Origin of the sequence: Bradyrhizobium sp. 179 (genome assembly GCF_023073535.1) — a bacterium.
GTDB lineage: Bacteria > Pseudomonadota > Alphaproteobacteria > Rhizobiales > Xanthobacteraceae > Bradyrhizobium.
Genome location: NZ_JADPJR010000116.1, coordinates 57672 through 173014, shown reverse-complemented (window position 1 = coordinate 173014; position 115343 = coordinate 57672). Strand labels below are relative to the sequence as shown.

General features: G+C 64.1%; 103 protein-coding genes, 1 tRNA gene and 3 pseudogenes (2 of these 107 cut by a window edge). 55 read left to right on the top strand and 52 right to left on the bottom strand.

The genetic code is table 11. The annotated features are described in order from the left end of the window. The 5 genes from recF to rpsT form a co-directional block, all read right to left on the bottom strand. On the bottom strand, positions 1-514 hold the start of the coding sequence (gene recF / locus IVB12_RS27565; protein ID WP_247303782.1) for a DNA replication/repair protein RecF. It extends 635 nt beyond the left edge of the window; 514 of the gene's 1149 nt are visible here — the first part of the coding sequence; it begins with the start codon at positions 512-514; its stop codon lies off the left edge, out of view. Positions 515-603: 89 nt separating this feature from the next. Next, complete coding sequence (locus tag IVB12_RS27560) at positions 604-969, bottom strand: DUF559 domain-containing protein (protein WP_247303781.1); 366 nt, start codon at positions 967-969, stop codon at positions 604-606. 124 nt (positions 970-1093) lie between these two features. Further along, complete coding sequence (gene dnaN, locus IVB12_RS27555; RefSeq protein ID WP_247303780.1) at positions 1094-2212, bottom strand: DNA polymerase III subunit beta; 1119 nt, start codon at positions 2210-2212, stop codon at positions 1094-1096. Positions 2213-2459: 247 nt separating this feature from the next. Continuing rightward, positions 2460-3869 (bottom strand): chromosomal replication initiator protein DnaA, encoded by a 1410-nt coding sequence (gene dnaA / locus IVB12_RS27550; RefSeq protein ID WP_247282031.1) that lies wholly within the window; start codon positions 3867-3869, stop codon positions 2460-2462. A 1244-nt stretch (positions 3870-5113) separates the two neighbouring features. Then, positions 5114-5380, bottom strand: coding sequence for a 30S ribosomal protein S20 (gene rpsT / locus IVB12_RS27545; RefSeq protein ID WP_247303779.1), 267 nt, complete (start codon positions 5378-5380; stop codon positions 5114-5116). 401 nt (positions 5381-5781) lie between these two features. Here rpsT and IVB12_RS27540 point away from each other — a divergent pair, with 401 nt between their 5' ends. The 3 genes from IVB12_RS27540 (at position 5782) to IVB12_RS27530 (ending at position 7949) form a co-directional block, all read left to right on the top strand. Next, positions 5782-6099, top strand: a complete 318-nt coding sequence (locus IVB12_RS27540) for a hypothetical protein (RefSeq protein WP_008540289.1) — start codon at positions 5782-5784, stop codon at positions 6097-6099. 125 nt (positions 6100-6224) lie between these two features. Further along, positions 6225-6881, top strand: coding sequence for a peptide-methionine (S)-S-oxide reductase MsrA (gene msrA / locus IVB12_RS27535; RefSeq protein ID WP_247303778.1), 657 nt, complete (start codon positions 6225-6227; stop codon positions 6879-6881). 321 nt (positions 6882-7202) lie between these two features. Beyond that, positions 7203-7949: a polysaccharide biosynthesis/export family protein gene (locus tag IVB12_RS27530; protein ID WP_247303777.1), complete on the top strand. Its 747-nt coding sequence runs from the start codon at positions 7203-7205 to the stop codon at positions 7947-7949. A gap of 163 nt (positions 7950-8112) precedes the next feature. Here the strand turns inward: IVB12_RS27530 and IVB12_RS27525 are convergent, their stop codons facing one another. The 4 genes from IVB12_RS27525 to IVB12_RS27510 form a co-directional block, all read right to left on the bottom strand. After that, a complete protein-coding gene (locus tag IVB12_RS27525; protein ID WP_247303776.1) occupies positions 8113-8721 on the bottom strand; it encodes a hypothetical protein in 609 nt (202 codons plus the stop codon). 75 nt (positions 8722-8796) lie between these two features. After that, the gene (locus IVB12_RS27520) at positions 8797-9468 is read right to left on the bottom strand and encodes a dienelactone hydrolase family protein (RefSeq protein WP_247303775.1); all 672 of its coding nucleotides are present in this window, start codon (positions 9466-9468) and stop codon (positions 8797-8799) included. Positions 9469-9630: 162 nt separating this feature from the next. Continuing rightward, a complete protein-coding gene (locus IVB12_RS27515) occupies positions 9631-9966 on the bottom strand; it encodes a hypothetical protein (RefSeq protein ID WP_247303773.1) in 336 nt (111 codons plus the stop codon). 24 nt (positions 9967-9990) lie between these two features. Beyond that, positions 9991-10755, bottom strand: coding sequence for an alpha/beta fold hydrolase (locus IVB12_RS27510; protein WP_247303772.1), 765 nt, complete (start codon positions 10753-10755; stop codon positions 9991-9993). 500 nt (positions 10756-11255) lie between these two features. On the opposite strand from IVB12_RS27510, the gene IVB12_RS27505 reads away from it, so the two are divergent. From IVB12_RS27505 to IVB12_RS27495, 3 genes are all read left to right on the top strand, one after another. Continuing rightward, complete coding sequence (locus IVB12_RS27505; RefSeq protein WP_247282023.1) at positions 11256-11744, top strand: (2Fe-2S)-binding protein; 489 nt, start codon at positions 11256-11258, stop codon at positions 11742-11744. Continuing rightward, positions 11741-14023 (top strand): molybdopterin cofactor-binding domain-containing protein, encoded by a 2283-nt coding sequence (locus IVB12_RS27500; RefSeq protein WP_247303769.1) that lies wholly within the window; start codon positions 11741-11743, stop codon positions 14021-14023. Before IVB12_RS27505 ends, IVB12_RS27500 begins: the two co-directional genes overlap by 4 nt. A gap of 346 nt (positions 14024-14369) precedes the next feature. Beyond that, positions 14370-15464, top strand: a complete 1095-nt coding sequence (locus tag IVB12_RS27495) for an HD domain-containing phosphohydrolase (protein ID WP_247303767.1) — start codon at positions 14370-14372, stop codon at positions 15462-15464. Between the two features lie 74 nt (positions 15465-15538). On the opposite strand, the gene IVB12_RS27490 is transcribed toward IVB12_RS27495, so the two are convergent. Together IVB12_RS27490 and IVB12_RS27485 are read right to left on the bottom strand one after the other, a co-directional pair. Next, positions 15539-17116: an ATP-dependent acyl-CoA ligase gene (locus tag IVB12_RS27490; RefSeq protein WP_247303765.1), complete on the bottom strand. Its 1578-nt coding sequence runs from the start codon at positions 17114-17116 to the stop codon at positions 15539-15541. Positions 17117-17347: 231 nt separating this feature from the next. Further along, positions 17348-17758 (bottom strand): VOC family protein, encoded by a 411-nt coding sequence (locus IVB12_RS27485; RefSeq protein ID WP_247303763.1) that lies wholly within the window; start codon positions 17756-17758, stop codon positions 17348-17350. A 124-nt stretch (positions 17759-17882) separates the two neighbouring features. Between IVB12_RS27485 and IVB12_RS27480 the strand changes: the two genes are divergently transcribed. The 5 genes and pseudogenes from IVB12_RS27480 to IVB12_RS27460 all read left to right on the top strand — a co-directional run bounded on the left by IVB12_RS27480 (position 17883) and on the right by IVB12_RS27460 (position 20953). Further along, on the top strand, positions 17883-18857 hold the full coding sequence (locus IVB12_RS27480) for a tripartite tricarboxylate transporter substrate binding protein (protein ID WP_247303761.1): 975 nt from the start codon (positions 17883-17885) through the stop codon (positions 18855-18857). A gap of 147 nt (positions 18858-19004) precedes the next feature. Next, positions 19005-19286 (top strand): DUF3551 domain-containing protein, encoded by a 282-nt coding sequence (locus IVB12_RS27475; RefSeq protein ID WP_247303759.1) that lies wholly within the window; start codon positions 19005-19007, stop codon positions 19284-19286. A 105-nt stretch (positions 19287-19391) separates the two neighbouring features. Beyond that, a complete protein-coding gene (locus IVB12_RS27470; RefSeq protein WP_247303757.1) occupies positions 19392-19850 on the top strand; it encodes a metalloregulator ArsR/SmtB family transcription factor in 459 nt (152 codons plus the stop codon). An 11-nt stretch (positions 19851-19861) separates the two neighbouring features. Then, positions 19862-20194 (top strand): annotated as a pseudogene (locus IVB12_RS27465) (SRPBCC domain-containing protein); the annotation flags it as partial. A gap of 21 nt (positions 20195-20215) precedes the next feature. Further along, positions 20216-20953, top strand: coding sequence for a DUF899 domain-containing protein (locus IVB12_RS27460; protein WP_247303755.1), 738 nt, complete (start codon positions 20216-20218; stop codon positions 20951-20953). 78 nt (positions 20954-21031) lie between these two features. Here the strand turns inward: IVB12_RS27460 and IVB12_RS27455 are convergent, their stop codons facing one another. After that, on the bottom strand, positions 21032-22279 hold the full coding sequence (locus IVB12_RS27455) for a serine protease (RefSeq protein WP_247303754.1): 1248 nt from the start codon (positions 22277-22279) through the stop codon (positions 21032-21034). Between the two features lie 198 nt (positions 22280-22477). Here IVB12_RS27455 and IVB12_RS27450 point away from each other — a divergent pair, with 198 nt between their 5' ends. The 5 genes from IVB12_RS27450 (at position 22478) to IVB12_RS27430 (ending at position 25587) form a co-directional block, all read left to right on the top strand. After that, positions 22478-23095 carry a hypothetical protein gene (locus IVB12_RS27450; protein WP_247303752.1) on the top strand — a complete coding sequence of 206 codons (618 nt, stop codon included), beginning with the start codon at positions 22478-22480 and terminating at the stop codon, positions 23093-23095. After that, positions 23082-23456 (top strand): transcriptional regulator, encoded by a 375-nt coding sequence (locus IVB12_RS27445; RefSeq protein WP_247303750.1) that lies wholly within the window; start codon positions 23082-23084, stop codon positions 23454-23456. The genes IVB12_RS27450 and IVB12_RS27445 overlap by 14 nt, the downstream gene beginning before the upstream one ends. A 28-nt stretch (positions 23457-23484) precedes the next feature. Further along, a complete protein-coding gene (locus IVB12_RS27440) occupies positions 23485-24225 on the top strand; it encodes a di-trans,poly-cis-decaprenylcistransferase (RefSeq protein WP_247303747.1) in 741 nt (246 codons plus the stop codon). A 164-nt stretch (positions 24226-24389) separates the two neighbouring features. Then, positions 24390-25076, top strand: coding sequence for a DNA-3-methyladenine glycosylase I (locus IVB12_RS27435; RefSeq protein WP_247303745.1), 687 nt, complete (start codon positions 24390-24392; stop codon positions 25074-25076). 217 nt (positions 25077-25293) lie between these two features. Then, positions 25294-25587: a hypothetical protein gene (locus IVB12_RS27430; protein ID WP_018319488.1), complete on the top strand. Its 294-nt coding sequence runs from the start codon at positions 25294-25296 to the stop codon at positions 25585-25587. Positions 25588-25644: 57 nt separating this feature from the next. Here the strand turns inward: IVB12_RS27430 and IVB12_RS38465 are convergent, their stop codons facing one another. After that, entirely contained in the window at positions 25645-25932 is a 288-nt protein-coding gene (locus tag IVB12_RS38465) for an ATP-binding protein (protein ID WP_346658526.1), read from the bottom strand. Positions 25933-26024: 92 nt separating this feature from the next. Beyond that, positions 26025-26375: pseudogene (locus tag IVB12_RS27425) on the bottom strand (DNA polymerase IV); the annotation flags it as partial. 220 nt (positions 26376-26595) lie between these two features. Between IVB12_RS27425 and IVB12_RS27420 the strand changes: the two are divergent. After that, a complete protein-coding gene (locus IVB12_RS27420) occupies positions 26596-26805 on the top strand; it encodes a hypothetical protein (RefSeq protein WP_247303743.1) in 210 nt (69 codons plus the stop codon). Between the two features lie 27 nt (positions 26806-26832). Here IVB12_RS27420 and IVB12_RS27415 read toward each other — a convergent pair. The 10 genes from IVB12_RS27415 to IVB12_RS27370 all read right to left on the bottom strand — a co-directional run bounded on the left by IVB12_RS27415 (position 26833) and on the right by IVB12_RS27370 (position 39559). Further along, a tRNA-Arg gene (locus IVB12_RS27415) sits at positions 26833-26909 on the bottom strand. Positions 26910-26968: 59 nt separating this feature from the next. Beyond that, positions 26969-28021, bottom strand: a complete 1053-nt coding sequence (locus IVB12_RS27410; RefSeq protein WP_247303741.1) for a diguanylate cyclase — start codon at positions 28019-28021, stop codon at positions 26969-26971. After that, entirely contained in the window at positions 28021-31131 is a 3111-nt protein-coding gene (locus tag IVB12_RS27405; RefSeq protein WP_247303739.1) for an EAL domain-containing protein, read from the bottom strand. The genes IVB12_RS27410 and IVB12_RS27405 overlap by 1 nt, the downstream gene beginning before the upstream one ends. A gap of 135 nt (positions 31132-31266) precedes the next feature. Then, complete coding sequence (locus tag IVB12_RS27400; protein ID WP_247303737.1) at positions 31267-32352, bottom strand: branched-chain amino acid ABC transporter permease; 1086 nt, start codon at positions 32350-32352, stop codon at positions 31267-31269. Beyond that, positions 32349-33359, bottom strand: coding sequence for a branched-chain amino acid ABC transporter permease (locus tag IVB12_RS27395; RefSeq protein WP_247303736.1), 1011 nt, complete (start codon positions 33357-33359; stop codon positions 32349-32351). Before IVB12_RS27395 ends, IVB12_RS27400 begins: the two co-directional genes overlap by 4 nt. Further along, positions 33356-34078 (bottom strand): ABC transporter ATP-binding protein, encoded by a 723-nt coding sequence (locus IVB12_RS27390; protein ID WP_247303734.1) that lies wholly within the window; start codon positions 34076-34078, stop codon positions 33356-33358. The genes IVB12_RS27395 and IVB12_RS27390 overlap by 4 nt, the downstream gene beginning before the upstream one ends. Continuing rightward, positions 34075-34851 (bottom strand): ABC transporter ATP-binding protein, encoded by a 777-nt coding sequence (locus IVB12_RS27385; protein ID WP_247303732.1) that lies wholly within the window; start codon positions 34849-34851, stop codon positions 34075-34077. The genes IVB12_RS27390 and IVB12_RS27385 overlap by 4 nt, the downstream gene beginning before the upstream one ends. Before the next feature lie 171 nt (positions 34852-35022). Continuing rightward, a complete protein-coding gene (locus IVB12_RS27380; protein WP_247303730.1) occupies positions 35023-36207 on the bottom strand; it encodes a substrate-binding domain-containing protein in 1185 nt (394 codons plus the stop codon). Between the two features lie 225 nt (positions 36208-36432). After that, on the bottom strand, positions 36433-38166 hold the full coding sequence (locus IVB12_RS27375; RefSeq protein WP_247303729.1) for an EAL domain-containing protein: 1734 nt from the start codon (positions 38164-38166) through the stop codon (positions 36433-36435). Between the two features lie 427 nt (positions 38167-38593). After that, complete coding sequence (locus IVB12_RS27370) at positions 38594-39559, bottom strand: sensor histidine kinase (protein WP_247303727.1); 966 nt, start codon at positions 39557-39559, stop codon at positions 38594-38596. Positions 39560-39739: 180 nt separating this feature from the next. Between IVB12_RS27370 and IVB12_RS27365 the strand changes: the two genes are divergently transcribed. Next, a complete protein-coding gene (locus tag IVB12_RS27365) occupies positions 39740-40579 on the top strand; it encodes a glucose 1-dehydrogenase (RefSeq protein WP_247303725.1) in 840 nt (279 codons plus the stop codon). 82 nt (positions 40580-40661) lie between these two features. Here IVB12_RS27365 and IVB12_RS27360 read toward each other — a convergent pair. Together IVB12_RS27360 and IVB12_RS27355 are read right to left on the bottom strand one after the other, a co-directional pair. After that, a pseudogene (locus tag IVB12_RS27360) lies at positions 40662-42037 on the bottom strand (cytochrome P450). A gap of 330 nt (positions 42038-42367) precedes the next feature. After that, positions 42368-43603, bottom strand: a complete 1236-nt coding sequence (locus tag IVB12_RS27355) for an LLM class flavin-dependent oxidoreductase (protein ID WP_247303724.1) — start codon at positions 43601-43603, stop codon at positions 42368-42370. Between the two features lie 605 nt (positions 43604-44208). Here IVB12_RS27355 and IVB12_RS27350 point away from each other — a divergent pair. Further along, the gene (locus tag IVB12_RS27350) at positions 44209-45375 is read left to right on the top strand and encodes a PHB depolymerase family esterase (RefSeq protein ID WP_247303723.1); all 1167 of its coding nucleotides are present in this window, start codon (positions 44209-44211) and stop codon (positions 45373-45375) included. 26 nt (positions 45376-45401) lie between these two features. On the opposite strand, the gene IVB12_RS27345 is transcribed toward IVB12_RS27350, so the two are convergent. Then, complete coding sequence (locus IVB12_RS27345; protein WP_247303722.1) at positions 45402-45704, bottom strand: hypothetical protein; 303 nt, start codon at positions 45702-45704, stop codon at positions 45402-45404. Between the two features lie 138 nt (positions 45705-45842). Here IVB12_RS27345 and IVB12_RS27340 point away from each other — a divergent pair, with 138 nt between their 5' ends. Continuing rightward, positions 45843-46229, top strand: a complete 387-nt coding sequence (locus IVB12_RS27340; protein ID WP_247303721.1) for a helix-turn-helix domain-containing protein — start codon at positions 45843-45845, stop codon at positions 46227-46229. Between the two features lie 4 nt (positions 46230-46233). Here IVB12_RS27340 and IVB12_RS27335 read toward each other — a convergent pair whose 3' ends face one another. Beyond that, positions 46234-46902 (bottom strand): MBL fold metallo-hydrolase, encoded by a 669-nt coding sequence (locus tag IVB12_RS27335; protein WP_247303720.1) that lies wholly within the window; start codon positions 46900-46902, stop codon positions 46234-46236. Positions 46903-47076: 174 nt separating this feature from the next. On the opposite strand from IVB12_RS27335, the gene IVB12_RS27330 reads away from it, so the two are divergent. Then, positions 47077-48678, top strand: a complete 1602-nt coding sequence (locus IVB12_RS27330; protein ID WP_247303719.1) for an alpha-amylase family glycosyl hydrolase — start codon at positions 47077-47079, stop codon at positions 48676-48678. A gap of 169 nt (positions 48679-48847) precedes the next feature. On the opposite strand, the gene IVB12_RS27325 is transcribed toward IVB12_RS27330, so the two are convergent. Continuing rightward, positions 48848-50548 (bottom strand): alpha-amylase family protein, encoded by a 1701-nt coding sequence (locus tag IVB12_RS27325; RefSeq protein WP_247303717.1) that lies wholly within the window; start codon positions 50546-50548, stop codon positions 48848-48850. A gap of 287 nt (positions 50549-50835) precedes the next feature. Here IVB12_RS27325 and IVB12_RS27320 point away from each other — a divergent pair, with 287 nt between their 5' ends. Beyond that, positions 50836-51327: an MmcB family DNA repair protein gene (locus IVB12_RS27320; protein ID WP_247303716.1), complete on the top strand. Its 492-nt coding sequence runs from the start codon at positions 50836-50838 to the stop codon at positions 51325-51327. 120 nt (positions 51328-51447) lie between these two features. Here the strand turns inward: IVB12_RS27320 and IVB12_RS27315 are convergent, their stop codons facing one another. Further along, entirely contained in the window at positions 51448-52002 is a 555-nt protein-coding gene (locus IVB12_RS27315) for an ActR/PrrA/RegA family redox response regulator transcription factor (RefSeq protein ID WP_164934823.1), read from the bottom strand. Positions 52003-52105: 103 nt separating this feature from the next. After that, positions 52106-53428 carry an ActS/PrrB/RegB family redox-sensitive histidine kinase gene (locus IVB12_RS27310; RefSeq protein WP_247303715.1) on the bottom strand — a complete coding sequence of 441 codons (1323 nt, stop codon included), beginning with the start codon at positions 53426-53428 and terminating at the stop codon, positions 52106-52108. 108 nt (positions 53429-53536) lie between these two features. Between IVB12_RS27310 and IVB12_RS27305 the strand changes: the two genes are divergently transcribed. The 4 genes from IVB12_RS27305 (at position 53537) to IVB12_RS27290 (ending at position 57857) form a co-directional block, all read left to right on the top strand. Then, a complete protein-coding gene (locus IVB12_RS27305; RefSeq protein WP_247303714.1) occupies positions 53537-54343 on the top strand; it encodes an ABC transporter ATP-binding protein in 807 nt (268 codons plus the stop codon). 187 nt (positions 54344-54530) lie between these two features. After that, entirely contained in the window at positions 54531-55349 is an 819-nt protein-coding gene (locus IVB12_RS27300; protein ID WP_247303713.1) for an ABC transporter permease, read from the top strand. Between the two features lie 122 nt (positions 55350-55471). Further along, on the top strand, positions 55472-56800 hold the full coding sequence (gene phaZ / locus IVB12_RS27295) for a polyhydroxyalkanoate depolymerase (RefSeq protein ID WP_247303712.1): 1329 nt from the start codon (positions 55472-55474) through the stop codon (positions 56798-56800). Positions 56801-57017: 217 nt separating this feature from the next. Continuing rightward, positions 57018-57857: a SprT family zinc-dependent metalloprotease gene (locus tag IVB12_RS27290; protein WP_247303711.1), complete on the top strand. Its 840-nt coding sequence runs from the start codon at positions 57018-57020 to the stop codon at positions 57855-57857. Between the two features lie 276 nt (positions 57858-58133). On the opposite strand, the gene IVB12_RS27285 is transcribed toward IVB12_RS27290, so the two are convergent. Continuing rightward, complete coding sequence (locus tag IVB12_RS27285) at positions 58134-60344, bottom strand: penicillin-binding protein 1A (protein ID WP_247303710.1); 2211 nt, start codon at positions 60342-60344, stop codon at positions 58134-58136. Between the two features lie 168 nt (positions 60345-60512). Between IVB12_RS27285 and IVB12_RS27280 the strand changes: the two genes are divergently transcribed. Next, complete coding sequence (locus IVB12_RS27280; protein ID WP_247303709.1) at positions 60513-60938, top strand: DUF1330 domain-containing protein; 426 nt, start codon at positions 60513-60515, stop codon at positions 60936-60938. 116 nt (positions 60939-61054) lie between these two features. Here the strand turns inward: IVB12_RS27280 and IVB12_RS27275 are convergent, their stop codons facing one another. Then, positions 61055-62281: an ABC transporter substrate-binding protein gene (locus IVB12_RS27275; RefSeq protein ID WP_247303708.1), complete on the bottom strand. Its 1227-nt coding sequence runs from the start codon at positions 62279-62281 to the stop codon at positions 61055-61057. A 330-nt stretch (positions 62282-62611) separates the two neighbouring features. On the opposite strand from IVB12_RS27275, the gene IVB12_RS27270 reads away from it, so the two are divergent. After that, positions 62612-63142 (top strand): methylated-DNA--[protein]-cysteine S-methyltransferase, encoded by a 531-nt coding sequence (locus tag IVB12_RS27270; protein WP_247303706.1) that lies wholly within the window; start codon positions 62612-62614, stop codon positions 63140-63142. 47 nt (positions 63143-63189) lie between these two features. Here IVB12_RS27270 and IVB12_RS27265 read toward each other — a convergent pair whose 3' ends face one another. Next, on the bottom strand, positions 63190-65979 hold the full coding sequence (locus IVB12_RS27265; RefSeq protein WP_247303704.1) for a [protein-PII] uridylyltransferase: 2790 nt from the start codon (positions 65977-65979) through the stop codon (positions 63190-63192). A gap of 187 nt (positions 65980-66166) precedes the next feature. Between IVB12_RS27265 and IVB12_RS27260 the strand changes: the two genes are divergently transcribed. The 5 genes from IVB12_RS27260 (at position 66167) to IVB12_RS27240 (ending at position 70343) form a co-directional block, all read left to right on the top strand. Continuing rightward, complete coding sequence (locus IVB12_RS27260; protein WP_247303702.1) at positions 66167-67138, top strand: aliphatic sulfonate ABC transporter substrate-binding protein; 972 nt, start codon at positions 66167-66169, stop codon at positions 67136-67138. Positions 67139-67178: 40 nt separating this feature from the next. Then, positions 67179-68024 (top strand): ABC transporter permease, encoded by an 846-nt coding sequence (locus tag IVB12_RS27255; protein ID WP_247303955.1) that lies wholly within the window; start codon positions 67179-67181, stop codon positions 68022-68024. Between the two features lie 4 nt (positions 68025-68028). Beyond that, positions 68029-68814 carry an ABC transporter ATP-binding protein gene (locus IVB12_RS27250; RefSeq protein ID WP_247303700.1) on the top strand — a complete coding sequence of 262 codons (786 nt, stop codon included), beginning with the start codon at positions 68029-68031 and terminating at the stop codon, positions 68812-68814. 54 nt (positions 68815-68868) lie between these two features. Further along, the gene (locus tag IVB12_RS27245) at positions 68869-69378 is read left to right on the top strand and encodes an OsmC family protein (protein ID WP_247303698.1); all 510 of its coding nucleotides are present in this window, start codon (positions 68869-68871) and stop codon (positions 69376-69378) included. A 167-nt stretch (positions 69379-69545) separates the two neighbouring features. Next, positions 69546-70343, top strand: a complete 798-nt coding sequence (locus IVB12_RS27240; RefSeq protein ID WP_247303696.1) for a hypothetical protein — start codon at positions 69546-69548, stop codon at positions 70341-70343. Positions 70344-70449: 106 nt separating this feature from the next. Here IVB12_RS27240 and mutS read toward each other — a convergent pair whose 3' ends face one another. Beyond that, positions 70450-73188 carry a DNA mismatch repair protein MutS gene (gene mutS, locus IVB12_RS27235; RefSeq protein WP_247303695.1) on the bottom strand — a complete coding sequence of 913 codons (2739 nt, stop codon included), beginning with the start codon at positions 73186-73188 and terminating at the stop codon, positions 70450-70452. 215 nt (positions 73189-73403) lie between these two features. Between mutS and pcaF the strand changes: the two genes are divergently transcribed. The 5 genes from pcaF (at position 73404) to IVB12_RS27210 (ending at position 79152) form a co-directional block, all read left to right on the top strand. Next, positions 73404-74612: a 3-oxoadipyl-CoA thiolase gene (gene pcaF / locus IVB12_RS27230; RefSeq protein WP_247303694.1), complete on the top strand. Its 1209-nt coding sequence runs from the start codon at positions 73404-73406 to the stop codon at positions 74610-74612. A 197-nt stretch (positions 74613-74809) separates the two neighbouring features. After that, on the top strand, positions 74810-75511 hold the full coding sequence (gene pcaH / locus IVB12_RS27225) for a protocatechuate 3,4-dioxygenase subunit beta (protein WP_247303692.1): 702 nt from the start codon (positions 74810-74812) through the stop codon (positions 75509-75511). Continuing rightward, positions 75512-76114 (top strand): protocatechuate 3,4-dioxygenase subunit alpha, encoded by a 603-nt coding sequence (gene pcaG, locus IVB12_RS27220; RefSeq protein ID WP_247281972.1) that lies wholly within the window; start codon positions 75512-75514, stop codon positions 76112-76114. It begins immediately after the preceding gene. Positions 76115-76322: 208 nt separating this feature from the next. Then, on the top strand, positions 76323-78011 hold the full coding sequence (locus IVB12_RS27215) for a methyl-accepting chemotaxis protein (protein WP_247303689.1): 1689 nt from the start codon (positions 76323-76325) through the stop codon (positions 78009-78011). A gap of 49 nt (positions 78012-78060) precedes the next feature. Beyond that, positions 78061-79152 carry an ecdysteroid 22-kinase family protein gene (locus IVB12_RS27210; protein ID WP_247303687.1) on the top strand — a complete coding sequence of 364 codons (1092 nt, stop codon included), beginning with the start codon at positions 78061-78063 and terminating at the stop codon, positions 79150-79152. A 124-nt stretch (positions 79153-79276) separates the two neighbouring features. Here the strand turns inward: IVB12_RS27210 and IVB12_RS27205 are convergent, their stop codons facing one another. The 3 genes from IVB12_RS27205 to IVB12_RS27195 all read right to left on the bottom strand — a co-directional run bounded on the left by IVB12_RS27205 (position 79277) and on the right by IVB12_RS27195 (position 82704). Next, complete coding sequence (locus tag IVB12_RS27205) at positions 79277-80833, bottom strand: MDR family MFS transporter (RefSeq protein WP_247303685.1); 1557 nt, start codon at positions 80831-80833, stop codon at positions 79277-79279. A 232-nt stretch (positions 80834-81065) separates the two neighbouring features. Further along, a complete protein-coding gene (locus IVB12_RS27200; RefSeq protein WP_247303683.1) occupies positions 81066-82229 on the bottom strand; it encodes an HlyD family secretion protein in 1164 nt (387 codons plus the stop codon). After that, positions 82222-82704, bottom strand: a complete 483-nt coding sequence (locus tag IVB12_RS27195; RefSeq protein WP_247303682.1) for a MarR family transcriptional regulator — start codon at positions 82702-82704, stop codon at positions 82222-82224. Before IVB12_RS27195 ends, IVB12_RS27200 begins: the two co-directional genes overlap by 8 nt. A 157-nt stretch (positions 82705-82861) precedes the next feature. On the opposite strand from IVB12_RS27195, the gene IVB12_RS27190 reads away from it, so the two are divergent. The 6 genes from IVB12_RS27190 (at position 82862) to IVB12_RS27165 (ending at position 89000) form a co-directional block, all read left to right on the top strand. Continuing rightward, complete coding sequence (locus tag IVB12_RS27190; protein WP_247303681.1) at positions 82862-83356, top strand: transcriptional repressor; 495 nt, start codon at positions 82862-82864, stop codon at positions 83354-83356. A gap of 35 nt (positions 83357-83391) precedes the next feature. Then, positions 83392-84345 carry a DMT family transporter gene (locus IVB12_RS27185; RefSeq protein WP_247303680.1) on the top strand — a complete coding sequence of 318 codons (954 nt, stop codon included), beginning with the start codon at positions 83392-83394 and terminating at the stop codon, positions 84343-84345. A gap of 12 nt (positions 84346-84357) precedes the next feature. Then, positions 84358-85641, top strand: a complete 1284-nt coding sequence (gene ispG, locus IVB12_RS27180; protein WP_247303679.1) for a flavodoxin-dependent (E)-4-hydroxy-3-methylbut-2-enyl-diphosphate synthase — start codon at positions 84358-84360, stop codon at positions 85639-85641. 147 nt (positions 85642-85788) lie between these two features. Continuing rightward, positions 85789-86685, top strand: coding sequence for a TauD/TfdA family dioxygenase (locus IVB12_RS27175; RefSeq protein WP_247303678.1), 897 nt, complete (start codon positions 85789-85791; stop codon positions 86683-86685). A gap of 161 nt (positions 86686-86846) precedes the next feature. Continuing rightward, entirely contained in the window at positions 86847-88184 is a 1338-nt protein-coding gene (locus IVB12_RS27170) for a Rieske 2Fe-2S domain-containing protein (RefSeq protein WP_247303677.1), read from the top strand. A 3-nt stretch (positions 88185-88187) separates the two neighbouring features. Beyond that, positions 88188-89000, top strand: coding sequence for an N-acetylmuramoyl-L-alanine amidase (locus IVB12_RS27165; RefSeq protein WP_247303676.1), 813 nt, complete (start codon positions 88188-88190; stop codon positions 88998-89000). A 110-nt stretch (positions 89001-89110) separates the two neighbouring features. Here the strand turns inward: IVB12_RS27165 and IVB12_RS27160 are convergent, their stop codons facing one another. The 3 genes from IVB12_RS27160 to IVB12_RS27150 form a co-directional block, all read right to left on the bottom strand. Continuing rightward, positions 89111-90718, bottom strand: coding sequence for a Na+/H+ antiporter (locus IVB12_RS27160; protein ID WP_247303675.1), 1608 nt, complete (start codon positions 90716-90718; stop codon positions 89111-89113). A 48-nt stretch (positions 90719-90766) separates the two neighbouring features. Next, the gene (gene bla / locus IVB12_RS27155) at positions 90767-91624 is read right to left on the bottom strand and encodes a class A beta-lactamase (protein WP_247303674.1); all 858 of its coding nucleotides are present in this window, start codon (positions 91622-91624) and stop codon (positions 90767-90769) included. Between the two features lie 155 nt (positions 91625-91779). Next, positions 91780-92154 (bottom strand): nuclear transport factor 2 family protein, encoded by a 375-nt coding sequence (locus IVB12_RS27150; RefSeq protein ID WP_247303672.1) that lies wholly within the window; start codon positions 92152-92154, stop codon positions 91780-91782. Positions 92155-92248: 94 nt separating this feature from the next. On the opposite strand from IVB12_RS27150, the gene IVB12_RS27145 reads away from it, so the two are divergent. Continuing rightward, the gene (locus IVB12_RS27145) at positions 92249-92677 is read left to right on the top strand and encodes a GFA family protein (RefSeq protein WP_247303954.1); all 429 of its coding nucleotides are present in this window, start codon (positions 92249-92251) and stop codon (positions 92675-92677) included. Positions 92678-92854: 177 nt separating this feature from the next. After that, positions 92855-94675: a caspase family protein gene (locus IVB12_RS27140; protein WP_247303670.1), complete on the top strand. Its 1821-nt coding sequence runs from the start codon at positions 92855-92857 to the stop codon at positions 94673-94675. Between the two features lie 57 nt (positions 94676-94732). On the opposite strand, the gene IVB12_RS27135 is transcribed toward IVB12_RS27140, so the two are convergent. Next, positions 94733-95425, bottom strand: coding sequence for a DUF1345 domain-containing protein (locus IVB12_RS27135; RefSeq protein ID WP_247303668.1), 693 nt, complete (start codon positions 95423-95425; stop codon positions 94733-94735). A gap of 9 nt (positions 95426-95434) precedes the next feature. Next, a complete protein-coding gene (locus tag IVB12_RS27130) occupies positions 95435-96358 on the bottom strand; it encodes a polyprenyl synthetase family protein (protein ID WP_247303666.1) in 924 nt (307 codons plus the stop codon). A gap of 161 nt (positions 96359-96519) precedes the next feature. Here IVB12_RS27130 and mtgA point away from each other — a divergent pair, with 161 nt between their 5' ends. The 3 genes from mtgA to IVB12_RS27115 all read left to right on the top strand — a co-directional run bounded on the left by mtgA (position 96520) and on the right by IVB12_RS27115 (position 98341). Then, the gene (gene mtgA / locus IVB12_RS27125) at positions 96520-97194 is read left to right on the top strand and encodes a monofunctional biosynthetic peptidoglycan transglycosylase (protein WP_247303664.1); all 675 of its coding nucleotides are present in this window, start codon (positions 96520-96522) and stop codon (positions 97192-97194) included. Between the two features lie 170 nt (positions 97195-97364). Beyond that, positions 97365-97547, top strand: a complete 183-nt coding sequence (gene rpmF / locus IVB12_RS27120; RefSeq protein ID WP_007598106.1) for a 50S ribosomal protein L32 — start codon at positions 97365-97367, stop codon at positions 97545-97547. 140 nt (positions 97548-97687) lie between these two features. Continuing rightward, positions 97688-98341, top strand: coding sequence for a hypothetical protein (locus IVB12_RS27115; protein WP_247303953.1), 654 nt, complete (start codon positions 97688-97690; stop codon positions 98339-98341). Here the strand turns inward: IVB12_RS27115 and IVB12_RS27110 are convergent, their stop codons facing one another. Beyond that, the gene (locus IVB12_RS27110; protein ID WP_247282053.1) at positions 98342-98602 is read right to left on the bottom strand and encodes a hypothetical protein; all 261 of its coding nucleotides are present in this window, start codon (positions 98600-98602) and stop codon (positions 98342-98344) included. 222 nt (positions 98603-98824) lie between these two features. Between IVB12_RS27110 and IVB12_RS27105 the strand changes: the two genes are divergently transcribed. Then, entirely contained in the window at positions 98825-100519 is a 1695-nt protein-coding gene (locus IVB12_RS27105; RefSeq protein WP_247303662.1) for a bifunctional diguanylate cyclase/phosphodiesterase, read from the top strand. Positions 100520-100605: 86 nt separating this feature from the next. Here the strand turns inward: IVB12_RS27105 and IVB12_RS27100 are convergent, their stop codons facing one another. The 7 genes from IVB12_RS27100 to IVB12_RS27070 form a co-directional block, all read right to left on the bottom strand. After that, entirely contained in the window at positions 100606-102114 is a 1509-nt protein-coding gene (locus IVB12_RS27100; protein WP_247303661.1) for a tripartite tricarboxylate transporter permease, read from the bottom strand. A gap of 4 nt (positions 102115-102118) precedes the next feature. Then, complete coding sequence (locus tag IVB12_RS27095) at positions 102119-102604, bottom strand: tripartite tricarboxylate transporter TctB family protein (protein ID WP_247303660.1); 486 nt, start codon at positions 102602-102604, stop codon at positions 102119-102121. A gap of 152 nt (positions 102605-102756) precedes the next feature. Next, positions 102757-103734 carry a tripartite tricarboxylate transporter substrate binding protein gene (locus tag IVB12_RS27090; RefSeq protein WP_247303659.1) on the bottom strand — a complete coding sequence of 326 codons (978 nt, stop codon included), beginning with the start codon at positions 103732-103734 and terminating at the stop codon, positions 102757-102759. A 204-nt stretch (positions 103735-103938) separates the two neighbouring features. Continuing rightward, positions 103939-106806 carry a PAS-domain containing protein gene (locus IVB12_RS27085; RefSeq protein WP_247303658.1) on the bottom strand — a complete coding sequence of 956 codons (2868 nt, stop codon included), beginning with the start codon at positions 106804-106806 and terminating at the stop codon, positions 103939-103941. A gap of 292 nt (positions 106807-107098) precedes the next feature. Further along, positions 107099-107974, bottom strand: coding sequence for an acyl-CoA acyltransferase (locus IVB12_RS27080; protein ID WP_247303657.1), 876 nt, complete (start codon positions 107972-107974; stop codon positions 107099-107101). Positions 107975-108015: 41 nt separating this feature from the next. Further along, the gene (locus tag IVB12_RS27075) at positions 108016-108996 is read right to left on the bottom strand and encodes an amino acid--[acyl-carrier-protein] ligase (RefSeq protein WP_247303656.1); all 981 of its coding nucleotides are present in this window, start codon (positions 108994-108996) and stop codon (positions 108016-108018) included. A gap of 74 nt (positions 108997-109070) precedes the next feature. Beyond that, a complete protein-coding gene (locus IVB12_RS27070) occupies positions 109071-110288 on the bottom strand; it encodes an acyl-CoA dehydrogenase family protein (RefSeq protein ID WP_247303655.1) in 1218 nt (405 codons plus the stop codon). 357 nt (positions 110289-110645) lie between these two features. Between IVB12_RS27070 and IVB12_RS27065 the strand changes: the two genes are divergently transcribed. The 3 genes from IVB12_RS27065 to mtnA all read left to right on the top strand — a co-directional run bounded on the left by IVB12_RS27065 (position 110646) and on the right by mtnA (position 113176). Next, positions 110646-110918, top strand: coding sequence for a phosphopantetheine-binding protein (locus tag IVB12_RS27065; RefSeq protein ID WP_247303654.1), 273 nt, complete (start codon positions 110646-110648; stop codon positions 110916-110918). Between the two features lie 257 nt (positions 110919-111175). Beyond that, positions 111176-112051 (top strand): S-methyl-5'-thioadenosine phosphorylase, encoded by an 876-nt coding sequence (locus tag IVB12_RS27060; protein WP_247303652.1) that lies wholly within the window; start codon positions 111176-111178, stop codon positions 112049-112051. Positions 112052-112069: 18 nt separating this feature from the next. Further along, positions 112070-113176, top strand: coding sequence for an S-methyl-5-thioribose-1-phosphate isomerase (gene mtnA, locus IVB12_RS27055; protein WP_247303650.1), 1107 nt, complete (start codon positions 112070-112072; stop codon positions 113174-113176). Positions 113177-113182: 6 nt separating this feature from the next. Here the strand turns inward: mtnA and IVB12_RS27050 are convergent, their stop codons facing one another. After that, the gene (locus IVB12_RS27050; protein WP_247303649.1) at positions 113183-113818 is read right to left on the bottom strand and encodes an HAD-IA family hydrolase; all 636 of its coding nucleotides are present in this window, start codon (positions 113816-113818) and stop codon (positions 113183-113185) included. 122 nt (positions 113819-113940) lie between these two features. Between IVB12_RS27050 and IVB12_RS27045 the strand changes: the two genes are divergently transcribed. Both IVB12_RS27045 and IVB12_RS27040 read left to right on the top strand, forming a co-directional pair. Further along, entirely contained in the window at positions 113941-114699 is a 759-nt protein-coding gene (locus IVB12_RS27045; protein WP_247303646.1) for a trypsin-like serine protease, read from the top strand. Between the two features lie 125 nt (positions 114700-114824). Continuing rightward, a protein-coding gene (locus IVB12_RS27040) for an NAD(P)/FAD-dependent oxidoreductase (RefSeq protein WP_247303645.1) crosses the window boundary here: on the top strand, positions 114825-115343 show its beginning. Its footprint extends 984 nt past the window's final position; the window shows 519 of its 1503 coding nt (coding positions 1-519); its start codon is at positions 114825-114827; its stop codon lies off the right edge, out of view.

Sequence of the window (115343 nt, the reverse complement as noted above, 5' to 3'; positions counted from 1 at the left end):
GGTTGCGCGAACGCAAGGAACGCTCCAGCGCCGCGATACGGCTGGAATGGTCGCGGTCGATGGCGAGCACCAGGCGGTCGAAGAAGCGCCGTCGCTCGGAGGCCGCGCCCATGAACAGGCTGTCCATCGCCGGCGTCAGCCACACCATGCGGATGTGGTCGCCGAACGAAGCGGCGGAATTGACCGGCTCGCGGTCGATACGGCAGCGCCGGCTCACGGAGCTGTCGGGCCGCGGCGCATCGATGCCGGTGCCGAGCGTGGCGAGCCCGAGCGCGCCCTCGACCTGCGCCGACACCGCCCAGGAGCCGTCGCCCTGGTTGTCGGCGACATCTTCCAGCCTCGCCCGGCGCAGGCCGCGCCCCGGCGACAGGAACGAGATCGCCTCGATGCAATTGGTCTTGCCCGCCCCGTTCGGCCCGACCAGCGCCACCATGTCAGCCGCCGTCTCGAGCCCCGCCGCCCGGTAATTGCGAAAATGCGTCAGCGTCAGGCGATGAATGCGGGAGGGGGTCATCAGTTCTTCGTCGTGAACGGGATTCTTCCCCTCTCCCCTTGTGGGAGAGGGTGGCGCCTCACGTAGTGAGGCGACGGGTGAGGGGTATGTTACCGCCCGGCAAGCTTTGCAAGGATGTCCTCCAATACAGAGGCGGGCTGCTGTAGCACGTCATTATTCCAATAGCGCGCTATAGAGAAACCTTCCGCGGAGAGCGCGGCTTCACGAGCTGCATCGCGTTGCGATTCAACGTGCTGGCTTCCGTCGATCTCGATCACAAGACGCTTCTCGAAGCAGACGAAGTCGAGAATGTAATTCTTGAACGGGACTTGCCGGCGAAACTTGAAGTCCGACAGGCGTCGCTCCCTGAGCAGCCGCCACATCGCGCCTTCCGCATCGGTCGGCTCGCGCCGCATATTCTTCGCAAACGCGCGGAGATGTTTGGGGACCGGCCGATGGGACGGCTCTTGCGGCACTAACCCCTCACCCGACCGAATGTATATCTGCCAGCGGAGCTGCCCTCTCCCACAAGGGGAGAGGGCGCAATAATGCGCGTCGCGCCTGGCTCACGAAGGATTTCGGGGCCGAGAGCCACCTCCCTCACACCCGCATCGGCATCAGCACGTACAGCGCGCTCTTGTCGTCGCGGTCTTGCACCAGGGTGGGCGAGCCGGGGTCGGCGAGCCGGAGCGTTGCGACGTCGCCTTCGATCTGGGCGGCGATATCGAGCAGGTAGCGGGAGTTGAAGCCGATATCGAGGGCATCGGAGGCGTATTCGACCTCCAGCTCCTCGGTCGCGCTGCCGGAATCCGGATTGGTCACCGACAGCACCAGCTTGCCCGCCGACAGCGAAAGTTTTACCGCTCGCCCGCGCTCGCTCGAAATCGTCGAGACACGGTCGACCGCGTTCTCAAAATCCTTCTTGTCGACGACGAGCTCCTTGTCGTTGCCTTGCGGGATGACGCGGCCGTAGTCGGGGAAGGTGCCGTCGATCAGCTTCGAGGTCAGCACCACGTTGCCGATGGTGAAGCGGATCTTGGCCTGTGACAGCTCGATCGTCATCTCCGCCTCGGTGTCCTCGATCAGGCGCTGCACCTCGCCGACGGTCTTGCGCGGCACGATCACGCCGGGCATGCCCTCGGCACCCTTGGGCTGAACCAGGTCGAGCTGGGCGAGGCGATGGCCGTCGGTGGCGACGCCGCGCAGGGTCGCGGCCTTAGGCGTGCCGGCCGCATGCAGATAGATGCCGTTGAGATAGTAGCGCGTCTCTTCCGTCGAGATCGCGAACTGGGTGCGGTCGATCAGCCGCTTGACGTCCTTGGCGGCGAGCGAGAACGAGTGCGACATGTCGCCGGCGGCGAGATCCGGAAAGTCGTTCTCCGGCAGGGTCTGCAGCGTGAAGCGCGAGCGGCCGGCGCGGATCGCCAGCACCGCACGGTCGCCGTCGGCCTCCAGCACGATCTGCGAGCCGTCCGGCAGCTTGCGCACGATGTCGTAGAACATGTGCGCCGGCACGGTGGTGGAGCCCGCGGTTGCGGTCTCCGCCGGCAGCGTCTCGGTCACCTCGAGGTCGAGGTCGGTCGCCTTCAGCGACAATTTCGCGCTCTCGGCGCGAACCAGCACGTTGCCGAGGATCGGGATCGTGTTGCGGCGCTCGACCACGCGATGGACATGGCCCAGCGACTTCAGGAGTTGCGCGCGTTCAACCGTAACCTTCATTGCACTACTCGCCCGATCCCCAAGATGAGAAGGCCGGGCGGCGGGACGCGCGCCACGGCACCGAAGACCCCAAAAAGCCGGATCATCCTGCCGATATGACCAAAGCTGTCAGGGTCGCGCAAGGTGGCGCGGATGGCCTCCGGATTCAAGGGATCGGAGGCAGTTCCCCCACGATTTACCGCCCAGAACGAAGGCCGCCGCCCAGGCCTGGCCGGGGCGGCGGGAGCATGGCGGGAGCTCTAGGCGTTTATTCCTGAAGCTGGCGCTTCAGCGATTCCACTTCCTCGGACAGCGCGGTGTCCTTGGAAACCAGCGCCTCGATCTTGCGCACCGCATGCAGCACCGTGGTGTGATCGCGTCCGCCGAAGCGGCGGCCGATCTCGGGCAGCGAGCGCAGGGTGAGCGTCTTGGCGAGATACATCGCCACCTGGCGCGGGCGGACCACGTTGGCGGTGCGACGCGAGGACAAGAGATCGGAGCGGCTCACGTTATACTGCCGCGCCACCACGCGCTGGATGTCCTCGATCTTGATGCGCTTGGGCTCCTGCGGCCGGACCAGGTCGCGCACCTCGTGCTCGGCCATTTCCAACGTCACCGGCCGGTTGTTGAGTTTCGAATGCGCCAGCAGACGGTTGATCGCGCCTTCGAGGTCGCGGCCGTTGTGTGTGATGGTGCGCGCCAGATAGTGCAGCACCTCCTCGGGCACCTCGAAAGTTGCATGGTGGGCGCGGGCCGCCGCGACACGCGACTTGAGAATGCCGTGCCGCAGCTCCTCGCCGAGCGAGCCCATCTCGACCACGAGGCCGCCGGCGAGCCGCGAGCGGACGCGATCGTCCAGGCTCTCGAGGTCGGACGGCGGACGGTCGGCCGCGATCACGACTTGGCGGCCGGCGTCGATCAGCGCGTTCAGCGTGTGGCAGAACTCGGCCTGGGTCGACTTGCCTTGCAGGAACTGGAGATCGTCGATGACGAGCACGTCGATGCCGCGCAGCGCTTCCTTGAAGGCCAGCGCCGTCTGCGTCTTCAGCGCGGCGACGAAGCCGTACATGAATTTCTCCGCAGTGAGATACAGCACCTTACGCTCGTTGCCGGAATTGCCGGCCCAGGTCACCGCCTGCAGGAGATGCGTCTTGCCGAGGCCGACGCCGGCATGGATGTAGAGTGGGTTGAACATAACGGGGTCGCCGCGGCGTCCTTCGGCGACCTGGCGAGCGGCTGCATGCGCCAGCGTGTTGGAGCGGCCGACGACGAAGCTCGCGAAGGTCAGGCGCGGATCGAGCGGCGAGCCGCCGAGCGCGTCATGATTGGCCGAGACCGGCGCGGTCGCGGTCGAGCGCAGCTCCGGCGCCGGCGTGCGGCGCGCCTCGACCGGGGCGGGCGCCTCCTTCGGCTGCGCCAGCGGGCGCACCGCCGAGCGGACCGTGAGATCGATGCGATGCACTTCCGGCATCTCGGCCTGCCAGCACGACAGCACGCGCTCGGCGTAATGGGCCTGAATCCAGCTCTTCAGGAAGCGAGTCGGGACCGAGAGCCGCACGCTCTCGTCCTGCACGCCTTCCAGATCCATGCGTGCAAACCAGCTCGTGTAAACGTCTTCGCCAACGCTCGAGCGCAGCCGACCCTTCACGCGTGACCAGCGATCCTGTTCCATTGTCATCGTCTGAAAAACTTCTCTTGAGAGATAAGGTTGCGTTGTGAGCGCCATGCAGGGTTCCTGCCGGAATCCCTGGAATGGCACGACCTCAAGCGAGTCCATCGTCAGGCATGGCTCGACCGTCCGGCGAGAACGCCGCGTCCGATCAGCGATGTCAGAGATGAAGGGGGTCGCGAGGTCAGCGCGTACTCTGCGCGCTCTCACACGTGGGAGGCTGGCCGTATGACGGATCGGAGACGGCATCGCCGCAAGATGGACACTGTGTCAATACCGCGTTGAATCCGTAGGACATGATACCTCCCCGTCCCGCCGTGATTGCTCACGACAAGGTCCTGCGTGTGAAAGACAGCCGCACCTGAAAGCCCCAGTCGCGGATGCCCTGCCCGTCTATACTCGTCGTCCGCTCGACGTCGCCGCCTTGCGAGCCGGGGTAGCCTTGCGATGTCTCTCGTGAGCGCTTGGCGCGAGGCGGGAAGATCCCGCTTGGAGACATTCAGACAAAAAACTACCATTCCCATATTGCTATGGGTTTTGCACCGACATCGCTTGTTGAAGCGTCGCCTACGTGCCCATCGCCGCCGATTTGCACGCTCGCCCCGTTTCCTAAACCGCGCTGGTCTCAAGATCGTGGGCGCCGCTGACGACTTAAGGAATACACTAAGCGGAAAGACTCGCAATCGAATTGATTCACACTTGAGGCATCAAAAAACTTGATCTGCGTTAATGGCGCGCCCGAGTTGTTCACAGGCTCCGAAGCAAGTTTTTGGATTCGTGCACAGAATCGAGAACGCCGCGCCTCATGTGACAAATTCTCCGCCACTGCCAATTTTTTTTAACAAATTCGTCACGCCCCTGACGTGCCGGCGATTTTTCCAAACGCTTGCGATCACTATGTCGATAAGTGATTAGCGAGACATCGTTTTTTGAGTCTCGTTTTGCAGGGTAACTCCACGCCGACGTGCGTTCCTGTGAATCTACGGTGTGTAGAACTTTCGTCGCTCGCGGATTCAATTCGGGCCGGCAGCGCAGGCGTTTTTGCAACGCGGTGAAAGTTTCCGCTGTTGCAGAACATCTGCAGGTAGAATTACGGGACGAAGAATAGCGCAGACGATCCAGATCTTCCAATGCGAAGATCGAGCAATGGCGTCACTGCTTGCGTGAATATGAAGCCAACGAAAAAGCCCGGCGCGAGGCCGGGCTTTGTTTGACGTGCTGATCGGGTCGGCCGATCAGATTACGCCGCGCGATTACTTGGCGAGCTTGGCGATCTGCGCGGTGAGGCGCGAGACTTTGCGGCTGGCGTTGTTCTTGTGAATGATGTTGCGCTGGGCGGCACGCATCAAGGCCGGCTCGGCATTCGCCAGCGCCTTCACGGCAGCGGCGCGATCGCCGGTGTTGATGGCTTCCTCAACGGTGCGCACGGCGCCGCGCATCTGAGTGCGGCGCGACTTGTTGACGGCGGTGCGGCGGGCGATCTTGCGCGTCGCTTTCTTGGCGGAAGTGGTATTGGCCATGGTCTCAATGTCCTTTGCGGTACCGGTCGCGTCTTGGTCGGGTAGCGCCGGCTGCTTGACCGCTTAATCGACGCTCGGATTTAGGGTGTTCGGTTGCTGGGCCGTTCCCGGAACATGAGCGACGGCCTTGCGGCCGTCTCTGAGGCTCCAAAGAGTCTTAAGCTCAAGGTGCCTGCAACTGCTCAAAGAACAGCGGCGGCAGGATTGCGCCCACCGCCAGTTAGCGCCCTTATAGAGAGGGTCTTCGGCACCGTCAACGCTTTCGGAGTTGGAAAAGCGGCCGCGAACGGGCTGGAGGCCGGCCGTAAGGCCCTGAACAGGTTGAATTTCTGCCGTCGCCCGGCTATTGGCTGGCGACGTTCTGCAACGCCGTCCGCTCGGACGAGCATCGTAGGTGAGGCATGATCCGCGGCTTTTTTCGACTTATTGGGCTGTTGCTGCTCGCCGGCGGGTTCATTTTCATGGTCTATGACGGCGCCCGCTGGGTGGCCGACCAGACCCTCAAGTTCACCCGGTTCGGGCAGTTCTGGAACGACATCAATCAGGCCAGCCAGACCGCGTTCCGGACCTGGGTCGAGGCCAAGGCGCCCTGGCTCTGGACCTCGGTGATCCGCCTGGTGCTGGATCAGCCGGTGTTCGCCGTCCTCGGCGTTCTCGGCATCCTGCTGATGATCCTGTTCCGCCCCCGGAAACCGCTGATCGGCTATTCCCGGGATTGAGCGCGCGCGGGGGGCGTAACAGAGCTACCTCTCGCTGCGTAGATGCTTATATTCCCCACTGATCGCGAGCTCGCCGCCTGAGCGCCTGTCTCATGGACCGGTCGGCTCGTTGCGGAGACCCAACCATGCTGTTCATGCGCAAGACCACCGCATTGCCGAGCGCAACTGAGGCGCTGCCGGGCCGTGCGCAAGCCATCCCGACTGCGACCACCCATTTCGTCAACGGTGCGAAGCTGCAGCCGCCTTATCCCGCCGGTCTCGAGCAGGCGGTATTCGGCCTCGGCTGCTTCTGGGGCGCCGAGCGCAAGTTCTGGGAGCTCGGCGATGGCGTCCATGTGACTGCCGTCGGCTATGCCGGCGGTCACACGCCGAACCCGACTTATGAAGAGGTCTGTTCGGGCCGCACCGCCCACACTGAAGTGGTGCTGGTCGTGTTCGATCCCAACAAGATCTCCTACGACAGGCTCTTGAAGACGTTCTGGGAGAGCCACAATCCCACGCAGGGCATGCGCCAAGGCAACGATGTCGGCACGCAGTACCGCAGCGCGATCTACACCTTCAGTGACGCGCAGAAGAAGGCCGCCGATGAATCGAGAGCGCTCTATCAGAAGGCGCTTACCGCAAAGGGTCTCGGCGACATCACCACCGAGATCGCGCCCGCCGGCGCATTCTATTTCGCCGAGGACTACCATCAGCAATATCTGGCGAAGAACCCCGCCGGCTATTGCGGCTTAGGGGGCACCGGCGTGTCCTGCCCGATTGGAGTCGGTGTGGGCGCGTAATTGTAAGTGGTCGAACCGTGCTGCGCTTATCCTCCCTTGGAGGGTAGAGCAATCGCGTATACTTCCGGCAATGCCGGAGCGCACGCCTCGTCCTTCGAGACGACCGCTTCGCGGTCTCCTCTGGATGAGGCTAAGCAGCACCGTGCTGGTTGACGCTACTGCCACGCATTCCGTCCCTTATCCTGAGACGCCCGCCTAAAGCGGGCGTCTTGAAGGACGGTCACAGGAACCCGCTCTCAACCTCCAGGCGAGGGTACGAAACGCTTTATTAACCATAATCAGTGCAAGACGGGAGCTGTCTCGTTTCGAGGGATGGGTCCGGTGCCGGTTGCACGCGCGTTTCGATGGTCGAGTTTGGCAGCGTCCCTGGCAGCGTCCGCCGCGCTTGCCCTTGGCGGCTGCATGCAGGCCGCCGGCCCTGTCGCGGTGATGCAGCCGCGCCCCGACCTCGACTCCATGGCCTATGGCCAGCCCTATAGCGCGCCGCAGCCCGTTGTCGTCGCCGACGGTGGCGGCGCCATCGGCGCGCTGCGCAATTCCTTCGCCTCGTCGCCCGCGCCCATGCCGGTCGGCTACGCCGCGCCCAGGGCGGCGCCGGTGCGCTATGACTCTTCCTACCATCTCGATGCTGGCGACAAGCTGCGCGTCGTGGTCTACGGCCAGGAAGGTCTCACCAACAGCTATGCGATCGATGCCGGCGGCTCCATCACTATGCCGCTGATCGGCGCGGTGCCGGCGCGCGGACGCACCACGGCGGGCCTTGCCGGCGAAATCGCCGCACGCCTGCGCAACGGCTATATCCGCGAGCCCTCGGTCGCCGTGGAGATCGAGGCCTATCGCCCGTTCTTCATTCTCGGCGAGGTCCTCGCGCCCGGCCAATATCCTTACGTGCCGAACATGACGGTCGAAAGCGCGGTCGCCATCGCCGGCGGCTTCTCGCCCCGCGCCAAGCGCGATGTGGTCACGGTCACGCACACCGAAGCTGGCGTCGCTCTGCGCGCCATCGTCCCGCTCGGCACGCCCTTGGCGCCGGGTGACACCGTGTTCGTCGGCGAGCGCTGGTTTTAGGTTTCAGCCGAACCATCTCTGTCATCATTCCGGGGCGCGCGTGAGCGCGAGTCCGGGATCCATTCCTCCACCAACTCCGTGGCACGATGGATTTTTCGGGTCTGCGCCTGTCGGCGCATCCCAGAATTGACGATGGTGAGAGTGGGGGCGCTACGTCCGCATTTCACCTTCGAAAATCCAGCCGCCCGTTCGGAAAACACCCGTCGATCCGCGTATCGTCGATCACGCGCCCGACCCATGGCCGTGTGATCGCGGGCGTGGTCAGGTTGATGTACTTGCCAACCAGGCGATCCGCGCCCTCCCGCGCCGCATCGATCAGCCCGTGCCGGCGGCCGTTGTCCCAGTCGAAGCGCAGGTAGATGCGGCCTCCCGTGATGCGGATTTCCGCGTGCCCTTCTTTCCATCTGTCCGATGTATCGCCGGCAATGGTCGGATCGGCGCCGCCATTCCAGCGGCTCTGCCAGCAGCCCTCGAGCGGATCAGAAGGCGAAGCGGCTATTGCCCACGCCGCCGCGTTGACGTCCGCGGCATCGCCGGACAGCGTGGCCGTCGCAGCATAGTTCCTCACTTCGGAATCATCGGGTTCTGGCACGTCCATGGTTCCGAACGGATTGCGGCGGACGAGGTGCGTGATGGGTTGCTGCATGGCGAAGCTCCGGAGCGAGTTGGCTTGATCGGCCAGCTCTATCGCCGCGCGGCCTGATGCAGCCACCCGATTTCCGCTCTCTCCGTCATGTCCGGGGCGCGACAACGTCGCGAGCGCGGAATCCATATCTTCCACGAACTCTGACGCACAACGGATTCCGGGCTCGCGCTCCGCGCGCCCCGGAATGACGGATGCTGCGCTCTACTTCAAATGCTTCGCGAAAAACTCCATGCTGCGCGGCCAGGCGATGTCGGCGCTGGCCTTGTCGTAGCTTGCCCGCTCGTCGCAATGGAAGCCATGCTGCGCGCCCGGATAGACGAAGACTTCGATATCGGGCCGCTTCGCCTTGATGGCGTCGACGTCGGTCAGGGGAATGCCGGCATCCTTCTCGCCGAAATGCAGCTGCGTCGGCACCTTCGGCGTCTCGTCCGCGAAGCGCACCACTGCGCCGCCGTAATAGCCGATCGCGGCCTTGAGACCCGACAGCCGCGTCGCCGCGAGGAAGGCGATGCTGCCGCCAAGACAAAAGCCGATGATGCCGACCGGGCCTACGCTTCTGGCTGCATCGATCGCCGCCTGGGTGTCGCGCAGCATCGCGGCCCAGTCCGGATTGGCGACGAATTTGCGCGCCTCCGCGATCTCGTCGGGCGAATAGCCCGATTGGAAATTCGGCGCGGTCCGATCGAAGATCGACGGCGCGATCGCGACATAGCCTTCTCCTGCAAGACGGTCGCAGACCGAGCGGATGTGGTGATTGACCCCAAAGATCTCCTGGATCACCACCACCGCGCCTTTCGGCGTGCCTGCGGGATCGGCGCGATAGGCGCCCAGCTGGAAATTGTCCGAAGCCGTCAGCTTGATGTCTTGTCCCACGCGGGTTGTCCTTCTTGGTTGGTCTTCGATTCGAAAGTTGTCTCCCCTCATACTGAGGAGCGCGTCAGCGCGTCTCGAAGGATGCCAGGCCGAGATGTAGCCGCGGGGCCTTTCATGGTTCGAGACGCGGCTTCGCCGCTCCTCACCATGAGGAGGTCCACCTCACTCCCACATCCAGTTCTCGCCGTAATCCTCCTTCCATCCTGCCAGCCGGCCGTGACGGAATTGCAGGAACAGGCGGTGGCGGTTGGGGATCAAGCGGCTGCCGCCGATGTTGCGCAAAGCAAGATAGATTTCGTCGCCGGGACGCCCGCGCACATATTGCAGCGGTTGGCCGAGGGCACGGGCGGTCTGTTCGGCATCCATGCCGAACGCGAGCGGCGTGTTGTTCGACAAGGTTGCGACGAAGGGCTGGCGCGGCGGCACCGCGCCGAACGGCTCGGCCTGCGCAGATATCGATAGCAACATCGTTCCAGCAGCCAGCATCGCCCGCTTCATTGCCTACGTCCTTGCTTGATCGGTCTATCCCGGCAAGTTCTTCAGGAAAGGCGCGATCGCGTCAACAAAAGCCTCGGGCTGATCGATGTTGACGGCGTGTCCGGCGGCGGGGATCACGACCTTTTGTGCGCCGGGGATCTTTGCCGCCATATAGTCGGACGCCGCCAGGAACGGCGTGTCGTCGGCGCCGACCACGATCAGCGACGGCACCGTGATGTCGGGCAATAGCTCGATCACGCGCGCGTCGCGCTGGGTCAGCATGCCGCGTGCGGCGAGCGCTAGCCCGTCGGCGTTGCGATGGCTGGCGGTGGCGCGCTCGCGCGTCGCCGATTGGAGGACGTCGAGGCCTTCGCGGTCGAGCCTGTCGGCGGTGGCAAGCGCGCGCGCGTTCCAGGCCTCGCGCGCATCGTCCTTCTTGAAGCCCGGGCCAGTGTCGATGATCAGCAGCGCGCGGGCGCGTTGTGGGTAGGCGCGATAGAACGCGAGCGACATGTAGCCGCCGAGCGAGAGACCCCCGATGATGGCGCGCTCAGTGCCGATATCGTCGAGGATCGCCGCCATGTCGCCGACCGTGAGTGCTTCACTGTAGGCATCGGGATCATCGGGGTAATCGGACTGGCCGTGGCCGCGCATGTCCCACAGCACGAGCTTGTGGTTCTTCGCGAGCGCATCGATTTGCCCATGCCACATCGCCGATGTCGATGAATAGCCGTGAGTGAGCAGCAACGGCGGCCCGTTGCCGTGAACCTCATAGTAGATCCCGACGCCGTCTCGATCGATCCTTGGCATTGCTTCCCGCCCTGTTGTTTCTGGTCTCGTCGCCGCGATAACGGTGCACCCTCTCCCCTTGTGGGGCCCCTTGTGGGAGAGGGTGGCTTCGCGGAGCGAAGCCGGGTGAGGGGTTCTCTCCTCACAAACGGTCTCGCGAGCCGAGAGATACCCCTCATCCGACGCTTCGCGCCACCTTCTCCCACAAGGGGAGAAGGGACACTGCGCCGCCATTTCGTTTCATCACTCTAGCGCGCCAAGTTACCTGGAAGAAACTGCCTGAATGCGATGGCACGCATGTCGGATGCGCTTGCTGTTGTGTCCAGTGGCTACACCGCGTTCTTGGCGCGGCGCACAACGAGCAAGTGCAGAGCTGGTTTTTTCGACCCATTCCAAATTGCATTTGCCTCCGCGCGTGAACGCGATCATGCTCGCCGTCTAGGCCGACGCCAGCCCGGTGGGCGTCCGCCGCACAAGTTGCCGCCGTAAGCGGCTTCATGCACCGGCAGGGGAAGACGCCTATGCCAACACTCACCATCAACGGGCGGAGTCTGTCCGTGGATGCGGCGAACGACACGCCGCTCCTCTGGGCGATCCGCGAGCAATTGCAGATGACCGGCACCAAGTTCGGCTGCGGCGCCGGGCTGTGCGGTGCCTGCACCGTGCACGTCAACGGCGAAGCCGTGCGTTCGTGCCAGACCATGGTCGGAGACGTCGCTGGCAAGAAGATCACCACCATCGAAGGCCTCTCCGCCAAGGGCGATCATCCCTTGCAGAAGGCCTGGATCGCCGAGCAGGTGCCGCAATGCGGCTATTGCCAGTCCGGGCAGATCATGCAGGCAGCCTCGCTGCTGTCGAAAAATCCCAATCCGACCAAGGAAGAGGTCGTCGCTCACATGGATGGCAATCTCTGCCGCTGCATGACCTATTCGAGGATCCAGAAGGCGATTATGCGGGCCGCGTCCGAGATGCGCACCGCATCCACGGCCACCGAACGGAGGCCCACATGAATAAGCACGTGAACAACGTCGCCCCAGAGGCGACCGATCTCAGCCGCCGCTCCTTCCTCGTCGGCACCGCCGCGACGGGTCTCGTGCTCGGCTACGCCGGCGTGCCCGGCATCAGCGACGCGCTTGCGGCGCCTTCGAACTTCGAGCCGAGCGTCTGGTATGCGATCTCGCCGGACGGTCTCGTCACCGTGACCTGCGGCAAGGCCGATATGGGCCAGCACATCGCCTCCACCATGGCGCAGATCGTCTGCGAGGAGCTGGGCGCGAAATGGAGCGACATGCGCGTGTCGCTTGCCTCCAACGACCCGAAGTTCAACGATCCCGTGCTGGGCGCGCAGATCACCGGCGGCAGCTGGTCGACCATGATGAACTTCGACGCCATGAGCCGCGCGGGCGCTGCGGGCCGCATGGCACTAACGGAAGCCGCGGCCGCCGCCATGGGTGTGCCGGCCTCGGAGCTCGTGGTGCGCGATTCCATGATCGTGCATCCGAAGTCGAAGAAGCAGATGTCGTTCGCCGATGTGGTGAAGAGCGGCAAGGCGACCAAAACCTTCACGCCGGATGAGCTGAAGGCGATCAAGCTGAAGACGCCGGATCAATACACCATGATCGGCGTGTCGGTGCCGCAGCTCGACATCCCCTCGAAGACCAATGGCACGGCAAAGTACGGCATCGACGTGATGTTGCCGGGCATGGTCTATGGCGCGGTGGTCACGCCGCCGGTGCGCTTCGGCGCCACGGTGAAATCGGTCGACGACAGCGGCGCCAAGAAGGTGCCGGGCTTCATCAAGGCCGTCACGCTCGACGACAAGACCGGAACGACATCGGGCTGGGTCGTCGCGGTGGCCAGCACCTACGCCAACGCCAAGAAGGCGGCGCAAGCGCTGAAGATCGCCTATGACAATGGCCCGAACGCCAAGCTGTCGAGCCAGTCGCTGCTCGATGAAGCCAAGCGGCTTCAGATGTTAGAGGATTCCGGCCAGTTCTTCGTCAAGGACGGCGATCCCAATGCAGCCCTCGGTTCGGCCGCCAAGGTGTTGGAGGCCGAGTACACCACCAGCATCAACATCCACGCGCCGCTGGAGCCGATGAACGCCACAGCGGAGTTCAAGGGCGACATCCTGCACATCTATTCCGGCAACCAGTTCGCGACACGCTCCGGCGCGATCGCCGCAGGTGCAGCCGGGATCGATCCGAAATTCGTGGTCATGCACCAGATGTGGCTGGGCGGCGGATTCGGCCGGCGTCTCGATGCCGACATGATGATTCCGGCGGTGCAGGCGGCAAAGGCGGTCGGCAAGCCGGTGAAGGTGATCTATTCGCGCGAGAACGACATGACGATGGATTTCTCGCGCCCGCTTACCTATCAAAAGGTCAAGGCCGGCGTGGACGGCGATGGCAAGCTCATTGCGATCAGCCACGACGTGGTCTCGGCCTGGCCGACCGCGCGCTGGGGAATCCCGGACTTCCTGACGCCGTCGGTCGATAAGAAAGGCCCGCTCGATTCCTTCACGGTGAACGGGGCCGACTTCTTCTACACCGTGCCCAACCATTATGTGCGCGCGATCAAGAACGAGCTCGCGCACAACGCCACGCCGTCCGGCCAGCTCCGTTCGGTAGCGCCGGGCTGGACCTTCTGGGCGGTCGAAAGCATGATCGACGAGATCGCGGCGGCGACGGGCAAAGACCCCGCGCAGTTCCGCATCTCGCTGCTCGATGGTGCCGGCAAGAACGACGGCGGCGCGCAGCGGCTGCGCAACACGCTGCTCGCCGCGATGGGATTGTCCGGCTATGGTACCAAGCAGCTGCCGAAAGGCGAGGGCATGGGTGTGGCCTGTGTGTCGTCGCAGGAGCGTGCGACTGCGAGCTGGACGGCTTGCGTCGCCCATGTCGCGGTGGCGCCATCGGGTGAGGTGACGGTGAAGAAGCTCACGGTCGCAACCGACGTCGGCACCCAGGTGCATCCCGACAACATCCGCGCCCAGGTCGAGGGTGCGGCGCTGTGGGGCCTGTCGCTGGCGATGTACGAGAAGGCGACACTCAAGGACGGTGGCATCGAGCAGACCAATTTCGACAGCTATACGCCCTTGCGCATGAGCCAGACGCCCGAAGTCGCCGTCGCCGTGATCGCCAATGGCGAGAAGGCAACCGGCGTCGGCGAGCCCGCGGTGACGGTGGTGGCTCCCGCCATCGGCAACGCCATCTTCAACGCCTCCGGCGCCCGCGTCCGGGCGCTGCCGATCACGGCCGAAGCCGTGAAGGCGAGCATGAAGGCGTAAGGCTGGCCAAGGCTGCTTGAGACGATCCGCCGGAGGGCAACCTCCGGCGGATTTGTTTTGGCGCCGCCTCCACACGCTCACTGTCATGCCCGGTCAAGGCGGGCGATGACAGCGGAGGGTGTGGCGATGGCGCCCAAAATACTCCTTACGCCTCAATGACATGGCTACTGTGCATGGGGTTGTTTTTCGACTTTTTTGTTTGGCGCCGCCCCACGGCGGAAATTCCTCAAATTGCCTCCAATTGCGCAGGGTTCCATTGAGCACGCCTCTTAAGGGCCAGAGAACCTGATCCGGCTTAGGCTTAAGGCCAATACGCCCGTGCTCTCGGTGCCCTTTTGGGGAAGTCATGAACGCCTCAGCCAAACCCGCCGCCAAACGCCGGCTTCTGCTCGCTTCCGACCGGAGCGACGAGAGCAGCGAGCTCGTCAGCATCCTGAAAGCGGTCGGCGAGGTCTCGACGGTGACGACCCAGGACATCCCCGACAAGCCGTCGCGGGATCTCTCCGGCCTCGTCGTCGATATCAATCTGCGCTCGCCCGAGAGCGTGCAGCGGGTGCGCAACAAGCTGCGCGGCGATGCTTATCGGTCGATGCCGCGCCTGTTCGTACTCGCCGATGCCCTCCACCACGGCACCATGCAGGCCTGGGCGCTAGGCGCCACCGACACCATCTCGCGCCCGCTGCAGGCGGACGCCATCCTTCAGCGCATCCACTCCGCCTTTCCGGACACCGCCCTCTATGACGCGACCGACCGCGGCAAGACGCTCAACCGCGGCGTCGAGGCGGCGCATGCCGTTTTGGCAAAGATGTTCGAGAAGCTTCCGCTCGGCGTGCCCCTGACCTTCGACGACGTCATTGCCGCCGAGAGCAAGATTCTGAAAGCGATCAAGCACTCCTCACTGCGCGAATGGCTCACCACGGTCGGCTGCCACCATGTCGGCAGCTATCGGCACTGCCTGTTCGTCACCGGCTTTGCCGTCGCTTTCTCGCAGCATCTCGGCATGCGCGAGGACGACCAGCGCCGCCTGACTCGCGCCGCGCTGCTGCACGACGTTGGCAAGGCCTTCGTTCCCTCCGCACTGCTCGACAAGCCCGGCAAGCTCACCGACGAGGAGATGGCCGAGGTGCGCCAGCATCCCCGCCGTGGCTATGACGCGCTCGCCGCGCAAGGCGGCTTCCCGCCGGAGATGCTCGACGTGGTGCTGCATCACCACGAGTTCCTCGATGGCTCCGGCTATCCGAATGGGCTGTCGTCGAACCAGATCAGCGACATCGTGCGGCTGACGACGATCGTCGACATCTACGCCGCTCTCGTGGAGAAGCGCGCCTACCGCATGCCCTTCACCCACTCGCGTGCGTTCACGATGATGGAAGGCATGGGCGGCAAGCTCGACCAGCAGCTGTTGCAGGCGTTCCGCCCGGTGGCGCTGGGATCGTTCTGAGCGAGACGTTGCAATTGCAGAGGCGCGCGGCCTGCTTACCCTCCCCCTCAAGGCCCCCTCAGGGGAGGGTGAAGTCACCCCACCATCTTGCGCAGCTCCGCCTTCGCCACCTTCTCCAGCGTCGAGCGCGGCATGTCGTCGACGAGCCTGATCTCGCGTGGCACCTTGAAGTCGGCGAGGCCGGCGCGGCAGGCTGCCATCACGCGATCATGCAGGTCGGGCGCCGCATCGGCGACGCCGCCCTGCGGAATGATGAAGACGACCGGCACCTCGTCCAGCATCGGATGCGTCTTCGCCACCACCGCGGCCTCGCGCACGCCGGGAACGAGCGCGATCACCTGCTCGATCTCGGAGGCCGCGACGTTCTCGCCGCCGACCTTCAGCATGTCCTTGGCGCGGTCGCCGAACTTGATGTAGCCGTTCGCCAGCCGTTCGACACGGTCGCCGGTGAGGAAGAAGCCGTGCTCATCAAAACTCTCGCGCGTCGCCTTCTCGTTGTGCAGATATTCGGCGAACAGCGATAGGCCGGGGATGCCCTTGATCGAGAGATTGCCGGTGCCGCCGACTTCCGTCGGCCGGCCGTCGTCATCGGTGATGCGGATCTGGTACTCCGGCGCGGCGCGGCCGATCGACATGGGTATGTTGGGCTGGTCGACCTCGCCGACGATGCCGTGGGTGATCGTCTCGGTCATGCCCCACCAGCCGATGATCTTGACGCCGAACGCGGCGAACGCCGGCGGCTCGTTGATCGCGCTACCCCACAGGCGGAATTTGTGATCATGGGGGATCTCCTGCTCGAGCAGCGCTTTCATGCAGAACGGAATCGTCGAGGTCCAGGTCGCGCCGTGCTCGCGCGCGACGCGCCAGAACCGGCTGGCGGAGAAGCGCGGCTGGATCACGCAGGTGGCGCCGACCCACAGCGTCGCCAGCATGGAATAGGCCAGCGCATTGGTGTGGAACAGCGGCAGGTAGGTCTGGTGCACGTCGCCGGCATGAAGGTCTTCATGCGCGGCGTTGATCTTGGCGCCCCACAGCGCGTTGGCGTGGGTCCACAGCACCGCCTTGGGGCGCGACGTCGTGCCCGATGTGTACTGCACGCTGCACGGCGCGAGCGGATCGGTGGCGCGCCTGGGACGGCCGGCACTGTCGGCGAACAGGGATTCAAAACTGTCGCCGCGTGCGACCGCTTGCGCGGGCGCTGTGCCCGCATCGTGCGAGGTCACCGCCATCCAGCGGATGTTGCGGCAGTTCTGCGCGACGACTTCCGCATAGGACGGCTGCGTGATCGCGGCGACCGCGCCGCAATGATCGGCGAAGTACGCGATCTCGGCTGGCGCCGAGCGGGTGTTGGTGGTCACCGCGATTGCGCCCAATTCGACGCAGGCGAACCAGGCCAGCATCGCCTCGATGCAATTGTCGAGATGGATGAGCACATATTCGCCGGGCTTGACGCCGCGCTTGGCGAGGCCCGCCGCGAGCGCGCCGACCCGCTCGTGAAACTCGCCATAGCTCCAGCGCCGCGCCGGCGCATCGAACGGCGCCCAGATCAGGAACGGATGTGAGTTGCGCACCTCGGCGCGCAGCTTCAGCAGCCAGGACACGTCGAGCCCGTCGAAAGGGCCTATGATCCCGGCGGTCTGTGGATTGGTCATGTGTCCTCCCGTGCAGCCTGCATCTTGATGGCGGCTGTCTTTGGATGATTGCGTCTTCCTGCCATTGGATCGCGCGGGGAGCAACTCGGCGGGGCGGCATGGATTAACCAGCGCTCGCTCTCTCACCGTCATGGCCGGGCTTGACCCGGCCATCCACGTCTTGCCGCACAAAGAACGTGGATGCCTGGGACAAGCCCGGACCTGATGACGTAGGACAAGCGCGAGCGCGCCCTAATCGGCGTAAGACGAGATCTCGATCAAGCTGCCGTCGGGATCTCGGCAATAGACCGAGCGCAGCGTGCCGCGGGCGCCTTGCCTCGGGCCCGGCCCTTCCTCGATCGTGACGCCGTGCGCCTGCAAATGCGCCATCACCTCTTCGGGCGCGGCGGAGGTGAGGAAGCACAGATCCTCGCTGCCGGCGGTCGGGTTGTCCGCGGTGAACCACTCCACCTTATCGCCATCGCGCGGCCGCACGTTGATCTTCTGGTCACCAAATACGAGCGAAGTCCGCGGCGCTTTGCCGCCGCCGGGGTCGAACACCTTGACTTCCATGCCGAGAATCCTGCGGTACCACTCCGCGGTCGCTGCGACATCGGCGACATTGATCACGAGATGATCCAGGGCATGAACCTTGACCGGCATGTCTTATCCTTTCGTCGTGATGCGCCCCGTGCACTTTCCGCCTGCGGCAAGCTTTGTTACAACCGCGCCGACGACGCTTTCAAGATATCCGGCTTTCAAGAACAACACTGGGAGAACCCTTGAGATGATCACTCGCCGTACCGCGCTGGGCCTGCTCGCCGCCAGTCCGCTTGCAGCCGCCCCGCTGTCCAAGGCCCTTGCCGCCGATTATCCGGCCCGTCCGGTGAAATGGGTGGTCGGCTATCCACCGGGCGGGGCCACCGACATCCTGGCGCGGCTGATCGGCCAGCGGCTGTCGGAAAGGCTAGGCCAGCAATTCGTGATCGAGAACAAGCCTGGCGCCGGCAACAATATCGCCACCGAATCGGTCGTCAACGCCGAGCCCGACGGCTACACGCTGCAGCTGGTCAATCCGGCCAACTACATCAACGCCTCGCTGTACACCAACCTGAAGTTCAACTTCGTGCGCGACATCGCCCCGGTCGCCTCGTTCCAGCGTGTGCCGAACGTGATGACGGTCAACAAGGACGTGCCGGCCAAGACCGTCGCCGAGTTCATTGAATATGTGAAGGCAAATCCCGGCAAGGTGAACCTGGCCTCGTCCGGCAACGGCACCTCGGTGCATCTGTCCGGCGAGATGTTCATGGCCATGACCGGCTGCAAGATGCAGCACGTGCCCTATCGCGGCGCGGCGCCCGCGATCACCGACATGCTCGGCGGCCAGGTGCAGGTGATCTTCGACAACATGCCCTCGATCATCCAGCACATCCGTTCCGGCAGCTTGCGTGCAATCGGCGTCACCACCACGGAACGCTCGGCGCAATTGCCCGACGTGCCCGCGATCGCCGAGACCGTCAAGGGCTATGAGGCCAGCGCGCTGTTCGGCATGGGCGCACCCAAGAACACGCCCAAGGAGATCATCGCCAAGCTCAACAATGAGGTCAACGCGCTGATGAAGGAGCCCGACATGACCAAGCGTCTGGTCGAGCTCGGCGGCGAGCCGCGGGTGCAGACGCCCGAGGCGTTCGGTGAGGAGATCAAGGCCGAAACCGAGAAATGGAAGAAGGTCGTCGAGTTCGCCGGCCTGAAGGTCGAGTAGAGATCTTGTGATCAACGCGATTGGAGCCCTGCCGTCCGGCAGGGCTTTTTTCTTGCCGCGCGCTACACTCGATCTGGAATAAATTGGCGCGACCAAACCTGATGAGGATGGTGGCGTATCTCACGCCAGCAGGAGAGGAGTTGGATCATGCGCAATATTCGATTGGCGCTGCTGACGCTCGGCATGACGGTCCTTGCCGGTTTCGCCGCCATTCCCCCAGCCGCCGCGCGCGACTATCCCTGGTGTGCCCAAGGCGGCGAGTACGACTATCCCGGTGAATGCGCCTACAGCACCTATGAACAATGTCAGGCCAGCGTCTCCGGCCGGCTGCTGTACTGCGATCGCAATCCCCGTTTCGGCTACGGCCAGCTGCAGCCGCTGCAACCTCAGCCGCGGATGCACCGCAGGCGGGCCGTCGCGCCGTATTAGCCGCGCCCCACGTCTCACTGACCGCTGCCTGATCACGCGCTCGTGCAGAACCGCGTGCGGGGTTTCTCGCTTGATGCGTCACCGCGCGCGCCTATACTAAACCTCATGGTTAAGTATCAGGACGAGACGCTGGACCGGACCTTTGCGGCGCTATCCGACCCGACGCGGCGTGCCCTGCTGGCACGGCTCGGCGAGCAGGACGGCCTGTCGGTGAGCGAGCTGGCCGCACCGTTCCCGATCTCACTGCCGGCGATCATGAAGCATCTCGACGTGCTCACGGATGCGGGTCTGATCGTCCGGGAGAAGACCGGGCGAACGGTCGCCTGCCGGCTCACCGCGCAGCCGATGGAGCAGGCGATGAACTGGCTCAATCGCTACGCCCAATTCTGGTCCGACAATCTCGATCGCCTCGCCGCCTTTGTGGAGGAAGAGACATGGCCAACGCAGCCGCCGCCGAACGCTCAACGGAACGCCCAAAGGAAAGTCCAAGCCTCACGCTCACGCGCCGGCTCCGCGCGCGGCCGGAAAAGGTCTACGCCGCCTGGACGCAAGCCGAGCAGCTAGCGCAATGGTTCGGGCCGCCGAACATGAAGCCGGCGACCCTTCGGGCCGAGCTCGACGTCCGCACCGGCGGCAGCTTTCGCATCGGCTTCACCCGTGACGACGGCGAATATTTCGAGGCCGGCGGTACCTATCGCGACGTCGTGCCGAACGAGCGGCTGGTCTTCACCTGGGCCTGGCATTCGACGCCGGAACGCGAATCGCTGGTGACGATCACGCTGAAGCCGGACAGCGCCGGCACCTTGATGGTCTTCCATCACGCCCAGTTCTTCGACGAAACCGCCCGCAACAATCATTTGCGCGGCTGGAGCTCGTTCTTCGACAAGCTCGACGCCTTCGTCGGCTGACCCCGATCAGAGGAGGATACCATGCAGCAACATCAGATCGTCTCGCGCGAGCAATGGATCGCCGCCCGCAAGGTTCATCTGGCCCATGAAAAGGAGCTCACTGCCGCCCGCGAGCGTCTGGCCGAGGAGCGCCGTGCATTGCCCTGGGTCAAGGTCGACAAGAACTACGTGTTCGACGGACCGAACGGCAAGCTGACGCTCGGCGATCTGTTCAAGGGCCGGCCGCAGCTCGTGGTGCAGCACGTGATGTTCGCACCCGATTGGGACGCCGCCTGCAAGAGTTGCTCGTTCTGGGCCGACGATTTCGAGCGCATGGTGCCGCATCTGGCGGCGCGCGACACCAGCATGGTTGCGATCTCGCTCGCGCCTGTTGCCAAGCTCGACGCGTTCAAAAAGCGTATGGGCTGGACCTTCGACTGGGTCTCCTCGGGAAGCAACGACTTCAACTACGATTATGAAGTCTCGTTCACGCGCGAACAGATCGACAAGGGCGTGCCGAAGTACAATTTCGGCACCACGCCGTTCTATGGGCCCGAGCTGCCCGGCATCAGCGTGTTCTTTCGCAACGAGGCGGGCGAGATCTTCCACACTTACTCATGCTTCGCCCGCGGGCTCGATATGATGAATGCCGCCTATCAGTACCTCGACCTTACGCCGCTCGGCCGTCACGAGGACGGTTTGCCCTATCCGATGGACTGGGTTCGCCTGCGCGACGAGTACGAACCGCAGGCGGCGAAGGAGGCGTGCTGTCACGGCTGAGAGGCCGCCTCGTTCAGTAATGTCGTCCTGGCCTTCGTCGGGACGATGCCGGCGTGTGGGACGCCGCCAGCCGCCGTTCTACCGCTTCGCGTCGGCCTGCTCGGTCGCATTGCACGAGATCAGCATCGTGTAGGCGCGGGCATTGCCGGCGATGTCGGTAGTCTTGAGCTCGCCCTTCGGCTCGGCGGTCTGGTACGGCACCACGGAATTGTCGAGGAAATCGCGTAGCGCGCCGGTCTTGATGGCGAAGTTGATGTTCTCGGGAATATCGCCGGTCGCAGCGGCGATGCGCAATCCGGGGATCTTGCCGGTGACCACGCCCACGATCTGGCCGGTGGTGTCGAACAACGGGCCGCCACTATTGCCGGGTTGCACGGGTGCACTGATTTGCAGAAAGCGCGTGTCATTGCGCATGCCGCTGAGCGAGCTCACGATACCGGTCGTCACGGTGAAGTCCGAGCTGAGCAATCCGTGGTAGGGAAAGCCGATCGCGACGACGGAATCGCCGGAGTGAAACGAGCGGTCGCGGATCCGGGCAAAGTCCTTGAATGCCGTCGTCGACGGCGCCTGAAGGAGAGCAAGATCATTGTTGGCGTCGGTCGAAACGACGCGCAGCACCATTGCGGCCTCGCCGGTGAGCTTGCCCCTGATGTCGCCGACGCAGCCATTGATCACGTGATTGTTGGTGACAACATGGCCGCCGGCGCTGACCACAAAGCCGGTGCCGCTCCTTGCCCTGGCAACTTTGCTTCCAGCCGGCGGAGACGCCTGCTTCTCCGCCGTGGCCGCCGGCTTGGCCGCACCCTTGGTGAAGTCGCCGGCCTTGTCGAGCCCGTCGGCCTTCACCTTGCTCACGCAATTGGCCAATGCCGCGATGACCGGCCCGGTCGATGTCAAATCGAAATTCAGTACGGCGCGGCCGGCTGTTGCCACCATAAGGCTCGCCTTTTGAAACGTACGCACGACATTGAGCGGCATGATGGCCGTGAGCATGTTGGACTGATACGCCGTAGCGTACAGCCTAGCTTGCTCCTGCCCGTCAAAGGTCACGTCGATCGCGGCGTTCTCGCCCTTGTTGAAGCGGTAACCGGGACTCGCAAAGGCGAGCGACCAGGTGCCGGCGGCGTTTTGGCTCACGACGAGGATCACGCCGTTCGCATAGGGCGTCGTTGCAGCGCAATGGGAGAAGCCGCCCGTTTGGTCATTGCTGAAGGCGCCGCCGATCCAGTTGCCGACGTTGACGGAGCCGAACGGTCCCGCCGCATGCGCGGCGCTGATGACACCCACTTGCAACAAAGACGCAACGACAAACGATTTAAGCCACATACCAGCCCCCGGGAATGCTTTGGCTGCATCTTAGCCGTGGCGGGATCGGCAACGCAACCGGCAGTTGCTCGCGCGGACAACATCTCCTTGCCGCGACATTCGGGCTTGCCTTTACTTTGCAGTGCCATATACTTTGTAATACAAAGTGGCGGGAATAATCCCGGGAAGCATGAGCGGAACGAGATTTTGGCATTGCCAATGCGCGATCTCGACAAGGCACTGGCCGATATCGTGGCGATCCGCAGCCAGATCGCGGCGGGCACCGCGTTCCGCGGCTACGGCCCGGCGACTATGGCGGCGACAGGTGCCGTCGCGCTCATCACCGCGATTCTGCAATTCTGGCTGCTTGGCGATCCCACCAGCCAGCCGCTCGCCTTCTTCATCGGCTGGTTCATTGCCGCCGCGCTCTCCGGCCTCCTGATCGGGATCGAGATGCGCGCGCGCTCGCGCCGCCATCATTCCGGTCTTGCCGATGCCATGATCCACCAGGCGGTCGAGCAGTTCCTGCCTGCAGGCGCTGCGGGCGTGCTGCTTGCGGTGGTGATGTGGAAGTTCGCGGCCGAAACGCTGTGGCTGTTGCCCGGCTTGTGGCAGATCCTGGTATCGCTCGGCATCTTCGCCTCCGTCCGCTCGCTGCCGCGCACCGTCGCGCTCGTTGGCGCCTGGTATTTCGTGTCCGGCTTTGCGGTGGTGGCGCTGGCGAGCCAGACCAAGATGCTGTCGCCATGGACCATGGGTCTGCCCTTCGTGATCGGGCAGTCGGTGATGGCCGCCATTCTGTATTTCGCATCCGGAGACCATGATGTCGAAGCCTGACAGCGCGCCCTTCTCCTATGAGGGGCTTGATCGCGTCATCCACGAGAAGGCGAGGCTCGGCCTGCTGACCTCGTTGATGGCGCACCCCAAGGGGCTGGCATTCGCCGACCTCAAGCAGCTCTGCGGCCTCACCGACGGCAATCTCAGCCGGCACATCGCCGTGCTCCAGGAGGCCGGCCTCGTCGAGGTGACCAAGGGTTATGAAGGCAATCGCCCGCACACGACTTGTCGTCTCACCAAGTCCGGCCGCCGCCGCTTCCTCGATTATCTCGCCGTGCTCGAACGCCTCGTGCGCGACGCCGCCAAGGCCGCCGGCCGCGAGGCGCCGCCGCTCGGCCGTCTCGGTTTCGCTTCGACTTGATCCTCTTTTTTTGACCGGAGACTTTGTAATGCAAAGTAAGCCTGTGTCCTGCGACGACAAGCTTCACGTCGGTATCATCATGGACGGAAATGGCAGATGGGCGACGCGGCGAGGCCTGTCGCGCGTGCGCGGCCACGAGGCCGGCGTCGAGACCATCCGCCGTATCGTCGAGGCCGCGCCCAAGCAGGGCATCGGCACGTTGACGCTCTACGCCTTTTCCACCGACAATTGGCGCAGGCCGAGGGCCGAGGTCGCCGCGCTGATGACGTTACTGCGCTTCTACCTTTCCAATGAAGTGCAGAGCCTGATCAAGAACGGCGTGCGCCTCACCGTGATCGGCCGCCGCGACCGTCTGCCCGACGGCATCGCCAGCGCGATCGCGCGTGCCGAAGAGGCGACCGCCCATGGCAGCACGCTGCATTTGCGCATCGCCGTCGACTATTCCGCGCGCGATGCCATCCTCAATGCCGCGGCGAAAGCAGCAGCGCTGACCAGCCTCACCCGCGAAGCGTTCTCGCAACTGGTCACCGGCGAGGCCAGCCTGCGCAACGTCGATCTCATCATCCGCACCTCGGGCGAGAAGCGGCTGTCGGATTTCCTGCTCTGGGAGGGCGCCTATGCCGAGCTGCACTTCACGGAGCGGATGTGGCCCGAATTCGACGCGGGCGATCTCGCCGAAGCGCTCGCTGCTTTCCACGGCCGCGAACGCCGCTTCGGCGGCCTCCAAGCGATCATGCCCGAGGAGGTGCCCGCGCTCTCGCGAGCGTGATGGAAACGCGCGCGCGATCGATCTTGGCCTGAGACGATCGCCGGCGGTGCCATGATCATCGCTGCGAGAGCACGCTGCGGCACGCATGGCGATCGGGTCGCGCAGGACTGGACCGGATCATCGAATTCTGATCTCGTGACGCACCCTCAACCGCTCTTGTCCGCATGACCTCCTTCAAGACCATTCGTGCCCGCGCCGAGAAACGCAAGGGCGGGCCCAAGGCGCTGGAGAAGTTGATGCCGGCAAGGCCAGACCTCAAGCGCCTGGCGAAGCTTGGCGACGACCGCATCCTCGCCGAGATGACCAGGCGGGTGTTCTGCGCCGGCTTTGCATGGAGCGTGATCGACTCGAAATGGGCCGGTTTCGAAGCCGCCTTCCTGCATTTCCAGCCGGCCAAGCTCAGCTTCCAGCCCGAGGATTATTGGGAAGGCCTGCTGCGCGATGCACGCATCGTACGCAATGGCGCCAAGATCATGTCGGTGCGCGACAATGCCGCTTTCGTGCAGGAGATCGCGAAGGAGCACGGCAGCTTCGGCAAGTTTCTGGCGAAATGGCCATCGTCCGACGAGATCGGCCTGCTCGATCTCCTCACCAAGCGCGGCAGCCGGTTAGGAGGCAATACCGGCCAGATGCTGCTGCGCTTTGTTGGCTGGGACGGTTTTGTGACTTCCAAGGACGTTGTCGCCTGCCTGCGCGATGCAGGTCTCGACATTGCCGAAGAGGTCAGATCGAAGGGTGATCTCGCCAAGGTGCAGGCGCAATTCAACGCCTGGGCCGAGGAGACCGGCCTGCCCTACACCTATCTATCACGCATCTGCGCGCTGTCGGCCGGCGGGGACCGGAGCGAGTAGCGGGTTAGTAGAAGGTCGTCGGGTCGCTGGATCGTGTGCTTCCTGTGGCGATCTCGTGCCGCGAGCGCGGCAGACGCGGCGCGCGATCACGAAATACATTTCTCAGGAACATTTGTGCGCAGCACTTGTTCGGACGTTTGAGCCAGGCGCATCGAGGCAGGGAACGACCGCTCTGGCTCAGCTCAACGAAACCCGACGTGACAGAACGGAGCAGCTCATGAAGCTCACATCCGAACAGGTGAAGCAGACCGTCAACCAACTCGGCGCTCAGGTGCTGCCCGACGAGCATCCGGCCATGCCGCAGCTCAACAGCATGTTCGGCGAGCACACCTTCTTCGTCGACGAGATGGGCCTCAAGGTCCTCGAGCCCACACCGTCGCTCGGCGCCGACCGCCAGAGTGGCGAGGTCGTCAGCCTCGCCGATTGGGGCGATTCCGACCTGACCCGCCTCATGGCGCACGAGCCCGAGCCGACCGGCGTGATCGTGGTGTTCGAGCACGTGAGGCATTGATCGGCCCGAGCGGATCGACTTTCACGGGTGGCGGGATTTGAAAAAATTCCGTCACCATCAGTCCCGGACCCGCCTTGCTCTCGAGGCGCAAGCGCCCGTTGAGCGATGAGACAACCAGATTGAACGCGATGTGGAGCCCCAGGCCGGCGCTGCCACGCTGCCGGCTGACGTAACGAACGGATCGAAGATGTGAGCCTGCAATGGCTCGAGGATTCCGACGCCTTCATCGGCGCAGACCAGGCGAACTGACGTCGGGTCCGGTTGGCTAACCGTAATGACAAACCTGCCGCCTCTCTTGTCAGGGTACGCGTTCGAGGCATTGTTGAGAGCAAGATTGCTGATCACCTGAGCGAGCGCTCCGGGATAGCTGTTGAGCGTGATTCCGGCCTGGCATTGCACGTCGACCGTCAGGGCGTGGTGCGACAATAGTGGCCCGACGCCTCGTCGAGCGACAACGGCTCGATGATGGGCGTGTGTTCGGCAAAGATGTCGCGGATTTGCCTGCTGATTGCCTTGTAGACCTCGAAGCGCGGCTTGACAAAGATCAGATCGGGGCACTGCCGCTTCGCAGTCACGGATGGCATGGCAGAGCGAACACCGAACTTGCGGGCTTCATAGCTGGCGGCCGCGACGACGCCGCGTTCCGCAGAGCCTCCGACTGCGACCGGCTTTCCGCGCAGGTCCGGACTATCGCGCTGCTCCACGGACGCATAGAAAGCATCCATGTCGATATGGATGATCTTGCGGACGGGCGAGGCTTCGCCGGTCATCGTGTCGGATCCGGTCATGGAAGGATAATACAATTGAGAGAAGCGAAGCGCGAGGTGAGGGACGTTTCAGTTGTCGCTCTTCGTCACCACCGTGTTCGGCATCGTCTGGCTGAACTCAGCCGTATGGCCCGACGCTGCGCGACGCTCTGGAATGTATCGGATCATCAACGGGCAATCTCAGGCTTGTGAGTGGCGAGCGCGGGCCTGCAATCTAATATAAGCCGGCGGAGGACAGCCAATGCAATACAGCTCCGAGCTCATTCAGACGATGCGGCAGGCGCTGGAGGCCGTGATGGCGAGCGTACCGGCCGATCAGTCGGTGTTCGGCCTCAAAGCGGCCGTAGCGGAATACGTCTTGAAGGCTGCGGCACACGGTCAGACGTCATATGACGGGCTGGTCTCGTCCGCCTCCGACCAGATCCAGACGATCGTCTCGATGCTGACCTAAGCGCCGGCATGAAAACGGCGACAAGGCTGGCGCACCCGACACGATTCGAACGTGTGACCTTTGCCTTCGGAGGGCAACGCTCTATCCAGCTGAGCTACGGGTGCAGTGAGCTTCATGTAGCCGATTGGGGAGGGGCGGGCAACCGCTTCTCACCGGCTCGCGATTAAGCCGATTTGCGCCGGACCGGCGCCGGAACCGGCTCGTCCTCCCGGCCAAGGTCGGCGAATTCGGCGAGCAGCCGTTCCGCGCAGATGACGCGGTTGCGGCCGAGCCGCTTGGCCGCATAGAGCGCCTGATCGGCGGCGCCGAGCAGCCGGTCCGGCCCGCCATCGGCTTCGCCGGGAATGTGGCTGGCGACGCCGACGCTGAGGGTGACGTGGTCGCTGGCGCCAGTGGCGCCATGGGCGATCCGCAAGCCCGTGACAGCGCAGCGGATCTCGTCGGCGACGGCGCAGGCGGCGTCGCAAGTCGTGTCCGGCAGGATCAGCGCGAACTCCTCGCCGCCATAGCGGCTGGCGAGATCGAGCGGCCGCACGGCGTGCCGGCTGACGGAAGCGGCGACCGCGCGCAGGCATTCATCGCCGGCCTGGTGGCCGTGGCGGTCGTTGAACAGCTTGAAATGGTCGACGTCGACGAACAGCACTGCCAGCGGCTTCTGCGTGCGCTGGGCGCGGGCCCATTCGCTCATCAGCATCTGGTCGAAGGAGCGGCGGTTCGACAGGCCGGTCAGCCCATCCTTGGTGGCGAGCTCCTTCAGCGCCATCTCGGCGCGCTTCTGGTCGGTGAGGTCGCGCAGCGTTTCCACCACCGCGATCAGTTGGCCGGCCTCGTCGTGGATCGGGCCGGCGTCGATGGCGAGATAGAGCTGGCTGCCTAGCTTCGGCATCACGCACCAGTTCTCCGCGGAAAAGCCGAGGCCGTTATGACCGCGCGCCGCATATTCCGAATAGAACTCGGGCAGCTGCTCCGGCCGGTCGAGCGCGACCAGGTCGGCGAGACAGGGGCGCTTGGTCTCGTAGAAGGCCTGCCAGTGCTTATTGGTGCCGATCACCTCCGAGGCGGCGACGCCGGTCAGCCGCTCGCATGCACGATTCCAGATCACGACGCGGCGCTTCGGATCGATCACGAAAGTCGGCACCACCAGATGCTGCATCAGCCGCACTGCGTAGGAGTCCGCGACGTCGACGATCTTGGAAGGACTCTTTGACTTGGTCATCACGCCACCGCCGCCACCGGCGCGGCATCGCCCGTGCGAAACAGCTTTCGCACCTCGCTGGCCGGCTTCGGCGCGCTGAAAAGATAGCCCTGCATCTCCGTGCAGCCGAGCTTGCGCAGCATCTCGCGCTGGGCCTCGGTCTCCACGCCTTCGGCGACCGTGGTCATGCTGCTGGCGGCGGCGATGTTCACCACGGCCTGCACGATCACCGGCGCGCCGTTCGTCTCGGCAATGTCGGCGACGAAGCAGCGATCGATCTTGATCTTGTCGAACGGGAAGCGCTTCAGATAGCTCAGCGAGGAATAGCCGGTGCCGAAATCGTCGAGCGCGATGCGCACGCCGATGGCGCGGAGCTGGTGCAGGATCGAGAGCGCCGCCTCGTCGTCGCGGATCAGCACGGCCTCGGTGATCTCGAGCTCGAGCCGGCGCGGGTCGAGCCCGGAGGCGGCGAGCGCGCCGGCGATCCGCAACGCCAGCGTGTCGCATTTGAGCTGCACCGGCGAGACGTTGACCGCAACCCGCACATGCGCCGGCCAGGTCGCGGCCTCGTTGCAGGCCATGCGCAGCACCCAGTCGCCGAGCTCGTTGATCAGGCCGGTGTCCTCGGCGATTGGAATGAACTCGGCAGGCGACACCATGCCGCGCTCGGGATGGCGCCAGCGCAGCAACGCTTCGCAGCCGGAGACTTCGCCCGAGCGTAGATCGACCAGCGGCTGGTAGTGAATCTCGAAGCCGCCGTTCACCAGGGCCTGGCGCAGATCCTGCTCCATGGTCAGACGCGCCTTGGCGCTGGCGTCCATCTCCGGCTCGAAGAAGCGGTGGGTGCGACGTCCTTCGGCCTTGGCGCCGTACATCGCGAGGTCGGCATTCTTGATGAGCTGATCGAGATCGGAGCCGTCCTGCGGTGCCAGCGCGATCCCGATGCTCGCGTCGGTGGAGAGCTGATGGCCGAGACAGTGATAGGGCTGCCGGATCGCTTCGTAGATCCGCGTCACGAACGACACCACGTCGGCGGAGGACTGGATCCCGGTCTGGATGACCGCGAATTCGTCGCCGCCGAGCCGCGCGATCAGGTCGCCCTGCTTCAGGCAGCCGCGTAGACGGCCCGCGATTGCCTTCAACAGCTCGTCGCCGACATGGTGGCCGAGCGAATCGTTGATGCCTTTGAACTCGTCGACGTCGATGTAGAGCAGCGCGAACTGCGCGCCGCCGGCGACCTCCGCCAGCTCGCGTTCGATCTGCTCGCGAAACAGCGTGCGGTTCGGTAGATCAGTCAGCGCATCGTAATGCGCCATGTGCGCGATCTTCTCGTCGGCGCGACGCCGCTCGGTGACATCATCGATGACATGAATGAGATAGCGCGGCTCGCCGGCTTCGTCATGGATGCCGATCCGGGTCGAAGTGATGTAGCGAAGCCCCATGCCTGGCATCTGCCAGGGATGTTCGTCCTTGAACAATCCCTTGGCCGATTTCAGCGCGCTGCTGTCGTCTTCGGTGATACGGGCGGCCGGCGCCTCAGGGAAGATGTCGAAAGCGGTCTTGCCGACGACATCCTGGCGAGACTGGCCGAACAATTGTTCGGCGACGCCATTGAGCAGCAGATATTGCCGCGTGCGCGCATCCTTCACCGTGATCTGCGAGGGAATGTGGTCGATGATCTCGCGCAGGAAGGTGTGGTTGCGGTCGCGCTCCTGCTCCAGGTTGCGACGCTCGGTAACGTCTTCGATCGTGGCAACCCATCCGCCTTGCGCCAGTGGCGTGTTGATGACCTGGAATGCGCGGCCGTTGGCTAGCTGATGAGTTCGCGTGGAGACCGTGCCTTCCGCCGCGATCCGCATGACCTCGGCGCAAAATTCCTCGACATTGCCATCGAACGCGCCGCGCTCCTTGCGGTGATACATCGCCTCGCGGATGTGGCAGCCGGGTTTGATGACGTCGTGCGAGAGACCGAACATGTCCGCGTAGCGGCGGTTGCAAATGACGACATATCCGGCGGCATCGTACAGGATCAACCCCTGCGACATGTTGTTGAGGGCGGTGTCAAGCCGCTGCCGCTCCAATTCGATTCGCTCCTGGGCCTCGCGGTTCTGCCGGTTGATCTGCCGGATGATCAGATACAGGATCAGCGCGATCATAACGGCCGAAAGCATCGCCGTCGTAACCATGAAACCGGTCTGCTGCCGCCAGTCGGCAAGCGCAGCCGACATCGTATTGGTGGCGACGATGACCAGGGGAAAATGGTTGAGGGACGCGGCCGAGCCCAGCCGCTCCTCGCCGTCGATCGGACTCCTGACGCGAAGCGTGTGCTGACCGCCGTTGGTCAGCGCCTTCCGCATCAGCGGGGCATCCTTGAAGCTCCGTCCGATCAATTCTTCGACGTGCGGATAGCGCGCCAGCATCTTGCCTTCGCGATCGAACAGCGAGATCGCCGTGCCCTCGGCAAGCGCGACAGATGCAAAATATTGCCGGTAGCTGTCGGGATCAATTCGCCGGACCATCGCGCCGAGGAAGGCACCGTCGGCGCCGTTCAGCCGCCGCGCGACGACCGTGGTCCATTTGCCGATGATGTAGCTGCGGACGGATTCCAGGATGACCGGCTCGGCCTTGGGATCGGATTTGAACGACTGGAAGTAAGCGCGAGAAGAGATGTTGATCTTCGGCAGCGGCTGGGCCCGCGACCAGTTGATCAGCTCGCCGTCGGCGTCGTAGATCGCGATGTCGCCAAGATAGGACACCGAACTGATCTTGCTGCGTAGCATCTGGTTGGTCGCGAGCCCGGACATGTGCTCGCGGAACATCGCGGGCGAGCTGATCTCCGGCAGGTTCATCTGCGCGATCACATCGGTGGCGACGACGTCGGAATCCTCGAATTGCTGATCGAAGTGCCGAGCGATCAGCTGCACCGTGTTTTCCAGCTCGCGTTCGCGGTTGGCCAGGGTTCGCTCGCGAAACTCGCCGACGGCCATGGCGGTCACGGTGAAGATGCCCGCGACCAGCAGCACGCCGCACAGGGTCAGCCACAGCACTGGCCCGCGCCGAATGGCCGCCCTCCAGCCGTTGCTCACGGCCTGCGACATTCGGGCAACGATCGTTGCAAATACCTGGCGCATTCCCCCTCCCGCAAGAGCAGGGATACACGACACAAATGGCCTATAGCTTAGGAAAGCCAGTTACCTGAGCATTAATGCCGTCGCGCGATCACGGCTGTGCGCAGCGAACCGCTGCGCTGCATCACTAACAGCGGCTTAATGCGAGGCGCTGCCGCTCTTGGCGCTGCCGGCGTTGCGCAGCCGTCCGACCACGCCGGTCGGGAAGAAGTACACGCTGGCGATGAACAGCAGCCCGAGCCACAGCAGCCAGCGGTCGGGATGCAACAGCCCCGGCAGCAGCGGCAGCCCGGCTTCCGACGCCGCCTTGGACGCGAGGCCCATCAGCGACTGCAAATAGTTCTGCGCGAGGATGAAGATGGCAGCCCCGATGATCGCGCCGTAGATCGTGCCCATGCCGCCGATCACGACCATCAGCAGGATGTCCAGCATGATGGAGAAGCTGAGGGAGGTGTCGGGCCCGGCATAGCGCAGCCACAGCGCATTCAAGATGCCGGCGCTCGCGGCGACCGATGCGGCGATGCAGTTGGCGTAGGTCAGGTGGAAGACGGTGCGGAAGCCCAGCGCCTCGGCGCGAAAACGGTTCTCGCGGATGGCCTGGAGCACGCGTCCGAACGGTGAGTTCACCACCCGCAGCAAAGCGAGGATCATCAGGGCGGAGATGGCGAATACCAGGTAGTAGGTGAGGATGCGGCCGTTGATCTCGAAGCCGAACAGGTTCTTGGAGACCAGCACCGTGCCGGGTCGCAGCAGCTCGGGCAGCTGAAAACTGCGCCCATCCTCGCCGCCGGTCAGCCAGGACAGCTGCGAGGCCAGCACCTGGAAGGCGGAGGCGACCGCGAGCGTGATCATGGCAAAGAAGATCGCGGCCACCCGCAGCGAGAACAGCCCGATCGCGAGCGCCAGCAGGGCCGCGAGCGGCAGGCCGATGACGATGCCGGTTGCGACCGCGGCCCAGTTCGGGCCCATCCCGTACAGCGCGATCGCGATCGCGTAGCTGCCGATGCCGTAGAACATGGTGTGGGCGAACGACACCGAGCCGGTATAGCCGAGCAACAGATCGTAGGATGCGACAAGGGCGGCGAAGACGCAGATCTTGGCTGCGACGTTGAGCGCCTTGGCGCCTGGGAACAGGAATGGCGTCGCCGCCAGCGCCAGGATGATGAGGACGAGAACAAGCGTGAGAACACGGCTGCGCGGCGGGTCGCCTGAGAGAATCATCATCGGCTGGTCACCGCATAGAGGCCGCGCGGCCGCCACATCAGAATGGCGACCATCAGCAGGATGTTGGAGACGAGGGCGAGCTTCGGCACCAGGAAGCCGCCGTAATTGGCAACCATGGCCACGAGGATGGCGCCGATGAAGCAGCCGCCGATCGACCCGAGCCCGCCGATGATGACGACGATGAAGATCAGCACGGTGAGCTCGTCGCTCATGGAGGCATGGACCTGCTCGCGATAGAGCGCCCACATCACGCCGCCGAGGCCCGCGAGCGCCGATCCCGTCATGAACACGCCCAGGAACAGGCGGCGGATACGATAGCCGAGCGCCTCGACCATCTCGCGGTTCTCGACGCCGGCGCGGATCAGGAGGCCAAGCTTGGTGCGGTTGAGCACGAGCTGGATCGCGATGAAGACGGCGAGGCCGATCAGCATCGCCAGCACGCGGTATTTGGCGATCGCGACTTCGCCGAGAATGAAGGAGCCGCGCAGCGAGGTGGGCAGCGGCATCGGGATGATCTGCGGTCCCCACAGCGCATACAGCGTCTGCTCGGCGACGATCAGGCCGCCGGTCGTCATCAGGATCTGCTTCAGATGCTGGCCATAAACAGGAAGGATCAGCACGCGCTCGACGACCAGGCCGAGCGCGCCGGACACCGCCATCGACAGCAGCGCTGCCGGCGCCAGCACCGCGAGGTTCACCCACAGCGAATCGGCCTGGATCGAGGCTGCAAACGGCGCCAGCACCAGGGTCGCGACGTAGGCGCCGACCGCGATGAAGGCGCCGTGGCCGAAATTGAGCACGTCCATCAGGCCGAACACCAGGGTCAGACCGGAAGCCATGATGAAGATCATCATGCCCATGGCGAGGCTGGCGGCGGTCAAGGTCAGCCAGGTGCTGGGCGAGCCGATCAGCGGGATCATGACAAGCGCGAGCGCGACCGGCAGCAGGATCGGTGCGATGTCGCGCTTCGGCTTCGGCAGCGGATCATTTGCGGCGAGGTCAGTCACTGATGCGCCTCCAGGCTCAGGCCGAGCAGTCGCTCTTGCAGCGGCATGTCGGCGGCCAGCGCCGCCATCTCGCCGCGATGGACGATGGTACCGTTGTCCATCACCAGCACGTTGTCGCCGAGCTCGCGGGCGGCAAAGAAATTCTGTTCGACCAGCAGGATCGTCGCGCCCCTGCGCTTGATCTCCTTGAGGCACTCGATCAGCGCCATGACGATGGCAGGCGCGAGGCCCTTGGTCGGCTCGTCAATCAAGAGTAGCTTGCGCGGCTCGACGATGGCCCTTGCGATCGACAACATCTGCTTCTGCCCGCCCGAGAGGCTTCCCGCACGCGACAGCCAGAACCGGCGCAGCGCCGGGAAGAAACCAAAGATCCAGTCGAGTTGGGCATCGTCCAACGGACCATCGCGCGCCGCCAGAACCAAGTTCTCTTTCACCGTGAGGTCGGAAAACACGGCCATGCTCTCAGGCACGTAGCCGACGCCGAGCCGCGCGATGTCGGGCGTGGCGCGGCTCTCGATCCGCTCCCCGGCGAAGCTGATCTCGCCGTGCGAGGCCCGCCAGAGCCCCATGATGGTGCGCAGCGTCGTGGTCTTGCCGGCGCCATTGCGGCCGAGCAGCATCGTGGTCTGCCCCTGCGGAACCGCGAGATCGATGCCCTGGAGAATGTGATAGCGGCCGATATGGGTGTGCACGCCGGAGAGTCTTAAAAGGTCGGTCATGCTGCACTCCCTGCAGCCGTCTTGGGCGCCACGCCGAGATAGGCCTCCTGCACGATCGGCGAGGCGATCACTTCGGCAGGCCTGCCGTCGGCGACGAGCTGGCCGTTATGCAGCACGATGATGCGGTCGGCGAGCGAGCGCACCACGTCCATCTTGTGCTCGACGAGCAGGATGATCTTGTTTCGGTCCTGTTTGAGCTGCGCGATCAGGTTCAGGACGACGGGCACCTCGTCGATGCTCATGCCGGCGGTCGGCTCGTCGAACATGAAGACCTCAGGCTCCAGCGCCATCATCAGCGCCACCTCGAGTTTGCGCTGGTCGCCATGCGACAGGGCGGTCGCGGCGACCCCGCGCCGGCTGCCGAGCGCGACCTGGTCGAGGATGCTGTCTGCGCGGGTGATCAGGTCGCGGCGGACCATCCAGGGCCGCAGCATGTCGTAATGGGTGCCGTTCGAAGCCTGCACCGCGAGGCGGACGTTCTCCTCCACCGTGAGGTTCGGGAAGAGATTCGTGAGCTGGAAGGCACGCCCAAGGCCTGCGCGCGTCCGCATCGGGGCGGACTGCCCCGTGATATCGATGCCGTCGAACAGGATGCTGCCGCTGGATGCGCGCAGCTGACCCGAGATCAAATTGAAATAGGTGGTCTTGCCGGCGCCGTTCGGCCCGACGATCGCGGTGAGCTCGCCCGGGCGGAACGTGCAGGTGACGTTGTTGACCGCGACATGGCCGCCGAAGCGGATGGTGAGGTCGCGAGTTTCGAGGGTCAGCGGCATTGGAGTCCGGCGAATGATGGGAACGGAAATATATCCGCGATCACGCTGCGCTCCCTCCCCCGCTTGCGGGGGAGGACTGGGGAGAGGGCTGTTTCGACAATCGAGAATCCCTAACAGGAAAAACCCTCTCCCGGCCTCTCCGGCAAGCGGGAGAGGTGAAGCACCACCGCCCTACCGCTTGTTGCGGACCGGCACGTCCATGTCATCGATCTTCAGCTCGCGCACCGGCTCGAGCACGGCCCAGGCGACGTTCGGATCGACCTTGACCTTGAAGTGATACATGCTCTGGAGCGCTTGATGGTCCTCTTTGCGGAACACCATCTTGCCCTTCGGCGTGTCGAACTCCAGGCCTTCCATTGCCGTGATCAGCTTCTCGGTGTCGGTCGACTTCGCCTTGGTGACGGCGGCGACGACGGACATCGCGGCGGCAAAGCCGCCAGCGGTGAAGAAGTCCGGCGGCGCTTTGAAGCGCTTCTGGTGCTCGGCGACCAGCCAGTCGTTCACCGGGTTCTTCGGGATCTCGTAGAAATAGTAGGTCGCGCCTTCCATGCCGGGCAGGCCCTTATAGGCCGCGAGCGCCGGCAGGATGTTGCCGCCGGTCGACAGCTCGATGCCGTAGCGCTTGGGATCCATGTCCTGGAGCTTGGCCAGCGGATTGCCCGCGCCGGCCCAGATCACCCAGATCACCTTGCGGCCCGGCTTGTCCTTCAGCGCGTCGAACAGGCGCTGGCCGACGGCGGTGAAGTCGGTGGTCGAGGTGGGCGCGTATTCCTCGGCGGCGAGCGTCGCGCCGGTCTTGGCGAGCGCCTCCTTGAAGGCGGCGACGCCGTCACGGCCGAAGGCGTAGTCCTGCGCCAACGTCGCGACTGTGACGCCCTGCTTGCCGATGGCGACGGCGTTGGAGATCGCGTCCTGCGAGGAGTTGCGCGCGGTGCGGAAGATGTAGCGATTCCACTTCTCGCCGGTAATCTGATCCGCGACCGCGGGCTCGACGATCAGGATCTTCTTGTTCTCCTCGGTCACGGGAAGGATGGCGAGCGCCGCGGCCGATGAGGTCGTGCCGATCGCGATGTCGGCCTTGTCGTCCTGATAGGCTTCCGCGAGCGCGGCCTTGGCGAGATCGGGCTTGCCCTGGTCATCCTTGGTGATGACGACGATCTTGCGGCCGTCGAGCGTCATGGTGCCCTTGGTGGCGTATTCAAAGCCCATTTGCAGACCGGTCTCGGTCTGCTTGGCATAGGCCTCGAGCGGACCGGTCTTGCCGTAGATCAGCGCGATCTTGAGATCGTCGGCCCGTGCGGACGCGCCCGCGGCGAGCGCGAGGACGGCTGTTGCTATGATAAATGATCGACGCACGATATTCCCTCCTGATTTAAAGCTTCTGGCAACAGCGATTTGCACACGCCGAGAAACTTTGCAATTCCACCTTACGGTGGTCTGGCGCGTGAGACCATGTGTGAGAGCGACTTGATCGCCGGTTGCGGCCTGCCCAGGAAATCGGCAGAGCAGATCTTACAGGTGCGCCGCGATCATCTCGGGATCGGGTTACCGGGTTTTGAATCTACCGCCTGAAAGCAATCCTTATCGCCGGTACCCGCTCGCCCGCGAATAGCCTTGGCGGTTCTGCTGCGTCGGGCGGCTCACCATGTTGACCCGCGCTTCGCTGGAGATTGGCGTTACGAGCTTCAGCTCCTCCAGGAAGATCGGCCGGGAGAAGTAATAGCCCTGCGCGTAGCGGATCTTGGTCGCGGCCTGGAGATAGGCCAGCTCCTCGTAGGATTCGAGGCCTTCGGCAATCACGGTCATGCCGAGCGCTTCGCTCAAGGATTCGATCGCGCGCAAAATGCCCTGGCTGCGCGGACGCTTATGGATGTCAGTGATGAAGGAGCGATCGATCTTGATCTCGTCGGCGGTGATGTCGGCGAGCGCCGAGAGGGAGGAATAGCCGATGCCGAAATCGTCGATCGAGATGCCGACGCCGAGCTTGCGAAACATCGGCAGGATTTCGGCCTGGAAATGATTCTTGGCGACAAAGGCGTCTTCCGTTACTTCGATCATGAAGCGGCTGGGAAAGCCGGTGTCGTCCAGCGCTTGCGCGAAGCTGCGCATGAACTCGGGGTTGCCGGCCTGCTTGGCGGCGACGTTGATGCTGATGGTTGCTTCTGCGCCGAAGGTCTCGTTGATCAGGTCGATCGACTTGACGATCTCGGCCAGCACGAGATGGGTCAGCTCGTCGATCAGTCCGAGCTCGCTGGCGAGATTGATGAACGAGCCGGGCGCCTGGATCACGCCTTCGTCGTCACGCAGGCGCACCAGGGCCTCGATGCCCGTCACGGCCTGCGTCCTGATGTCGACCTTGGATTGGAATGCGCAGCAGAAGCGCTTCTCCAGGATGGCAAGTCGCAGCGACTGCTCGACCTTCATCCGCGCCAGCGCCTCTCGCTCCATGCTGGAATCGAAGAAAGCCGCCGACCCCTTGCCTTCGTTCTTGACGCGGTACATCGCGATGTCGGCGTTCTGGCGCAGGGTTTCGAAGCTGCGTCCGTGATCGGGGTAGAGGCTGATGCCGACCGAGGTGGAGGCGAAGACTTCCGAAGTGTCGATGAAGAACGGCGCGGTGAGCCGCTCCAGGGTCGATTGCATGAATTCGGCGACTTCCTCCTGGCTCTGGATCGGCGACAGCAGCAGGAGGAATTCGTCGCCAGAGATGCGCGAGAGCATGTCGGAATCGCGCAAGTCGCGTCCGAGCCGCTTCGACAGCTCGACCAGCAGCGCATCGCCGACGGCGTGGCCGTAATAGTCGTTGATGTGCTTGAAATTGTCGACGTCGAGAAAGGCCAGCGCAAACCGCTCGCCGCCATCGCGCGCGAGCAGGCCGTTGGCGTGATGCTCGATCACGCGCCGCGAGGGCAGCCCGGTCAGCTCGTCGAAATAGGCCGAGCGGAACAGTTGGTCCTCGAAGTTCTTCTGCTCGGTGATGTCGGAGGAGGCCGAGATCAGGAGCTCGCGTCCGGCGAGGCGGACGGGACGATGGGTCGTGAGCAGCACCTGGCGCGCGGCGCCGTTGTGAATGGCTTCTTCGATGACGACTGCCTGGCCGGCGCTCAGCGCCTGCCGACAGGCTTCGCGGCGCGGCGACAGATCGGGCGAGGGACGGCTGCCGTCCATGCCGAGCTGGGCAGCCGCGGCGTCGTTAACCAGCAGCAGCTCGCCGTGCGCGTCCTGCACGGTCAGGCCGGCCGGCAGCATTCTAACGATTTCCTTGAGAAATCCGAGCTCGGCTTCGCTCGCGCCAGAATATCTATTGTCGTTCATAGAAGTCATGAATCTTGTTGTTTCAGCGCGCTTTTGCAATGGGCGCGATCTTGCGCGGTTCCCTCTTAGGTTTGGTTAAGGGGTCAGAAGAAATACGGGGGTGTTTTGGCCGAAACTTGCGACGATGCGACGCGCGATGTCGATCGTCATTAACAGAGCGTCAATGCGCCCAGGGAAACTGCAAGCAGAGTGCGCGATCCACTTTCGCTTGTATCGAACCGGATCGCGATGAGCTTTGGCTGAACCGATGCGAGCCTCGGGCTCGATCACCTCTCCCGTAGGGAGAGGTCGGATCGCATCGCAAGATGCGATCCGGGTGAGGGGTTAAGCTCTCACTGAACGCTGCGGCCCCTCATCGGGATTGCTGCGCAATCCGACGTGTCCCCGCCGGGGAGAGGTGGCCCGATCGACCGAGCTTTGTTGTCTGTCAGCCGCTCTTGGGGATACGGCATTGCATGATGCAATGAAGGCCGGTCTTCAAGAATGAGAGCTCGGTCTTGCCGTCGAAGGCGGTAAGCGCCGACTTCAGCAATTTGGTGCCGAAGCCCGGTGCCGACACCTCGCCGATGCTCGGCCCCTCGGTCTCATCCCAGGTGATGGTCAGGCGATCGCCGGTGACCGTCCAGGACACCTGCAACAATCCGCGCGGCGCAGAGAACGCGCCATATTTGCCTGCATTGGTGGCGAGCTCGTGAAACATCAGTGACAGCGTGACCGCGAGCTTCGGCGGCAGGAACAGCCGGTCGCCGTTGAGGGTGAAGCGCACATGGCCGTAAGGCCCGAGCTCCGCGATCAGGAGGTCGCGGATATCGCAGCCCGCCTTGTCGATCCGTGAGATCAAATCGTCGGTGCTGGCCAGCGACCGCAGCCTCGGATCGATCCGGGCCCAGACCTGCGGCTGGTCGTGCAGCACCTGATGCAGCACGGCGTGCACCGTCGACAGCTTGTTCTTGAGTCGGTGCTGGAGCTCATCGACCAGCAGCTTGCGATAGTCTTCTTCCTCGATCAGGCGTTTGGAAATCCGGCGCTGCTCGATCAGCAGGGTGCGATAGTGCTCGACACCCCAGATGGTGAGCGCACAGACCACCCAATAGAGCGTCAGCAGCGCAAACCGGGCGCGGTCGGCAGAGGCATCGCCGAAATTGACGATCACGCCGAGCACGCCGCCGAAAAGTGCCGTCACGATGCCGATCCGGAAGCCGCCGAACGCGGCGGCGAAGAACACGGCTGGGAAATACGGGGTGAAGTAGACGTCTGGCCGGATATGGGCGAGAGCCCAGCGCGACAGCGTCGCGAGCAGCAGGCAGGCGACCGCGAAGGCGATGCTCAGACCGAGCGATGGCGGTGCCACGCCCTGCCAACCCTTGCGGAACTCGTCGATCAGCTTCCCCATGCCCAGCCCGGTCGCGATGCCCGTCCGAAAGTCGAGCCATGGGTGCGAATGTTACGCATGTCGGACACGCAAGCAAAGCTTGCCTTGCCGCGGGCCGGCGGGAATAGTGACCGTCGCGGCGCCGTCATCTGTCAGTGTCCGCCATCTGAAAATCAAATCATTCGAAAACGGGAACATTCCATGGGCAGGTTGGACGGCAAGGTTGCGATCATCACCGGCGCGACGAGCGGGATCGGATTGCGTACCGCGGAAGTCTTCGTTGCCGAAGGTGCCAAAATTGTGATCGCCGGCCGGCGCGTCGCCGAAGGCGAGGCGCTGGCGAAGCAGCTCGGGCCGACGTGCGTCTTCCGCCAGACGGACGTGACGGTCGAAGCGCAGATGCAGGCGCTGATCGCGCTCGCGGTGGACACATTCGGCAACATCGATTGCCTCTTCAACAATGCCGGCGGTCCGGCGCAGACCGGCGGCATCGAAGGCCTCGAGGTCGAGCGGTTCGACGCGGCGATGGCGACGCTGGTGCGCAGCGTCATGCTCGGCATGAAGCACGCGGCGCCCCACATGAAGAAGCAGGGTTTTGGCAGCATCATCAACAATGGCAGCATCGCCGGCCGTCTCGCCGGGTTCTCGTCCTCGATGGTCTATAGCGCGGCCAAGGCGGCGGTGATCCATCTCACCAAATGCGTGGCGATGGAGCTCGGCGAGTCAAACGTGCGCGTCAACTCGATCTCGCCCGGCGCGATCGCAACCGGCATCTTCGGCAAGGCACTGGGGCTGTCGACCGACGCCGCCGAGAAGACGCCGGCGGTGATGCGCGAGGTCTACAAGACCGCGCAGCCGATCCCGCGCGCCGGTCTCCCTGATGACATCGCTCAGGCCGCGGTGTTCCTGGCGAGCGACGAGTCCAGCTTCATCAACGGCCATGACCTCGTCGTTGACGGTGCAATGACCGGCGGCCGCAACTGGAGCCAGCAGCAACAGGGTTACGTGGCCTTGCGCAAGGCGTTCGATCAGGGGGCGTAGCGGCGAGCGGGCGGCGAAGCATCCAGCCTGTTTCCGCGGAGATAGTCTGGATTGCTTCGCTTCGCTCAATGACGGTGTGGCGCTAAATCGCCTTCACCCGCACCTGCAAGCCGTCCCGCGGCTTCGGGATCGGCCACATCTGCCAGTCCGGTTTGTAGCCCGGCTCCAGCGACACCTCGATGTTCTGCAAAAAATGCCGCGCGAAGCATTTCGCCTGCATATAGGCGAAGTGCAGGCCGAGGCACATATGCGCGCCGCCGCCGAACGGCACAAAGGCGAAGCGGTGGCGATTGCGCTGGGCTTCCTCGGTGAAGCGCAGAGGATCGAAACGGTCCGGCTCCGGCCAGATGTCCTTCATGTGATGTGTGTAGAGCGGATTGACGCCGACAGCGGTGCCGGCCGGGATCGTAAAGCCCTTGAAAGTGAAATCGCGCATCGCGCGGCGCGGCATCGATGGTACCGGCGGCTTGATCCGTAGCGCCTCCTTAAACGCCATCTCCGACAGCGACATCTTTTCGAGATCGTCGAAGCTGCTCGGCGCATTCGGAGCGAGCCCCAGCGCGAGGATCTCCTCCCGCAGCCTGTTCTGCCAGCCCGGATTTGCCGCGAGCTCGCCGATGAAGGAGGTCAGCGACGAGGTCAGCGTGTCGTGCGCCGCCATCATCAGGAAGCTCATATGGTCGACGATATCCTGCTCCGACAGCAGCGCGCCGTCTTCATGGGTGGCGCGGCAAAGCTGCGAGAACAGGTCGTCGCCGCCGTGATTGCCGCGTCGCAGCGGAATCTGCTCGCGGAAATAGGCGACGATGCGTTTGCGTCCCTTCACGCCTCGCGCCATCTGGGTGCCCGGCAGGGGGCGGCGGATCGGGGCGACGGCGGCCGCGACCATGTCGACGAAGGCACGGTTGATCTCGTCGACTTCCGGTCCGATGTCGGCACCGAGGAACGAGGCCGCAGCGAGATCAAGCGTGAGCTGCTTCATCGCCGGATAGAGCTGCATCTCGCCGGGCTTGGCCTTCACTGCGCGACGCGCGCGGAAATGCCGCGATCGAGATCGCGCAGATACGACTTCATCGGACCGGACTTGAACGCGACCGATAGCGCCTTGCGATGCAGGCGGTGCTCATCGAAATCGAGCAGCATCAGCCCGCGCGGAAATAACAGACCGAGCACCCTGTTCCAGCCGTGTGTCGACGAGAACAGCTTCTGCTGGTCGAACAGCACGAGCTCGTTCGCTTCCGGACCGAGCAGCACGACATTGGTCTCGCCGAAAATGTGCGTGCGGTAGACCGGGCCGTATTTGGCGCCGTTCGCCTCGACGTGGCCCTTGGGGTCGGCGAGCACCTGAAAGGTCTTGCCGATAATCGGCCAGCCCTCGTCGCCGGGGATGTGCGTCAGCTCATTGCGCCTCGGTGGGCTGACGGCAAGCGGAGGGGCGGCCACATTCTGCATCGACATGACGATCGCTCCGGTTGGCGGACACGGTCAGCATAGCACAGCCGATTGCGGTGACGCGGCGGTCGTTTGCGCACAAAATCGTCACACGCACGTCGTTGTCGTCCCGGCGAAGCCGGGACAATCGCATTTGAGAGCGGTCCTTGCGACCGATCCTTCGAGACACCCGCCTTTGGCGGGCCCTCAGGATAAGGACTGAGCTCGCGGCAGCAGATTCGGCGGAGGCCGATGCCGCTTAGCCTGATCCCGAGGAGACCGCGCAACGGTCGTTAAGGACGAGGCGCTCGCTCAGGCGCCGCCAAGTATATGAGATAGCGCTCTGCGGGAGTGCGCCTACCGCTTCGCCGCTTCCTTCTGCAAATCCGGTGCGTTGACGGCGGGAATCGCGACGCGGCCGGGGCCGGTCACCTTCAGCGCCTCGGCGGCCTTCTCGTTCTCCATGATCTTGGCCATCACGGCCTGGCCCGCGCGCTCGAAGATCGCGCGATTCTCGATCACGAATTTTTGCGACCTGCGAAGACCGTCGATATAGCCGTTGATCTCCGGCACGACGTAGCGCGCGACCATGTCCCAGCTGCGGCGCGTATTCTCCGGATTGGCCCAGTCATGCACGAAGCCGATGATGGCGCCGACGCCGCCGGACACTTGCATCACATTCTTGATGGTTTTGACGAGATCGTCGGGCGTGCCGATGGTGGATGCCGCGCCTTCGACGAAGGCGGTCTTGTCCACGGCCTCATCAGGTGAGGAAAAAGCCGTGAGGCCCGGACGTTGCAACGTGCCGACATTATATTCGTTGTGCCAGCGCATCAGCCCTGCACCGGCCTCGCGGCGCGCCTGCTCGCGTGTCTCGGCGATATGCCAGGTCAGGAGCACGCGCCAGTCGGCGCGGCTCACATTGGTGCCGTGTTTTTTCGCCGCGTCCTCGGCGAACTGCCATTGCTGCTGCAGCGACATCAGTCCCTGCGTCGTCATCGAGCCCAGCGAGATGATGCCGATGCCGTATTTTCCGGCGAGCGTCATGCCGGAGGGAGAGATCTGCGAGGCCACTACGAACGGCATCTCCTCCTGCAAGGGCAGGATCTGGAGCGCGGCGTCGTTCATGGTGAACCAGTCGCTCTTCGCGGTGACGCGCTCGCCGTTGAAGAGGCGGCGGATCACGCCGATCGCCTCGTCCTGGCGGTCGCGCTGCGTCATCGGGTCGATGCCCAGCGTGTGCGCGTCGGACGCCAGCGCGCCCGGGCCGGAGCCGAAGATGGCGCGGCCGCCGGTCATATGGTCGAGCTGCACCATGCGCTGGGCGACGTTGAAGGGATGGTGATAGGGCAGCGACACCACGCCGGTGCCGAGCTTGATCCGCTTGGTGCGCTCGCCGGCCGCGGCCAGGAACATCTCGGGCGATGCGATCATCTCCCAGCCGGAGGAGTGATGCTCGCCGCACCAGAACTCGTCATAGCCGAGGCTATCCAGCTGCTCGACCAGGTCGAGGTCGCGCCGGAACTGGAGCATCGGATGCTCCCCGATCGGATGATGCGGGGCAAGAAAGGCTCCAAACTTCAGGCGTGCCATGGCGTTCTCTCCGGCTTTGATTTTCTGTTTGTTGAAGCGGCGAGGCTACGTGCTCGCGGAAGCGAACGCAATCGCACGATGTCCCGCATGGCGGAATGCACGCATGCGTCTGTCTTTTTCCTCTCCCATTCTTGCGTGCAGGCGCTTACGGCCGGGCTTGTCCCGGCCACACCCGCGACCTTTGTCAGGGAACGAAGAACGTAGATGCCGTGCTCTGCGCCGGAAGGCGATCGCGTTTGATCATTCACAGGAGATCGTCATTCTCCGACGGTGGCTGGCGCAGGGCGCGACCGCCGCCTTGATGGTGCGAGCAGGTGCCGGCGATGTTGCATCTGTTGGTCACCCTAATGGGGCTGCCGGGCCTTCAGCGCGCAGGATTTCTCGTCTCGCTTGGGCTGTCTGTCACATTCACATGATCTGCGCCGCATTTCTGGCGTGAATGCGCCCCGCATCGGCACGAACTCAGGGCATTGCGGTTAATGAGCGCAGATTCCACGGGAAATCCTGTCGATTCTGCAGGATTGACAGCACACGGCCTTTTTATTTCGCAACGCAGCAACTATCTGGTTTGGCTGGAGTTGAACCTCGCTCATCAGGAAGTTGCAGTGTCGTTAGCCAGAAATGTCGATCTCTTGAGACGTCTGCCAAAGCTGGATGGTCTGCGCTTTGCCGAACTCGGCCGCAGCGCAGATTCATCCAGCCCACTGCAAGAGGTCACGGGCTTCGGTGTCAATCCCGGGGCCTTGCGCATGTTCGCGTTCGTGCCGGCGCAGCTTCAGCAGCCGCGCGCGCTCGTCGTCGTGCTGCACGGCTGCGGCCAGACCGCTTGCGGCTACGATCTCGGCGCCGGCTGGTCGACGCTGGCGAAGCATTACGGCTTCGCGCTGCTGATGCCCGAGCAGCAGCGCATCAACAACGGCAACACCTGCTTCAACTGGTTCAATCCGGAAGACACCGCACGGGACAGCGGCGAGGCGTGTTCGATTCGCGAGATGATCGCGCACATGGTGGAAGCGCATCGCATCGACCCCAGGCGCATCTTCATCACCGGCCTGTCCGCCGGCGGCGGCATGACCTCGGTGATGCTCGCGACCTATCCGGAAGTCTTCGCGGCCGGCGCGATGATCGCCGGCTTGCCCTATGGCATTGCCTCGAACCTGCGCGAGGCGCTGGACGGCATGTTCCATTCCCCGGCGCGTCCGGCGCGCGAGCTCGGCGATCTCGTGCGCCGCGCCTCTGATTATCGTGGTCCCTGGCCGAAGGTGTCGGTGTGGCACGGCAGCGCCGACCGCACCGTCAACCCCGGCAATGCCAACGAGATCGTCAAGCAATGGCTCGATTTACACGATCTGCCCGAGGTGCCGATGGCGGAGACCATTGTGGACGGCTATCCGCGTCAGGCCTGGTGGAACGAGGACGGCGAGACGCTGGTCGAGTCCTACGCCATCACCGACATGGCGCACGGCACGCCGCTTGGTCTTGCCGACAACGATCAGCGCTACGGCATGGAAGGCGCATTCCTGATCGAGGCCGGCATCTCCTCGTCCTATCACATCGCAAAGTTCTTCGGTCTCACCGGCTGGATTCCGGAGGCGAAGAAGGCGCAAGCCAAGTCATCGAAGCCGGCGCTGACGCCCGCGCCGCATCTCGCCCGCTCGATCCTGACCGCTGTCGCCGAAAAGCCGGCCGAGCCGAAGCGCGAGAGAACACGCAGCTTCGATCTCGGCCAGATCATCACGCGCGCGCTGACGGCGGCGGGGTTGATGAAGTAGTTTGTCGCGCAGGCAGGTGATACTCACTACGCCGTTGCGCCAATCATCTCGATCGGCGTCACCGTGACCTCGCCGCCGGCCACCTTGCGCGTCATCTCCTGATAGGCTCGAAAGAAGTCGCGCGATTGCAGGGTTTTTTGCGCGGTATCGTCCATGACGCTGGCGAGGTGGATATAGCTGCCGTCGTCGCGGTGCTTCAGGACACGATAGCCGATCCGCCCTTTCAGCTCCGGATCGCCGTCGATCGCCTTGATGAAACGGCCGACCTCCTGGTGCCAGGCCTCCGTCGTGCCGCTCCTGAATTCATACTTGATCATGAAGTGCTTCATGTGACGCTCCCTGTTCGTCATGTGCGTCATCATCTGCGCCTTGCAAGCGATCCTGCAAGTATGGACAAAATTGATAGTATGGATTTTTTCGGCGCCGCCCCTATTCTCGTCAAGCTGGATGCGCATGGAGGAGACGACATGGCCACGGCAATGGTGAAGGCAACAGCGAACCCGGCGCGCACCTGTCCGGTCGCGGCGTTTCAGAAGATGATCAGCGGCAAGTACAAGCTGCGCATCGTCTGGGATTTGAAGGATGGTCCGCGCCGCTACGGCGAGATCAGGAGCGGTCTGCTCCGCGGTACGGAAGGCAGCGCGGAGATCACCCCGCGCGTGCTCAGCCGCGAATTGAAGGCGCTGACGGCGAGCGGCCTGATCGACCGCAAGGATTTTGGCGAGGTGCCGCCGAAGGTCGAGTATCGCCTGACCAGCAAGGGCAGGAGTTTTGTGCCGGTCGTCGCCGCGATCCGGGAATGGGGCGACCGTAACCTGAGCGAACCCGCGGCGCTGGCGGACGCCGCCGAGTAGAACCTTACATCTCGCCGGTGATGAACGGATTGGTCATCCGCTCCTGGCCGATGCTCGAGCCGGCGCCGTGTCCGCAGATGAAGCCGACGTCATCGCCGAGCGGCAAGAGCTTGGTCTTTATCGAGTTGATCAGCGTGGCGTGACTGCCGCCAGGCAGGTCGGTGCGTCCGACCGAGCCGGCGAACAGGACGTCGCCGACATGCGCAAAACGCAAGTCCTTGTTGAAGAACACCACACTGCCGGGCGAGTGGCCGGGGCAGTGCAGGATGTCGAACTGCAAGCCGCCGATCGAGACGCTGTCGCCTTCGTCGAGCCAGCGGTCCGGCGCAAAGTTGCGCACCCCCGTCATGCCGAAGCGCGCGCCGCTCTCGACCACATTGTCGAGCAGGAACTTGTCCGCTTCATGCGGGCCCTCGATCGGCACCTTCAGCGCCGCGCGCAGATCGGCCGCGCCGCCGACATGGTCGATATGGCCGTGGGTCAGCCAGATCTTCTCCACGGTGACCCCGGTCTGCTTGATCGCATCCAGAATCTTCGGCACGTCGCCGCCGGGATCGATCACCACGGCCTTTTTGGAGGGCTCGTCCCAGATGATGGTGCAGTTCTGCTCGAACAGCGTCACGGGAACGATGATCGCCCCGGCTTTGGCTTTGGTGTCATTTTGCTCGGTCATGGCCTCACAATGCCGATTTTTGCCAGGCCGCCAAGCAAAAGATTCGGGCCAAACAGCCGGAACGAGTCCGGGAACAATCGTCACACGGCGGTCCCAATTGATCTGCCAATTTGAACCGGGGCGTCGCTGTCGCGTTCTCCCGCGCGAGGGCGCAGATTTGGGTGGTCTTTCGGCATGGCTCAAGGCAATGCGAATTGGTGGCGCGACGGCATCTTCTATCAGATCTACCCGCGCTCGTTTCAGGATTCGAATGGCGACGGCGTCGGCGATCTCGCCGGCATCCTCAGGCGGCTGCCTTACGTCAAATCGCTCGGCGTCGACGCGATCTGGCTGTCGCCGATCTTTCCCTCGCCGATGGCGGATTTCGGCTACGACATTTCCGACTATACCGGCATCGAGCCGCTGTTCGGCACGATGGACGATTTCGATGCGCTGCTCGCGGCCGCCCATGACAACGGCCTGAAGCTGATCCTCGATCTCGTTCCCAACCACACCTCGGACCAGCATCCCTGGTTCATCGAGAGCCGGTCCTCACGCGACAATCGCAAGCGCGACTGGTACATCTGGCGCGATCCGGCGCCGGATGGCGGCGTGCCGAACAACTGGCTGTCCGAGTTCGGCGGCAGCGCGTGGCAATTCGACGAGACTACGGGCCAATATTACTACCATGCTTTCCTGGCCCAGCAGCCGGATCTCAACTGGCGCAATCCGAAGGTTCGCACGGCGATCTACGACGTGATGCGGTTCTGGCTGGAGAAGGGCGTCGACGGCTTTCGCGTCGACGTGATTTGGCACCTGATCAAGGACGCCGAATTCCGCGACAATCCACCGAACCCGCACTACGTCGAGGGCCGGCCGCCGAACGAGAAGATACTGACGCAATACTCGACCGATCAGCCGGAGGTGCATGACGTAATCGCGCAGATGCGGCGTGTCACCGATGCCTTTGGCGCGCGCGTCTTGATCGGCGAGATCTATCTGCCGCTGCATCGCCTGATGGCCTATTACGGCAACGATCTGACCGGCGCGCAGATGCCGTTCAACTTCGCGCTGCTCTCGACCTTCTGGAGCGCGCGCTCGATCGAGAAGATCATCGAGGATTACGAGAAGGCGCTGCCGCGCGGCGCCTGGCCGAACTGGGTGCTCGGCAATCATGACCGTCCGCGCGTTGCCAGCCGCGTCGGTCCCGAGCAGGCGCGTGTCGCCGCCATGCTGCTGCTGACGTTGCGCGGCACGCCGACGCTCTATTACGGCGACGAGATCGGCATGCATCAGCTCGCGATCGCGCCCGAGTACGTGCGCGACCCCTTCGAGAAGAACGTGCCCGGCCTCGGTGTCGGCCGCGACGGCTGCCGCACCCCGATGCAATGGGATTCCTCCAATTTCGCCGGCTTCTCGGAGGTCCGGCCGTGGCTGCCGCTGCCGGAAGATCACATCCGCGAAAACGTCGTCAGTCTCGAAGCCGATCCACGCTCGATCCTCACGCTGTACAAGCGCCTGATCGCGTTGCGGAAAGCCTCCCCGCCGCTGGTCGCGGGTGATTATCACCCGATCTCGGCGCAAGGCGATCTCCTGATCTATTGCCGCGAGGCCGGCGGCAAGGCGGTGATCGTGGCGCTCAATCTCGGCGCCGATCCGATCGCTGTCACCACCAGCGCCATCCGCTTCGGCAGCGAGATCCTGCTGTCGACGTTTCTCGATCGCGAGGGCGAGCAAATCGAAGGCGTGCTGAATCTGCGTGCCAATGAGGGCGTGGTGGTGGCGCCGTCTTCGTAGCCCTTGCCTTCGGCAGAAGAACGGTGGAGGAGATGACCACCGCTATCTCCTCGTCATTGCGAGCGCAGCGAAGCAATCCAGAATCTTTCCGCGGAGGCAGTCTGGATTTGCTTCGCTGCGCTCGCAATGACGATCGTTGAAACGGCGGAGCAAACTAAGGCATCCCCGCTTACCCCGGATGCTTCTTCGCCCGCACCGTACTCCCGTCGATGTCGCTCCGCTTCAACAGATAATCCAGCCCGCCGACGCGATACCAGCGATAGCCGTAGGGCTCCAGCACGACGCGATGCTGGCCGCGCTTGTCGGCGTGGCTGTGGTCTTCCGCGAGCAGATTGATGAGGTGCGCGCCGGCCCCATCAGGCAATCCGGCCGAGAACGCGATCTCGCGCGGCTTCTCGTCGAGATTGTGCACGAACAGCACCGAATTGTTGCGCCAGTCATAGCGCATGATGAACACGGCGGGATCGCGCACAGGAATGATCGCGAAATCGCCCCAGCCGACTTCCGGCACCTCCTTGCGCATGCGCACGATGCGTTCGGTCCAGTTCAGCATCGAGTTGGGATCGCGCCGCTGCTTGGCAACGTTGACGTGGTCGTAGCCGTAAGGGCCCTTGTCGATGACGGGGCATGCCGGCTTGTTGCTCTTGGTGAAGCCGCCATGCGGCTCGGTCGACCATTGCATCGGCGTGCGCGCGCAGTTGCGTTCGGGCAGCGAGAGATCGTCGCCCATCGCGATCTCGTCGCCATAACGGATGACGGGCGTCCCCGGCAACGTGCACATCAGGCTGTAGGCGAGCTCGAGCCGCCGGCGGTCGCCGCCCAGCATCGGTGCGAGGCGTCGCCTGATGCCGCGGTCGTAAAGCTGCATGTCCTTGTCGGGACCGAAGCATTTGAACACGACCTCGCGCTGTGCCTTGGTCAGGCGGCCGAGATCGAGCTCGTCGTGATTGCGCAGGAACAGCCCCCATTGCGCGGTGGCAGGCCGCGGCTTGGTCGCCTTGAGCGCCTTCGCCAACGGCCGCGAGTCGGCCGAGGCCAGCGCGTAGAACAGGTTCTGGTTGACGTGGAAGTTGAACATCATGTGCATGCGATCGCCGTCGCGCCCGAAATATTCCATGTCCGTCTTCGGCAGCACGTTGGCTTCGGCAAGAATGATGGCGTCGCCCTGGCGCCATTGCAGGAATTCGCGGAAGGCGCGCAGCATGTCGTACTGCTCGACCGGCTTCCTCACCTTCGCGCCCTTGGTCGCGATCACGAAGGGCACGGCATCCATGCGGAAGCCGGAGACGCCGAGCTGGATCCAGAACCCCATGATCTTGAGGATCTCGGCCTGCACGCGCGGGTTTGAGGTGTTGAGATCGGGCTGGAAATCGTAGAAGCGATGAAAGTACCAGGCACCGGCTTCCTTGTCGCGCGTCCATGTCGATTTCTGCACGCCTGGAAACACCATGCCCTCGTTGGCGTTGGCCGGCTTCTTGTCGGACCAGACATACCAGTCGCGATAGGGCGAGTTCTTGTCGCGCCGCGCTTCCTTGAACCAGGGATGCTGATCCGAGGTGTGGTTGACCACGAGATCGATGATGATTCGGATGCCGCGCTGCTTGCAGCCATGGGCGAACTCGACGAAATCGCCGAGCGTGCCGTAGCGGGAATCGACGCTGTAATAGTCGGCGATGTCATAGCCGTCGTCGCGGCCCGGTGAGGTCTGGAACGGCATCAGCCAGATCGTGGTGATGCCAAGCCCGTGCAGATAGTCGAGCCGGCGGAGCAAGCCCTTGAAGTCGCCGATGCCGTCGCCGTTGGCGTCCATGTAGGAGCCGACGGACAGGCAATAGATTATGCCGTTCTTGTACCAGAGATCGTCGATCATGCGCCGCAGCCTCGATGGATCCGCCCGGGCGCGGCGGCTGCGTGATAAGTGTGAAGGAGAAGGGAGGTTCCGCCTTCTCGCCTCACACTCGCTGTCGTCCGGGGCGCGTAGCGAGCCTGGGACCCTTAACCCCAGGAAGAAGCCTGACGAAGATTCGGAGTGACCGTTTTGGCTAAGCAACCACTCCCTGTGGTTATGGATTCCGGGCTCGCACCAAGCGGGCGCGCCCCGGAATGACGGGTGGGGAGACAGTGTCCGTCCCTCATGGAATCGGCTATCCTCCTCCCATGGACAACACCGCCCGCAACATCGCCTTCGTACCGCCGCCGGACCGTCGCCAGTCGGAGACGGCGCTTGCGATCGCGCGCGGGACGGCGCGGCTGTTGCGATCGCTCGGCTTCTCATGCATCAGCGAATTGCCGCTGCCGTCGGGCCGCCGCGCCGATCTCGTAGCGTTGAACGAACGCGGCGAGATCTGGATCGTCGAGATCAAGTCGTCGGTGGAGGATCTGCGCGCCGATCAGAAATGGCACGAATACCGCGCCCATTGCGACCGGCTGTTCTTCGCCTTCACGCAGGATCTGCCGTGCGAGATTTTTCCTGAAGGTACCGGCCTCATCATTGCCGACGCCTACGGCGCGCACATGCATTGCGAGGCGCCCGAGCACAAGCTTGCTGCCGCCACGCGCAAGCAGATGACGGTGCGCTTCGCGATGGCGGCAGCGCTGCGGATCAACCGCCTGGTCGATCCGCAGGGACACGCGGATTTCTGGGAGTAGCGGCGCTACGAGCAGGCGCCGTAGGGTGGGCAAAGCGTAGCGTGCCCACCATTCAACATCAGAATTGAGGCAGAAGCAGTCGGCACGACGCTACGCGCCTTTGCCCACCCTAGGAGACCATTACCTCGGCGCGCGCTTGGCCAAAATCCGCTGCAACGTGCGGCGGTGCATGTTCAGCCGGCGCGCCGTCTCCGAGACGTTGCGGTTGCACATTTCGTAGATGCGCTGGATGTGTTCCCAGCGCACGCGATCGGCCGACATCGGATTGGTCGGCAGTTCGGATTTCTCCGCGCTGGTCGAGAGCAGCGCCGCGACGACGTCGTCGGCGTCCGCGGGCTTGGAGAGATAATCGATCGCGCCCATCTTTACCGCGGTCACGGCGGTGGCGATGTTGCCATAGCCGGTCAGCACGATCGCGCGCGCGTCCGGGCGCTTCTTCTTCAGCGCCGAGACCACGTCAAGGCCGTTGCCGTCGCCGAGCCGCAAATCCACCACGGCGAAGGCCGGTGCCGATTTGCCGATCTGCGCAAGACCGTCCGAGACGGTGTCGCAGGATGTCACGGCAAAGCCCCGCGTCTCCATCGCGCGCGATAGCCGCTCCAGAAACGGCTTGTCGTCCTCCACGATGAGAAGCGAGCGGTCGGTCTGTTCGTTCAGTTCGGCGATGGCGTTCAAGGTGTTGTCCTCTCTCCAGCGCATTGACATATGGCGTCGCAATCGTTCGGTGCCAAGGCGGCAAATAGTCGATCGGCCCCGTTGTGCGACGCAAGGTCGCGGCCTATCCTATTGTTTCTTCAAGCGTCTCGATAGCCTCAAAACGCTCTCGCGGCCAATTGATCTGGACCACCGCGCCGTGATCCGGAAAGGTCCGGTTGGTAAACGAGACCTTGGCGCCGGTGCGTTCGAGCAGCGTGCGCGCGATGAACACGCCGAGACCGAGGCCGCGCCGGTCGCCGCCGCCTTCATCCTGGGTGCGCCGCCGCGACAGATAGGGCTCGCCGATCCGGTTGAGGATGTCGGGCGGGATGCCGGGGCCGTCGTCGGAGATCACGAGTTCGATATGGTCCTTGTTCCACCAGGCGTTCACCTCAACGGTGGTGCGAGCGAAATCGACTGCGTTCTCGACGATGTTGCCGATGCCGTAGAGGATCGCGGGGTTGCGTGAGCCGACCGGCTCGGCCGCGACGGCCACCGCGATCCGCACCTTGATCTCGACACCGAAGTCGCGATGTGGCGCAACCACCTCCTCGATCAGCTCCGACAGCTTCATGCGGTCGAACGGCGCGCCGGTGGAGGACAGCTGCGTGATCTTGCTCAAGATGTCGCGGCAGCGCTGGGTCTGCTCGCGCAGGGTTTTCAGGTCGGCGGCGATGGCCGGATCGTTCACCGTCTTTTCCAATTCGCGCGAGATCAGGAAGATGGTCGCAAGCGGCGTGCCGAGCTCATGCGCGGCTGCGGCAGCTAATCCGTCGAGCTGGGTCAGATGCTGCTCGCGCGTCAGCACGAGCTCGGTTGCAGCCAGTGCGTCCGCAAGCTTGCGCGCCTCCTCGGTCACCTGGAAGGAGTAGAGGCTGGTGACGCCGATCGCGAGCGCGATCGAGAGCCAGACGCCGATCAGATAGATCGGCGGCAGCACCAGGGGATCATCGGAATCCCAGGGCAGCGGCAGATGAAAGAAGAACAGGATCGAGGCGCAGGCAACGGCGAGCAGGCCGAGGCCAAAGGTGAAGCGGGCGGGGAGCGCCGTGGCCGAGATCAGCACGGGTGCGAGGAACAGGAACGAGAACGGGTTCTGGAGGCCGCCGGTGAAGAACAAAAGTCCAGCCAATTCCACGATGTTGAGCGCCAGCAGTCCGGCCGCCTGCATCGGCTCCAACCGCTGCATCGGATTGGCCACCGTCTGGAGCGCCAGGTTGAGTGCTGCCGACAGGAAGATGATGCTGACGCAGGGGACGATCTCGACGTCGAATTCCAGCCCCTGCGCCACGATGAAGATCGCGGCGAGCTGCCCCAGCACCGCGAGCCAGCGCAGCCGCAGGATCGTGTCCAGGCGGATATGCCGCTGCGCGTGGCGAAAGCCGGAATCGGCAATTTCGGTCATGTCGGCCAATGTGCAGGTGCCTTCTCGATCACAAACGCTGGGCTCACGGAACCACCCAGGAATTACAAGCCTTGCGCTATCGGCTGCAATAGCAGAAGAACGGCCAGCATGACTGAGATTGACAAGGCTTCAAGTCGGCCGACTGTCGCGGATCGCAGCGCACCTGCGGCGATTGCGGTCGATCATCTCGTCAAGGTCTACAAGCAGACCCGCGCCGTCGATGATATCTCCTTTTCGCTGCCGCGCGGCAGCATCACCGGGCTGCTCGGCGGCAACGGCGCCGGCAAGACCACGACCATTGCGATGATCATGGGCCTGGTGCTGCCGACCTCCGGCCGTGTGCAGGTGCTCGGGCGAAGGATGCCTGAGGAGAGCGCGTCCGTGCTGGGGCGGATGAATTTCGAGAGCCCCTATGTCGACATGCCGATGCGGCTCACGGTGCGACAGAACCTCACCGTGTTCGGCAAGCTCTACGCGGTGAAGAACCTGTCCGAGCGCATCGCCGAGCTCGCCGATGATCTCGACCTCGGCGATTTCATCGACCGTGCCAACGGCAAGCTCTCCGCCGGGCAGAAGACCCGCGTCGCGCTGGCGAAAGCGCTGATCAACCAACCCGAGCTGCTCTTGCTGGACGAGCCGACCGCCTCGCTCGATCCTGACACCGCCGATTGGGTGCGGGCGCATCTGGAGCGCTATCGCCGGCACCACCACGCCACCATCCTGTTGGCCTCGCACAACATGCTCGAGGTCGAGCGGCTATGCGACCGCGTCATCATCATGAAGCGCGGCCGCATCGAGGACGACGACACGCCCGAGGCGATCATGGCCCGCTACAACCGCACCACGCTGGAGGAGGTGTTTTTGGACGTCGCACGCGGGCGGGTGAACGGTGCGCGAGAGGAGGCGGCGAAGTGAGACGGCAGCGGGTGCTCCTTTCGTCATTGCAAGCGAAGCGAAGCAATCCAGAATCTTTCTGCGCAAGGACTCTGGATTGCTTCGTCGCATCAGCGCAAAATTGCTGCACAATTTTGTCGCGAGCTCCTCGCAATGACGTCTTGGATAGATCGTGCGCGGCATTTCCATCGCTATGCGGGAGGGTGCCATGAGCGAGCTCTCCCTCCACCGCGGCATCTCCGCACATCGCATCGGCGCGATGGTCCTGCGCTATTGGTATCTGTTGATGTCGTCCTGGCCGCGGCTGCTCGAGCTGTTGTATTGGCCGGCGCTGCAAGTCATCACCTGGGGCTTCCTCCAGCTCTATATCGCCGAGAATGCCAATTTCTTCGCGCGCGCCGGCGGCACGCTGATCGGCGCCGTTATCCTCTGGGACATCCTGTTCCGTGGGCAACTCGGCTTCTCCATCTCGTTCCTCGAGGAGATGTGGGCGCGCAACATCGGCAACCTCATGATGAGCCCTTTGAGGCCGATCGAATTTCTGCTGTCGCTGATGGTGATGAGCCTGATCCGGCTTGCGATCGGGATCATTCCGATGACGCTGCTCGCGCTGTTCCTGTTTCACTTCAATGTCTATGCCCTCGGCCTGCCGCTGATCGCCTTCTTCTGCAATCTGATCTTCACGAGCTGGTCGGTCGGCATCTTCGTCTCGGGCCTGGTGCTGCGAAACGGCCTCGGCGCCGAGAGCATCGTCTGGACCTTGATGTTCGCAATCCTGCCGCTCGCCTGCGTCTACTATCCCGTCAGTGTGCTGCCTGCCTGGCTGCAATACGTCGCCTGGGCGTTGCCCCCGACCTACGCCTTCGAGGGAATGCGCGCGCTCCTGATCGAGCAAACCTTTAGGACCGATCTGATGCTGGAGGCGTTGGCCATCAACGCAGTGCTGCTGGTCGCATCTTTTGGGGCATTCCTTGCCCTATTGCGAAGCGCCAGGAAGCACGGTTCGCTGCTCTCGGCTGGCGAATAACGTCACTTTCCCGTGGATTCATGCTGGTTTTGGCGTTTCCGCTACGTAGATGTACGGAACCATGCATTGACGCAATATTGCGCATTCGGCAGTATGCTGCGATGCGAAGAGGAATATAAGCGATGCCTATTGGTGAGTTTGGCGGCGCGCCGCCCCTGGCGGCTGAAGGCAGTCCGGTCCTGACGACGCCGATGTACTGGATGTACGAGATGGCGCAAGCCTCTCTCAATCCGGCGCGCGCGGTCACCGATGCGACCAAGCTCCTGTTTCAGAATCCTCTCAATCCCTGGGCGCGGACCGAGGTCGGCAAGTCGGTCGCCGCGGCCTGCGAATTGTTCGAGCGCACCACGCGCCGCTACGGCAAGCCGGAATGGGGCCTCAACGACACCGAGGTCAATGGCATCCGCGTCCCCGTCGAGATCCGCTCGGTCTGGGAAAAGCCGTTCTGCAAGCTGCTCTACTTCGATCGCAAGTTCGCTCGCCCCTTGCGCAGTCCGCAGCCGCGCGTGCTGATCGTGGCACCGATGTCCGGCCATTATGCGACGCTGCTGCGCGGCACGGTCGAGGCCTTTCTGCCCGCGCATGAGGTCTACATCACCGATTGGGCCGATGCCCGCATGGTGCCGCTCAGCGAGGGCCGCTTCGATCTCGACGACTACATCGACTATGTCATCGAGATGCTGCACGTTCTCGGCGGCAACACTCACGTCATGGCGGTGTGCCAGCCCTCCGTCCCCGTCGTCGCCGCCGTCTCGATCATGGAAGCACGGCGTGATCCCTTTGTGCCGACCTCGATGACGCTGATGGGCGGGCCGATCGATACCCGCCGCAATCCGACCGCGGTGAACAACCTCGCCCAGGAGCGCGGCATCGACTGGTTCCGCAACCACGTCATCACCAAGGTGCCGTTCCCGCATCCGGGCATGATGCGCGACGTCTATCCGGGATTCTTGCAGCTCAACGGCTTCATCAGCATGAATCTCGACCGGCATATGGATGCCCACAAGCAGCTCTTCGCCAATCTGGTGAAGGGCGACGGCGATCTCGTCGACAAGCATCGCGAATTCTACGACGAATATCTCGCAGTCATGGATCTCTCCGCGGAGTATTATCTGCAAACCGTCGACACGGTGTTCGTGAAGCACGCACTGCCGAAGGGCGAGATGACCCATCGCGGAACACGCGTCGATCCTTCGAAGATCACGCGCGTGGCCTTGATGACGGTCGAAGGCGAGAAGGATGATATCTCCGGTCTCGGTCAGACCGAAGCAACGCACACTTTGTGCAGCGCGATTCCCGATCATCGCCGCGTTCATTACGTCCAGAAGGGCGTCGGACATTACGGCGTGTTCAACGGCTCGCGTTTCAAGTCGGAAATCGTGCCGCGGATCCATGATTTCATGGTCTCGGCGGCGAATCCGACCTCGCTGCAGGCGCTCGCGGCCGAATAGTCGCGTATTTCGGCTTTCCCGTCGAAAATTCAGGCCCTGTCGGAGCCTCCTGGAGAGCACGGTTCCGTCCAGATTCGCGGTATTGAGGTAGCCTCATAGGAGTGAGTCGCCACTCACCCCTTGGGGGCGCCTCATGCGTCCAGCGGGGGCGAAAATTGATGGTTCCAACCCCAGTCTGTAGGGTCTCCCGGACGCCTGACCGCTGTATATTGGGCAAATGATTTGTTTTTGCGCCGAGCGCTTCCCATGGCGGCGGTTATGGCAGAATCCGGGCGCCCTCCTGCCCCCCGGACTGACAGACATGGCCACTCGCGCGCTCCTTTATCGGCGGCCCCACGAACCAAAGACCCTCGTCATCACCCACGGCTCGCAATTTTTTGCGATCCGGCTGCGCCGCCACAGACGCGCGCGACGCTATACGCTCAGAATCCATCCGAGCGACCGCGAAGCCATCCTCACCATGCCGCCGCGCGGCACGCTCGCCGAAGCAAAAGACTTCGCGCAGCGTCACGGCGCATGGATCGCCGCACGCCTCGGCCGGTTGCCGAAGGCGGCGCCGTTCCAGCCAGGCACGGTGATACCGTTGCGCGGCACGCCCCATCGCATCGTTCATCGCGCCGGACAGCGCGGCACGGTGTGGACCGAGATGCGCGAGTCCGGCGAACGCATTCTCTGCGTCGCCGGTGGTCTCGAGCATGTCGACCGCCGCGTCAGCGACTTCCTCAAGCGTGAGGCGCGCCGCGATCTCCAGCGCTCAGCCGAGGCCTACGCGGCCGAGCTTGGCGTCAGGGTCAAGCGGCTCTCGATCCGCGACCAGTCCAGCCGCTGGGGCTCCTGCACCTCGGCGGGCTCGCTGTCGTTCTCCTGGCGGCTGATCCTCGCACCGCCCTTCGTGCTCGACTACCTCGCTGCCCACGAGGTTGCCCATCTCGTCGAGATGAACCACTCGGCGCGGTTCTGGCGCGTCTGCGGTAAGATCTGCCCGTCAATGGAACGCGCCAAGAAGTGGCTCGACACGTACGGGAATGATCTGCACCGGTATGGGGTCGAGGATTAGGCCCTGCTTTTGTCGGGCGCTCGCGCACTGGAGCGGGCGATCCGGTATTCGAGAGGCAGTGATTGTTTGGTCGAGAAGCTGCTGCGCTGGATCAAAGCCCAGCCAGCATCGGCCTCGCCGAACGCTGCTGTTTTGAGCCGACGTGTCAAATGGTCTTGCCGCCAGCGTCGGCTGTTCTGCGATCCGCGTAAGCCGTTGATTCCTCTATCACCGGCTACTGTGCATGGGGTTGTTTTCGCAGTTTTGTTTTGATGCGCTCAGGACCTCAACCCGAACCTATCGATTTCCGCCGAACAGCCGGTCCATCAACCAGCCGTCGAGCCCTGCCGCCGCCTCGGGGCGTACGTTGGCGCGCGTCGGAGGCGGCGGCCGATAGCCGCCATTGTTCGTCGGGGCCGGTCCGGCCGAGGTCGGCGCGGAGACCTGCGAGGCGGCCTGCGCAAGGTTCGAAAGGCCCCAGCCGCCTGGTGAGCTCGGCAAGGCGGCCACCGGCACACCCTCATGTGCCGTGCGCATGAAGCGCGTCCACACTTCCACCGGCAGCCCGCCGCCGGTCGCCTTCTTGGTCGGCGAGTTGTCGTCATTGCCGAGCCAGACGCCGGTGACGAGGTTGGCGGTGTAGCCGATGAACCAGGCGTCGCGGTAATCCTGGCTGGTGCCGGTCTTGCCGGCCGCCGGCCAGCCCGGGATCTCGGCCTTCTTGGCGGTGCCGTTGATCAAGGTCTCCCGCATCATCGTGTTCATCATGCCGACATAGCGCGGGTCGATCACCTGGTTGCGCTCGTCCGGCTGGCGCATGTAGAGCAGCTTGCCGCCGAGCGTCTTGATCCGCGTCACGACATGCGGCGCCACCGCGAGGCCGCCATTGGCGAACGGCGCATAGGCGCCGACCAACTCGACGACAGAGACTTCCGATGTTCCGAGCGCGATCGAGGCGTTCGGCTCGAGCTTCGAGGAGATGCCGAGCCGGTGCGCCGTGCGCACCACGTTCTTCGGTCCGACCTCGAGGCCAAGGCGGATCGCGACCGTGTTGAGCGACATCGCCAGCGCCTGCGTCAGCGTCACCGCGCCGAAATATTCGTGGGTGTAGTTCTCAGGCCTCCAGCCCTTGACCTCGATCGGGGCGTCCTGGCGCACGGTATCCGGCGTCAGCCCCTGCTCGAGCGCCGTCAGGTACACGAACGGCTTGAACGAGGAGCCCGGCTGGCGTTTTGCGGTGACCGCGCGATTGTATTGGCTGTCGGAATAGTTCCGCCCGCCGACCATGGCGCGCACCGCGCCGTCAGGCGTCATCGCCACCAGCGCACCCTGGCTGACGTTGAACTTCACGCTCTTGGCCGCGAGCTCGTCGATGATGGCGGCTTCCGCCACGCTCTGCAGCTTCGGATCGATCGTGGTCTCGACCTTGATGCTCTCGTCGATCTGGCCGACGAGATCGTCCAGCACCTCGCCGATCCAGTCGGCAACGTAATTGACCGTTCCGGCGCCGACCGGCTTCACGTTATAGGAGGGGTGGCCGATCGAGGCCTTGGCTTGCGCGTCGGTGATGAATTTTGCATCCGCCATCGCCGCGAGCACGATTTGTGCGCGCGCTTCCGCGCCCTCGGGATTGCGGTTCGGCGCAAGGCGCGAGGGCGATTTGACGAGGCCCGCCAGCATCGCGGCTTCGGCGATCGTCACGTTCTTGGCCGACTTGCCGAAATAGCGCTGCGCCGCGGCCTCGACCCCATAAGCGCCGGAGCCGAAATAGACGCGGTTGAGGTAGAGCTCCAAAATCTCGTTCTTGGAATGCTTGCGCTCCAGCCAGATCGCGAGCTCCGCCTCCTGCAGCTTGCGCTGCATGGTTCGCTCCTGGGTCAGGAACAGGTTTTTGGCGAGCTGCTGTGTCAGCGTCGAGCCGCCCTGCGAGACGCCGCGATGGAGCACGTTGGTGACGAGGGCGCGCAGGATGCCGACCGGGTCGATGCCGAAATGGGAATAGAAGCGGCGGTCCTCGATGGCAATGAACGCCTTGGGCAGATAGGGCGGCAGGTCCTTCAGCGCGACGTTGGCGCCGGCCATCTCGCCGCGCTGTGCCAGCATGCTGCCGTCGATGCCGACGATCTGGATCGTCGGCGGGCGCTTAGGGATTTCCAGCGACTGGATCGGCGGCAGATGGGCGCCGACATAGATCACGACGCCGATCACGGCGATCACGCCCCACAAGCTCAGCACCGCGCTCCAATAGACCAGACGGCCGAGGCTGAAGCCTCCGCGCGACTTTGGCCGCCGCTTGGCGCCGCTACGGCCGGCCGATGCCTTGCGTTCGCGCGGCGGCTCGTCGCCGGCATCGTCGCTCTTGCGCTTGGCGGATGATTTCGCTGATTTCTTGGGCTTGTCGTCGCCACCGGGAATGCGGTCCGCCGCGGTCAGGCGCAGGTCGGCGAGCGCCGCAGGCAAGCCGAATAGCGGCTCCTTCCGCCCACCCTTCTTCTTTCCCCACGCCATACGCCAAACGCCCGGTCAGCCCGCCCCGCCGCACGCTAGCGGTTGCTGTTTAAGGCCCGGTTAACCAGAGCTTAACGCGCAATTAGGAGGTGCGGCATTCGCCGGCCGCAGTTCCGCTTCTGGAGCGCCAGAGCTAGGATCGCTCGCATCAAGAAAAAGGAAACTCGCATGGGCCATATCGATCCGACCAAGGAGATCTTCGCGCAATTCCGGGAGAACGACCGCCCGGGCCCGATCCACATGCTCAATCTGGTGCGGCTGCGCAAAGAGGCGGCCTATCCGGACGGCCGCAAGTCGAGCGGCGCCGAAGCCTATGCGGCCTATGGCCGCGAGAGCGGCCCGGTGTTCGAACGCCTCGGCGGCCGCATTGTCTGGCAAGGCAAATTCGAGCTGATGCTGATCGGTCCCCCGGAGGAGCGCTGGGACCATTGCTTCATCGCCGAATATCCGAGCGTCTCAGCCTTCGTCGAGATGATCCGAGATCCCGTCTATCGCGAGGCGGTGAAGCATAGGCAGGCAGCGGTGGAGGATTCGCGCCTGATCCGACACGCGGTGTTGCCGGTGGGGAAGAATTTTGGGGAGATACCGGAGTAGGCCCCGTCATTCCGGGGCGATGCGAATGCATCGAATGATGGTGCGCACTTGCGCACCTGAGAATCTCGACATTCCGGGTCTGGCGCTTGCGCGCCATCCCGGAATGACCGTTTAGCCTAGCCCGACGGCCCCGTGTCCTCGATGACCGGCCCGAACAGCTCCCAGCGTTCGCCGTTGAATTTCATCATCTGCATCTGCTTGTTGACGCGGTAGTCGTTGGGACCGGTGGTGATCTTGATGCCGGGCAGCGCCAGGCTCGGCGTATAGCCCTTGATGTTGGCGACCTGCTTCATGACGTTCTCACGCGTCAGGTCGTCGCCGCATTGCTTCAGCACCTGGACCAGGAGCTCCGCCACCGAATAGGCATAGGTGTTCACGGTGTTGAGCTTGTCGCCTTCCGGGAAATACTTGTCCATGAAAGCGAAGAAGGCCTTCACACCCGGATCGTCCTTCCACTGGGGATCGCCGGGGTCCTTGCCGTAATTGGTCGAGATGATGCCCTTGGAAATATCGAGGCCGGCCGGCTTCAGCGTCGCCGACACCGGGCTCGCATTGATGTCGAGGATATGCACCGGAGACCAGCCGAGGTCTGCGAGCTTCTTGATCGCCTGCGCCGCGAATTTTGGCGTCGAAGCGTCATAGAACAGATCGACGCCCATCGACTTCAGCTTGACCACCTGGGAGTCAACGGTCGGATCAGTGACCTCGTAGGAGACCTCGCCGACGATCATGCTGGCGGCCTTGTCACCGAGGCCGCTCTTGAGGCCCGCGAGATAGTCGCGGCCCATGTCGTCGTTCTGGTAGAGCACGCCAATCTTGGCATTGGGGTGATTGGCGAGAATGTACTTGGCGTAGATCCGTCCTTCGGACACGTAGTTCGGATTGTAGGCAATGGTCCAGGGAAAGTTCTGCGGATCGTTGAAACGCGCGGCGCCGGTGGACGCCAGCAGTTGCGGCACCTTCTTGCCGTTGAGATATTTTTGCACGGCGGCATTGGCCGCGGTGCCGATCAGCTGGAAGGTGAACAGCACCTCGTCGCCTTCGACCAGCTTGCGGACCTGCTCGACCGTCTTCGGCGGCGAATAGGCGTCGTCATACTGGATCAGATTGATCTTGCGGCCGTTGATGCCGCCCTGATCGTTGATCATCTTGAAATAGGCGGCCTGGGTCTTGCCGATATTGGCGTAGACCGAGTAGGCACCGGAGAACGGAACGGTCTGGCCGATCTTGATCTCGGTGTCGCTCGCGCCGGTGTCGTATTTCTTCTGGGCGAGGGCTTGGCTCGCGGAGAATGCGAAGGCGAGCGCCGCCGTGGCAGCTAGGAAGGCTCTGCGATTGTTCATGTTAGTTCGTTCCTCCTGACGGAATTATCGATCGATGGTCTTTGTCCGTTGATTGCAACGGTCGCCATCGCTGCCAAAGATTGTGGAGGAACGTTCGCCGCCGCGCAAGGATCACGGCGCTGCGCCGTAGCGTCTCAGGCTAAAAACTAGGCCAGGAACAATGCCATCAGCGCAAACCGTCGCCGGCCACGTCACGCACAGCTTTGTCCGGAAACGCTAAGGTTGGCGATCAAAATCAGGTTGGCTCCCCCAAAGCGTCAGCTTTCGGGTGGACGATAGTACGGCCGGCGTGGCAAGTCCGGCGGCGTGTTTCGATGCAATGGTGCCGCAATGCCCGCTGGACCAACCAAAACGCCTGAACGCTTTGGTCTCGATCGCCTGGTGACGCCGATCGGGATCGCCCTGCTCGTCACAGATGCCGATGGTGCCTTGCGCGCGCTCGACTGGGCGGATTACGAGCACCGCATGCGCGAGCTGTTGCGCCTGCATTATGGGGTGGTGGATCTGAGCGATCAGCCTGCGCCGACGCAGATGCGGGCTGCGCTGTCGGGCTATTTTGAAGGCGATCTCGGCCAGCTCTCGGGCGTCGCATGGCGTATCGGCGGCACGTCGTTCCAGCGGAAGGTCTGGACCGCACTTGCGCGGATTCCCGCCGGCACCACGATGAGCTACGGCGCACTCGCGGCAAAGATCGGCATGCCCAAAGCCATTCGCGCCGTCGGCCATGCCAACGGCTCCAATCCGATCAGCGTGGTGCTGCCGTGTCATCGCCTGATCGGCGCCGATGGCTCGCTGGTGAAATACGGCGGTGGGCTCGAGCGCAAGCGCTGGCTGCTGCGGCATGAGGGGGTGGAGCTTTAGGTCTCTCCTTTTCGTCATTCCGCGGCACCCCGGAACAACGGACGAGATCACGCCGCCGGCTGCACCGCCTTGTCGCCGGCCATCACATGGGTCAGCGCGCTCTTGATCGCGGCCTGGCGGGTCGGCGCGTTGATCTGTGCGCCCAGGAGGTCGGTGACGTAGAACACGTCGCGCGCGCGCTCGCCGAAGGTCGCGACATGCGCCGAGGCGATGTTGAGGTTGAGCTTGGAGATCGCGGTGGTCAGCTCGTAGAGCAGGCCGGGGCGGTCGAGGCCGGAGACCTCGATCACGGTGTAGCGGTCGGACCATTGGTTGTTGATGGTCACTTCCGGCTCGATCACGAACGGCTTCGCCTTGCTGCGCACGGTGCGCCGCGCCACCACTTCCGGCAGGCGCAGCTTGCCTTCCAGCACGTCCTCGATCATCTCGCCGATCCGGGTGGCGCGCCGTCCCTCGTCCTCGTCGCGGTCATACTCCCGCGAGATCGAGATCGTGTCGAGCGCACGGCCGTCGGTGGTGGTGTAGATCTGGGCGTCGACGATGTTGGCGCCGGCCGAGGCGCAGGCTCCGGCGATGATGGAGAGCAGCCAGGGATGGTCGGCGGCGAAAATCGTGAGCTCGGTGACGCCACGCACCTCGTCGAAGCCGACATTGATCGCGAGCTTGTGGCCGGCCTGCTCGCTGGAGCGGACGAAGCGGGCATGGCGGATTTTTCGCGGCAGCTCGACCTTGAGCCAATAGGCTGGATAGTGCCGGCCGATATAGGCATCGAGCTCGTCAGCCGGCCATTCGGCGAAGGCCATGCGGAATTCGGCGTACGCAACGGCGAGGCGCTTTCCGCGGTCGACCTCCGAGAAGCCGCCGGTGAGCACCGGCTCGGTCTCGTAATAGAGCGAGCGCAGCAGCTGCGCCTTCCAGCCGTTCCACACGCCCGGGCCGACGCCGCGGATATCGGCGGTTGTCAGGATGGTCAACAGCTTCATCTGCTCGACCGATTGCACCACCGCGGCGAAATTCTCGATCGTCTTGCGGTCCGAGAGGTCGCGCGACTGCGCGACCGTGGACATCGTCAGATGCTCCTCGATCAGCCAGGCCACGAGCTCGGTATCGGCCGGGCTGAAGCCGAGCCGGGGGCACAGCCGCCGCGCCACCTTGGCGCCGGCAATGGAGTGATCCTCGAGGCGGCCCTTGGCGACGTCGTGCAGCAGCGTCGCGATGTAGATGACAGGCCGGTGCTCGGGCCTGATCTTGCGGAACAGGTCGCTGGCCAGCGCGAACTCCTCGATCCCGCCGCGCTCGATGTCCTGAAGGAAGCCGATGCAGCGGATCAGGTGCTCGTCGACCGTGTAGTGATGATACATGTTGAACTGCATCATCGAGACGATCTTGCCGAAGGCGCGGATGAAGTGGCCGAGCACGCCGGTCTCGTTCATCCGCCGCAGCACGATCTCGGCATTGTCGGAGATGAGGATCTCCATGAACAGCCGGTTGGCCTCGGGATTCTCGCGCAGCTGGGCGTTGATCAGGCCCAGCGAGCGCGTCACACCGCGCATCGCATCCGGATGGAAGGCGAGGTTGTTCTTCTGCGCCAGGCGGAAAATGCGGATCAGATTGACCGGATCGTGCTTGAAGACGTCGGGCGCGGCGATGTTGATGCGATTGTTGTCGACGATGAAGTCGTCGCTGTCAGGCACGCGCCGCTTCACGGTGCTGGGCCGCAGCCGCGCCATCATCCGGCTCAGCACCGGCGCGGGCTTGGCCTGCTGGTCCTCGAGCTTGGCGCAGAGAATGGCGGTGAGGTTGCCGACTTCCTTGGCGACCAGGAAGTAGTGTTTCATGAAGCGCTCGACGTCCTGCATGCCGGGATGCGAGGTGTAGCCGAGCCTGACCGCGATCTCGCGCTGGAGGTCGAAGGAGAGGCGCTCTTCGGCGCGATTGCAGTAGAAATGCAGATTGCAGCGTACCGACCAGAGGAAATCGGCGCAGCGGCGGAAGCTGCGATATTCCTGCGCGTCGAACACGCCGCGCTCGACCAGCTCGTCGGTATCGCGGACGCGATAGACGTACTTTGCGATCCAGAACAGCGTGTGCAGGTCGCGCAGGGCGCCCTTGCCGTCCTTGACATTCGGTTCGACAAGATAGCGCGACTGGCCGCCGCGGCGATGCCGCTCCTCGCGCTCGGCGAGTTTTGCGGTGACGAATTCGGACGCGGTGCCCTGCACCACGTCCTTGTCGAAGCGCTCGACCAATTCGTCATAGAGCGGCTTGTCGCCGGTCAGGAAGCGCGTCTCCAGGATCGCGGTGCGGATCGTCATGTCGCCGCGCGCCTGCCGGATCGACTCGTCGACCGAGCGCGTGGCGTGGCCGACCTTCAGCCCCATGTCCCAGAGGCAGTAGAGGATGGCTTCAGCGACCTGCTCGCCCCAGGCGGTCTGCTTGTAGGGCAGGATGAACAGCAGATCGATGTCGGATTCCGGCGCCATCAGCCCGCGGCCATAGCCGCCGGTCGCCACCACCGCCATGCGCTCGGCGCCGCTCGGGATTGGCGAGCGGTAGAGATGCCGGGTCGCGGCCGAATACAGGATGCGGATGATCTCGTCCTGGACGTGGCACAGTCGCTCGGCGCAGCGCCTTCCGTGGCGGTCCTTGAGCAGGATCGCCTGTGCGGCGGCGCGCGCCGCGATCAACTCGGCCTTGAGCAATTGCGCCATGGCGGTGCGGAACGCGTCCTCGCGGCCCTCGTGCTTTTCGGCGAGCGCATCGACCGCGGCGGTGATCCGCGCGCTGTCGAAGCGGTCATCCGTTTCGGGCTTCTGCTCAGTCGCGATGCTGTCCATGCCTCACCGGATATAAGAGGCGGCAGGCGCTGTCACCCGCGATTCTCTGGCAATAGTCGTTCCATGCTGGAAAGCTGCGGCTTTGGGCAAATCTGTTCTCGGGCTGCGCGCTTGCAAGGGACGGATTTTCTCGTTGACCTCTAGAAATAACTCCTTGAAAAACAATGAAATTTTGGAGGAGCTGGGCATGACCAGGATTACACGACGCATTCTGTTGGCGGGAGCCGTAGCGCTCGCATTGACCCCTGCGGCACGGGCGGCGGATCCGCTCAAGGAGATCCGCATCGACTGGGCGACCTACAATCCGGTGTCGATGGTCCTGAAGCAGAAGGGACTGCTGGAGAAAGAGTTCGCCAAGGACGGCATCACGATCACCTGGGTGCAGTCCGCCGGCTCGAACAAGGCGCTCGAATTCCTTAACGCCGGCTCGATCGATTTCGGCTCGACCGCGGGCTCGGCCGCGCTGGTCGCCCGTATCAACGGCAATCCGATCAAGTCAATCTATGTCTATTCGCGTCCGGAATGGACGGCGCTGGTGACATCAAAGGATTCCAAGATCGCTGGCGTTGCCGATCTCAAGGGCAAGCGCGTTGCGGTGACGCGCGGCACTGATCCGCACATCTTCCTGGTCCGCGCGCTGCTTGGCGCGGGTCTCACCGAAAAGGACATCACGCCGGTGCTGCTCCAGCACGCCGACGGCAAGACCGCGCTGGTCCGCGGCGACGTCGATGCCTGGGCCGGTCTCGATCCGATGATGGCGCAGGCCGAGGTCGAAGAGGGCGCAAAGCTGTTCTACCGCAAGGCCGATGCCAACACCTGGGGCATCCTCAATGTGCGCGAGCAGTTCCTGAAGGATTATCCGGACACTGCTCGCCGCGTCCTCGCGGTTTACGAGGAAGCGCGGAAATACGCCCTGGCGAATTACGACGAGCTGAAGAAGACTTTCATCGCGGTCACAAAACTGCCCGAGGCGGTCGTCGACAAGCAGCTCAGGGAGCGCACCGAGCTCACCCATAGCCGCATCGGCGCGCCCCAGCGCGAATCGATCCTCGCCGCGGGTCTCGCGCTCCAGCAGGCAGGCGTCGTCGACGCCAAGGTCGACGTCAAGGCGACGCTGGATGCCCTGATCGACGACCAGGTTCCGCTGCCGACGAATTGAGGCTCCTTGCATTCCCCGACCAGACGCGCTTGCTATGGCCATGATCTCCGACGCGCCAGTCCTGCAACAATCCTCGGAGCCGGCCGAAACCGCGGCTGCGCCTTCGCGCATCGCCCGCTACGCGCGGCCGGTGCTGGGTGTGCTGCTGCCGCTGATGCTCGCGCTTGGCTGGGAGCTCGTGGTCTGGCTCGGCTGGTCCAACGGGCGGCTGGTGCCATCGCCCTCGCGCGTGTTTGCCACCATCACCGAGCTCGCCCGCTCCGGCGAGCTGGTGCGCCACATCACAGCGACGCTGTGGCGGGTCGCTCTCGGCTTCGCCTTCGGCGTGGTCGCGGGCACGCTGTTAGGCGCCATCTCCGGCTATTGGTCGCTGGCGCGGCGGCTGCTCGATCCGACCGTGCAGGCGCTGCGCGCGATCCCTTCACTGGCCTGGGTGCCGCTTTTCATTCTCTGGCTCGGCATCTTTGAGACCTCGAAGATCGCGCTGATCGCGGTCGGCGTGTTCTTTCCGGTCTATCTCGGCGTGATGGGCGCGATCCTCGCGGTCGACCGCAAGATCGTCGAGGTCGGCCGCACCTTCCGCCTCTCAGGGCCGGCCATGATCCGGCGCATCCTGTTGCCCGCGGTGCTGCCGGCCTATGTCGTGTCCTTGCGCGTCGGCCTCGGTCTGGGCTGGATGTTCGTGGTGGCGGCCGAGCTGATCGGCGCCTCCGAAGGCCTAGGCTATCTCCTGCTCGACGGCCAGCAGCTCGGCAAGCCCGCACAGATCCTCGCGGCCATCGTGATCTTCGCCATCCTCGGCAAGCTCACGGACTGGCTGATCGAAGTCGCGGCCGCGCCCTTCCTGCGCTGGCAGGATGCCTTCGGACGCGCGAAGGGAGCGTGACGCGATGCTGGCGCTCCACCGGGTCAGCAAGACCTATCCCAACGGCGTGGAGGCGCTGGCGCGCTTCTCCGCCGAGATCCGCCAAGGCGAGATCGTCGCCATCATCGGCGGCTCCGGCTGCGGCAAATCAACATTGCTGCGCGCCATCGCCGGCCTCGATCGCGCCAGCTCCGGCACAGTGACGCTCGACGATGAGGCGATCGCCGCGCCGCACGCCAAGATCGGCATCATCTTCCAGGAGCCGCGGCTTTTGCCCTGGCTCAGCGTCGCTGACAATATCGGCTTCGGACTTGCCGATCTGCCCGCAGCCGAGCGGCGCGAGAAGGTGGCGCGCGCGCTCGAACGCGTCGGGCTCACCGAGAAGGCGCAGGCCTGGCCGCGCGAGCTCTCCGGCGGGCAGGCGCAGCGCGTCGCGATCGCACGCGCACTGGTGCCGCAGCCGGAGGTGCTGCTGCTCGATGAGCCGTTCTCGGCGCTTGACGCCTTCACCCGTCGCGACCTTCAGGATCATCTGCTCGACCTCTGGGCCGATACGCGGCCGACCTTGATGCTCGTCACACATGACGTCGACGAAGCCGTCGTGCTGGCCGATCGCGTGCTGGTGATGCGGCCGCGGCCCGGCCGATTGTTCGATCAGATCGAGATCAATCTGGGTCGGCCGCGCGACCGCAATTCGCCGCTGTTCGAGAACTTCAAAAGAAGTGTGCTGACCTCACTCGACCGCTCACTCGACCGCAGGGTGCCTGACCGTGACGCAACCCAGGGTCCCGGTCAGGCCATGTGGTGGTGACAATTCGTCTCCAAGCCGGTACATCGAGGGGCAATCTTCCGGGAGAGAACGAACATGGACGCTGCCCAATTGCGCCAGATGCAGGCCCCGATCAAGGAGCGCTACAAGACTGATCCGAAGGCTGCGCTGATCACGCTGAAGGCGAAGGGTTCGACAGACAGCGAAGGCATCGCCTGCAAGGTCGAGACCGGACGCGCCATTGCGATGGCCGGCCTGCATCCGGCCACCGGCGGCTCCGGCCTCGAACTGTGCTCCGGCGACATGTTGCTGGAAGCGCTGGTCGCCTGCGCCGGCGTCACGCTGAAATCGGTTGCGACCGCGATCGAGGTGCCCTTGAAGACCGGCAACGTCTATGCCGAGGGTGATCTCGATTTCCGCGGCACGCTCGGCGTCGATAAGGAGACCCCGGTCGGCTTCGCCGAGATCCGGCTGCGCTTCGAGGTCGACACCGACGCGCCGCAGGACAAGCTCGATCTGCTGCTGAAGCTCACCGAGCGCTATTGCGTGGTCTATCAGACCATCAAGAACGGCCCGAAGGTGTCGGTGTCGATGCAGCGGATGTAGCTGCCCACTTCCATTGCGAGAGGTTGCGCCGACGGCGCGGGTGAGGGGCGTTCTCTCGTGGGGACCTGAAGTCCTCACCCGATGTGCTGTGCAAATCGACCTCTCCCTCCGGGAGAGGTGAACGAACCCGCGGCTAATTCGCCTCAACGAAAATCATCCCGCGCTAGATGTCCCCCGATCTCCACCTCATCCTTTTCCTTCTCCTGCGCATGGCGATCGCGGCGGCGTTCGTCGTGACGGCGTCGATCATCACCGAACGTTCCGGCCCAGTGATCGGTGCGCTGGTGGCGACGCTACCGATCTCAGCGGGCCCTTCCTATGTCTTTCTCGCGCTCGACCATAACGCCGCCTTCATCGCGCAAGGCGCCCTGTCGAGCCTTCCCGTCAACGCCGCGACGATCGTCCTTGGCCTCTGTTATGTCGTGCTGGCGCAGCGGCACAATCTGCTGGTGAGTGCCGGCAGCGCGATCGCCGTGTGGATCGTGCTGGCCTCCATCATCCGCCTGTTCGACTGGACCTTGACGGCCGGACTCGCCGTGAACCTGATTGCCTTCGGCATCTGCATTCCGCTGCTCGCTAAGTACCGCCATGTGAAGATGCCGTTGGTGACGCGTCACTGGTACGATATTCCGTTCCGCGCCGCTTTGGTGGCAACGCTCGTCGCCATCGTGGTTTCCACCTCGGGCTGGGTCGGCCCGCGGGTCTCCGGTGTCATCGCGCTCTACCCGATCGTCTTCACCAGCATGATGGTGATCCTGCATCCGCGCATCGGTGGCCCGCCGACCGCCGCGGTGCTTGCCAATTCTGCCTGGGGCTTGCTCGGGTTCGGTATGGCGATTGCGGTGATGCATGTCGGCGCCGCAAACTTCGGCTCCGCGATCGGCCTCAGCATGGGGCTCGCCACCTGCATCGTGTGGAACCTGACGCTGTGGTGGAATGGACGAAGGAAGCGGCTGGCGCACTAACCTCCGTCGTTGCGAGGAGCGAGGCGACGAAGCATCCAGACGATCACGGGGAGAGAGAATGGATTGCTTCGCTCCGCTCGCAATGACGATTGCGGTCGCGGCGTGCTTATTGCTTCGGCAGCTTGGCCTTCAACGCATACAGCGCATCCAGCGCCTCGCGCGGCGACATTTCGTCGGGATGTAACGCCTTCACCGCTTCCATTAGAAGCTCCGCTTCGCTCGGCGGCGCGGCCTCCGCCGCGGCGCGCGAGGGCACGGCGAACAGCGGCAGATCGTCGGCGGGGGCGCGGGCGGTCTGGCCGCGGTCCTGGGCCTCCAGCTTGGCCAGCACCGATTTGGCCCGCGTGATCACGGCCGGCGGCAGGCCGGCGAGCTTGGCCACCTGAATGCCGTAGGAGCGATCGGCCGAGCCCGGCAGCACCTCGTGCAGGAACACGACATTGCCCTGCCATTCCTTCACGCGCACGGTGGCGTTGAACATGCGCGGCAGTTTTGCCGAGAGCGCCGTCAGCTCGTGATAATGCGTGGCGAACAGCGTGCGGCAGCGATTGCTCTCGTGCAGATGCTCGATCGCGGCCCAGGCGATCGAGAGGCCGTCGAAGGTCGCGGTGCCGCGGCCGATCTCGTCGAGGATCACGAGTGCGCGCTCGCCGGCCTGATTCAGGATCGCCGCGGTCTCGACCATCTCGACCATGAAGGTGGAGCGGCCGCGGGCGAGATCGTCGGCCGCGCCGACCCGCGAGAACAGGCGATCGACGATGCCGATCCTCGCCCGCGCGGCCGGCACAAAACTGCCGATCTGCGCCATCAGGGCGATCAGCGCGTTCTGGCGCAGGAATGTGGATTTACCTGCCATGTTGGGACCGGTGAGCAGCCAGAGTTGGCCTGACTTCTGTCCGGGCGCCGGCGAGAGGTCGCAGGCATTGGCGATGAACGGCTCGCCATTGCGCTTGAGCGCCTGCTCCACCACGGGATGGCGGCCGGCTTCGATCGCAAAGCCGAGCGAGGTGTCGACCTCGGGCCGCACGTAGTTCTCGTCGACGGCCAGCTTGGCCAGCGACGTCGCGACATCGAGCAGCGCAAACCCGTGCGCGGCGGCGCGCAAGTCTTCACTGATCTCGAGCGCCTTGGCGCAGAGCCGCTCGAAGATCTCGAGCTCGAGCCCGAGCGCGCGCTCGCCGGCATTTGCGATCTTGGCCTCGATCTCGCCAAGCTCCGAGGTGGTGAAGCGTACCTGGCCCGCCAGCGTCTGGCGATGAATGAAGGTCGCATTCAGCGGCGGCGACATCAGCTTGTCGCCGTGCTGCGCGGTCACCTCGACGAAATAGCCGAGCACATTGTTGTGCCGGATCTTCAGGGCCTTCACGCCGGTTTGGTCGGCGTAGCGGGCTTGCATTGAGGCCACCACCAGGCGCGAAGCATCGCGCAGGTTGCGGGCTTCGTCGAGCGCAGGCTCAAAGCCTTGACGAACGAAGCCGCCGTCGCGCTTGATCAATGGCAGTTGCTCATCGAGCGCGCCGGCAAACTCCGTCGCCAGCGCGCGAGATGGCTTTTGCAGCGCCGCCATCACCGCCACGATCTCCTGCGGCGGCTGGTCGAGTTCGGACAGCCGCGTCAGCACCTGGTCGGCGGCGATGATGCCGTCGCGGATGCCGGCGAGGTCGCGCGGTCCGCCGCGGCCGACGGAGAGACGGGCCAGCGCCCGCGACATGTCCGGCGCGCCGCGCAGGATGCTGCGGATGTCTTCGCGCGCGGCGGAATCGGCAACGAAGGCGCCGACGGCGTCGAGCCGCCGGGCGATCGCCGGCGCATCGGTCAGTGGCGCCGCCAGTCGCTGCGCCAGCAGCCGAGAACCGGCCGAGGTCACCGTGCAGTCGATGGCGTCGAGCAGCGAGCCGCGGCGTTCGCCGGCGAGCGTGCGCGTCAATTCGAGATTGGCGCGGGTGGCCGGATCGATCGCCATGGTTGCGCCCGAGGCTTCGCGCGCCGGCGGCGACAGCGGCGGGTGCTTGCCGACCTGGGTGCGGTCGACGTAGGTGACGGCGGCGGCCGCCGCGGTGGCTTCCAGACGCGTGAGCTGCGCCAGCCCATCCATTGTGGCGACAGCGAAATAGTCGCACAGCCGCTTCTCGGCGGTGGCGCCGTCGAACACGTCGCGGGTCAGCGGCGTTACCGCCGGCAGCTCGCGCAACGTCTGTCCGAGCTCGCTGTCATTATAGAGCGCGTCGCTGACGATCGCCTCGTTCGGATTGATGCGCGCCAGCGTGGCGGCGAGCTCGCCGCCGCCGCACTCCGTCACCATAAATTCGGCAGTCGAGATGTCGATCCAGGCAAGGCCGAAGCGGTCGCCACCGGCGGAGGAGCGGGCGCGCGCGATCGCCAGCAGGTAGTTGTTCGCCCGCGCGTCCAGCAGGGTGTCCTCGGTCAGCGTGCCCGGCGTGACCAGCCGCACCACGCCGCGGCGCACCACGCTCTTGTTCCCGCGCGCCTTGGCCGCAGCGGGATCCTCGGTCTGCTCGCAGACCGCGACGCGGTGACCGGCCGAGATCAGGCGGTGCAGATAATCCTCGGAGCGTTCGACCGGCACCCCGCACATCGGGATATCCGTGCCCTGATGCTTGCCGCGCTTGGTCAAGACGATGCCGAGCGTCTTCGAGGCAATTTCGGCATCCTCGAAGAACAATTCGTAGAAATCGCCCATCCGGTAGAACAGCAGCAAGCCCTGATGCGCCGCCTTGATCTCGAGGTACTGTTCCATCATCGGCGTGACACGCGCGGCAGCTTCCGCCTGCGGCGCGGGCGTGTCGTCGGGAGGCGGTACAGGTATTGGCTGTTGCATTGTCATGGGCGGTGCAACCTACAAAATTTCGGCACCTGCTCCTATCGCTTTGGCCGCAGCGGCGAGGTTTTCCACGTTGTCCGCATTGCGGCATGCGTGGCTGGCGTGCGCCCCATCGGAACACGCGCGTATCAGTCAATTGACCTGCTGCGGGCGGCCTCCTAAAACTCCGCCGTCATTGAAGAATTCCGGCCGAACCACGGCATTCAGGGAGAACAGCGATGCGTGACGTCTTTATCTGCGATGCCGTGCGGACCCCGATTGGCCGTTTCGGCGGCTCGCTCGCCAAGGTGCGCGCCGACGACCTGGCGGCCGCGCCGATCAAGGCGCTAATGGCCAAGCATCCCAAGCTCGACTGGGCCCAGGTCGACGAAGTCTTCTTCGGCTGCGCCAATCAGGCTGGCGAGGACAATCGCAACGTCGCACGCATGGCGCTGTTGCTGGCGGGCCTGCCGGATTCGGTTCCGGGCCAGACCCTGAACCGGCTCTGCGCGTCCGGGCTGGATGCGGTCGGCGCCGCGGGGCGCGCCATCCGCTCCGGCGAGATCGAGCTTGCGATTGCCGGCGGTGTCGAATCCATGACCCGTGCCCCCTTCGTCATGGGCAAGGCGCAGGAGGCGTTCTCGCGTTCGGCCGAGATCTTCGACACCACGATCGGCTGGCGCTTCATCAATCCGCTGCTCAAGGCGCAGTATGGCGTCGACGCGATGCCGGAGACCGGCGAAAACGTCGCCGAGGAGTTCCAGGTCTCGCGCGCCGACCAGGACGCCTTCGCGATCCGCTCGCAGCAGCGTGCCGGCGCGGCGATTGCATCCGGCTATTTTGCGGAAGAGATCACGCCGATCACCATTGCCGGTGGCAAGGCCGGCCCCATCACGGTGGACCAAGACGAGCATCCGCGCCCCGAGACCACGCTGGAGGGGCTCGCCAAGCTGAAGCCGATCGTGCGCAATCCCGGCACGGTCACTGCCGGCAACGCCTCCGGCGTCAATGACGGCGCCGCCGCGATGATCCTCGCGTCCGAAGCTGCGGTGAAGAAGCACGGGCTGACACCCCGCGCGCGCATTCTCGGCCTCGCCTCGGCCGGCGTGCCGCCGCGCATCATGGGCATTGGACCCGTGCCGGCGACGCGCAAGCTGATGGAGCGGCTCGGCAAGAAGATCAGCGATTTCGACTTGATCGAGCTGAATGAAGCCTTCGCCTCGCAGGGCATCGCCTGCATGCGTCAGCTCGGCGTGGCTGATGACGCCGACTTCGTCAATCCGCATGGCGGCGCGATCGCGCTCGGCCATCCCCTCGGCATGAGTGGCGCCCGTCTCGCGCTCACCGCCGTGCATGGCATGGAAAAGCGCGGCGGCAAGCTCGCGCTTGCCACCATGTGCGTCGGCGTCGGCCAGGGCGTCGCGGTCGCGATCGAGAAGTTGAACTGACGGAGTGCGGCGCATCTCGTCATCCCCGGGCGCGGTGCGCTTGCACCGAACCCGGGATCTCAGGTTCAGCCCTCTCGGGCTGCCCCCGGAAACAACAAGTAATAGGGGCTGCGAAACCCGCTTCCCCAAATTAGTTATGTCCTATAATGATTGTCGAGCGTTGACCGGCCCCAGAACGGCCGGGGAGGAGTTCGCCAATGACATTCGTCTATCCCGTCGACAGCAACAAGGCGCATCCGCTGCCGCTGTCTCCCGAGTACAAGAGCTCGATCAAGCGCGCGCCGCACCAGCCCTTGATTCCGATGCGCCACACCCTGTCGGAGCTGACTGGCCCGGTCTATGGCCACGAGACCGTGCGCGAGGGCGACAATGATCTGACCCGCCAGCACAGTGGCGAGCCGCTCGGCGAGCGCATCATCGTGCATGGCCACGTCCGCGACGAGGACGGCCGCGGCGTGCCGAACTCGCTGGTCGAAATCTGGCAGGCCAATTCCTGCGGCCGCTATGTCCATGTCCGTGACCAGCACCCGGCACCGCTCGATCCAAATTTCACGGGCGCCGGCCGCACGGTGAGCGATGCCTCCGGTTACTACCGCTTCGTCACCATCAAGCCGGGCGCTTATCCCTGGGGCAATCATCACAATGCGTGGCGGCCCGCGCACATCCACCTCTCGGTCTTCGGCCACTCCTTTGTCACGCGCCTCGTGACGCAGATGTATTTCCCGAACGATCCGCTGTTCCCGTTCGACCCGATCTTCAATTCGGTGCCGGACGAAAAGGCGCGGGCGCGGATGGTCTCGTCGTTCGATCTCGAGAACACACAGCCCGAATGGGCGCTGTGCTATCGCTTTGACATCGTGCTGCGCGGCCAGAACGCGACGCCTATGGAGAACCATTAAGTGCAGGATTCTGTGAAGCCCAACGGGATCACCCCATCGCAAACCGTCGGTCCGTTCTTCAAGTACGGCCTGACGCCGAACGGCGAATACGCCTGGAACGACGCGTTCACCAACTCGACGCTCACGCCCGACGTTTCCGGCGACCGTATCCGCATCGAGGGCCGGGTATTTGACGGTGATGGCGTCGCCGTGCCGGATTGCATGCTGGAGATCTGGCAAGCGGACGCGCAAGGTCGCTTTGCCGACCCGCAGGACAAGCGTGCGCTGCCGAATGCGAGCTTCCGCGGCTTTGCCCGCTGCGGCACCGACAAGGACGGCAATTACGCCTTCGAGACCATCAAGCCCGGCGCCGTGCCGGATCCCGACGGCAAGCCGCAGGCGCCGCACATCCTTCTTGCGGTGTTCGGGCGCGGCATGCTCAGGCATCTCTATACCCGCATCTATTTCAGCGATGAGGCCGGCAATTCCGCCGATCCCGTGCTGGCGCTGGTGCCCACTGAGCGCCGCGCCACGCTGGTTGCGACGCGCGAGGCCGGCAAGGCGGTTTACCGGCTTGACCTGCGGCTCCAGGGCGACGACGAGACGGTGTTCTTCGACGTTTAACTCCCGCGTCGTCCCGGACCTGCGGACGGCTGAGACGCGCTTGTCCGGGACGACGGCCTGGCGCCTTCCGTATCGGAAGCCGCCCCTGACCGCTTTTCCCGTAGTTTCCCCGGAGTTCGCCGAGCGCAATTTCCGCGCGTAGCAATCCCGTGTTTACCGTAGTCGTTTAGCATCCATTTGGATTTCGACCGCGCGATCGGATTGTTCCATGAAAATTCGTTTTTCGCTTTCCTTGGCGATCATTGCATTCGGCATCGTCCTGGCCCTCGGCTTTACGGCCGTGGTCTCCACCAGCCTCTACGCCCTAAAAGAGCTCAAGGTCGGCGGCCCGCTCTATTCCGACATCAAGCTCGGCAACGACCTCATCGCCGATATCCTGCCGCCGCCGGAATATGTCATCGAAGCTTATCTCGAGGCCACGCTTGCCATGCGCGAGCCGGACCAGCTTGCCGCTCATGGCGAGCGCCTGGTTCAGCTCCGCAAGGATTACGACGAGCGCAAGGCAATCTGGGTCTCCTCCAGTCTCTCGGCAGACCTGAAGACCGCGCTGGTGTCGAAGTCCGATGCCGAGGTGCAGAAATTCTGGAAGGCGTCCGACCAGCTCCTGCCAGCCCTCAAGGCCAAGGACGCGGTCGCTTCCGAGCGCGCCTATGCGCAGCTCAAGGGCGCATACACCGCGCATCGCGCCGTCATCGACAGCATCGTCGAGAGTGCCAACAAGCAGAATGCCGCCATGGAGAAGCTGGCCGCGGAGCGCGACAGTTCGATGCTCTACATCCTCCTCGGCGTCTCCGCCGCCGTCCTCGCCTTCATTGCCGCAGGCCTGCTCGGCGTTGCGCTCGGCGTGGTGCGCCCGATCGTCCGCATGACGGACACGATGCAGAAGCTCGCGACCGGCGATCTCGCAGCCGACATTCCTTTCGCGCACCGCCAGGACGAGGTTGGCTCGATGGCGGGTGCGCTGCTGGTGTTCAAGCAGGCGGCGGTCGAGAATTCCCGCCTGCGCGAGGAGCAGTTGCGGCAGGAACAGGAGGCCGCGCGCGCCAAGCGCGGCGCCCTGCAGCAGATGGCCGAGACCGTCGAACGCGAGACCGGCCGGTCGGTCGACACCGCGAGCACGGCGGCGCACGGCGTCGAGCGGGTCGCCACCAGCCTGTCCGAGATCGCAAGTTCGCTCTCCGCGCAGTCGCAGGCGGTCGCCGCGGCCTCCACCCAGGCCCTCGGCAGCTCGCAAACCGTCTCGGCTGCGGCCGAAGAGCTGAGCGCCTCGATCCGCGAGATCGCGAGTCAGGTCGCGAGGACCAGCACGGTCACCAAATCTGCGGTCGCCGGCCGTGAGCAGGCGCGCTCGACCATTCAGGCGCTGGCCGGTTCGGTGAGGAAGATCGCCGAGGTCTCCGATCTCATCGGCGGCATCGCCGGGCAGACCAACCTCCTGGCGCTCAATGCCACGATCGAGGCGGCGCGTGCCGGCGAGGCCGGCCGCGGCTTCGCGGTGGTCGCCACCGAGGTGAAATCGCTGTCCGATCAGACCGCCAAGTCCACCGAGGAGATCGGGCGGCTGATTGCCGAGATCCAGACCGCGACTCAGGCTGCCGTCGACGCCGTCGAGACCATGGGGGGCCACATCGCCGAGATCGACGGTGTCGCGACCTCGGTTGCTGCCGCGATGGAAGAACAGGACGCCGCGACGCGTGAGATCACGCGGTCGATCTCCGAATCCGCGTCGGCGGCGAAGGAGGTCTCGGCCAAGATCGGTCATGTCAGCCGCGACGCCGCCTCCGTGAACGAGCGCGCCGCGGAGGTCAGGCAGGCGATCGCCGGCATGGCGGCCAATCTCGAGCAATTGCGGTCGGTCGTGGTGCGGACCGTGCGGGACTCGACGGCCGCGGCGTGACGCCCGGCGCGATGCCTGCCGCTGGTGCCGGCGGTTGTGATCGTGCAGTATGGCGCGGCACAGGGGCATCGTGGTTTTCATGACGAATGCGCAACTGCCGGCGGTTGCCGAGCCCGCTTACCTCACGGCCGCGCTGCGCAGGGCCGGCGCGCTGGACGCCGGTGCCGTGCGTGAGGTGAAGGTGCTGCATCAGCGCGACACCATCGTGTCGCATATCGTGCGTCTCGGTTTGCGCTATGTTGGGGAGTCCGCTGGCGCCCCACAGTCGCTGATCCTGAAGACCGCGCATGCAGGCTTCGCCAAGTCGCTCGCAAATAGCGGCCGGAACGAAGTCGCGTTCTACACGCAGCTTGAGCCAGAAACGCCGCGGGGTCTCGTGCCGCGCTGCTTCGACGGACATTTTGACGAGGACGGCCTCACCTGGCATCACCTGCTCGAGGACCTCACCGACAGCCATGAGGTTGCAACTCAATGGCCGCTGCCGCCGTCGCGAGAGCAAGCAACGGCGATCGTGACGACACTCGCGCGCTGGCACGCGGCGTGGTGGGACCACGATAGCTTCGGCGATACTATCGGCACCTGGATGAGCACCGACGACAGTGCGAAGCTGATGGCGACCTTCGCTGGTCACTACGATCGTTTCGCCGATCTGCTCGGCGACCGCCTCAGCGAGGAGCGCCGCATTCTCTTCCGCCGCTTCATCGAGCAGTCGGAACGGTTGTTCGAGCGTTATCATTCGCGCCGGCATGTCACCATCGCTCATGGCGACGCCCATACCTGGAATTTTCTGTTGCCGCGCACAGGCGTTGCCAACACCGTTCGCATCTTCGATTTCGACCAGTGGCGCATCAACGTGCCGACCGGTGACCTCGCCTACATGATGGCGACGCAATGGTATCCGGACCGCCGGCAGGCACTCGAGCGGCCCCTGCTCAACCTCTATCACGAGACGCTGATACAGCACGGTGTCACTGGTTACACGCGCGGCGCGCTCGATCAGGACTATCGTCGGTCGGTGCTCTGGCACATCACCAAGCCGGTCTGGCAATGGAGCATCAACATCCCGCCGCTGATCTGGTGGAATAACCTGGAGCGGGTGATGATGGCGGTCGAGGATCTCGGGTGCGAGGAGTTGTTGTAGCGCGCTCGTGCAGCAAGCCGTCATTGCGAGGAGCCCTTGCGACGAAGCAATCCAGACTGCCTCCGCAGATACAGTCTGGATTTGCTTCGCTACGCTCGCAATGACGAAGGTGGTCGCGAGGCCTCTATTCCATCACCGCATGCTCCGGCCCGGCGGCCTGCTTGCGCAGTGTGGCCTTGGTGGAGCCGATCAGCAAAGCGAGCGGGATGGTGCAGAGGATGAAGACCATCACCAGCTGGTAATCGTGCGCGAAAGCGATGATCTGCGCCTGCACGCTGACCATCCTGTCGGCCATGGCGCGGCCGGCATCCGTGGAAAGATTGATCATGCCGCTGACGCTGGGCATCTGGAGCGCGTGGTTGAACGGGTTGATGTGCTCGGAGAGAATCGCATAAGTCCGCCGCGTTCCCTGCGTCAGCTGGGCGATCACGACGGAGATGCCGACTGAGCTTGCGACGTTGCGCATCAGGGTCAGCATCGCGGTGCCGTCGGTACGCAGCTCGTTCGACAGCGTCAGGAACGCCACGGTCGAGAGCGGCACGAAGACAAGGCCGAAGCCGAAGCCCTGGATGACGCTGACCGTGACGATCTCCGGTACCTGGGTCAGATCGGTCCAGCCGGTCATCTGGAACAGCGAGCCCGCGGTCAGCGTGAGGCCTGCGATGATCAGCGTGCGGGCCTCGATATAACGCATCATGCGGCCGACCAGCATCATGGCGAAGAAGGTGCCGATGCCGCGGCTCGCCAGCAGCAGGCCGGCGGTGATGATGGGATAGCCGATCACGTTCTGCATGTAGGGCGAAGCCAGCGCCATGGTCGAGAACAGCACGAGCCCCATCACGACCATGAACACGCAGCCGGTGACGAAGTTGCGATCCCGAAACAGCGCGAAGCGGATGAACGGCGTCGATGTCGTGAAGGAGTGCGCGTGGAAGAAGTAAAAGGCGACAGCGGAGACGATGAATTCCGCCAGGATCTCGCTCGACTCAAGCCAGCCCAGCTGCTCGCCGCGGTCGAGCGCAAGCTGAAGTGCGCCGATCGCGATCGCCAGCGCGGCGAAACCGAACCAGTCGAACTTGAGGCTGAAATCCTTCCGGGTCTCGTCCATGAAGACGATCAGGCCGAGCACGGTGATGGCGCCGAACGGCAGGTTGACGAAGAACACCCAGTGCCAGGAATAGGTCTCGGTGAGCCAGGCGCCCAGCGAGGGGCCCATGATCGGGCCCATCATCACGCCCATGCCCCAGATCGACATCGCCTTGGCGCGTTCCTGGAGCGTGTAGTAGTCGAGCATCACCGACTGTGACAGCGGCACCAGGGCGGCGCCGAACACGCCTTGCAGCAGGCGGAACAGCACCATCTGGTTGATGTCCTGCGCGAGACCGCACAACACCGACGCCATGGTGAAGCCCGCCGAGCAGATGATGAAGATGCGCTTGCGGCCGAAGCGGTTGGCGATCCAGCCCACCGGCGCCGTCATGATCGCGGCAGCGACGATGTAGGAGGTCAGCACCCAGTTGATCTGATCCTGCGAGGCCGACAGCGTGCCTTGCATGTAGGGCAACGCAACATTGGCGATGGTGGTGTCCAGCGCCTGCATGATGGTCGCGGTCATGGCGCAGATCGTCACCATGTTCCGGCGCAGGCCGGGGACCATCAGACTGGCATTGGGGCCGGACATCGGATCAATCTTTGTCTTGTTAGTTTAAAGCGGAATGGCGTAGGTCGAATCGATTGCCGCGGCGCGTTCACCTCTCCCGCTTGCGGGAGAGGTCGCGCCGAAGGCGCGGGTGAGGGCTTTTTCCTCCTGGCGAGTCTTCGTTGTTGAGACACCCTCTCCCCAACCCTCTCCCGCAAGCGGGAGAGGGAGCGCACCTCCGTCGCAGCGCCAATCGAGCCTCATGCATCGTGCTTTAGTCTTTGTCCTGGCTCGCGGTCGCCGACAGGCCAAACAGGCCGGCGAGCGAGCGTCGATGGCCGGTGTCGATGGTGGCGTAGACGCTCATGCCGGCCTTCAGTTTCCGCACGTATTTGTCGGTCTCGTCGAAGTAGATCCGGATCGGCACGCGCTGCACCACCTTGACGAAATTGCCGGTGGCGTTCTGCGGCGGCAGGATCGCGAATTGCGCGCCGGTGCCGGGCGAGAGCGACCCGATCTTGCCCTTGAAAAGGTGGTTCGGAAACGCGTCGACCTCGAGCGTGACGGGCTGTCCTTCGGTGACGTAGGTGAGATCGCTCTCCTTCGGATTGGCATCGACCCAGGGACGGGCGACGTCGATGATGGAGAACACCGGCGTGCCGGCGGCGACGTAGCGGCCGAGCTGGATCTGTTCCACTTGCGTGGCCACGCCGTCCATCGGCGCGCGCAGGACGGTGTGGTCGAGGTTGCGCTGGGCGTCGTCCAGCTTGGCTTTCGCCTGCGCGTAAGGCGGGAACTGCTCCAGCGGCAATGCGGGATCGCCCAGCAATTGCGTCTTGGCGTTGGAGAGCTGCTGCTTGATGTATTGCGCCTGTGCGCCTGCGGTCACCAGCGCGTTGGCAGCGTTGTCGAGATCGAGCTGCGAGCCGTAATTGTTCTTCACCAGCGCCTGCTTGCGCTCGACATCGCGTTGCTTCAGGTCGACGCCCTGCTGGGCAAGGTTGAGCATGTCGCCGTAGATCTTGATATTGGCGACGAGGTTCTCATAGGTCGTGCGGGCCTGCGCGAGCTTCGCCTTGGCTTCATCCACTGCGTGGCGGAACGGAACGGGGTCGATCTCGAACAGTTCGTCGCCCTGCTTGACGGATTGTCCTTCTCTCACGATCACCTTCTGAATCTTGCCCGAGATGTCGGGCGTCACCAGCACCTTCTGCGCACCGACATATGCGTCGTCGGTGCCGACATAGCGGCCGCCATGGAGATAGAAGGTGATGCCCCCGATGACGACGGTGACCGGCAGGACGACCAGGAGGAGGAAGCGGCGGTAGCGGCGCAGGCCCGCCGCCAGGCGGCGGCGCGGATCCGTGCCGGCCTTCTTTGTGGGCTTGCCGCCGTCGATCTTCTGCTCGGGCTGGAACTTGAGAACCTGATCAGCCATAGCGCTGCTCCTTGCGTGCTTGTTCCGCTCCGGATGTCTGGATCGCGGTCCGCACGTTTTCCTTGATCGTTTCGAGCTGGGTGAGGAGGCGGTGGGCATCGGCCGCGTTGATGCCGTCGAGCGCGTTGGCGGTGATTTCGGACTTCAGCCCGCTCATCCGGCCAAGCAACGTCCGGCCCGCCTTCTTCAGATACAGGCGCTTGACGCGGCGGTCCGAGGCGTCGCTGCGGCGCTCGATCCAGTCATTCTCGCAGAGCTTGTCGATCAGGCGCGTCAGCGTGATCGGCTGCATCTCGAGGAGCTCGGCGAGCTCCGATTGCTTCATGCCCTCGCTGCGCTCGACTTTGGACAGCACGGCCCATTGCGCGCGGGTGATGCCGAAACGGGACGCCTCCTTATCGGCATAGACACGCAACAGGCGGTAGAGCTCACCCAGCGTGAACAGGAAATTCTGATCGACCGACCCTCGGGTCATGAGCTTCGTCTCCAATAAGCCTAGAATATAATAAGCAAGCTTATGATTATTTCATGGCGGATTAGCGGGAGGCCGTCCCGCTCCAAGAGCATGGCTGGCAGCCGCGCTGCCGGTCGCGCTTTGGGTTCCATCAGCAAAATGCTAGAACGCGTCCCGCATGACCCTCGCAAAGACGGCATTTCCCGCGCCCGATCACGATCACGACCGCTGCACTGCGGATGCGCTGGCGCATGCCGAACAGGTCTGCGAGCAGCGCGCGCAGAAATTCACGCCGATCCGCCGTCAGGTGCTCGGGGCGCTGCTCTCCAGCCACCGCCCGCTTGGCGCCTATGAGGTGATCGACGAACTCGCCAAGTCGATGGCGCGACCAGCGCCGATCACGGTCTATCGTGCTCTCGATTTTCTGATGGCCAACGGCCTCGTGCATCGCATCGAGAGCCGCAACGCCTATTTGGCCTGCGCCGCCCATGACCACGACGCGACCTCGGCGGTGGCGTTCCTGATCTGCGAGCGCTGTGGCCTGGTCGGCGAGATCCCGTCGGCCTCCTTCGCAAAGGAGCTCAATGCCGCTGCGCGCAGCTCAGGCTTCGCTCCCAAATTGTCCGTGGTGGAGATCACGGGCGTCTGCACCCATTGTCAGAAAGCTGCCTAAAGTAACAACGGCACAACGCCGGTAGTCGGGAAGAGATGTCCTCACCACAAGTTATATCCTCCGCCGGTCGCCCGCTGAGCGCCGGCGCCATTGCCCTGATGCTGATGCTGTGCCTGACCTGGGGCTTCAACCAGATTGCGGTGAAGCTGGTGTTGCCGGATATCCCGCCGATGCTCCAGGCCACGATCCGCTCGATGGGCGCGCTGCCGGTGCTGTTCATCATCGGCACTCTTCGTGGCGTCAATTTCTTCGAACGTGACGGCACCTGGAAGCCCGGCGTGATCGCCGGATTGATGTTCGGCATCGAGTTCGTTCTGATCTTCCAGGGCCTGCGCTTCACACCGGCCTCTCGGGCGGTCGTCTTCCTCTACACCGCGCCGTTCTTCGTCGCGCTCGGCTCCTATCAGGTGCTCGGCGAACGGCTTGGCGGCACGCAATGGCTGGGACTGGCGGTGAGCTTTGCCGGCGTCGCGCTCGCCATCGGCGTGCCGCAGCCGGATGTCGATGCCAAGGTGTTGCTCGGTGACCTCATGATCGTCGGCGGCGCGGCGCTGTGGGCGGCAACCACGCTGGTCGCCAAGGGCACGCGGCTGCGCTTCGCCGCGCCCGAAAAGGCGCTGGGCTATCAGGTCGCGACTTCGATCCCGATCCTCGGGCTGGCAGCCTGGCTGTTTGGCGAATCCGTCACGCATACGCCTGCGCCCCTGTCCCTCGCCCTCATGGCCTTCCAGGCAATCTGGGTGGTTGGAACCACGTTCACGCTTTGGTTCGCGCTGGTGAAGACGTATTCGGCCAGCAAATTGTCGGCTTTTACCTTCATCACCCCTTTGTTTGGCGTGGTCGGTAGCTATTTCATCATGCACGACACCCTAAGCCTGACATTCGGAGCCGCCGCGGTCCTTGTAATTGCTGGGCTTTTTCTGGTTAACCGTCCCAGCTCATCGGCTGCGGCGCCGCGCGATGCATTGCTGAACGTCACCAAAACCTGATATTTGGACCCCATGAACAAGCTCGAAAACTCTCTCGATTCCGACATCGCGGGCCCCGCGCCCCGGCACCAAACCACCCAGGTCAAAGTCGGCGACGTCTCGGTGGGCGGCGGTGCGCCGATCGTCGTGCAGTCGATGACCAACACCGACACCGCCGACATCGACGGCACCATTGCCCAGGTCGCAGCGCTCGCGCGCGCCGGCTCAGAAATGGTCCGCATCACCGTGGACCGCGAGGAGGCTGCCGCCGCCGTTCCGCACATCCGCGACGGCCTGCTCAAGCGCGGCATTACCACGCCCTTGATCGGCGACTTCCACTATATCGGTCACAAGCTGCTCGCGGCTTATCCGGCCTGCGCCGAGGCGCTCGCCAAATACCGCATCAATCCCGGCAATGTCGGCTTCAAGGACAAGCGCGACACCCAGTTCGCCGACATCATCGAGATCGCCAACAAGAACAACAAGCCGGTGCGCATCGGCGCCAATTGGGGCTCGCTGGACCAGGAACTGCTGACCAGGCTGATGGACGAGAACGCGGCTTCGGCCAATCCGCGCGACGTGCGCGCGGTGACGCGCGAGGCCATGGTGCAGTCGGCGCTGTTGTCGGCCGCGCGCGCCGAAGAGCTCGGCATGCCGAAGAACCGCATCATCCTGTCCGCCAAGGTCTCGGCGGTGCAGGATCTCATCGCGGTCTACCAGGATCTCGCCAGACGTTCCGACTATGCCATCCATCTCGGGCTGACCGAAGCCGGCATGGGCTCGAAGGGCATCGTGGCGTCCTCAGCCGCGCTCGGCATTCTCTTGCAGCAGGGCATCGGCGACACCATCCGCATCTCGCTGACGCCGGAGCCCGGCGGCGACCGCACCCGTGAGGTGCAGGTCGGCCAGGAGCTGCTCCAGACCATGGGCTTCCGCACCTTTGTGCCGCTGGTTGCGGCCTGCCCCGGCTGCGGCCGCACAACCTCGACCACGTTCCAGGAGCTGGCCCGCTCGATCCAGGATTTCATTCGGGACGAGATGCCGACCTGGAAGACGAAATATCCCGGCGTGGAAGAGCTCAACGTCGCGGTGATGGGCTGCATCGTCAACGGCCCCGGCGAGTCCAAGCACGCCAATATCGGCATCTCGCTGCCCGGCACCGGCGAGGCCCCGGCCGCGCCCGTGTTCGTCGACGGCAAGAAGTTCCGCACGTTGCGCGGCCCGACGATCTCCGCCGACTTCAAGGCGCTGGTGATCGACTATATCGAGCAGCGCTACGGCCAAGGCGCCAAGGTGCCGGTGACAGCGGCGGAGTAGTTTTACTCCGCTGTTTGCTTGCGGCGCGCGTGTAGCCCGGATGGAGCATTGCGAAATCCGGGGTTTTACGCAGGCTGATCGTTCCCGGATTGCGCTGCGCTCCATCCGGGCTACCATGCTCCCAATCAAACGATCGGGAGACACGCCATGAGCTCACTCGCCGGCAAGCAGGGTCCGCGCTATCGCCACACCGCCGAAGACGGCGCTCCCTACGAGACCATCGCGGTTGAAAAGCTCACCCCGATCATCGGCGCGGAAATCTCCGGCGTCGACATCGGCAGGCTCGTCGAGGGCGACACCCGCTCCAACCGGCAGATGGATGAGATCCATCGGGCGCTCGCCGAAAACCTCGTGATCTTCTTTCGCGATCAGCACATCACGCCAAAACAGCATCTCGCCTTCGGCCGCAAGTTCGGCGAGCTGCATTTTCATCCCGCCGCGCCGCATGAGGATGAAGACCCGGCACTGATGAAGATCTACGCCGACAAGAACTCGCCACGGGCCAATGGCGAGGGTTGGCATTCGGATGTGTCCTGCGATCTCGAGCCGCCGATGGGCTCGATCCTCTACATCAAGCAATGTCCGCCGCGCGGGGGCGACACGCTGTTCGCCAACATGTATGCAGCTTATGAGGCGCTGTCGGATCGCATGAAGACCTATCTCGACGGGCTCACTGCGCTGCATGACGGCGAGCCGATTTATCGTGGACTCTACGCCAATTACGGCGTCGCGGACCGCCCCTCTTATCCGCACGCGGAGCATCCCGTGGTGCGAACGCATCCGGTCACCAGCAAGAAGGCGCTCTATGTCAACCGCGGCTTCACCCGCCACATCAACGGCATCCCGCGCGACGAGAGCGACGCTATGCTCGCCTACCTCTATCAGCACGCCGAGAATCCGCTGTTCCAGTGCCGCTTCCGCTGGACCGAGAACGCCATCGCCTTTTGGGACAACCGCTGCACCCAGCACCGCGCGATGTGGGATTACTGGCCGCATACGCGCTCGGGGACGCGGGTGACGGTGAAGGGTGAGCGGCCGGTTTAAACTGGCGTAGGGCGGATTAGCGAAGCGTAATCCGCCAACTCCACGGCGGTGACACAGAGGTGGGTTACGCTGCGCTAACCCACCCTACGAAGCTGTTCTTGCGTTGACGTCCTTCCACTCCCGCGCCAATCTTCCCAAAAAACAAATCGGGAGGACTTTCCATGCTCCGCGCCGAGGACAACAAGTTCCTGACCGAGTCGGGCCCGGGGACAGGCATGGGCGAGCTGCTGCGCCGCTTCTGGATTCCTGTCCTGCTCTCGGAAGAATTGCCCGAACCCGAAGGCGAGCCGAAGAAGATCATCGTGCTGGGAGAGGAGCTGCTCGCCTTTCGCGACTCACGCGGCGTCGTCGGTCTCATCGACCAATATTGCCCGCATCGCGGCGCCAATCTCTGGCTCGGGCGCAATGAGGAATGCGGCATCCGCTGCGTCTATCACGGCTGGAAATTCGACACCGACGGACGTTGCGTCGACATGCCGACCTCCTATCCCGATCTCAATGCCAAGGATCTCATCCGCATCAAATCCTATCCGGTCCGCGAATGGGGCGAGATGATCTGGGCCTATATGGGCCCGGCCGAAGCGATGCCCGAGCTGCCCGATCTCGAGATGGCGCTGCTGCCGGCCTCGCATCGCTATGTCAGCAAGAAGTGGCAGGATTGCAACTGGGTGCAGGCGCTCGAAGGCTCGATCGACACCGCGCATTTCACCTTCGCCCATCTCTCCTTCGACAAGGAAGAGAACGAGATTCTGGATATCAAGAAGCATTTTGTGAATCCGCTCACCCGCGTGAACACGGACCATATGCGCTGGATCGCCGAGGATCCGCGCCCAGTCATCAAAGTCAGCCCCCACGAGGCGGGGCTGACCATCGCCGGTGGCCGGCTGACCGGCGGCGACAACATCTACTGGCGCATCGCGCAATTCCTGATGCCATTCCACGCCTATGCGCCGAGCGCGATGCCGGGCGAGAATATCTTTGGCCAGACTTTCGTGCCTGTGACCGACACCAATTGCTGGATCTACACCTATGCCTGGAATCCGGAGCGTCCGTTGACGCAAGCCGAGTGCGACGCTTTTGATCGCGGCAATGGCGTGATCGCGGAGGTCGACGACAATTACGTGCCGCTCCGCCACAAGGGCAATGACTATTTGATCGACCGCAAGCTCCAGAAGACCAGGAGCTACACCGGCATCAAGGGCGTCTCCGAGCAGGACGCTGCCGTGCAGGACAGCCAGGGGCCGATCGCCGACCGCACCCGCGAGCATCTCGGCCCGACCGATCTCGGCATCATGCATTTCCGCAAAACCGTCATGGATCTGGCGCGGGCGCTCCAGCACGGCGAGCCGCCGCCGCAGGCGGCGCACCAGGATCGCTACGCGGTGCGCTCCGGCGCCTGCGTCACCAGCAAGACCAAGGACCTGCCCGCGGTGATGCTGGAACGTTTCGGTGATGTCGCGGGCTTCGTTGGCCGCCCGCGGATCGCGGCAGCGGAGTAGAGCTTGGGGCAGTCGCGCAGCATCATCGCCGGGCTCATCGCATCGATCCTGCTGTCGCCGCTCGCGCTTGTCGACGTCGGCGAGGCTGCTGCTACGCGAAAGATCGCGAGACCCAGGCCGAAGCTGTCGCCGGCCGCCAAATGCGAGATGGCGAAATTCCGCATCGTCGTGGATGTCGGGCACACCCCGGACGCCTACGGCGCGTTGAGCGCGCGCAATGATCCGGAGTTCGGCTTCAACTTGCGTCTCGCAAGTCTCATCACCGCAAGACTCAAATCCGAAGGCTTTGCCGCAACCCGCCTGCTCGTCACGAACGGTAAGGCGAGAGCGAGCCTGTTCAAGCGCGTCAGTGCCGCGAATGACGGCCGGGCCGATCTGTTCCTGTCGGTCCATCACGATTCGGTGCCGGACAAGCTGCTCGAGACCTGGGAATTCGACGGCGCAAACAGCTATTTCAGCGATCGCTTTTCGGGCCATTCGCTGTTCGTATCGCACCAGAATCCGCACTTCGCCACCGGCCTGTTGCTGGCACGGATGATCGGCAGGCAGCTGAAAGAGCAAGGTCTGCACTATGCGAGGCAATACACGCTTCCGGTGATGGGCCGCTATCGGCGCCAGCTGCTCGACAAGGACGTCGGCGTCTACCGCTATGACGGGCTCGTCGTGCTCTCGCGGACGAGAAGCGCCGCGGTGCTGCTCGAGGCGGGCTCGATCATCAACCGCGACGAGGAGATGGAGATGAATTCGTCGGAGCGGCAGGACGCGGTCGCGGGGGCCGTTGCGGTCGCGATGAGGGAGTTCTGTGAGAGGCGATAGACTGCCTGGTCGTTCAAACAGCTGTTATTGCCAGCGCAGCGAGGCAGTCCAGGCTGCCGCGGTGGACAGATTCTGGATTGCTTCGGTGCGCTCGCAATGACGGCGGGAAGCTACAGCGGCGCGCCCCGATACTCCCTGTTGGCCAGGCTCGCCTCCTCCAGGTCAAGATCCCGCTCGATCCTTCGCCTTGTCTCGTCGGTGATCTGGCCGTCGCGCAGCAGGTCGTGGATGAATTTGCGCTCGGCGACGATCAGCTCCCGGGTCAATGCGATGCCGGCGGCGGAGACGTCGTGGTGCGTAGGATCGAGCAAATCCGGAAGCTGGCTGGTGCGGATCTCGTGGCGAGCACGCAGGAGCCGCATCACCTCGTCGGATACCTCCTTCTCCGCGGTCAGCGCGTCGAGCGATTTCAGTGCTGCCTCGAGAGCCTGACGACGCGCGGCGATCTCGGCCTCATGCTCGCTGACATGCTCGTTGCGGCCAGCCTCGGCGACGCCGAGCCAGCGCACCACCGGCGGCAGCGTCAGGCCGACACCGATCAGGGTGATGAAGATGACGCCGAAAGCGACGAACAGGATCAGGTCGCGATATGGGAACGCCTCGCCACTCGGCAGGGAGAACGGCAGCGCCAGCGCAGCCGCCAGCGACACCGCGCCGCGGACGCCGGTGAAGGCGAGCGTAAATACCCATTGCCACGGCGGCGACGGATCGCGCTCGCGCAGCGATTTGCTGAACATCCGCGGCAGATAGGTCGCGGGATAGAGCCAGGCGAAGCGCGCAATGACGACGATCACCAGGACCACGGCGGTCGCGATCACGATGTCGTCGAGCGGAAAGGCCTTCGACTTCTCGTACAGCGCGCGCATCTGAAAGCCGGTGAGCAGGAACAAGAGGCCTTCGATCAAATAGATCACGAGGTCCCAGAAGAAGATGCCCTGCAGGCGCGTCGCGGAAGAAATCAGCAGCGGGCCGTTCCAGCTCACATAAAGGCCGCAGGCGACCGTCGCGATCACCCCGGAGCCGCCAACATGCTCGGGCAGCCAATAGGAGACGTAAGGCGTGATCAGCGACAGCGTGAGCTCGACCTGCGGATCCCCCGACCATTTGCGGAGACGCAGGGAAAGCCATCCCACGCCGATGCCGAAGGCGATCTCGCCGGCGATGATGAGGAGGAATTCGCCGGCCGCCAGTGGCAGCGAGAAATGGCCGACCATGATTGCCGCGAGCGCAAAGCGGTAGAGGATCAGCGCGGTGGCGTCGTTGGCGAGCCCTTCGCCCTCGAGCACGACCAGGATTCGCCGCGGCATGTGCAGCCGGCGTGCGATGGCGAGCGGCGCCACCACGTCGGGCGGCGCGACGATGGCCCCCAACAGGAAGGCAACGGTCCAGGGCAGGCCGATCATGTAATGCGTGGCGGCCGCCACCATTGCCGCAGTGAAAATCACCGCGCCGACCGCGAGCAGCACGATCGGGCGCAAATTCTTCCTGAACTCGCGCCAGCTCATGGCGACGCTTGCCGAGTAGATCAGCGGTGGCAGCACCATCAGCAGCACCAGCTCCGGCGGCAATTCCACTGACGGCATGCCCGGCACGAAGGCGAGGCCGACGCCGGCCAGCATCAGCAGGATGGCAGGGGCGACGTTGAAGCGGCGCGCGGTCAGCGCCACGCCTGCCAGCACGGCCAGCAGGATGAGAAAGGTCTGAAACTTCGCTTCCATGATGGCCTGTCTTGACCCGGAAGCGGCCGCAACGTCAATGCGCGCGGCTCACGCCAGCCGCTCCGCCACCATCCGGCCGATCCGCGCGAAAGCCGCCGCAATCTGTGCGGCAGTCGGCGTGCCGCCTTGGACGTAGGCCGTAAGCAGGATCGGCGTGTCGGCCTTCGGCCAAGCCACCGCGATGTCGCCCGCTGCGTCCTTGCCATTGTAGCCGGTCTTGTCGCCGATCTTCCAGCCTGCGGGCAGGCCACCGCGCAGCCGGTTCGCACCGGTCTTGCAGTTCACCATCCATTCGATGAGCTGCGCGCGCGAGGCCGGCAACAATGCTCCGCCCAGCATCAGGCGGCGCAGGTTCCCGGCCATCGCCGCCGGCGTCGTCGTGTCCTGGGGATCGCCCGGCTGGGAGCGGTTGAGCTCGGGCTCGTTGTGGTCGAGCCGCGAGGTGGTATCGCCGATCGATCGCCAGAACGCGGTGAGCGCGGTCGGACCGCCGATCCGCGCCAGCAGCAGATTGGCGCAGGTGTTGTCGCTGAGCTCGACGATCGCCTTGCACATCTCGGTGACCGACATTGCGCCGGCCGCCAGATTTTGCTTCGCGACCGGCGCGTATTCCAAGAGGTCGTCCTGGCCGTAGGGAATCATGGCGGCAAGCTGTTCCTCGCCGCGGTCGACCCGCGCCAGCACACAGGCCGCGAGCGAGGCCTTGAATGTCGAGCACATGACGAACCGCTCGTCGGCGCGCCAAGCGAGTTTGGCGCCGGTCGCGAGATTTTCCGCATACACGCCAATCCGCCCGCCGCTCTCGCGTTCGTATGTTTCGAGTTCAGGCAGCGCATCCGCGGCCAGCGTAGGAGATGCGGCCATCCAGCACAGCGAGGCAAGCAGGGAGCGGCGATCGAGCAGCATGGGGGACTTTCGCGCGAATGAAGATGGGGGATGCGGCGCACTCTATCCGCATTGTCGTTGCGAGCGGAGCGATTCTGGATTGCCTCGCTTCACTCGCAATGACGGAGAATGGGAGGCGAGCGCGCCCGATTTCGGGCAGCGGAAGGTGAGCCCCCTCACTCTCTCAGGTCGTATCGATAAGATTTCGACACAATCTGCCAACCGTCGGCGAGCTTCATCGCCACTAGGTAGTCGGTGAAATAGCGCGGCGGCAGCTGGCATCTGACCTTGACGAAGGCGGTCTTGTCGTCAGAACGGTCGATGGTGACGATGAAATCCTCTCGCGGCTTGCCTTCGGCCTTGCCGGAGGGACGCTTGCACACGCGGTCGAGCCAGTCCGGCACGGTCAGCACCTGCAATTCGCCCTTCTCGACCCAGCGCAGGTCGGCGGAGGGATGGAAAATGGCGCCGAGCTTTTCGGCGTCGCCCTCATAGAGTCCGTCAAAATAGGATTGCACGACGGCTTCGAGACTTGAACGATTTGGGCTCATGGGTCATCCCTTGGAATAATGACTTGAGGCGAGTTTAGTCGTACACATCAAAATGCGCTATGGATGTTCAGACGGTTTGCGCAAGGACATCATGATGACCGGATCAGAGATTTCGAACGCTCGTATCCTGATCGGCGAATGCTATTGCCGTGCAGTGCGCTTCGAGGTGGCCGACGAATTCTCCTATGCGATGAACTGCCATTGCTCGAACTGCCGCCGCACCACCGGCTCCGCCTTCAAACCCTTCGCCGGTATCGTGCGACACAAGCTCCGCATCGTCAGGGGCGGCGACCAGCGGACGGTTTTCGGCGATGATATCACCCACGATGTGCACTGCGCCCGTTGTGGCTCGTTGCTCTATTCCCACGTGCGTGAGGGGAAATGGGCCCACGTCGCTATGGGAGCTCTGATCGACGCCCCTTCGATCCGGCCTAGCGCCCATATTTTCGTGGGCTCGAAAGCACCCTGGCACGAGATCACGGATGACCTGCCGCAATATCGGGAGCATATCGGGGTTGACTGAGGGAACCCGGCCCGATTTGCTTCCTGGCGAACCACGGCCGCGCTGGCGCGACAAACAAAAGGGGTGTTTCGTCCCGTTGCGGGCGCCGCCTTCGTGACCTCCATCACAAGCGCCGGTGGCGGATCCTGCTAAAGCGGTCCCAAAGGGCCCAGCGGCCCGAATTTCGGAAGTCGTGTCATGCGCAATTTGCTCAGACTTTGTCCGCTTCTCCTTGCCCTCGCGCTGCTGTTCGGCACTGAACCGGCTTTCGCCGGCAAGCGCGTTGCGCTGGTGCTCGCCAATTCGGCCTATCAGCATGCGCCGTTGCTGGCCAACCCCGTCAATGACGGTTCGGTGATGGCCAAGACGCTGAAGGAGGCCGGCTTCGACATCGTCGATTCCCGGCACGATTTGTCGGCGCTGGATACGCGGCGGGTGCTCCGCGACTTCGCGGATGCGACCCGCGATGCCGATATCGCCGTGGTCTATTATGCCGGTCATGGCATCGAGGTCGAGGGGTCGAACTATCTGATCCCGGTCGACGCCAGGCTCGAGCGCGACACCGACGTGTACGACGAGGCGCTCTCGCTCGACCGGGTCCTGGTTGCGGTCGAGCCCGCCAAGCAGCTCCGCCTGGTGATCCTGGATGCCTGCCGCGACAATCCGTTCGGCAAGAGGATGAAGCGCACAATCGCTTCGCGCGGCATCGGCCGCGGCCTCGCCCAGGTCGAGCCGACCAGTCCCAACACGTTGATTGCCTATTCGGCCAAAGCCGGCTTCACGGCGCAGGACGGCGACGGCGCCAACAGCCCGTTCACGGTCGCGCTGTCCAAGCATCTGGCGACGCCGGGCCTCGACGTCCGCCGCGCCTTCGGATTCGTGCGCGACGACGTGCTCAAGTCGACTGGCAACAAGCAGGAGCCGTTCGTCTATGGCTCGCTTGGCGGCGAGGATGTTCCACTGGTGCCGGTGAAGATGACGGCGGCGGCTCCGGCGGCACCTATGGCGAACCCGCAGGCCGATATCCGCCGCGATTACGAGCTCGCGCTCCAGCTCGGCAACAGGGCGGCGTGGGATGCCTTCCTCGCCCAGCATCCCGACGGTTTCTATGCGAGCTTGGCCAAGCTCCAGCTCGAGAAGATCGGTGCCGAGCAGGCCCATGCGGCGGCGATCGCGAAGGCGAAACAGGCCGAGGCCGAGCGCGACCGCCTCGCCGCCGTTGGTGCGCAGAAGGATGCGCAGGCCAAAGCCGCAGCCGATGCGAAAGCCGCCGAACAGGCGCAGCTTGCCGCCCAGAAAGCGAAGGAGCAGGCGCAGCAGCAGGCAGCCGTGGCCGAGCAGCAGCGCGTCAACCTCGCCGCTGCGGCACCCGGCGGTGCGCCGGCCAGCACGGCCGGTTCGGCCGGCACCAACGTCGCTTCGCTGACCCCCGCGACCGCACCGGCTGATCTCACTCGCACGGTGCAGACCGAGCTCGGTCGCGTCGGCTGCTTCTCCGGACAGGCCGACGGCAATTGGACTACGTCTTCGCAGCGCTCCCTATCGCAGTTCAACCGTTATGCCGGCACCAAGCTCGACGTGAAGGTCGCGAGCACCGATGCGCTCGATGCGGTCAAGTCGAAACCGTCGCGCGTCTGCCCGCTGGTCTGTGAGCACGGCTTCAAGGCCGACGGCGACAAGTGCACCAAGATCGTCTGTCGTGACGGGTATGCGGTCAACGACGACAATGAGTGCGAGAAGAAGCGTGCCGCCAAGCCGGCCAAGCCTGCGATTGCGAAGCGCGACGACGGTGATGAACGTCCTGCACGGCAGCGTCGCCAGTCCGCCGGCGCTGGCGCAGCGGACGGTTACGGTGCTGCCGCCGGCATTGCTGCTGCCGCTGGCGCCAGTCGCGCTAAGGGTGGCGGGCAGGTCTTCTGCAATAGCGGTGGCTGCCGTCCGGTCCATCGCGGCTGCCATCTCGAATATCGCGGCGGAGGCGGCCCCGGCAATGACGCCAATGCCGAGGTCTGTTACTAGGATCGCGGTGTTCAAGAATCGCCATGGCGAAAGCCAGGACGATTCTTGGGAGTGAGTTCAGGTCGCAATAGCGCTTGCCGCGATGTTCACCGTCAGCGCCAGCAACGCCGTGTTGTAGATGAACGACACGATGCCGTGCGCCGTCGCCGTGCGGCGGATGGTCTTGTCGGTGATGCCGACGTCGGAGACCTGCGCGGTCATGCCGATCACGAACGAGAAATAGACGAAATCCCAGTAATCGGCATGGTCTTCCTTGTCGCCGCTCGGAAACTGAAGGCCTCCTGCCGTACCGTGCCGATAATAATCGTGCGCGTAATGCAGCGCGAAGGTCGTGTGCACGGCAGCCCATGACAGTGCGATTGTGGTGATCGCGATCGTCAGCTCCATGACGCCGCGATGCGACGTGCCGAGCTCGGCAACGATCGCCGCGATGCTAGCGAAGGCGCCGGTCGCCGTCACCAGCAGAATGACGAAGCGGCCGTCGTCCTGCATCGCAGCGGCGCGACGAATGTGCTGGTGGTCATTGCACAGCATCATCGCATAGACCAGCACGAGGTAGACCGCGATCAGCGCGTCCCAGCCGAGCAAGAGCCGCGTCACCAGCCGGTGCGTGCCCGGCAGCAGCAGGCAGACGAGGATGCCGACAGCGAGCGCAACAAACGTTCGCGGCCGTGCATAAAGCAACCGCATCGGCCGCGACATCTGGCGGAAGCGGGCGAGGACGGGATCCTCTTTGCCGCCGGCGGCCATCGACGCGCGTCAGTTCTTCCGTTCGGCGACGAATCGCGCCGCGGCTTGCAGCACGGCAGCGCGGTCGCCGAAGATCGACACGGCGCTGTCGGCTCGCGCGAGCAGGTCGCGCACGCGCTGCTTGGCGCCTTCGATGCCGAGCTGGGTGACGAAGGTGGTCTTGCCAAGCGCGGCGTCCTGGCCCGAGGGCTTGCCGAGCGCTGCCGCATCGCCCTCGACGTCGAGCAGATCGTCGGCGATCTGGAAGGCTTCGCCGAGCGCACGGCCGTAATCGTCGAGCGCCTGATATTCCGCACTCGAGGCCTGGCCGAGGATCGCGCCGGCGATGCAGCCATAGCGCAGAAGCGCGCCCGTCTTCATCTGCTGCAAGCGCGCGACATCGACGGGCTCGCGGTCGCCGAAGCGGCCTTCGCCGGCGAGGTCGAGGATCTGGCCACCGACCATGCCGCCAATGCCGGCGCAGCGCGCCAGCGCCCGTGTCAGCAGCAGCCGCACATTGGCGTCGCGATGGATCTCGTCGCGGGTGATGATGTCGAAGGCGAGCGTCAACAGGCCGTCGCCGGCGAGGATCGCGGTGGCGTCATCGGTCTTCTTGTGCAGGGTGGGGCGGCCACGGCGCAGGTCCGAATTGTCCATCGCCGGCAGGTCGTCATGAATCAGCGAGTAGCAGTGGATGCATTCGAGCGCCGCGCCCGCGAGCAGCGCGGCTTCGCGCGGCACGCCGAACACGGCGGCGCTTTCGACCACCAGGAACGGCCGCAGACGCTTGCCGCCATTGAGGCTCGAATAGCGCATTGCGTCCATCAGTCGCTTGGGGCGAGCGATCTCATCGGGCAGGATGTCGTCCGACAACAGGTGCCTGAGCAGGGCTTCAGTGTCATCAGCGGTCTTGTCCAGACGTTTGGCGAAATCGGACGGGGACGTGCCGGTCATCAAGAAAGGCTCCAGAACAAAAATTCGGCGGGACAATCCTTTATGAGTCGGCCCCAGTCAATCGTTTGGAAGGCCTAAAAACTGCTGGAAAAGGCCCGAATTATCACAGACTTAATGGTCTAGCGCGTGGCCGCGTTTCATTTTGCGCCGGAAAGGTCGATTTGCGCATCGTCAAGATACTGCTGGTCGTGCTCGCGGTCGTGGCTCTCGCGCCCTATGTGATCGCGCCGTTTTACCGGACCGGCCATCCGGTTTCCACGCTGATAGCCTGGCGTTCGCTTCGGGGCGCGCCGATGCAGCGCCAATGGATCGATCTGGCGGCGATGTCGCCGTATCTGCCGCGGTCGGTGGTGGCCGCCGAGGACGCGCATTTCTGCAAGCATCACGGCATCGACTGGGGGGCGCTGCGCGAGGCGATCGATGACGCTCAGGAGGACGGTACGGCGTTCCGGGGCGCCTCCACCATCACCCAGCAGGTCGCAAAAAACCTGTTCCTCTGGCAGGGGCGGGACTTCGTCCGCAAGGCGCTGGAATTCCCCCTGGCGCTGTGGATCGACCTCGTCCTGCCCAAGCAGCGAATCCTGGAGATCTACCTCAACATCGCAGAACTCGGCCCGCAGGGGCAGTTTGGGGTCGAGGCGGCCAGCCTCTATGCCTTCGGCAAGTCGGCCGCCAGCCTCTCCTCTCGGGAAGCCGCCCTTCTGGCCTCGATCCTGCCCAATCCGGTCAAACGCAGTGCGCGGAGCCCCGGACCGGGTGTGAGGCGGCTGGCAGCAACCTATATGGCGCGGGGGCAGGCGAGCTCGCTTGCGACCTGCTGGCACGAAAATCGCTGATTCCGGGCCCATTCCGGGCGTATTTTCCGGTCCAAGAGCCTAGCTTTACCGCCAGCCTTCCTCTATAAGCGCGGCCTTGATCGGCATTCAGCTCGCCTCGTATTGCGGGTGCTGAGCCGTCCTTTCGCGGACGATGCCCTGATGACACCAATCCCTAGAGGATAATTGAAATGGCCGTTCCGAGAAGAAAAACCTCGCCGTCGCGCCGCGGCATGCGCCGCTCGGCCGACGCCATCAAGAAGCCGACCTATGTGGAAGACAAGGACTCCGGCGAGCTCCGTCGTCCGCACCATCTCGACCTCAAGACCGGCATGTACAAGGGTCGCCAGGTCCTGAAGAAGAAAGAATCCTGAGGGCAGGACCTTTCTTCGGGCGGGCCGATTGGCCTGCCTGATTTCGGCCACCCCATGAGATAGACGGGGAGGCGGCGGAGCAAATGCTTCGCCGCTGTATTATCCTGTCCGGATATCTTGATCGAGAAGGCATCTTGCCGATGGTCGGTTTCCCGCTACTTCTGATTCCGCTCGCGGTCTACAACATCATCGCCTTCCTGATGCCAACGGTGTCCTTTACGGACGTGCTGTTCAAGGTGCCGATGGTGTCCGGCGAGACTTGGCCGGTCACGCTTGCCGATCTGCTGCTCGCGCTCGGGGTGGTGCTGCTGCTGCTCGAGGTGGTCAAAGGCGCGCGGCCCGGCTCGAAATTCCTGATGGATCACCTGCTGTCGCTGATCGTGTTCGGCGCGGCCGCCGCCGAATTCGTGATGTGGCCCAAATTCGGCAATTCCACCTATTTCCTGCTTGTGCTGCTCGCGATGGCCGACTTCCTCGGTGGCATCGCCCAGCGCACGCGCCGTCGCGTCAGCTATGTCGCCGAGACGACGATGGCTGCGCCACGCAAGGCCAAGCGCCAGGCCGAAGCGGCGGCGGACGATGTGGCGTCCGAGCGCAAGTTCGAGCCGGTGATCGCGCCGCAGCCGGCACCGGTCGTGCCACCCGCACCGTCGGCGCAATCCGTCGCCGAATCCGTGCTGACGGATCATCCCGCGCCGAAGCCGGTGCAAAGCGCGCCCTCGCCGGAAATCCCCTCGCCGCATCTTCAGCCGGGCAACGGCACGCCGTCCTCGCCGGATACACCGCCGCGCTGATCAAGCCACCTGCCGTGTGCGCGCGCTGACGCTAGGCAGCGGGCGCTTGCTGCCATAGGCCATCTGCGCATCTTCGGACGAGGCGCGGCGCAGCCGGCTCGCCTGGGGCAATTGCTCGGCATTGGCGATCAGCTGGGTGACGAAGCTCGGATCGGGTCGCGGCAGCGGTGCCTTATGGACCCACTGCAACGTCGGCATTAACGGCACGAGGGCCGTGCCAGTCCCATTGTCCCCTGCGTCCGCTCGATCAGTACTCAACATCGCAATCACCGTTAGTCCGGCGGGATTGTCGCGTTTCGGGACGCTGGCGCCGGTGCGTGCCATGTACTCGCAAGCCCTATGCCGGCCGGGCCGGATTGGTTCCCCGGTGCCGACAAACGTGGTTTCCAAATTGTTTATCAACTTTGCCTAGGGTCGGCGGCGAATCTGGCTCTATCCTGTGCCAGCTCAGGAACTTTTCCACTGTCCCGAAACGAGGCGACTTTGACCCCTGGATTGCCGCAAGCCTCCGACATCCTCGCCGCGCTCGGCCAGGCCGTGTTCGCCTGGGACATCGCCAGCGACGTCATCGTCTGGGGTGAGCAGGTCAGCGCCGTCTTCCCGGGCATTCCCGCCGAGCGGCTCGCCACCGGGGCCGAATTCGCCAAGCTGATCGAGCCTGCGCAATCGCTACGGAGCGCGGCGCTGGCGCAGACCTCTGCCGTGCACGGTGCCGGCGGCACGCCTTATCGGGTCGAGTACGGCGTGCGCATGAGCGCTTCCGATCCCGTGATCTGGGTCGAGGAGACCGGCCGCTGGTTTGCCGGTCCCGACGGCCGCCCCACGCGGGCGATCGGCTCCGTCCGCATCAACAACGAGCGTCATGCCCGCGACGAGGAATTGACGAAACTGGCCCGGCTCGATCCGCTCACCGGCGAGCTCAACCGCTCCCATCTGATCGCCTCACTGGCCGAGGCGATCGAGGAGACGACCCGCTTCCGCTCGACCGCAGCCTTCATGCTCGTCGGCATCGATCATCTCGCCCGCGTCAACGACGCCTTCGGCTTCGACGTTGCCGACGCGGTGATCCTTGACGTCGCCAAGCGCATTCGCGCGCGCTTGCGCGGCGGCGACGTGCTCGGTCGCTTCTCCGGCAACAAGTTCGGCCTGATCCTGAAGAATTGCACCGTCGACGACATGAACGTTGCCGCCGAGCGCTTCCTCGCCGGCATCCGCGACGAGGTGGTGCCGACCAAATCCGGCCCGGTCTCGGTCACCGCGTCGATCGGTGCGGTCAGCGTGCCGCGCTATGCCCGCACCACCGACGAGGCGGTCAACCGCGCCCATGAGACGCTCGATGCCGCAAAGCGACGCCGCGTCGGCTCGTTCGCCGCATGGCGCCCGGATCCCGCGCGCGACGCGCAGCGCCGCGTTAACATCCGCGTCACCGACGAGATCGTCACGGCGCTGAACGAGCGCCGCATCAAGCTCGCCTATGAGCCGGTGGTCTCGGCCTCCTCGCGCGAACGCGCGTTCCACGAGTGCCTGGTGCGGATGGACCAGGGCGACGGCCAGGTGCTGCTCGCACCCGACATCGTGCCGGTCGCCGAACGGCTCGGTCTGATTCGCCTCGTCGATCATCGCGTGCTCGAGCTCGTGGTCGCCGAGCTCGCGGCTGCACCCGACATCTGCCTCAGCCTCAACATCTCGCCTGATACGACCATGGATCCGGACTGGTGGGCGGGCATCGAGTCGCTGATGCTGGCTCATCCCGGCGTCGCCGAACGGCTGATCGTCGAGATCACCGAAACGGTCGCGATTCAGGACATCGATGACGTCCGCGGCTTTGTCACGCGGCTGAAGAATTTCGGCAGCCGCATTGCCATCGACGATTTTGGCGCCGGCTACACCTCGTTCAGGAACCTGCGCAAGCTCGGCGTCGACATCGTCAAGATCGACGGCGCCTTCGTTCAGAACGTCACGCGGTCCGCCGACGATCGCGCCTTCGTGCAGACCCTGATCGACCTCGCCCGCCGCCTCGACATCAAGACGGTCGCCGAATGGGTCCAGGACGAAGAGGCCGCAAGCATGCTGCGCGACTGGGGCTGCGACTACATCCAGGGCCGTCTGATCGGCCTCGCCTCAGCCGAGCGGCCATGGGGCGCACCGCCGGACAATGCGCTGCCTGCGGCTGGGTAGGTGTTTTCGTTTCGTCGCGCGGGGATCTCGCTTCACCTCTCATTTGTGGGAGAGGGTGGTACGTCAGGCAGTAAGTATAAACCTCCTCACGCCCCTTCGTCCAACGCCACCAGCTCACGCTTCTTGCGCAGCGCGGGCAACAGCGGTGCGATCAGCAGCACCATCGCCAGCGCAAGACACGCCGCCGAGATCGGCCGCTGCACGAAGGTCCAGAGGTCGCCCTGCGACAGGATCAGCGACTTGCGCAGATTGTTCTCCAGCATCGGTCCGAGCACGAAGGCGAGTACCAGTGGCGCGGGCTCGTAGCCGAGCTTGCGCATGAAATAGCCGATGATCCCGAACGCGATCATCACGTAAACGTCGAACACGTTGTTGCTGGAGCAGTAGACGCCCAGGATCGTGAACAGGATGATCAGGGGGAAGAGGATGTTATAGGGCAGCTTGAGCAGTTGCACCCACATGCCGATCATCGGCAGATTGAGGATCAGCAACATGACGTTGCCGATATACATGCTGGCGACGATGCCCCAGAACAGGCCGGGGTTTTGTGTGATCAGCAGCGGACCCGGTTGCAGGCCGTGGATGACGAACGCGCCGAGCAGCAGCGCCATCACCACGTTCGGAGGGATTCCCAAGGTCATCAGCGGAATGAACGCGCCCCCGGCCGCCGCATTGTTGGCGGACTCGGGGCCTGCGACGCCCTCGATCGCGCCTTGGCCGAACCGCTCCGGCGTTTTCGACAGCCGCTTCTCCAGTGCGTAAGACGCGAACGAGGCCACCACGGCGCCGCCACCCGGCAGGATGCCGAGCAGAAAGCCGAGCAGCGTACCGCGTGCTACGGGGCCGGCGCTCGCCTGCCAATCGGCCTTGTTGGGCAAGAGCTGCGTGATCTTGGTATTGATGATGTCGCGCTTGATCGCCTGCTCGGTGTTGAGCAGCACCTCGGCGACGCCGAACAGGCCCATCACGACGGGCACGAGGCCGATGCCGTCGATCAACTCCATGCGGCCGAAGGTCATTCGCGGCTGCGCCGTGATGCTGTCGAGGCCGATCAGGCCGAGCACGACGCCGATGCAGGCCATCAGCAGCGCCTTCGGCATCGAACCCTGGGTCAGGAAAGTGAGCACGACGAGGCCGAGCACCATCAGGCTGAAATACTCGGCCGGGCCAAAGGCGATGGCGATACTGGCAAGCCTCGGCGCCACCAGCATCAGCGCGATCAGCGCAAAGGTGCCGGCGATGAAGGAACCGAAGGCGGAGATGCCGAGCGCGGGGCCCGCGCGGCCCTGCTTCGCCATCTGGTGGCCGTCGATGCAGGTGACAACGGAGGCAGCTTCGCCGGGGATGTTGACCAGGATCGACGTGGTCGAGCCGCCATACATCGAGCCGTAATAGATGCCGGCCATCATGATGATGCCGGATTCCGGCGTGCCCGACAGCGTCACCGGCAACAGCAACGACATCGCCGAGATCGGCCCAATGCCCGGCAGCACGCCGACCAGCGTGCCGATGAAGACACCGATGAAGCAATAGAGCAGGTTGATCCCGGTCAGCGCAACGCCGAACCCGTGCGCGACATTGGCGAGCGTATCCATGCGATCAGCCGATCCCGAACAGGCCAGAGGGCAGCTGGATCAAGAGCAGGCGCTTGAGCACCCACCACATGCCGAGCGGAACAAGCACGGCGATCGGAATCGCCAGCGTCCAGCGCACGGGATCGATCAGGCGCAACAACAGCAGCATCAACGGGATCGACGACAACAGGAATCCCAGCGGCTCCAGTGCGAACGAGAACGCGGTGAGGCAGGCGATGACGAGAAGCGGCTTGCTCCAACGCACATTTTCCCACCGTGAGGCCAGCGTTGGCCCGCCCTCGGTGATTGCCGAGATGATGATGCTGGTTGCGAACACGCATATCAGGATGCCCGTGTAGAACAGCACGTAGCCGGAGCCGGGATCGTTGATGGTGCCGAGCTTGAGCTTCAGCCCCGACCAGATCACGAAGCCGCCGAGTGCGAGCCCGATCAACCCGCCCCAGAGTTCGGAGTTGCTGAGGCGGAGTTTGACATTGGTTTGGTTGTTCATCGCTTCTCTCTCAGCCGTTCCCCGGACGCTGCGCAGCACCAAGTGGTGCGCTGCAGATCCGGAGGTCCGGTGGTTCGTGGCAAGCTGGTCGGCTCTGCGGTGCATCGCTGCAGAAGCGCTGCACCGCGTCCGGGACACCGAAGCGGCTCAGTCTATTTCTTCGCCAACCCGAGTGTCTCGATCACCTTTCGCTCGGACTCCGTGACCTCGACAACGAACTTCTTGTAATCCTCGGTGTTCTTGTAGTTCGGCACCATGTCATATTTGGCGAGCGTTGCCACGACGGCCGGGTCTTCGACCGCCTTCTTGAACGCATCGTGCAGCTTGGCGACGATTTTCGGATCCATCCCCTTCGGGCCGGCGATGCCGAACGGGGAGTCGTAGACCATGGGATAGCCGAGCTCCTTCAGCGTCGGTACATCCGGGTAATTCGGCGAGCGGGCAGCGGTCCACACCATCAATAACCGCAGCTTGCCGGCGTCGACCAGCGGCCGCCATCCCGTGGAGTCTGCCTGAAGCATTGTATGCTGCCCCAGGACCGCGGCGTTGGTTTCCGCGCCGCCTTTGAACGGCACCTGGGTGAGCTTGATGCCGGACATCGCCGCGATCTGCTCCATGCCGATATGCAGCGAGGTGCCGGTGCCGGGCGTCGCGTAGGTCACCTTGCCCGGGTTCGCCTTGGCGAACTCCACCACGTCCTTCCAGCTCTTGAACTGGGACTCCGCGTTGGTGGTGACGCCGAAGGTATAGCCGGTGAGATGGATGATGTAGGTAAAATCCTTCGCCGGATCCCATGACACCTCCTGCATCAAGGGCAAGCGGAAGACGGTGATCGGGATCTGGGAGATGGTGTAGCCGTCCGGCTTCGCGGCCGCGGCCATGGTTGCAGGTCCCACCGTGCCGCCGCCGCCGGCCTTGTTGTCGATCACGACGGGCTGACCCAGGACCTTCGAAGCGCTGTCGGCGATCGCGCGCATCGAGATGTCAGTCGAACCACCGGCCGGCCAGGGCACGATCAGCGTAATCGGCTTGGTAGGATAGTCCTGCGCACTGGCAGCAGTGGAGAGCACTGCGCCTATGACCGCATGTATGGCGGCAAAGGCAATCGTCTTCAGCCCGGATCGCGACATAGAAACGCCTCCCTCGCAGCGGCCTCGCTCAAGCCGCCATCTCTCATTCTGTGGAGCGATTGTTCCCGAAATCACGAGAGAAGAAAAGCGCCATTGCGTCTGTGCCAGGCAAGGAGCGAGACGGCAATTCCGCCGGAAACCATCCATGCGACAATTGGTCGTTTGGCGGCGTGCCGAGATACGGAATTTGAGCGGGCGAAGCCGCTACGCCACGCGCCGGACTCCGCTCAGCCTCTCGATGATGCCGCCGACTTCGGCCGCCGGGCACGGCTTGCCGAAATAATAGCCCTGCACGGCGGTGCAGCCGCATTCGCGCACGAAGTCGAGTTGCTCCGCGGTTTCCACTCCCTCCGCCGTGGTCTCGACCCCGAGCACGGAGCCGAGGCTGGCGATGGTGCGGACGATGGCGACGCTTTCGGGGCTCTCGCCGAGGGTGCCGACGAAAGAGCGGTCGATCTTGATGCGATCGAACGGAAACTTGCGCAAATAGCTGAGCGAGGAATAGCCGACGCCGAAATCGTCGAGGCTGACCCGCACGCCGAGTGCGCGGAGCTGGTGCAGGATCTCGATCGTCGCCTCGCTGTCGTCGAGCAGAGCCGTCTCGGTGACCTCGAGCTCGAGCCGTTGTGGCGGCAGGCCGGCTTCCGCAAGTGCGCTCGTGACCATCGACACCAGGCCGCGCGAGCGGAACTGCACCGGCGACAGGTTTACCGCGATGGTGACCTCGGGCCAGGATGCAGCGGTCGCACAGGCGGTGCGCAGCACCCATTCGCCGATCGGGACGATCAGCCCGGTCTCTTCCGCGATCGGAATGAATTCGGCCGGCGAGACGAAGCCGCGCGAGGGATGCTTCCAGCGCAACAGCGCTTCGAAGCCGATCAGCTCGGAATTGTCGAGCCGCACCTGCGGCTGGAACACGAGATGGAATTCACGTGCTTCCAACGCGCCGCGCAGATCGTGCTCCAGCGCGTGCCGGCTGCGCGCCTCTTCTTCCATCTCGGGCGCGAACAGCTGATAGGCGCCGCGGCCCTTGGCCTTCGCCTGGTAGAGGGCGAGGTCGGCGCATTTCATCAGCTCGTCGGCATCGAGCCCGTGGTCGGGCGCGATCGCGATGCCGACGGAGACGCCGATATGGATCGACTGGTTTTCCAGCGGCGGGGGATGGCCGATAATCTGGACCAGGCGACGGGCGAGCGTTTCAGCCGATTGCGGCTGCGGTCCGCGTTGGAGCACGGCGAATTCGTCGCCGCCGAGCCGCGCGACGGTATCATGCTCGCCGACATTCTCCTTCAGCCGCGCCGCAGTCCAGCGCAGCAGGCGGTCGCCTGCCGCGTGGCCGAGGCGGTCGTTGACGGTCTTGAAATTATCAAGGTCGAAACACAGCACCGCCATCGCGCCGCCGGCGATCGCGACCTGGTTCAGCCCCTCGCTCATCTTCTCGCGGAACAGCGTGCGGTTGGGCAGGTCTGTCAGCGAATCGTGGCGTGCCATGTGCGCGACGCGGGCCTGGGCCTTGTGGCGCTCGGTGACGTCCTCATAGGTGACGACCCAGCCGCCAAGCTCCATCCGCTTGTGATTGAGCTTGATGATGCGGCCGTCGCTCAAATGGCGGTGCAGCGTGTGCTCGCCCTCGCGCAGCCTCTCGACATAGTCGGCATAGAGCCGCGCGCCCGTGGTGTTCGGATGGATGCCGAGCTCGCAGCTGTGCTCCATGATCTCGCGCATCGAGACGCCCGGCTTCACGATCTCGGTCGAGAGGCCGTACATCTCGATATAGCGGCGGTTGCAGACGATGACGCGCAGACTCGAATCGAGCATGCACAGGCCCTGGCTCATGTTGTTCAATGCGGCGTCGAAACGTCGATACTGCTCGCTCAGCTCCTCGATGGCGCGCTCGCGTTCGGTGATGTCCTCGTAGGTGGCGACGAAGCCGCCATCGGGCAGCGCACAGTAGCGCATGGAGATCACGATCCCGTTGGACATGCGCCGTCGCATCGGCGAGGAATCGCGGTTCGCGATCCTCGCGCTGGCGACTTCCAGGAGTTGCTGCGGGCTGTATTCGGAAGCGAACGCGCCGTTCGCCATCGACCGCTCAATCAGCTCGGAAAGATGCGTGCCGGGCCGTGTCTCCTCGGGCGACAGCCGGTAGATCATGCAGTAGGTGCTGTTGCAGACGCGAAGCCGCATCTCGCTATCGTAGAAAGCGAGTCCGTGCGCCATGTTCTCCAGCGCCGCATCGAGGATGAAGTTCTGCTGCCTCAGTGCTTCCTCGTATTGCAACCGCTCGGTGACGTCCTCGTGCACCGTCACCCAGCCGCCGTCGGGAAGGAAGCGGGAAACCGCCTGCACCATCCGCCCGTCATAGCGCATCACCAGCAGGGTTTTCGCCTTCCTGGCGCGCACGTCCGCCAGCCTGGTGTGGTGGAACTCATCGGCTGACATGCCCGTCAGGTTGCCGCGCGACATCCAGTGCTCGATCACCGTGCTGTGCGAGATGCCCGGCTTCACGATTTCGGAGTCGAGATTGTAAAGGTCCAGGAACCGGTCGTTGCAGACGACGACGCGGCTGTCGGCATCGTACATGATGAGGCCGTGCGACGTGTTCGCGAGCGCGTGCTGGCTACGCTCCGTCTGCACGCGCAATTCCGCCTCGAGTCGGGCGAGACGACTGACGTCGTCGCAGATCGTCATCCAACCGCCGCCGGGGAGAGGCTTCAGCTCGAGCGCCATGACGAGGCCGCTGGCAAGCCGCTGTTCGGTGCGAAAGGGCTTGCCCCCTGCAATTTGCGTCATTCGCGCCGAGTAAAGCGTATCAATCTCGTGCTGCGGAAAGTTTCCGCGCGTCGCGCTGTGGGCAAGCACCTCGCGATAGCTCGTGCCCACCCGCACGATATCGGCCGACATGTCGAACAGCGTGAGGTAGCGCTGATTGACCAGCACGATCCGGTTGTGGGCATCGTAGACGCAGACGCCCTGCTCCATGTGGTCGAGCGCAAGCTGGCTGAGCGCGACCAGTGCCTCGGGGGCCTGTTCGCGGTGTGCACCATGCTCGTTCTCGCGGGTCGACGTCATGTGAGTCGTGGATCTCGGCGGGCGATAGAGCTAACGCGACGTAATTCAGCCGCCGAGGGTAGCGAAGAGGCCAGAAAATTCCCTTAAGCGCAGTAGTTTACGGAGAGTGACCGGTGATGCAGAGATGCGTGTGCACGGAGTATCACCGTCACCCTGAGGCGCCGGAGCATAGCGGAGATCTGGAAAGAGCGTCGGGCCGGCTGCATCGCGGCCGTTCATCCTTCGAGGCGCGCCGCGCTGCGCAAGGCGAGCACCTCCGAATGACGGGCCAGTGCGCAGCCTGCGGGCCTGCTCAAGGCCCGTACAGCACGAGTTCCGTGTCGGTGAGGTCGGCGAGCTGCGGCCGGTGCGGGCCCTTGAAATATTTGCGGCCGCGCCGTTCGGTGTAGAGGCCGACGAGGCCGGGAAGCGGGCCGTTGGAATCGACGGCCACCGCAATCTTGCCGAGCCGCAGCAACAGCCGGCCGATCCGGCCCCCGCAAGTGGCATATTCGGCGGTGTTGCGGCAGTAGATCAGCTTCATCGCAGGCGGCGCAATGAAGCCGCGGCGGATGCGCACCGGTTGCAGGATGAAGGGGAACGTTCCCTCCGGTGTGCGGCAGACGAGGCTGAGGCAATTGTAGCGCGCATGTCGTGTCAGCAACTCGGTCTCGGGTTCGCCAAGCCCCTGGATCGCCTTGGCGTGCGGCGAGATCACCTCGATCGTGCTCCAGCGCGGGGGGCGCGCCAGCGCAGGCACCGAGAAGAATATCCCGCAGCAATAGGCGCGAAAGCCCTGCGTCTCGATGATCGGCCAGGTCCACGGCGCCGGGCTGATGTTGAGATAAGTGACGTCCTTGTGCCGCTGCGCGATCTTGGTCAGCAGCGGCGCGTAATTGCGGTAGACCGGATCGACATACCAGCTCGACAAATTGCACTGGATGGCGGCCTCTTCGCCGTGCTGGCGCGCCGTGTAGATCAGCAGCAGTGCGCCGACCGGTATGCCGTCATCCTCGAGCATGTAGCCGAAGCGCGGATAGCCCTCCGGCACGGTCCGGAAAGCCTGCCGGCGCAGGCCCTGGATCCAATAGTCCCGCGAGCGGCCGATGAAGCCGCGCGTCAGCAGGTCCGCGATGGCTTCGACATCGGTCTCGGTGATTTCGCGGCATCGGACCTTGGTGTGGATCACGCTCGTCTTGCCCGTGGAAATGGTCAGCCTCGTGAGTTCCGTTAGCGCCAGCCTTCGCCGTGGGCCTCGGCCGCAACATGCGGCTGTAAGCCCAGGACGTCGCGCACCCTGGCTGGCCAGGAAGCGGTATCAATGCCGTGGGTGTGGAACAGGGCGACCGCGAGCCGGTCCATGCCGAAGGCAACGCAGCCGGTGTGGGCCGGCTCGCCATTGGCATCCTGAATGCCCCAGGTCGTGCCGAAATGCTCGCGGTGATAGTTGAAGCTCATGCAGGCGGTCGGCTGCTCCTCCGAGCGCAGCGGGATCAGGAGCTCGAACTTCAGCTGCTGCTGCTTCTGGCTCACCGCCTTCATCTGGCCGACGCGGCCGAAGAAAGGATCGCTGGCGTAGTCGACGCGGAAGGTCAGGCGGAGGTCGCGGGCGATCGCCTGCGCGCGCACCATCCAGCGCTCGCGGAAGTCGGCGACGTCATCGGGGCTGCCGATACAGACATATTCGCGCATCCGGAACGATTGCAGGCGGTCGAGATGCTTTGACGGCTCGCGGCGGAAGCAATCGGCGGCGACGTCGAAGCGCAGGCCGTCCTTCGGCAGTTGGCCTCGGCTTGCTGCGATCGGGTAGACGGGATAGCAGGCGGCTGGCGACAGCACGAGGTCGGCCGGGGAGAGCGATGAGGTCCAGTCGCCACCCGCATCGAAGCGGCTCACCGCAGCGTTGATCTCGCGTTCGGTGCCGTGCAGGCCGCAGACGCAGCCGAGCAGGTTCGGAAAGCTCTTGAGGTAGCCGGATTTCTCCAGCTGAGCCCGGCTCATCACCGGCGGAAAGCGCATCACCTCGGTTCCGGCCTCGCGATGGCCAGTGATCAGCGTGGCGAGCTTCTCGACGATGCCCTCGTAGAGCGCGGTGCGGGCGTAGACCCCGTCCGAGCCCATGCGGTGGAATAGCTTGTCGGTGAGATGATCGAGCGGATCGATGATCTCCGGTGCGGTCGCGGGCGAATTGGGGAGGACGGCAATGTTCATGGAGTTGATGTCCTGCTATCTCAAAATTGTTCTTGTTGGTTCAGTCGCCAAGGCTAGTCGGTCATGAAGGCACGTCAGTCACGAAGGCTCAATGGAACGCCGCTCATCAGCGTCGATGTCGCGGCGTTGGCGAGAATACGGTCATTGTTGATCATGATCGGCGACGACAGAACGTCCCGCAGGTGGCGGCCCATGGTGAACTCACCGTCGTTGCGGTAGCCGGAAAGGCCCGCGGTACGCATCGCATGCATCACGGTCTCCACCGCGAGCTCGGAGGCCTGCACCTTCAAAAGCGTGATCGAGGATTGGAAGTCGAGCGAGCTCAGCGCGCGCTCGTCATGCTCGGCGCCGGCGAAGGCGTCGATGTTGGCAGCGATCAGCGCGCGCAGCTTTGTGAGCGACATCTTCGCGGCGGTGAAATGCGCCGCGGCCGGCGGCATTTGTCCGCCGGAGCTGCGGGCCACCTTGCGGATGAAGGCCTGCGCACGGGTCACCGCGGCGGCGGCAATGCCAGCCCAAGCGGACGACCAGCATAGATGCGCGAACGGCGTCATGGTCTGGGCGTGGATCTTGTCATAGGATTCCGGGAAAACGCGGTCGGCGGGGCAATCGACCTTCAGCTCGAAACCGGTCGAGCAGGTGCCGCGCATGCCGAGCGTTTCCCAACCCAGCGTCCGCTTCAGCGAATAATCGCCCTTGGCGAGTGCCAGCAGCACTTGGTCGGAAGCGGCAGCGTCGGTGGCGCGGCGGGCGATGGTGACGAGACCGTCGGCTTCGGCGCCGTAGGAGATCACGGTCGCATCGCGTACTAGCGACACGATGTCGCCGGCGTGATCGACGGCGGCGGCGCTGGCGCGGATGTTGCCGCCGTTCTGTCCTTCGGTGGTGGAGGAGGCGAGCAGCCACTGGTCTCGCGCGACCCGGCGCATCATGGTTTCCATCCAGGGGATGCCGTGGCCGTGCCTGACGAGGCAGGCAACCTTGGTCTGGTGCATCGCGTAGATCATCGCGGTGGAAGCGCAGGCGCGCCCGAGCGTGTAGCAGATGTCGGTGACGTCGTAGATCGAGGCGCCAAAGCCGCCGAACTCGACCGGGATCATGACGCCAAGCAGTTTCTGCTCGCGCGCGACCTCGAAAGCCGTGTGGGGGAAGCGGGCGTCGCGATCGACCTCGTCTGCGTCGGCCGCTGCGGCAGCGGCTGTCCGGGCGGCACGCTCGATCAGGGAGGGGCCCTGCTCGAGAAAGCTCGTCTGCGTTTCGTCGACAGTGAGGACTGCTTCACGCACGTTCATGCTCGTCCGCCTCCGGTTCGCCGTTCGAGATCGCCGCCATCATTCGCGATGCCGCCGGCGATCCTCCGACCATCTTTGCTTGTGAGACGAGGCTACGGATTTAATTCAAATTCGTCGATGAAATAGAGGGTAAACAAAGCCCAATTCCGAACGAACAGTTAAGGTCAGGTTGTTGGAGGGGGCCGAAATTCCGTGGACCCGTTAGGGTTCTGGAAGAGCCCCCGAATTTTAGTCAATTTGAGTCATCGTTTACTAAGAAGGACGAAGTAATCCTCGTGCCCATTGCGGGACCGACTGGCCGTGTCCATCGTAGCCGGCAGTCCGGTCCGCCTCCGATAGATAGATGGGAATTTGCCGATGCAGGCTTTCGATACCGACATGCGCAATCGCATCATCAAGCTGGTGAAGGGCATCCTCGAACAGAACTCGCTCACGGCGGACATCACGCCGTCGGCGAAGCTCGTCGATGTCGGCCTGGCCTCGATGGACATGGTCAATCTGATGCTCGGCGTCGAGGCCGAATTCGACTTCACCATCCCGCAAGCCGAAATCACGCCGGAGAATTTCCAAACCGTCGAGACGCTGGAGCGGATGATCGCAGCTCAGCTGCAGCCGGCGAACGCAGCTTAGGTTGAACCACTGAGGTCGTTCCGGCGAAAGCCAAGACCCATTTCCCCCAGGGAGCAGTTTTGCGAAGACCGGTCGTTCGGGACAAAGACCGTTCGCAACCGATAGACCTCGCGGTATGGGCCCGCTTCGCCAAGACGACACACCGATGGCGTGGCGATAGCGCCCGCTTCCTGACCACACTACCACCCCGTTCCAAATCTGCCGCAAAACTGGCATAGCTTGACCATGTCGCACGTGGCGGATGGGATGGAGCAGGCATGACGCAGGCGGTATTGGGCATCATCGGCGGTTCCGGCATCTATGATCTGCCCGGCCTAGAGGGTGCGCGCGAAGCGGCGATCAAGAGCCCCTGGGGCGAGCCGTCAGCGCCCCTGCGCCGCGGCACTATGGCGGGCCTGCCGGTCGTGTTCCTGCCGCGGCACGACAAGGGCCACCGATTGTCGCCCTCCGACATCAACTATCGCGCCAATATCGACGTTCTGAAGCGGGCTGGCGTCACCGACCTGATCTCGCTGTCGGCCTGCGGCTCCTTTAGGGAGGAACTTGCGCCCGGCACCTTCGTGCTGGTCGATCAGTTCGTCGACCGCACCCACAAGCGCGAGAGCTCGTTCTTCGGCCGCGGCTGCGTCGCCCATGTCTCGATGGCCCATCCGGTCTCGCCACGGCTGCGAATCCATCTTGCCGCAGCGGCCGAAGCCGAGGGAATCGCAATCGCGCGTAGCGGCACCTATGTCTGCATGGAGGGGCCGCAATTCTCCACTTACGCGGAGAGCATGACCTACAAAACGTTGGGCTATTCCGTGATCGGCATGACCAACATGCCCGAGGCCAAGCTCGCGCGGGAAGCCGAGATTTGCTATGCCACCGTTGCGATGGTGACGGATTTCGACTGCTGGCATCCCGACCACGATGCCGTGACCGTGCAGGACATTATCCGTGTGCTGAATTCGAACGCCGACAAGGCCAAGGCGCTGGTGGCACGGCTGGCAAAGGATTTTCCGCGCGAGCATGAGCCGTGCCCGATCGGCTCGGATCGCGCGCTCGACACCGCCCTGATCACGGCGCCCGAGGCCCGCGATCCCGAGCTTTTGAAGAAACTCGATGCGGTGGCGGGGCGTATCCTGCGCGGTTGAGACGAAAGGCAGAATGCCATGAAGGTCGACGGCAAGCATTTTCGCAGCATCTGGCGCGAGCGCGACGGCTGGTCGGTCGGCGCGATCGACCAGCGCAGGTTGCCCCACGAGTTCGTTGTTGCGGAGCTGACGTCATGCGAGGAGGCGGCGGTCGCCATCCGCGACATGCTGGTGCGCGGCGCGCCGCTGATTGGCGCCACCGCCGCTTACGGCATGGCGCTCGCGATGCGCGAGGACGCCTCCGACGCCGGCCTGAAGCGTGCCTATGACACGCTGGTCGTGGCGCGGCCGACCGCGATTAATCTGAAATGGGCGCTGGACGAGATGCGCGCGACGCTCGCACCGATCGATCCGGTTGAACGGGCGGAGGCGGCCTACGCGCGCGCCGACGAGATCGTCGAGCAGGACGTCGAGATCAACCGCGGCATTGCCGGCAATGGCCTGAAGCTGATCGAGGCGATCGCGGCGAAGAAGCCGGGCGATACGGTCAACGTCCTCACTCATTGCAACGCCGGCTGGCTCGCGACCGTCGATTGGGGCACAGCGACGGCGCCGGTCTATCTTGCGCATGAGCGCGGCCTCAAGATCCATGTCTGGGTCGACGAGACCCGCCCGCGCAATCAGGGCGCCGCGCTCACGGCTTGGGAGCTCGGCCATCACGGCGTGCCGCACACGGTGATCCCGGACAATACCGGTGGCCATCTGATGCAGCACGGCATGGTCGATCTCGCTATCGTCGGCACCGACCGCGTCGCCGCCAACGGCGACGTCTGCAACAAGATCGGCACCTATCTGAAGGCGCTCGCCGCGCACGACAACGGTGTGCCGTTCTACGTCGCGCTGCCGTCGCCGACGATCGATTTCGCCATCCATGACGGCATCCGTGACATCCCGATCGAGCAGCGCAGTGGCTCTGAGGTCACCGACATGACCGGTCGCACCGCGGACGGGAGGCTGGAGACGGTGCGCATCGTGCCGGAGGGCTCCCCGGTCGCGAACTATGCTTTCGATGTGACGCCGGCGCGCCTCGTGACCGGCCTCATCACCGAGCGCGGCGTGCTGAAGCCCGACCGTGCCGCGCTCGCGGCCGCGTTTCCGGAGCGGATCGCGGCCGCTGCAGAATAGGTTGGACTAGCAGAGCTTCAACCCCGTCGCGACCTCGAGCTCGGCGATGGCCTGGACCCCGCTGGTGACCTTGATCGTGGTCATGCCCATCTCGCGAGCCGGCTTGAGATTGACGCCGAGATCGTCGAGATAAACGCAATTGTTGGGATCAACCTTCAGCGTCTGGAGCATCAGCCGGTAGATGCGTGGATCGGGCTTGCGCAGGCCGATTTTGGCGGACTCGATGACGTGATCGAACAGTGCCATCACCTCGGCAATGTAGAGCGTGCGTCCCGTCAGGCTGCTGATGGCGTTGGCCGGGAGGTTGTTGGTGATGCAGCCGGTCTTGAATTGCGCCTTGATGCGCTTCAGCGCCTCGACCATCTCGGGACGCAGCTCGCCCTGGAGCAGCGGCAGCACGTCGCGCCCGCGCACCTCTGCGCCAAGCGCACGTGATTCCTCGGCGAACAAAAGATCGAACGTGTCGATATCCACCTCGGCGCGTTCAAACTTGGCCCAGGCATTTTCCAGATGGTTGGCGGCATTGGTGCGCCGTATGATGTCGATGGGCAGGCCACGCTCGGTCTCGAAGCGGGCGAACGCCTCGAACGGTGAGCTCGTCAACACGCCGCCAAAATCAAAGATCACAGCCTCGATCGTCAAGGTCCTGTCCTCGTCAATTCAGTGCCAGGATGGCTGACAAGACGGCTAGCACGCGCTATCGGCAAGGGCCAGCCTGAAGCAAACTCCGCCCTTGACCGAACCGCCTGCCGAAACGTGTTCCCATGAAGACAATTGCGACATTCATCACTGCCATTTTGCTGCTCGCCACGCCTGCTCACGCCATCGTTGGCGGCGGCACGCCGCAAGCGGAGGGTGTCGCCCGCGCCATCGTCACCATCGTCGGCTCGCGCGGCAATTTTTGCACCGGGAGCCTGATCGCACCGAAGCTGGTGCTGACGGTCGCTCACTGCGTGCAGCCCGGCGCGGACTACAAGATCGTCGATCGCGGCGGCGACGGCCAGCCGCAATTGCTGAACGTCCGTTCTGTCGCGATCCATCCGAATTTCAACATGCAGGCAATGCAGGCGCATCGGGCGACTGCCGACGTGGCACTGCTGCAACTGGAAATTCCACTGAAGGGAAAATCGACGGTGCCGGTCGGTGCACCGGATATTCCAATCCGCGTCGGCAGCCGCTTTACCATCGCCGGCATCGGCGTCACAGTTCGCGGTGATGGCAAGAGCGGTGGCATTACGCGTTTCGCTGCGCTGGTCGCCACCGGCCAGCCCGGCACGCTCCAGATTCGGCTAGTCGATCCCGTAACCAACGGTGTTCGTGACGGAATCGGCGCCTGTACCGGCGATTCCGGCGGACCGGTGTTCGAGGACAAGCCGAAGGGTGCCGTGCTCGTTGGCGTCGTCAGTTGGTCGACCGGGCCGAACGGCGCCGCAGGTTGCGGCGGGTTGACCGGGGTCACTCCGCTCACGCTCTACCGGGACTGGATCTTGCAGACCGCACGGAGCTGGGGTGCGGCACTGTGATTTGACCGCGACCGGATCTATGTCATGTTGAAACGGAAGCGCGATGGGCGACACTGCCTGTCGCGGAGGAAACGCGCCGTCCAGTCAAGGCCGGCCACGAAAAACGAGCAAGGCAACAAGCAACAATGAATGTCGCTGTTCGCGGTCACACCGCTACCAAGCAAGCTTCCGAACATTTCGACGTGCTGATCGTCGGCGCCGGCATCTCCGGCATCGGCAGCGCCTATCATCTCACCAAGCAGCTTCCGGGCACGAGCTTCGTCATTCTGGAGACGCAGGCGAGCTTCGGCGGCACCTGGATCACACATCGCTATCCCGGCATCCGTTCGGATAGCGATCTCCACACCTTCGGCTATCGCTTCAAGCCCTGGGTCGGACCGCCGATCGCGACCGCCGAAGAGATCCTCGCCTACATGAACGAGGTGATCGAAGAGAACGATCTCGCGAAGCACATTTGCTACAAGCACAAGATCAGTTCCGCGAGCTGGTCGAGCGAGCAAAATCTCTGGACCATCGAGGCGGTCACGACCGACACCGGCGAGCCGAAGACCTTCACCGCGAACTTCCTCTGGATGTGCCAGGGCTATTACCGGCATTCGGAGGGTTACACGCCGGAATGGAAGGGGATGGACCGGTTCAAGGGC

Coding starts and splice junctions, on each gene's coding strand:
- dnaN (WP_247303780.1), bottom strand. CDS start 2,212: ATGAAGGTTACGGTTGAACGCGCGCAACTCCTGAAGTCGCTGGGCCAT.
- dnaA (WP_247282031.1), bottom strand. CDS start 3,869: ATGACAATGGAACAGGATCGCTGGTCACGCGTGAAGGGTCGGCTGCGC.
- rpsT (WP_247303779.1), bottom strand. CDS start 5,380: ATGGCCAATACCACTTCCGCCAAGAAAGCGACGCGCAAGATCGCCCGC.
- IVB12_RS27540 (WP_008540289.1), top strand. CDS start 5,782: ATGATCCGCGGCTTTTTTCGACTTATTGGGCTGTTGCTGCTCGCCGGC.
- msrA (WP_247303778.1), top strand. CDS start 6,225: ATGCTGTTCATGCGCAAGACCACCGCATTGCCGAGCGCAACTGAGGCG.
- IVB12_RS27525 (WP_247303776.1), bottom strand. CDS start 8,721: ATGGATTCCGCGCTCGCGACGTTGTCGCGCCCCGGACATGACGGAGAG.
- IVB12_RS27515 (WP_247303773.1), bottom strand. CDS start 9,966: ATGAAGCGGGCGATGCTGGCTGCTGGAACGATGTTGCTATCGATATCT.
- IVB12_RS27510 (WP_247303772.1), bottom strand. CDS start 10,755: ATGCCAAGGATCGATCGAGACGGCGTCGGGATCTACTATGAGGTTCAC.
- IVB12_RS27505 (WP_247282023.1), top strand. CDS start 11,256: ATGCCAACACTCACCATCAACGGGCGGAGTCTGTCCGTGGATGCGGCG.
- IVB12_RS27500 (WP_247303769.1), top strand. CDS start 11,741: ATGAATAAGCACGTGAACAACGTCGCCCCAGAGGCGACCGATCTCAGC.
- IVB12_RS27495 (WP_247303767.1), top strand. CDS start 14,370: ATGAACGCCTCAGCCAAACCCGCCGCCAAACGCCGGCTTCTGCTCGCT.
- IVB12_RS27490 (WP_247303765.1), bottom strand. CDS start 17,116: ATGACCAATCCACAGACCGCCGGGATCATAGGCCCTTTCGACGGGCTC.
- IVB12_RS27485 (WP_247303763.1), bottom strand. CDS start 17,758: ATGCCGGTCAAGGTTCATGCCCTGGATCATCTCGTGATCAATGTCGCC.
- IVB12_RS27480 (WP_247303761.1), top strand. CDS start 17,883: ATGATCACTCGCCGTACCGCGCTGGGCCTGCTCGCCGCCAGTCCGCTT.
- IVB12_RS27475 (WP_247303759.1), top strand. CDS start 19,005: ATGCGCAATATTCGATTGGCGCTGCTGACGCTCGGCATGACGGTCCTT.
- IVB12_RS27470 (WP_247303757.1), top strand. CDS start 19,392: ATGGTTAAGTATCAGGACGAGACGCTGGACCGGACCTTTGCGGCGCTA.
- IVB12_RS27460 (WP_247303755.1), top strand. CDS start 20,216: ATGCAGCAACATCAGATCGTCTCGCGCGAGCAATGGATCGCCGCCCGC.
- IVB12_RS27455 (WP_247303754.1), bottom strand. CDS start 22,279: ATGTGGCTTAAATCGTTTGTCGTTGCGTCTTTGTTGCAAGTGGGTGTC.
- IVB12_RS27450 (WP_247303752.1), top strand. CDS start 22,478: ATGCGCGATCTCGACAAGGCACTGGCCGATATCGTGGCGATCCGCAGC.
- IVB12_RS27445 (WP_247303750.1), top strand. CDS start 23,082: ATGTCGAAGCCTGACAGCGCGCCCTTCTCCTATGAGGGGCTTGATCGC.
- IVB12_RS27440 (WP_247303747.1), top strand. CDS start 23,485: ATGCAAAGTAAGCCTGTGTCCTGCGACGACAAGCTTCACGTCGGTATC.
- IVB12_RS27435 (WP_247303745.1), top strand. CDS start 24,390: ATGACCTCCTTCAAGACCATTCGTGCCCGCGCCGAGAAACGCAAGGGC.
- IVB12_RS27430 (WP_018319488.1), top strand. CDS start 25,294: ATGAAGCTCACATCCGAACAGGTGAAGCAGACCGTCAACCAACTCGGC.
- IVB12_RS27420 (WP_247303743.1), top strand. CDS start 26,596: ATGCAATACAGCTCCGAGCTCATTCAGACGATGCGGCAGGCGCTGGAG.
- IVB12_RS27410 (WP_247303741.1), bottom strand. CDS start 28,021: ATGACCAAGTCAAAGAGTCCTTCCAAGATCGTCGACGTCGCGGACTCC.
- IVB12_RS27405 (WP_247303739.1), bottom strand. CDS start 31,131: ATGCGCCAGGTATTTGCAACGATCGTTGCCCGAATGTCGCAGGCCGTG.
- IVB12_RS27400 (WP_247303737.1), bottom strand. CDS start 32,352: ATGATGATTCTCTCAGGCGACCCGCCGCGCAGCCGTGTTCTCACGCTT.
- IVB12_RS27390 (WP_247303734.1), bottom strand. CDS start 34,078: ATGACCGACCTTTTAAGACTCTCCGGCGTGCACACCCATATCGGCCGC.
- IVB12_RS27385 (WP_247303732.1), bottom strand. CDS start 34,851: ATGCCGCTGACCCTCGAAACTCGCGACCTCACCATCCGCTTCGGCGGC.
- IVB12_RS27375 (WP_247303729.1), bottom strand. CDS start 38,166: ATGAACGACAATAGATATTCTGGCGCGAGCGAAGCCGAGCTCGGATTT.
- IVB12_RS27370 (WP_247303727.1), bottom strand. CDS start 39,559: ATGGGGAAGCTGATCGACGAGTTCCGCAAGGGTTGGCAGGGCGTGGCA.
- IVB12_RS27365 (WP_247303725.1), top strand. CDS start 39,740: ATGGGCAGGTTGGACGGCAAGGTTGCGATCATCACCGGCGCGACGAGC.
- IVB12_RS27355 (WP_247303724.1), bottom strand. CDS start 43,603: ATGGCACGCCTGAAGTTTGGAGCCTTTCTTGCCCCGCATCATCCGATC.
- IVB12_RS27345 (WP_247303722.1), bottom strand. CDS start 45,704: ATGAAGCACTTCATGATCAAGTATGAATTCAGGAGCGGCACGACGGAG.
- IVB12_RS27340 (WP_247303721.1), top strand. CDS start 45,843: ATGGCCACGGCAATGGTGAAGGCAACAGCGAACCCGGCGCGCACCTGT.
- IVB12_RS27335 (WP_247303720.1), bottom strand. CDS start 46,902: ATGACCGAGCAAAATGACACCAAAGCCAAAGCCGGGGCGATCATCGTT.
- IVB12_RS27330 (WP_247303719.1), top strand. CDS start 47,077: ATGGCTCAAGGCAATGCGAATTGGTGGCGCGACGGCATCTTCTATCAG.
- IVB12_RS27325 (WP_247303717.1), bottom strand. CDS start 50,548: ATGATCGACGATCTCTGGTACAAGAACGGCATAATCTATTGCCTGTCC.
- IVB12_RS27320 (WP_247303716.1), top strand. CDS start 50,836: ATGGACAACACCGCCCGCAACATCGCCTTCGTACCGCCGCCGGACCGT.
- IVB12_RS27310 (WP_247303715.1), bottom strand. CDS start 53,428: ATGACCGAAATTGCCGATTCCGGCTTTCGCCACGCGCAGCGGCATATC.
- IVB12_RS27305 (WP_247303714.1), top strand. CDS start 53,537: ATGACTGAGATTGACAAGGCTTCAAGTCGGCCGACTGTCGCGGATCGC.
- IVB12_RS27300 (WP_247303713.1), top strand. CDS start 54,531: ATGAGCGAGCTCTCCCTCCACCGCGGCATCTCCGCACATCGCATCGGC.
- phaZ (WP_247303712.1), top strand. CDS start 55,472: ATGCCTATTGGTGAGTTTGGCGGCGCGCCGCCCCTGGCGGCTGAAGGC.
- IVB12_RS27290 (WP_247303711.1), top strand. CDS start 57,018: ATGATTTGTTTTTGCGCCGAGCGCTTCCCATGGCGGCGGTTATGGCAG.
- IVB12_RS27285 (WP_247303710.1), bottom strand. CDS start 60,344: ATGGCGTGGGGAAAGAAGAAGGGTGGGCGGAAGGAGCCGCTATTCGGC.
- IVB12_RS27280 (WP_247303709.1), top strand. CDS start 60,513: ATGGGCCATATCGATCCGACCAAGGAGATCTTCGCGCAATTCCGGGAG.
- IVB12_RS27275 (WP_247303708.1), bottom strand. CDS start 62,281: ATGAACAATCGCAGAGCCTTCCTAGCTGCCACGGCGGCGCTCGCCTTC.
- IVB12_RS27270 (WP_247303706.1), top strand. CDS start 62,612: ATGCCCGCTGGACCAACCAAAACGCCTGAACGCTTTGGTCTCGATCGC.
- IVB12_RS27265 (WP_247303704.1), bottom strand. CDS start 65,979: ATGGACAGCATCGCGACTGAGCAGAAGCCCGAAACGGATGACCGCTTC.
- IVB12_RS27260 (WP_247303702.1), top strand. CDS start 66,167: ATGACCAGGATTACACGACGCATTCTGTTGGCGGGAGCCGTAGCGCTC.
- IVB12_RS27255 (WP_247303955.1), top strand. CDS start 67,179: ATGATCTCCGACGCGCCAGTCCTGCAACAATCCTCGGAGCCGGCCGAA.
- IVB12_RS27250 (WP_247303700.1), top strand. CDS start 68,029: ATGCTGGCGCTCCACCGGGTCAGCAAGACCTATCCCAACGGCGTGGAG.
- IVB12_RS27245 (WP_247303698.1), top strand. CDS start 68,869: ATGGACGCTGCCCAATTGCGCCAGATGCAGGCCCCGATCAAGGAGCGC.
- IVB12_RS27240 (WP_247303696.1), top strand. CDS start 69,546: ATGTCCCCCGATCTCCACCTCATCCTTTTCCTTCTCCTGCGCATGGCG.
- mutS (WP_247303695.1), bottom strand. CDS start 73,188: ATGACAATGCAACAGCCAATACCTGTACCGCCTCCCGACGACACGCCC.
- pcaF (WP_247303694.1), top strand. CDS start 73,404: ATGCGTGACGTCTTTATCTGCGATGCCGTGCGGACCCCGATTGGCCGT.
- pcaH (WP_247303692.1), top strand. CDS start 74,810: ATGACATTCGTCTATCCCGTCGACAGCAACAAGGCGCATCCGCTGCCG.
- IVB12_RS27215 (WP_247303689.1), top strand. CDS start 76,323: ATGAAAATTCGTTTTTCGCTTTCCTTGGCGATCATTGCATTCGGCATC.
- IVB12_RS27210 (WP_247303687.1), top strand. CDS start 78,061: ATGGCGCGGCACAGGGGCATCGTGGTTTTCATGACGAATGCGCAACTG.
- IVB12_RS27205 (WP_247303685.1), bottom strand. CDS start 80,833: ATGTCCGGCCCCAATGCCAGTCTGATGGTCCCCGGCCTGCGCCGGAAC.
- IVB12_RS27200 (WP_247303683.1), bottom strand. CDS start 82,229: ATGGCTGATCAGGTTCTCAAGTTCCAGCCCGAGCAGAAGATCGACGGC.
- IVB12_RS27195 (WP_247303682.1), bottom strand. CDS start 82,704: ATGACCCGAGGGTCGGTCGATCAGAATTTCCTGTTCACGCTGGGTGAG.
- IVB12_RS27190 (WP_247303681.1), top strand. CDS start 82,862: ATGACCCTCGCAAAGACGGCATTTCCCGCGCCCGATCACGATCACGAC.
- IVB12_RS27185 (WP_247303680.1), top strand. CDS start 83,392: ATGTCCTCACCACAAGTTATATCCTCCGCCGGTCGCCCGCTGAGCGCC.
- ispG (WP_247303679.1), top strand. CDS start 84,358: ATGAACAAGCTCGAAAACTCTCTCGATTCCGACATCGCGGGCCCCGCG.
- IVB12_RS27175 (WP_247303678.1), top strand. CDS start 85,789: ATGAGCTCACTCGCCGGCAAGCAGGGTCCGCGCTATCGCCACACCGCC.
- IVB12_RS27170 (WP_247303677.1), top strand. CDS start 86,847: ATGCTCCGCGCCGAGGACAACAAGTTCCTGACCGAGTCGGGCCCGGGG.
- IVB12_RS27160 (WP_247303675.1), bottom strand. CDS start 90,718: ATGGAAGCGAAGTTTCAGACCTTTCTCATCCTGCTGGCCGTGCTGGCA.
- bla (WP_247303674.1), bottom strand. CDS start 91,624: ATGCTGCTCGATCGCCGCTCCCTGCTTGCCTCGCTGTGCTGGATGGCC.
- IVB12_RS27150 (WP_247303672.1), bottom strand. CDS start 92,154: ATGAGCCCAAATCGTTCAAGTCTCGAAGCCGTCGTGCAATCCTATTTT.
- IVB12_RS27145 (WP_247303954.1), top strand. CDS start 92,249: ATGACCGGATCAGAGATTTCGAACGCTCGTATCCTGATCGGCGAATGC.
- IVB12_RS27140 (WP_247303670.1), top strand. CDS start 92,855: ATGCGCAATTTGCTCAGACTTTGTCCGCTTCTCCTTGCCCTCGCGCTG.
- IVB12_RS27135 (WP_247303668.1), bottom strand. CDS start 95,425: ATGGCCGCCGGCGGCAAAGAGGATCCCGTCCTCGCCCGCTTCCGCCAG.
- IVB12_RS27130 (WP_247303666.1), bottom strand. CDS start 96,358: ATGACCGGCACGTCCCCGTCCGATTTCGCCAAACGTCTGGACAAGACC.
- rpmF (WP_007598106.1), top strand. CDS start 97,365: ATGGCCGTTCCGAGAAGAAAAACCTCGCCGTCGCGCCGCGGCATGCGC.
- IVB12_RS27115 (WP_247303953.1), top strand. CDS start 97,688: ATGGTCGGTTTCCCGCTACTTCTGATTCCGCTCGCGGTCTACAACATC.
- IVB12_RS27110 (WP_247282053.1), bottom strand. CDS start 98,602: ATGTTGAGTACTGATCGAGCGGACGCAGGGGACAATGGGACTGGCACG.
- IVB12_RS27100 (WP_247303661.1), bottom strand. CDS start 102,114: ATGGATACGCTCGCCAATGTCGCGCACGGGTTCGGCGTTGCGCTGACC.
- IVB12_RS27095 (WP_247303660.1), bottom strand. CDS start 102,604: ATGAACAACCAAACCAATGTCAAACTCCGCCTCAGCAACTCCGAACTC.
- IVB12_RS27090 (WP_247303659.1), bottom strand. CDS start 103,734: ATGTCGCGATCCGGGCTGAAGACGATTGCCTTTGCCGCCATACATGCG.
- IVB12_RS27085 (WP_247303658.1), bottom strand. CDS start 106,806: ATGACGTCGACCCGCGAGAACGAGCATGGTGCACACCGCGAACAGGCC.
- IVB12_RS27075 (WP_247303656.1), bottom strand. CDS start 108,996: ATGAACATTGCCGTCCTCCCCAATTCGCCCGCGACCGCACCGGAGATC.
- IVB12_RS27070 (WP_247303655.1), bottom strand. CDS start 110,288: ATGAACGTGCGTGAAGCAGTCCTCACTGTCGACGAAACGCAGACGAGC.
- IVB12_RS27065 (WP_247303654.1), top strand. CDS start 110,646: ATGCAGGCTTTCGATACCGACATGCGCAATCGCATCATCAAGCTGGTG.
- IVB12_RS27060 (WP_247303652.1), top strand. CDS start 111,176: ATGACGCAGGCGGTATTGGGCATCATCGGCGGTTCCGGCATCTATGAT.
- mtnA (WP_247303650.1), top strand. CDS start 112,070: ATGAAGGTCGACGGCAAGCATTTTCGCAGCATCTGGCGCGAGCGCGAC.
- IVB12_RS27045 (WP_247303646.1), top strand. CDS start 113,941: ATGAAGACAATTGCGACATTCATCACTGCCATTTTGCTGCTCGCCACG.